The following is a 111409-nucleotide window of genomic DNA, read 5'->3' as shown; positions in this document are numbered from 1 at the left end:
AGCGGCCGCACGAGAGGGAACTGGCCGAGGAGTGGCTGGGCGGCAGGCGGCCGGGCCGCGACGTCCCGGCCGTCTACCTGGAGCACAACGCGCCGGACGGGAACGTGCCCGACACCCGCCATCCGATGGCGGACGTCCCGGGCCTGACGATCGTCCACGTCACCCACTTCAACCGGCTGTTCTGGGACTGCGGCTCCTCCCCCACCGCCGTCGTCGAGCACGGGATCGTCGATCCCGGGCCGCTGTGGACCGGTGAGCTGGCGCGGGCGGCCGTGGTGGTCAACGAGCCGCTGCGGCGCGGCCGCACCACCGGCACCGACCTGCTGCCCCGGTTCGCCGCCGCGGCCCCGCTGGACGTCTTCGGGATGCGGACCGAGGGGCTGGCCGGGGAGCTGGGCGTCCCCGCGGACCGCTGCCGCTCGCAGGACCTGCCCCAGAGGGAGATGCACCGGGAGATGGCCAGGCGCCGGGTGTACGTGCACCCGATCCGCTGGACCTCGCTCGGCCTGTCCCTGCTGGAGGCCATGCACCTGGGCATGCCCGTGATCGCCCTCGACACCACCGAGGCGTCCGCGGCCGTGCCCGAGGGAGCCGGAGTCCTCTCCAACCGGCTCGACGTACTGACCGACGCCGTCCGCGGCTTCATCGCCGACCCCGCCTACGCGCGCCACGTCGGCGAGCAGGCCCGGACGGCCGCACTGGCCCGTTACGGGCTGCCGCGCTTCCTGGAGGACTGGGAGCGGCTGATCAAGGAGGTGGCCCGTTGAGGATCGCCATGGTGTCCGAGCACGCGAGTCCGCTCGCCCCGCTCGGCGGCCCCGACGCCGGGGGCCAGAACGTGTACGTCGCGCAGTTGTCGCGGGAGCTGGCCCGGCGGGGTCACACCGTCACCGTCCACACCCGCCGTGACAGCGCGGAACCGCCCGACCGGGTGGAGCTGTGCCCCGGTGTCACCGTCGAGCACGTGCCCGCCGGCCCGCCGCGCGCGGTGCCCAAGGACGAGCTGCTGCCGCACATGTCCGCCTTCGGCGCCCACCTGGCGCGCCGGTGGGCCGAACGGCCGCCGGACGTGGCGCACGCGCACTTCTGGATGTCGGGGCTGGCGGCGCTGGACGGCGCCCGGGCCACGGGTGTCCCCGTCATCCAGACGTACCACGCCCTGGGCACCGTCAAGCGGCGCCACCAGGGCGCGGCCGACACCAGCCCGCCGGAGCGGATCGGGGCGGAGCGGCGGATCGGGCGCGAGTGCGACCGCGTCCTGGCCACCTGCACCGACGAGGTGTTCGAGCTGGGCGCCATGGGCGTGCCGCCGGAGCGGACCTCGGTGGTGCCGTGCGGGGTGGACACCGAGGAGTTCGGTCCCGCCGGGGACACCGCCGGTGCCCCGCCCCGGGGGCACGGCGGCGCGGCGCGGCCGGCGCACCGGCTGCTGGCGATCGGCCGGCTGGTGCCGCGCAAGGGCTTCGACCAGGCGATCGCCGCGCTGGCGGACGTCCCCGGCGCCGAACTGCTGATCGCCGGCGGCCCGGAGCCCGCGCTGCTGGACGACGACCCCGAGGCCCGGCGGCTGCGCGGGCTGGCGGAGGAGCTGGGGGTGGCGGAGCGGGTGCGGCTGCTGGGCGCCGTACCGCACGAGCGGATGCCCGCCCTGATCCGCGGTGCCGATCTGGTGCTGTCCACGCCGCGGTACGAGCCGTTCGGCATCGTCCCGCTGGAGGCCATGGCCTGCGGGGTGCCGGTCGTCGCCACCGGGGTCGGCGGCCATCTGGACTCGGTCGCCGACCGGGTGACCGGCCGTCTGGTGCCGCCCGGGGACCCCGGCGCGCTCGCCCGTGCCGTCAACGAACTGACCGGTTCGCCGGAACTGCTGCGGCGCTACGGCGCGGCCGGCCGGAAACGCGCCCTTGCCCGCTTCTCCTGGCGGCGGGTCGCCGACGGCGCTCAACAGGTGTACACCCAGGTGGCCTCGCGCCACCGTGTTCCGACGGGGGCGACCCGATGACGACACCCAGGACCGCGTCCAAGACCAGGGCCGCGGCCAAGAGCGCAGCCAAGAGCGCAGCCAAGAGCGCAGCCAAGACCACGGCCGGGGCCGCGGGCCGGGCGGGCGCTCCGGCGCCGCGCGGTACGGCCGCCCCGGAGGCGGCGGGTTCCGCGGGTCCGCTCAGCGGCCACTGCGACGACCTGCTGGAGGCGCTGGTGCGCTTCCGCGACGAGCAGGCCGACGCCGTCGGGGACTGGGGGCGGCGGCTGGCGGGGGTACTGGCCGGCGGCGGCCGGCTGCTGGCGGCCGGGAACGGCGGCAGCGCCGCCCAGGCCCAGCACCTGACCGCCGAGCTGGTCGGCCGCTACCGCGACGACCGCCCGCCGTTCTCCGCCATCGCCCTGCACGCCGACACCTCCTCCACCACCGCCATCGCCAACGACTACGGCGTGGACGAGCTGTTCGCCCGGCAGGTGCGGGCGCACGGCCGCAAGGGCGACGTGCTGGTGCTGCTGTCCACCAGCGGCGCCAGCGCCAACCTGCTGTCGGCCGCCGAGGCCGGGCGTGAGGCGGGCATGACGGTGTGGGCGCTCACCGGTCCCGCGCCCAACCCGCTGGCCGCGGGCGGCGACGAGGCGCTGTGCGTCCGCGCGGAGGCCACCGCCACGGTGCAGGAGCTTCATCTGGTGGCCGTGCACATGCTGTGCGCCGCCTTCGACGCCGCCCTGGAGGATCTGCCGGAAGGGGGGAATGCCGATGGCGCCGCCGAGGAGGCCTGATCCCGTTCCCGGCGTTTCCGGCGTTCCCGGCACCGCCGGGCCGTCCGCCGCCGCGCCGCTCGTCGTGGTCGGCGACGCCCTGCTGGACCGTGATCTGGTGGGCCGGGCCGAACGGATGGCGCCGGACGCCCCGGTGCCGGTGCTGGACGACTGCGAGGAGCGGCTGCGGCCGGGCGGTGCCGCCCTGGCCGCCTGTGCGGCCGCCCTCGGCGGCCGCCGGGTCACCCTGGTGACCGCGCTGGGCGAGGACCCGGCGAGCCGGCGGCTGCGCGAACTGCTGGACCCCTGGGTGACGGTGGTGGCACTGCCGCTGGCGGGCACCCTGTCGGAGAAGACCCGGGTGCTGGCCGGGAACCGTCCGGTGGTCCGGATGGACCGCGGGGACGGCCGGGCCGCCTCGGACGCCCCGGTCCCCGAGGAGGTCCGCGCGGCGCTCGCCGCGGCCCCCGCCCTGCTGGTCTCCGACTACGGGCGGGGCACCGCGGACGCCGTGCGCGCGCTGCTGGCCGAGCGGGCCGGACGCGTCCCGCTGGTGTGGGACCCGCATCCGCGCGGCCGGGAGCCGGTGCCCGGCACCCGGCTGGCGACCCCGACGGCGAAGGAGGCGAAGCTGTTCGCCGACCGGCTCGCCGGCGGCGGCCCCCGCCGTCCGCCGTCCGCGCCGGACGGCCGGCGGGGCGGGCCGGACGATCCGGAGAACCTGCACACCGCCGCCCGGCACGCCCGGCTGCTGGCCGACGCCTGGGGGGCGGGCTCGGTGTCCATCACCCTGGGCGAGCGGGGCGCGCTGCTGTCCTACGGGGACCACCCGCTGCTGGTGCCCGCCCCCGCCCGGCACAGCGGCGACTCCTGCGGCGCGGGCGACCAGTTCGCGGCGGCCGCCGCCGGACTGCTCGCCGACGGCGCGCTCCCCGAGACGGCCGTACGGGGCGCGGTGGCGGCCGCCACCGGCTACGTCGCGGCCGGGGGCGCGGGAGCGCTGTCCTTCCCCCGCCGTTCGGCGCCCCCGTCCCCGCCCGCACCGGAGGAGGACGCCGAACGGCTCGTGGCCCGGGTGCGGGCGGCGGGCGGCACGGTGGTGGCCACCGGCGGCTGCTTCGACCTGCTGCACGCCGGACACGTGGGGCTGCTCCAGGAGGCCCGCCGCACCGGCGACTGCCTGGTGGTCTGCCTCAACTCCGACGACTCGGTGCGGCGCCGCAAGGGACCGGGCCGTCCCATCAACCCGCTGGCCGACCGGGTCCGGGTGCTGCGCGCGCTGGAGTGCGTGGACGCGGTGGCGGTGTTCGACGAGGACACCCCCGAGGAGATCCTGGGGCGGCTCCGCCCGGACGTGTGGGTCAAGGGCGGCGACTACGCGCTCGCCGACCTGCCCGAGGCGAGGCTGGTGGAGAGCTGGGGCGGGCAGGCGGTGCTGCTGCCGTACCTGGACGGCCGCTCCAGCACCGGCATCGCGGAACGCGCGGCACTGGCCCGGAACTCCGCGTCCCGGCGCTCCGCGTCCCGGAACGGAGCCCGGTGAACGGCCCCGCCGAGCGGCCCGCGGGCCCGTCCGTGACCGGTTCGCCGGACGCCGCGCGCCGCGCGTACCGCCCCCGGGTGCTGGTGCTGCGCGCGCTCGGCCTGGGCGACCTGCTGGCCGGCGTGCCCGCGCTGCGGGCGCTGCGCCGGGCCTTCCCCGGGCACGAGACCGTGCTGGCCGCGCCCGCCGGGCTGGCGCCGCTGGTGGAGCGCACCGGTGCCGTGGACACCCTGCTGCCCGCCGCGGCGCCGGGCCGCGCCGTGCCGGAGGAGCTCGACTGGTCCGGCCCGCCGCCGGATATCGCCGTGGACCTGCACGGCAACGGCCCGGAGAGCATGCGCCCGCTGGAGAAGCTCGGGCCGGGCCGGCTGCTGGCCTTCGCCGCGCCCGACGGGCCGCCGTGGTACGCCCAGGAGCACGAACGGGACCGCTGGTGCCGCTTCCTGCGCTGCTACGGCATCCCCGCCGACCCGGCCGACCTGCGGCTGCCGCCCCCGGATCCCGCGGTGGAGCCGTCCCCCGCCCCCGGCGCGGTGCTGCTCCACCCGGGCGCCGGATCACCGTCGCGCTGCTGGCCCGTGGAGCGGTACGCGGCCGTCGCCCGGGAGCTGTGCCGGGCCGGGCACCGGGTGGCGGTCACCGGCGGACCGGACGAGCGGGAGCTGACGGCGCGGCTGGCGGAGCTGGCCGGGCTGCCCCCCGGCGGCGTTCACCGCCCGGCCTCCCTGGACGGGCTGGCCGCGCTGGTCGCCGACGCCTCGGCCGTGGTGAGCGGCGACACCGGCATCGCCCATCTGGCGGTGGCCCTGGGCATCCCGTCGGTCACCCTCTTCGGTCCGGTGGCGCCCCGGCTGTGGGGGCCGCCGCGCACCGAGCGCCACCGGGCGCTGTGGTACCCCGGCCCGCCGGGCGATCCGCACGCCCGCCGTCCCGATCCGCTGCTGCTGCGCATCCGGCCCGAGGAGGTGCTGGCTGCGCTGTCCCGTCTGCCGGAGGTGCGCACCGTATGACGGACTCGCCGATCGGCGTGGTCATCGCCACCCGCAACCGCGCCGACCGTCTCGCCCGGACCCTGCGGCGGCTGACGGAGCTGCCCGAGCGTCCCCGGGTGCTGGTGGTCGACAACGGCTCCACCGACCACACCCGGACCATGGTCCCGGTGCTGTTCCCCCAGGTGCGGCTGCTGGCGCTGGCCGCCAACCGGGGGGCGTCCGCCCGCAACCGGGGGGTCGCCGAGCTGGACACCCCTTACGTGGCCTTCAGCGACGACGACTCCTGGTGGGAGCCGGGCTCGCTGGCGAGGGCCGCCGAACTGCTGGCGGCGCATCCCCGGCTGGGCCTGGTGGCCGCCCGCACCCTGGTGGGGCCCGAGCAGGAACCCGACCCGCTCAACGAGGTCATGGCCGCCTCCCCGCTGGGGCCGGCCGGGGATCTGCCCGGTCCCCAGGTGCTGGGCTTCCTCGCCTGCGCCTCGGTGGTGCGCCGGAAGGCGTTCCTGGACGCCGGGGGGTTCCATCCGCTGCTGTTCATCGGAGCCGAGGAGACCCTGCTGGCGTACGACCTGTCCGCCCGCGGCTGGGGGGTCAGCCACTGCCCCGAGGTCGTCGCCCACCACCATCCCGACCCGGCGCCGCGCTCCGGGCGCGGCGCGCTGCAGCTCCGCAACGAGCTGCTGACCTGCTGGCTGCGCCGCCCGCTGCCGCTGGCCGCGCGCCGCACCCTCGCGCTGGCCGACCGGGCCCGCCGCGACCCGGTGGCCCGGGAGGCCCTGCGCGGCGCGCTGGCCCGGCTGCCCGTGGCGCTGCGCGCCCGCCGGCCACTGCCGCCGTACGTCGAGGAAGCCGCCCGTCTGCTGGAAGGACAGCCCGTCCCGTGACCTCCGAGCCCACCGCGAAGCCCCTGCCCTCCGAGGTGCCCGGGACGCCCGGGACGCCGGAGACCGCCCCCGCCCCGGACACCGCCGGGGCGTCCGGCCCCGACCCCCGGGTCTCGGTCGTGGTGATCACCCACAACCGGCGCGCGGAACTGCTGCACACCCTCGGCCGGCTGGCCCGGCTCCCCGAGCGGCCCGCCGTGTTCGTCGTCGACAACGCCTCCACGGACGGGACCTGCGAGACCGTGGCCCGCGTCCATCCGTGGGTGCGGCTGCTGCGGGCGGAGCGGAACCTGGGGGCGGTGGGCCGCAACGTGGCGGTGGCCCGGGTCACCACCCCCTATGTGGCCTTCTGCGACGACGACTCCTGGTGGGAGCCGGGCTCGCTGGCCGCGGCGGCCGACCTGCTGGACCGGCACCCGGACCTGGCGGCGGTCACGGCACGCATCGTGGTGGAACCGGAGGGCACCGAGGACCCGATCGTCGCCGAGCTGCGCGACTCCCCGCTGTCCGGCCCCGACTGGCTGCCCGGCCCGGCGCTGGGCTCCTTCCTCGCCGCCGCGACGGTACTGCGCACCGACGCGTTCCGCACGGCGGGCGGCTTCTCGCCCCGGCTGTGGCTGGGCGGCGAGGAGGAACTGCTGGCCACCGATCTGGCGGTACGGGGCTGGTGGCTGGCCTACGCCGGGGAGCTGACGGTCCACCACGCGCCCTCGGCCGCCCGGGACGCCACGGGGCGCCGGGTGGACGGACTGCGGAACACGCTGTGGTTCACCTGGCTGCGCCGCCCGCTGTCCGCGGCGCTGCGCCGTACCTGGTACCTGGCCCGTACGGTGCCGCGCGACGCGGCCTCGGCGCGGGCGTTCGGGCGGGCGCTGGCGGGTCTGCCCTGGGTGCTGCGCGAGCGCCGGGTGGTGCCTGCGGAGGTCGAGGGGCGGCTGCGGCTGCTGGAGACGGAGCAGCGCCGTTCCAACGCCCGCCGGTACGTGGGCTGATACATGGGCTGATACGTGGGCCGATCGGCCGCGGGGCCGCCGCCGCGGGCCGGGCTCCGCCGCGGCCGGAACGCGGAGGAGCCCGTGCTCCGCGCGGAGTCCCCGCCGCTCGGTGGCGGGCCGGCGCGGACGGTGCTGCCGCCGGCGGTGGTCCGCGCGTTCCCCGTCGGCGTGGCCCTCTCCCCGGCGCGGTCACGGCCACCGTGCCCCGCGGCCGCCGGCGGCCGCGCGGACCGCCGACCGCACGGACCGCCCCGACGCTCCCGCCGAGGGGCGTCGGGAGCGTCGGGGCGGGTGCCGGCGGACCGGCGGGTCAGGAGCTCAGGAGCGCGCCTGGCGGGTCCTGGAGCGGTTGGCCTTGCGGATGGCCCGCAGGAGTTCGTCCTTCGTCATCCGGGAACGGCCGTTGATGTCCAGCCGCTGGGCGATGGAGTACAGATGCTCCTTGCTGGCGTTCTCGTCGACGCCCTCACCGCTGTGTCCGCCCTTCCCGCGCGGAGTGGCGGCCCGCTCGTCGGACGGGCCCTTGCGGCCGCCCTCCTTGCGCTCCCAGTGGTCGCCCACCTTCTCGTACTTGTGCTTGAGGGCGCCGTAGGCGGTCTGATGGGCGCGGCGGCCCTCGCCGTACTCCTTGACCGCGGAGTCATGGGCCTTGATCCAGGTGCGCTGCGCCTCCTCCGGGGAGCGCTCCAGGGTCGAGGGGAGCTCCTTCCGTCCCGGCACGTCTCTCACCTCCGTTTGGTCGGATTCGTAACGCGTGCCCGATACGCCGTCCGGAAAACGGCAGGTGTCGGCGCCCCTCCGGGCGGTCACCCGCCCGGGAGGAGGACCGGGAGACCCGGAAAAGACCGGAAGAGAACCAGAGGAACCAGAGGAACCAGAGGAGAGGTGCCCACCATGCGCTACGAGGAACTCACCGGCCAGGTCCAGGCGCACGCGGGCCTGCCCGACCGGCAGGCGGCGGAACGCGCGCTGCGGGCCACCCTGGAGACGCTGGCCGAACGCGTGCCGGACGGGGTGGCCGACCATCTCGCCGCCCAGCTCCCCACGGAGGCGGCGGAGCCCCTGCGCGAAGTGGTGGCCGGGCACGAGGCGTCCCCGCGGCAGCGGACCGAGTCCCGCACCCGCGGCGAACCGTTCGACCTGACCGCCTTCGCCGGACGGGTCGCCTGGCGGTCCCGGTCCTCGGAGGACGTCGCGATACGGGAGGCGACGGCGGTGCTGGAAGTGCTGGACGCGGCGGTCTCCCCCGAACTGATGCTCAAGGTCTGCCATGTCCTGCCGCCGGACATCCGCCGGCTGCTGCCCACCGCCCGCGCCACGGAGGACTGACATCACGGAGAACCGGCATCCGGCCACGGAAGCCCTCCGGAGGGAGCGCCTCCGGAGGCGGGCGCCCGTCGAGGGCCCCGCGGACCTCACGGACACCGCGGGCCGGACCGCCGACGCGGTGACCGGGAGGGTTCGCCGGAAAGCCGACGGCATCCGCGCCCGGTCCCGGCGCCTCCCCGGGCCCCGGTCTCCGAGGGCCTGGGTGTCCCCAGGCCCTCGGAGGCCGCAGGCAGTGTCCTGCCCGGGGAGGCTCCCGGCCGACGCGGCGAGCGGGGCGAACCTCGGCCGACGCGCCCCGGCAGCCCGGTACGAGGTGCCCCCGCGGCGCGGGGGCACCTCGTACCGGGCTGCCGGGAAAGCACCGCGATGTTTCCCGGGGCCGGCGGCCCCGGGAAACATCGCGAGCCGGGGAGCCTCCCCGGTCACCGCCTCAGCGGAAGCGGTTGCCCACCGGCCTGGCGGGCTGGTCGGGGGTGCCGTGCGGCGGCGGGTTGTACGGTTCCGGCGAGGTCGCCGGGCTGACGGGGGAGCCACCGGGCTCGCCCTTGGGGCCGGAGGGCGGCACGCTGCTGCCGGGAGACTGCGGGCTGCCCTCCTCCAGCTGGTGGAGACGGGCCGTCAGCACCGCGGTCACATGGGCGCGGTCCGCATGTTCGCGTTCGTAATGGAGCAGTCGTTCCAGAGCCTCATGCGGAAGGGACCGGACGCGGTGCTCCAGTTCGCCCACGGACAGATGGTCGTAGTCGGGCAAGGGGAGTTCGCTGTGGTCGTTGGTGCTCATTCCCGCCGGGTATCCCCGACGGTCGGCGAAAAACACAGCCGTCCCCGCGATTAACCGGACGGAAGAACCGGGGCAAGCTATACGTAGCGGGTTGCGACCGGAACGTCGTCGGCTCGTTTCCGTGTACCTGTCCGTCTGGGATCAGTAGCCTCTGGAGTCCCATTGTCATATTCAGCGATCAGTTGGAGACTTTGATGGAGCGTCCCGCCTGGGCTCCGCAGGGCATCGACCTGTCCGTGCCGAGCGTGTCCCGCATCTACGACTACTACCTGGGCGGATCGCACAACTTCGAGGCCGACCGGGAGGCCGCGCGGCGGGCGATCGAGGCGTTCCCCGGACTTCCCAAGATCATGCAGGCCAACCGGGCCTTCATGCGCCGGGCGGTCCGCTTCGCCGTCCGGGAGGGGGTGACCCAGTTCCTGGACATCGGCTCGGGGATACCGACCTTCGGCAACGTCCACGAGATCGCCCGGGCCGCCGACCCCGCGGCCCGGGTCGTCTACGTGGACAACGACCCGGTGGCCGTCGCCCACAGCCGGGCCGTCCTGACGGGCGACGAGGACCGCACCGGGGTCGTCGCCGCCGACTTCCGGGACCCCAAGGACATCCTCGGCAGCGACGAGGTCGGCCGGCTGCTCGACCTGGAACGGCCGGTGGCCCTGCTGCTGGTGGCGCTGCTGCACTTCCTGCAGGACGGCGACGACCCGTGGGGGAGGGTCGCCGAACTGCGCGACGAGCTCGCCCCCGGCAGTCTGCTGATCCTCACCCACGCCTCGGTCGAGGGCAGCCCGCGCCGGTCGGAGCAGGGGGACCGGGTGGAGGGCGTCTACCGCACCATCGGTTCACCGCTGATCATGCGCTCCCGTTCCGAGGTGGAACGGTTCTTCGACGGCTTCGAGATGGTCGAGCCCGGTCTGGTCTCCATGCCCGACTGGCGCCCGGAGGGACCGGCCGACCAGGAGGAGGACCCAGTGGCCTACACCGGTTTCGGCGGCGTGGGACGCAAGGCGTGACCGCGTCCTCCCAGGAGCTCTCCGGGTCCGGCCGCGCTCCCGCGCCGGACGGCTCCGCAGACCGGAACGACGGGTACCGCCGCTTCGCGCGGATCTGGAGCCGCGCGGTCTACCCCGCCACGGCCACGTCGATGACCCGCGCCGAGTTCGAGGAGTTCCTGCTCCCGCTGGCGCACCTGCTCGGCGAGGCCCTGCACGGCCGGCCCTTCGACCCCTCCCCGGGCCGCGAGGTGGGGGCGGCGCTGGTCGAGGCGCACTGCACGTCCCCCGACTCGCTGCCGCAGGTGCTCGGCGTGGTGGACGCCTACCTGCTGCTGTACTGCAGCGATCCGGCCGTGCTGCCCACCGAGGACGGACGCGCGCGCTGCGCCCGGCTCCAGCACGCGGTCTCGGCCGGGTTCGCCCAGGCGCTGCAGGAGCGCACCCGCTCCGAGCAGGAGGCCCTCTCCCGTGCGGCACTCGCCGCCCGGGAGGCCGTGGAGAAGGCCCTCCACGAGAGCGAGACCCGGTTCAAGGCGGTCTTCGAGGGCGCCACGATCGGTATCGGGATCGCCGACATGGACGGGCGGATCCTCGACGTCAACGGCGCGCTCGCGCGGATGTTCGGCGGCTCGGAACACCATGTGCGCAGCCGCAAGGTCTCCGACTGGGTCCACCCCGACGACTCACCGAGCGTCTGGCGGATCCACGAGGAGCTGGTGCGCGGCGAACGCGACCACTACCGGATGGAGAAGCCGTACACCCGCAGCGACGGCACGGTGCTGTGGACCAACCTGAACGTCTCGCTGCTGCGCGACCCCGACGGCGAGCCGCGGTACATGCTGGCGCTGATGGAGGACATCACCGAGCGGCGGCTGCTGAACCTGCGGCTGCGCTACGAGGCCACCCACGACGCGCTGACGGACCTGCCCAACCGCACGATGTTCTTCGAGCGTCTGGAGAAAACCCTCTCCCCCGGCTCCGGCGCCACCCGGATCGGCCTGTGCTATCTGGACCTGGACGGGTTCAAGGCGGTCAACGACAGCCTCGGTCACGCCACGGGCGACCGGCTGCTGGTGAACGTGGCCGAGCGGCTGCAGAACTGTGTGGCCTCGCAGCGCCATCTGGTCGCCAGGATCGGCGGCGACGAGTTCGTCGCCCTGATCAGCGACCCGGTGGCACGCTCGGAGGTGACCGATCTGGCCCGGCGGGCGCTGGAGGCGCTGTCCTCCCCGATCTGCCTGGGCGACCGGGAGCTGACGGTGCGCGCCAGCATCGGCATCGTCGAGGGGCCGGTCACCGAGCTGACCCCGGCGGAGGTGCTGCGCAGCGCCGACATCACCATGTACCGGGCCAAGGCCAGGGGCGGCAACCGCTACGAACTGGCCGACCCCGACTCCGACGCCCGCACCATCAGCCGCCACACGCTGACCACCCATCTGCCCGCCGCCCTGGAGAACGAGGAGTTCTTCATCGAGTACCAGCCGCTGGTGCGGATGGCGGACGGCAGCGTGGAGGGCGCCGAGGCCCTGGTGCGCTGGGCCCATCCGCGCCACGGGGTGCTGGGCCCGGACCGCTTCATCCCGCTGGCCGAGCACACCGGGCTGATCGTCCCGCTGGGCCGCTGGGTGCTGGAACAGGCGGTGCGGCAGGCGTGCGAGTGGCAGGTGCGGGGCATCGGCGGCACCCGGCCGCTGCGGGTGAACGTCAACCTCTCGCCGCGGCAGTTGCGCCACCAGGAACTGGTCTCGGAGACGGTGGCGGTCCTGCGGGACGCCGGGCTCGATCCGTCCTCACTGTGTCTGGAGGTCACCGAGAGCGCCCTGATCCGGGCCGACGACGACGAGCTGAAGCCTTTAAGGCGGCTCGCCGACCTGGGGGTGCGCATCGCCCTGGACGACTTCGGCACCGGCTACTCCAACCTGGCGAGTCTGCGCAGGCTGCCCGCGAGCACGCTGAAGCTGGACCGCTCCTTCACCCAGGGGCTCCAGCAGGATCCGGCCGATCCCGTCGACCTCAAGGTCGTCGACGGCATCGTCTCGCTGGCCCACGCCCTCGACCTGGCCGTGACGGTCGAGGGCGTGGAGACGGCGGCCCAGGCCGCACAGCTGCGCCGGCTGGGCTGCGACTCCGCCCAGGGCTGGTACTACGCGCGGCCGGGACCGCCGGAGAGCCTGGTGTGCGCGATGCCCATGGCGGCCGGCCAGTGACGCTGCTCCGGTGCCCCCGGACGGGAGCGCCGGAGCAGCGGGAGCAGCGGGAGCAGCGGGGCCGCCCGGCGGCGGGTCAGGTGTCCTTGACCGGGTCGTGCCCCAGCGACATCATCCGGTGCCGCCAGTCCTGGTCCCGCACGGCGTCCGCGATCCGCACCCGCTCGAACTCGGCGGTCACGGTGTCCACCACCTCGCGCATCACCTCGACGTCCGTGTCGTCGAGGTCGGTGCGCCGTTTCCGCAGCACCGCGAGCACCTGCCGCCCGCGCTCGGGCCCGGCCCGCTCGGGAAGCTCCTCGCCGCGCTCGCCGGCGCCGCTCGTCCTGAGCCAGGCCTCCAGCTCGTTCGACGTCATGTTCACCACGCTGTGGAACTCGTCCCACAGGGCGTCCGGCTCCGGTGCCGAGATGTCGGCCATCGTCTTCCACCTCCCGAATCTCGCGGCCGCGAGTGCCCGCACGGCGGCCGGGGAAACCCGGCGGGGCGCTGCGGGACACCGCGCGGCTCAGCGGGCGGGCTCCGGCTCCGGCCGGTCCTCCTCCACCAGGTAGCGGGCGCCCGGGCCGTGCGTCCCGGCGATGTCGCTCGGGTTGTACAGACCGCACTTGCGCAGGCTCAGGCAGCCGCAGCCGATGCAGCCGGTCAGCCGCTCCCTGAGCCGCTCCAGCTCGGCGATCCGCCGGTCGATCCGCCGCTGCCAGGTGCGGGCCACCGCGTTCCACTCGGCGGCGCTGGGTGCCCGGTCCACGGGCAGCCGGTCCAGGGCGGCACGGGCCTCCTCCAGGGACAGGCCGACCCGCTGGGCGGCCCGTACGAAGGCGACCCGGCGCAGCGCGGTGCGGGGGTAGCGGCGCTGGTTGCCGGAGGTCCGCTCGGAGTGGATCAGCCCGAGCTCCTCGTAGTAGCGCAGGGCGGAGGGAGCCAGGCCGGAGCGGGCGGCCAGCTCGCCGATGGAAAGGCGTCCGTCTCGGTCGGTCATGGCGCCGAGCATAGCGCTTGACCTCAAGCCGACTTGAGGTTGCAGCCTTCTCCCATGACGACCACCACGACCACCACAACCACCACGACCACCTCGCACACCGCCGCCGTCCCCCCGCCGCACGGCGCGTACGGCCACGGCGACCTGCCGGCGCTGATGTCCCTGATGACCGGCGACGAGAAGCACGGCGCGGCCGCCACCTCCACCCTGGACGCCCTGTGGGTGCTCTACGACCGGGTGCTGCGGGTCTCCCCCGCCACCGCCGACGCCCCCGGCCGGGACCGATTCCTGCTCTCCAAGGGGCACGGCCCCATGGCGTACTACGCCGTCCTCGCCGCCAAGGGCTTCTTCCCCGTCGACTGGCTGCCCGGCTTCGGCGGCTACGGCTCCCCGCTGGGGCACCACCCGGACCGGACGCTGGTGCCCGGTGCGGAGATCGGCAGCGGGTCGCTCGGGCACGGGCTGCCGCTGGCCGTGGGGACCGCACTCGGGCTGCACGCCCGCGGTGAGACCGGTGCGCGGGTGTGGGTGCTGGTCGGAGACGCCGAACTGGACGAGGGCAGCAACCACGAAGCGATCGACTACGCGGGTGCGACCGGGCTGGAACGGCTGCACGCCCTGATCGTCGACAACGCCTCGGCGAGCCACGCCCTGCCCGGGGGCATCGCCGCCCGCCTCACCGCCGCGGGCTGGTCCGTGGCGACCGTGGACGGCCGCGACCACGAGGCGCTGTACGGCGCGTACACCCGGCCGCACCCGGGGCGCCCGCGCGCCGTGATCGCCCGCGTCGAGCCCAAGGGCTCCTGACGGCCCCTTTCCCGTTCTTCCCGTCCTTCCCGTTTTCCCGTCCTGTGCCCTGCCGCCCCGGAAACCGCCCCGGAGGCCGCCGAGAAGAGAAGGAACACCTGCCGTGGACACCATGCGCGAGCGCTTCGCCTCCGTCACCTCCCGCCTGCTGGACGAGGACCCGCGGCTCGCGGTCGTCCTCGCCGACATCGGCACGGACGGCTTCCGGCAGGCGGCCGGGCGCCACCCGGACCGGGTGGTCAACGTCGGCATCCGGGAGCAGCTGCTGGTCGGGGTGGGCGGCGGGCTGGCCCTGGCCGGGCTGCGCCCGGTGCTGCACACCTTCGCCTCCTTCCTGGTCGAGCGCCCCTTCGAGCAGCTGAAGCTGGACTTCGGGTATCAGGGGACGGGCGGGGTGCTGGTGAGCGCCGGGGGCTCCTACGACTGGCCCGCCGGCGGCTTCACCCACCTGGCGCCGGGGGACGTGGCGCTGCTGGACACCCTGGACGGCTGGACCGTCCACGTCCCCGGCCATCCCGACGAGGCCGAGGCCCTGCTGCGGCACGCGTACGCGGCCGGGGACGAGAAGGTGTACGTCCGGTTGTCGGCGCAGCGCAACGCCCGTCCCCGGCCGGTCAGCGGCGAGGGCTTCTCGGCCGTCCGGCGCGGCCGGGCGGGCGCACCGGTGGTGGTCGCGGTCGGCCCGCTGCTGGACGCCGTCCTCACCGCGGTCGAGGGGCTGGACGCGACGGTCCTGTACACCGCCACCGTCCGCCCCTTCGACGGCGCCGCCCTGCGGGCGGCGGTCGCGGACGCGCCCGCCGCGACCGGCGCCGAGGTCGTCCTCGTCGAGCCGTACCTGGCGGGCACCTCCGCCCGGGCGGCGGGGGAGGCCCTGTCCCACGTCCCGCACCGGGTGCTGGGACTGGGCGTCCGGCGCGCCGAGCTGCGCCGCTACGGCACGGTCGGGGAGCATCTGGCGGCCCACGGCCTGGACCCGCGCTCGCTGCGGGCGCGGATCACCTCCTTCGCCTCCTTCACCCCCGCCTCCGCCGCAGCCCCGGCCCGGCGGAGCTGAGGAAGGGGGAGGGCCCGGGCCGGGCGCGGGGCGCCGCGGGCACCGGCACCCCAGCGGCCGTCCCCGGCCGTGCCGGCCCGGTCCGGGACGGCCGGGAACGGCGGAATCAGGCCAGCCGGACGGGGAGGCTCTGGTGGCCGTTGGCGATCAGGCCGGGCGTGGGGCGCAGTTCTCCGGCGGGCACGGCGAGCCGCAGGTCCGGGAAGCGGTCGAAGAGTGCCGGGAGCGCGGTGGTGGCCTCGGCCCGGGCGAGTGCCGCCCCCAGGCAGACGTGGACGCCGTGGCCGAAGGAGAGGTGCTTCTTGGAGGACCGGGTGACGTCGAAGACCTCGGCGGTGTCGCCGTGCCACTTCTCGTGGCGGTTGGCGGCCGCGAAGGAGGCGATGATCGCCTCGCCCCTGCGGATGGTCGGGCCGCCGGGAAGGGCGATGTCCTCGACGGCGTACCGCAGGGGCAGGTGGGCGACGGGCGCCTCGAACCGGAGGGCCTCCTCGACGACGTCGCTCCAGCCGGCGCGTCCGGCCCGGACGTGGCCGAGCTGCTCGGGGTGGGTCAGCAGGGCGGTGACGGCCTGGTCCAGAAGGTTGACGGTGGTCTCGAAACCGGCGCTGATGACCAGCAGCAGGGTGTCGACGAGCTCCTCCTCGGTGAGGGCGGACCCGTCGCCCTCCTCGTCGCGTGCCGCGATCAGGACCGAGGTCATGTCGTCGCCGGGCTCGGCGCGCTTGGCGGCGACGAGGTCCTTCAGGATGCCGTACAGCTCCTGCGTGTTGGCGGTCGCCTGCTCGGCGGTGAGGGTGGTGTCGAAGACCCCCTCGACGGTGCGGCGGAAGCCGGGGCGGGAGTGCTCGGGCAGGCCCATCAGTTCGCTGATGACCCGCATCGGCAGCGGATGGGCGAACCGGTCGCGCAGGTCCACCGTCCCGCCGGGCGGGGTGGCGGCGAGGTCGTCGAGCAGTTCGGCGGTGATCTCCGCGATCCGCGGCACCATCGCGTCCATGCGGCGGGCGGTGAACGCCGGGCTGACCAGGCGGCGCAGCCGCCGGTGCTCCTCCCCGTAGGCGGTGAACATGTTCCGCACCGCCACCCACAGCTTCAGCGGCCACCGGTCGACGGCCTCCCCGGGGAACAGCGGCCAGTGCAGATAGGCGTCCTTGGAGACCCGGGGGTCGGTCAGGAGGTCCCTGAGGACCTCCGGGTCGGTGACGGCCCAGGCCGGTATTCCCAGGAGGTCCACCAGCGCCGCGGGACCGCGTTCGCGCAGTTCGGCATTCTGCGCGTGGTGGTCGGCGCCGCTGGGGTCGAGTACGAGGATCTGCTGCTCCACGGTGGTTGGTCTCCTCAGTGCGGGGCGGGGATGGGCTGGGACGGGGAGAAGACGACGGGCAGACCGGTCAGGGCGCGGTGGAAGGGACCGGGCCGCCAGGTGAGCCGGTCGGCCGGGACGGCCAGCCGCATCTCCGGCAGGGCGTCGAGGATCAGCTCGACGGCCTCGTAGGCGATCAGATAGGCCGGCGACTGGGCGGGGCAGGTGTGCGGGCCGGTGCTCCAGGACAGGTGTGCGCGGTTCCCGGCGTACCGGCCGGGCTCGGTGACGGCGGGATCGTTGTTGGCCGCCGCCATGCTGATGACGACCGGCTGGTGGGCCGGCAGCAGGACGTCCTCGAACCGGACCGGCCGGGGCGGATAGCTCACGCAGTAGTTGGCCATCGGGGGGTCCTGCAGCAGGACCTCCTCCAGCGCGTCCCGGACGCTCAGGGTGCCGCTGCGGACGTCACCGGAGAACCGGGGGTCGCTGAGCATCAGCCGCAGGGTGTTGGTGACGAGGTTGGTCATCGGCTCGATGCCGGCTCCGTAGAGGGTCACCAGCTGGTGGATCATCTCGGTGCCGTTCAGGCCGACCTCGTGGGCCAGCAGCCGAGTGGTGACGTCGTCGGTGGGCTGCCCCTCGGCGAGCTGCCGCCCCTTGAGGGTGACCAGTTCGGTCAGGGCCTGGACGAGCAGGTCGTTGCCGCGTTCGGCGTCGACGCCCTCGAAGATCGCGGCCATTCCCCGGGCGACCCGCTCCCCCAGTTCGGGCGGGCAGCCCAGCAGGGCGTTGAGCGTCTGGAAGGTCAGCGGCCAGGCGTACTGGGTGAGCACGTCCGCCTCACCGGACGCGCAGAAGGTGTTGATCTGTGCGACGGCGAGCCGCGCCACGGTGGAGCGCAGGACGTGCAGGTCGATCGCTTCGAGGCTGGCGACGTTGGCCGCCCGGTAGCGGGTGTGCGCGTCACCGGACGAACGCAGGGCGTTGGGACGCCATTCCAGCATCGGTTTGACGGGGCAGTCGGGCGGGAGGTCCTGCTGCCAGGCACGGGGGTCGGCGGGGAAGTTCTCGGGGTCGTTGAGGATCCGCACCGCGGCCTGGTAGCCGATCACCAGGGTGGCGGGCACCCCCGGCGCCAGCTCCACCGGCACCAGCGGTCCGTGGGTCGCGCGCATCTCGGCGTAGGCCCGGTGGGGATCGGCCGCGAACTCGGGCGCGTGCAGCGGTACGCGGGACGCCGGGGCGTTCACCGGGTGGCCCGGCGGCGGTGCGGAGGGCGAGGCGGAGGACGAGGCGGAGGACGGGGGGACGGGGGGCGGCTCGAAGGTCACGGGCGGGACTCCAGGCAGTGCAGCACATGGGCGGCAAGCGTGATCAGGGCGTGGACACTGGAGGTCCGGTCGCGGGCGTCGCAGGTCGTCAGCGGTGTCGTCGGAGCCAGGTCGAGGGCGTCGCGGATCTCCTCCGGGGGATAGCGGTGGGCACCGTCGAACTCGTTGACCGCGACCGCGTAGGGCAGGCCGCGTTCCTCCAGCCAGCCCAGTACGTCGTGGGACTGCTCCAGACGGCGGGTGTCGACCAGCACCAGGGCGCCCAGGGCGCCGCGGGCGAGGTTCTCCCACAGCGACACGAAGCGCCGCTGTCCGGGCGTGCCGAACAGGTACAGCACCAGCTCCTCGTCCACGGAGATGCGGCCGAAGTCCAGGGCCACGGTGGTCCTGGTCTTGCCCGGCAGTCCCGCCAGGTCGTCGATGCCCACGCTCTCCTCGGTGATCGCCTCCTCGGTACGCAGCGGCGCGATCTCCGAGACGCTGCCCACCAGCGTGGTCTTCCCCACCCCGAAGTGCCCGGCCACCAGCAGTTTCGCGGTGCGTCTCACGGTGGAGGGCAGGTAGGCGGAGTCAGCCGGCATGACGGTGGAGGCCATCGAGAATCCTTCTGAGGAGCGCGACATCCGACAGGGAGACCACGGGGGCGGGTGTGGTGAGGTGGCCGGTGTCCATCAGATCGGACACCACCACCTTGACGACGATGAGGGGCAACTCCAGGTGGGCCGCGACCTCGGCGACGGACAAGGCCCCCTGACGGCACAGGTCCATGATCCGGCGGTGCTCCCGCTGCAGCCCGTGGACCGGGGAGTTCGCGGCCACGACCAGGGTCGTGAGGTCCAGTTCCCTGGTGGGGCTCGACCGCCCGCCGGTGCGCACATACGCGCGCACCACCTGCCGGTCACCCCATTCGTCCGTCATGACCGGCTGCTTTCCCCGGTTCCCCCGGTTCCCCCGGTTCCCCCCGTGCCCCCGGTCGGCTGCCGCGACTGGCTGCTGAGCTGCTCCCCCACCCGTACCGCCAGGTCGTTCATGCGGTACGGGATCACGTTCAGGTCGGCGTCGGCGTCCGTGGCCACCGCCAGCAGGGTGTTCTCGCCGCCCGCCGTGAACGCGATGAAGCCCGCGTCGAACTCGACCATGTTCTGCCGTACCGCGCGGGCGCCGGCGCAGAACTCGCGCATGGCCGTGCTCACCCCGTGCGCTCCGGCCACGGCGGCGGCGAACCGGTCGGCCTCGTCCCTGCCGAGGCTCTCGGAGTGGGCCATGAGGAGGCCGTCCGTGGTCAGCACGATGGCCGACTGCACACCCGGTGTGTCGGCCAGGCCCTGCAGCATCCAGCTGATGTCGCTGCGCACTTCCTCGGAGGGGTGACTCGGGAAGCTCATGCGGTGATGTCCTTTTCGTCAGTCGACTGGAGAGTCGGTACGGTTCGAACGCCCGGCCTGCCACCAGGCCGCTGCCGCCTCGGGGCGCCCCGGCTGGATCACCGTGGAAGCGTCCGCCTCGGCCGCTGCCGCCGTGCGCTGCCGCCGACGGCGGCGGGGGAGCCCGCCGGGGGTCTGCGCCGGCCCCGCCGGCTGCGGAGCGGCTTCCGGCTCCCGGTCCGGCCGCCGCTCCGGTTCCGACTCCGGCTGTCGCTCCGGCTCCGGTTCGGGCCGCGCCTCGTCGGCCGCGGTGGTGAACGCCGCCTCGGGTACGAACACCGTCACCCGCGTACCGCCGTAGGGGCTCGGCCCCTCGTGGACGCAGACGTCCAGCCGGTGCCGGTGCGCCAGCACGGCGACCACGTGGAACCCGATCTGGGGGTGCGGGCCCATCTTGTAGAGATCGGCCGGTTCCTCACCGGCCAGGATCCGCTGCGCCTGCCGCAGCTGGCCGGGGGCCATCCGCTTCCCGGCGTCGTCGATGACCACGGTCACACCGTGGTGCCCCTCCTGGAACGAGACCTCGACGTACGACTTCGGGGGCGAGTAGCGGGTGGCGTTGTCCAGCAGTGTCGCCAGCAGGAGGATGAGCGGTTCCACGAACCTGCTGGCCACGACGCGGTCGAGTTCCTGGTACCGCACGCGGCGGTAGTCCCTGAGCCGGCCCACCGCGCCGCCCACCACATCGGTCAGTTTCGTGGGCGGCCACCGCCGCCCCGGTGATCCCCCGCAGACCACGGCCAGGGACTGCGCCTGCCGGAGGAGCTGCTGCACCGCGTGGTCGATGTCGAACAGGGTCCGCGACATCTCCGGATGCCGGTCCAGCGCGTCCCCGACGACCTTGCCCACGTCCGCGCCCGTGCTCACCAGCGTCGAGACCACCGAGCGCACCGCTCCCCGGATGGCCGCGCGCGACTCCTCCCGGACCTTTCCGCGCGTCGCCCGCTCGGCCTCCGCCTGCACCTGCCGCAGATCGGTGGCGTACCGCTCGGCGAGGATCCGCAGACGTCCGGCGAACACCGTCCCCCGCAGGGATTCCGGCAGGGGGAGTTCCGTCACCGCCGCGTCGGGCCGCCGCATGGACTCCCGCACCGCGGGCAGGGCGGTGATGACCATCTCCTCCAGCGCGGCGTCCCGGGCCTCCTGTCTCTCCTGGGCACGTGCGCGCCACCGTCGAGCCGCCAGCGCCCAGTGGACGGCCAGCGCCACCACGCCGGCGAAGACGAGGCCGGCCACTGCTAACTGCGCCTGGGCTATCTCGTATTTCATCTGGTTCTCTCGTGAAGTCGAGGAGAAAAGACAGGAACAACTCGACCGGCGGCCGGCTGCGCGCCTTCGTGCCTCCTACCGCGCCGACGGCCGGATCGCATCCCGTTCGCCCTCAGAATTCTGTTGGACCGGTGTTGCGCAACGGAAGTCCGCCGGTGGCCACTTGGGAACTCGGACAAACGAACGCGCCCACGAGGACACGTCACCTCCGCAGCAGACGGGCTTCTCGGCCCGGACGGCTCGCACGGGTGCGGGGCCGGGCCGTACGAGACGGCGAAGTCCCCGGTCGGCGAGGCGTCGGACGACGCCGGTCCGCCCGGCCGGAAGCTTCGGGTGTCTGTCTACCCATCCACCACCGATCTGTCCAGTTGGACCCGCGCCCGTCCGGCGGGCAACAGGCCGCCGCACACTGCCCGTTCCGGCCCGCCGCGGTGCGTGGACGCCGTCCCGTCCCCGGCCGGCGCGTCCGCCGGGCCGGCACCGCGCCGCGCCGCGGGACCCGGCCCCGGCGTCCGGAAAGAACCGGGAAATCCGGATACCGGATCCGGCGTACCCCGGCATTCCGGAGCCGCACCCGGGCGTTTTCCCCTCGAATCCGGAGATCACCGGGCGCGGCCGGTTTCCGCCGGGAGTGTCCGGGTCCTTCTCTCCGGCCGCGCGAGGGGAACACCCCGTCCGCAACCGCGTTCCGGCGACGGTCACCGGGTCCGCCGGCCGGTGTCGTTCCTGAAAACGCGCCGGACGGCGTCCGGAGGTGTTTCACACGACGGCCCCGCATATGAAGAAATCCGTGCGGACCACATCCGGGATCTTCACCACCGGCCCCCGGGCTCCGGGCTCCGGCACCGGGAGGGCCACCGGTCCGGTCAGCGCCGCCGGACCGTGACGCTGACCCGCCCCCGCAGCCCGAGCGCGGGTGGCGCCGTACCGGGCCGGATCCGCGGGACACCGTGGTAGGCCCACCGCGCGGGGCCGCCGAACACGAAGGCGTCCCCGCTGCGCAGTTCGACGTCTGTCCACGGGCGGCCGCGGCCGCCCGTGTGGCCGAAGCGGAAGACGCAGGTGTCGCCGAGGCTGAAGGAGACCACGGGGGCGTCCGACTCCTCGTCGCGGTCGCGGTGCATCCCCATCCGCGCCCGGTCGTCGTAGAAGTTCACCAGCCCGATGTCGTACGGGGTGTCGTACGGGATGTCGTACGGGGGGCCATGCGGGGTGCCGGGCCGGGAAGCGCCCGGAGCCCGCCCGTACGCCTCCTCCAGCACCCGCCGGGCCCACTCCCCCAGCCAGTCGGGGAACGGCTTGACCGGCGACCCGTCGCCGTCCACCGCGGTCCGGGAGTAACCGTAGGGGTGCCAGTGCCAGCCGAGGCCGACCTGCCGTGCCGACATCTCGCCGCCACCGGGCATCCGTACGGTGCGCAGCCCGGCGGGCGGCCGTGCCCACCGCCGGCAGGCGGCCAGCAGTTCCCGCTGCGCGGCCGGGTCCAGATGGCCGGGCAGGTGCACCGCGCCCGGTGCCACCGCCACGGGCGGCAGCCGGAACAGTCCGTCGTCCATGTCCTGCCGCCTGCCCTCCTGTTCCTCCTTTTCCTCCCGGTCCCCCCGGTCCCCGGCCCTCGGCGTCCGTCCCCGCCCCGGGTGCCGCCGGGCCGTCCGCACACCGGTCCGGCCGCGGGACCATGCCGTATGGTCGCAGTGGTCGCCGCGGGGCCGTGCACGGGACAGCGGCGCGCCGGGGCGCCGCCCCGGGGGGAGAAGGACGCGCAGAGCTCCGGGAGCACCGGAGACGGCCCGGGAGGGCCCGAGGACGAGGAGTGGCCGTGACGTTCGAGACCGTGGAACCCGTACTGACCGGCGTGCGCAACTTCCGGGACGTCGGCGGGCTGCCTGCCGCCGGCGGACGGCGGGTGCGGCCGGGCCTGCTCTACCGCAGCGGGCATCTGGCCCACGCCACCGAGGAGGACACCGCCTTCCTCGCCCGGCTCGGGCTCCACACCGTCTTCGACTTCCGCAACGCCGCCGACCAGGCCCTGGAGGGCCCCGACGTGGCGCTGCCGGGGGTGCGGAACGTGAACATCCCGCTGTCGGACCCCGCCGACGGCGCCGAGTTCTGGACGATGGTGCGCGAGGGCGACCTGGCCCAGTTGCGGGCCGCGCTCTCCGGCGGGCGGGCGGCGGCCCGGATGGCCGAGTCCTACCGGGCGATCATCACGGACCGCACCGCCGAGCACGGCCGGGTGCTGCGGGCGCTGGCCGAGGACAGCGTCCCGGCCCTGATGCACTGCGCGGCGGGCAAGGACCGGGCCGGACTGTCGATCGCCGTGACGCTGCTGGCCCTGGGTGTGGAGCGGGAGGCGATCGAGGCGGACTACCTGGAGTCCAACTCCCCGCACCGCCGCTACCGGATGTACAGATCCCCGGAGGCGGCCGAGGGGATGTCCCCGGAGGTGCGGGAGCTGCTCGCTCCGCTCTTCGACGCCCGCCCGGCCTATCTGCACACGGCGTTCGACACCATCGAGAGCCACTGGGGCGGGGTGGAGGGATACCTCACCGAGGGGCTCGGCCTCACCCCCGCCCTCCGCGAGCGGCTGCGGGAGCGCCTGCTGGAGGGATGATCCCGGGCCGCCCGCCGCGCGCGCCCACCCTCGCCCCGCTCAGCCCTCGCGGACCACGACGAAGTCCGCGAGGGCCGCGAACTGGTCGCGGATCCCGTCCGGCATCCCGGTGACGCCGTCCAGGGCGGCGAGGGCGGTGGCGTGCTGGCGGCGGGCCTCCTCCGAGGTCCACTCACGGCCGCCGGCCTCCTCGATCAGCTCCGCCCGCGCCGCGAACTCCGCCTCGCTGAAGTCCTCGAACTCCGCCTGGTCCTTGGTGGCGTCCGCGGCCAGCAGCTCCCCGAGCCGTCCCGCGGCCGGACCGCCGCCCGCCAGGGCCGCGACGACCGGCAGGGACTTCTTGCGCTGCCGCAGATCGCTCCAGGTCCGCTTGCCGGTCACCGCCGGGTCGCCCCAGATGCCCAGCAGGTCGTCGACGGCCTGGAAGGCCAGCCCCAGGTGGTAGCCGTAGGACTCCAGGGCGTCCGCGGTGGCGTCGTCCGCGCCGCCGAGGACCGCGCCGACGGAGCTGGCGCAGGCCAGCAGGGCGCCGGTCTTGTTGCCCTCCATCTCCAGGCACTCGGCGACGGTGACCTTCTCGCGGTGCTCGTAGGAGATGTCCTGCGCCTGGCCGTCGATGAGTCTGCGGGTGGCCAGGGTCAGCCGCCTGGTGGCCCGGGCCGCCTCGGCCGTGTCCAGTTCCAGCAGCACCTCGCCCGCCAGCGCGAACAGGGCGTCCCCCACCAGGACGGCCTGCGCGGGACCGTGCACCTTCCAGACGGTGTCGCGGTGGCGCCGCTGCTCGTCGCCGTCCATCAGGTCGTCGTGGAGCAGGGAGAAGTTGTGGACCAGTTCGACGGCGACCGCGCCGGGCACCCCCGTCTCGGGCGCGGCACCCGCGGCCTCGGCCGACAGCAGGGCGAGGGCGGGACGCACGGCCTTGCCCCCGTCGCCGTCGGCCGGCCGGCCCTGGGCGTCGATCCAGCCGAAGTGGTACGCGGCAACGGTGTCCATGGGCGGGGCGAGCCGCGCCACGGCGGACCGCAGCAGCGGCGCGGCGAGCGTACGGCCGCGCTCCAGCAGCGCGGCGATACCCGCGGTGTCGTCGGCCGTGCCCGTCTGGGTCCTGGGGGTCGCCGGGGTCACAGGGTCTCCTCTGTCGTGGGTGTCGTGCTCACGCCGCCTCCGAAAAGACGCCGTCATGCGGGCCGCCGTACGGGTCCTCGTACGGGCGGCCGAGGGCGGCCAGCGCCTCCCGGGCGGCGGTCAGCCCGCTGCGCACGGCGCCCTCCATCGTCGCGGGCCAGCCGGTGGCGGTCCATGACCCCGCCAGCCAGACCCCCGGCGTGTCGGTGCGTGCCGCGGGCCGCAGCCGCCCGACGCCGGGCGCGGGGGCGAAGGTGGCGGCACGCTCCCGGGTGACGAAGAAGTCCCGCACCCGCGCGGTGCGGGCGGCGGGCAGCAGCCGGGCCAGTTCGGCCAGGTAGCGCTCGCGCAGGACGGCGACGGGCAGGTCGATCTCGTCCCCGGCGGCGGACTGGGACAGCGCCAGGTACTGCGGGCCGTCCCCCGCGCTGCCCTCGGCGCTGCCTTCCGCGTTCCCGTCCGCGCCGCCCGGGGCGCGCAGCCCGGACGCCTCGGTCCGGTCGAAGATCCACTGCACGGGGGTGCCCAGCGCGGCCAGGAAGGGCCGGTGCAGCACCCGGCGGTCGTAGACCACGTGGACGTTCAGGATCGGCGCGGTGCCGATGCGCAGCAGTCGGTCCGGTTCCGGCAGCGCGCCGGGGGGCAGCAGCCGGTGCGCGTCACGCTGGGGGACGGCGAGGACGACCGTGCCGGCGGTGAGCGTCCCGCCCCCGTCGCCCCCGCCGGTGCCGGAGCCGGAGCCGGAGCCCACCGTGATCCGCCAGGTGCCGTCCGGCTCCGGGACGAGCTCGCGGACCCGGGCCCGCCGGACCACACGTACCCCCGCCCGCTCCAGCGCCTCGCCGGCCAGGGTGTCGTGCAGCCGCCCCAGCGGGACCCGGGACCAGCCGAGGTCCGCCGCACCGGGGTCGGTGAGCAGTCCGGTGCTGAAGACCATCGCGGCCAGTCCGAGCGAGACCTGCGGGGCGCGGGCGTTGAGGGTGGCGACGCCGACGAGGTCCCACAGCGCCCGTACCGCGCGCGGCGACTGGCCGTGGCGGTGCAGCCAGCTCGCGAAGTCCGTCCCGTCCAGCGCGGGGTCGGCCGGGTCGACCGTCCCCAGGCGCTTGAGGGCGAGCGCGGCCCGCCCGGCCCGCAGCCGCTCGGCCGGGGAGAGGTGCGGATAGCGGGCGAGCCCGGCCGCCAGGTGCAGGGGGACGGGCAGGGCGGTGCGGCGCAGCCGCCCCACTCTGCCGCGGGCGGCGTCCAGCACGGGGATGTCCAGCCGCCGCTGGATCGGGGCGAGCGCGCTCGCCCCGATCCGCTCCAGGAACCAGCGGTAGGCGGTGCAGCACCGCAGGTAGACGTGGTGGCCGTTGTCCACGGTCAGTTCACCGGCGCCGCCGGTGCGCCGGAAGGAGAAGGCGAGGCCGCCCAGCCGGGGCCGGGCCTCCACCAGGGTGGTGCCGACTCCGGCCTCGGCCAGGCGCAACGCCGCGGTGATGCCCGCCAGTCCGCCGCCGACGACCACGGCCCGGGAGCCGGCCGGCTCCGGAACCGTCGGCACGGCCGCCTCCGGAGCGGTCACCGGGCCTTCCCCGGGCCGGTGTGGTCCGCGCGGGCCGCCCGGCGGGTGTCGAGCCCGGCCAGCCCGCGCACGGCGACGTACGCCTTCTCCCGGGCCGGCAGGGAGACCCGGCCCCGCAGCACGGCATGGGGGTCGCGGGCGATACGGGTGAGCAGGCGGTGGTAGATCCCGGCCATCGCCGACACGCAGGCGGCGGAGCGGCGGTCGAGCAGCGGCAGCAGCCGCAGCCCCTCGGCGAACAGGCCGCGGGCGCGCCGCACCTCGAAGCGGACCAGCCCGGCGAAGTCGGCGCCGGGCGGCGGGGCCTGGTCTAGCGGCGCGGTGGCGCAGCCGAAGGCCTCGAGGTCCTCGCGGGGCAGGTAGGTGCGGCCCTCCGCGGCGTCCTCGCGCACATCGCGGAGGATGTTGGTCAGCTGGAGGGCCAGGCCCAGGGTGTCGGCGTAGTGGGGTGCGTGCTCGGCGCCGGGTGTGCTCGGTGCGGTGCCGAAGACGCCCAGGGAGAGCCGTCCGATGGCACCGGCGACACAGCGGCAGTACTCCCGCAGCTCCTCCCAGGTCTCGTACGTCCGGCCGGTCACGTCCATCAGGACGCCGTCGATCAGCTCGTCGAGCCCGTTCAGCGGGATCGGGAAGCGGCGGGCGGCGTCGGCCAGGGCGACGGCGACCGGGTCGGTGGCGTCCTCGGGGAGCTTCCCGTCCTTCACCAGGCCGAGCAGCCGGCGGGTCTCCTCCAGCCGGTCCTTCTTGACCGCCGGGTCCAGGGTGCCGTCGCCGATGTCGTCGACGCGCCGGGAGAAGGCGTACAGGGCGGACATCGCCTGCCGCCGGTCCGGGGGCAGCAGCCGGATGCCGTAGGCGAAGTTGCGGGCCTGGTGGGCGGTGACGGCCTCGCAGTAGCGGTAGGCCGCGAAGACCTGCGGGGGCTGTGCCGCCCGGGCCGTACGTGCCACGGCCCCGCTCACCTGGCCTGTCCCAGGACCGCCGCGGTCTCGCGCAGCACACCGGCGCGGGTGGGGCGCGGGGTGCCGGCCAGTACGTCGTACCGGGCGGACCGGACGGCGCGCAGGGCCGCCCGTCCGCCGCCGGTGAATCCGGCGACGAGGAGTTTGGGCACTCCGGGAAGACTCGCCACCAGCGGGACTCCTTCGTTCAGCAGATCATGGGCACGCCGCGCCTGGTAGGCGACCAGCGCACGCACCGAGGCGTTCGCGGTGGGGGCGGCGAGGTCGGACTCGGTGACCCGGAAGCGCTCCAGGTCCTCGGCGGGCAGGTAGATCCGGTTCTGGCGGGCCAGGTCCTCGGCGACGTCCTGGAGGTGCTCGATCACCTGCAGGGCGGTGCACACGGCGTCGGAGCGGCGGACTCGTTCGGGGGTGGTGGTGCCGGTGACGGCCAGGACGATCCGGCCGACCGGATCGGCGGACAGCGCGCAGTAGCCGAGCAGTTCCTCCCACGTCCCGTACCGGTGGACCAGCTGGTCCCGCCGGTTGGCCTCGACCAGGGCGAGGAACGGGTCCGGTGTCAGCCCGCGGCGGCGCACGGTCGGCACCAGGGCGCGCAGCAGGGGGTGGCGGGGGCCCTCCGGGAAGTCCCGGTCCGCGCTCGCGCGCCCGGTCCCGGAGGGGGCATCGGTTCCGGACGCGGCGCCGGCCTCGGCGGCGCGGAAGGCGCGCCGCAGGTCGGCCTCGAAGGCGTCGAGCAGCGCGGCACGGTCGGCGGCCCGGCCGGGGTCCACGCCCAGCGCCGCGGCGTCCCGGCCGCCGGGGGCGAGATCGCCGTCGCCGATGTCGTCCACCAGCCGGACGCAGCCGTAGACGGCGGTCAGGTCCTCCCGCCAGGCACGCGGGAGGAAGCGGGGGGCGACGGGGAAGTTCTCGTGCGCGGCCTTGTCCAGGACGGCGTGTACGGCGGGTGCCCCCGCGTCCCGCGAGGTCACCACGGAACGCCCGTCCAGCCGGTCCCGGCCATCGCCGTCATCCTCTTCCGCCTCCTCAGCTCACCACGCCCGCGCCCACCGCGACCGGCACCTTGTTCCCCTGGAACGGCCGGGGCACCGCAGAAGTTCGGAGCACCGGCGGTGTCCGGGGCGCCGACGGCACCTCTCCCCCGGCATCCGTCGCCCGGAACATCCTATTTCAGCGGTTTCGGACGTACCATGAGCCGATCCGCCGACCGGGGACGGGGCCACCCGGCATGCCGTCCACCGGCACCCGGCTCAGCTTACGTCGTGCTCCGGCTCGTCCCGCGGCACGGGTCCGGTGGGCCGCCCCGGCGGGAGGTCACGCCGGGGCGGTCAGCCCGCGCAGCACCGAGGCCAGCACCCCTTCGACGACGGCGTCCCGCTGCTCCCCGGGGAGCCGGGAGAGCGGGCCGTCCAGAGTGAGCACGGCCAGACCGTGCACCGCGCTCCAGGCCGCGAACTCCGCGCCGGGGCGCCGCCCGGCGGGCATCCGGCCGGTGGCGGCGAGGGCGTCCAGCGCCTCACCGAGCAGTCCGTAGGCGCTCGCGGCCCGGGTGTCCCGGGGCCCGTCCGGGCCGAACCCTCCGGCGTCCCCTCCGGCGTCCCCTCCGGCCTCCCCCTCCACCGCTTTCCCCGTCGCTTTCCCCGCCCTTTTCCCCGTCGTCTCCTCCTCGGGCAGCGGAAGGCGGCAGAAGGCCGCGCGGAACAGGCCCGGTTCGGCGAGGGCGAAGCGGAGATAGCCCAGCCCCATGGCGCGGACGCGCTCCTCCGCCGCGGCTCCGGCGTCCCCGTCGCACCCGTCACCGCGGACCAGTTCCCCGACGACCTCCTCCATGGTGTCCGCCAGCCACCGCTGACCCCGCGCCTTGACCGCGCGCAGCAGATCGCCCTGGCCGGTGAAGTGGCGGTAGGCGGCGGTCGGGGAGACCCCCACCCGGCGGGCGGCGGCCCGCAGCACGACGGCCTCGGGGCCGCCGGCGCGGGCGAGCTCGGTCGCCGCCTCGATGAGCGCGTTGCGCAGATCGCCGTGGTGGTAGCCGCTCTTGCCGGTCCCGTCGGTTCGCATCATTCGATACTGCCTGATGTTGACGGCATTAACATCCTCTGCCACAGTCCATGTGAACGCCGTAAACATCTGCGGCGCCACACCCGAGGGGGAAAAGACCATGCTGTCCTGGATCGCCGGCCTGGTGCTGCGCCACACCCGCGCGGTACTGCTGGCCTCGCTCGTCGCCGTGCTCGCCATGGCCGCCGTCGGCCTCGGGGCGTTCGGCAAACTCCAGAGCGGCGGGTTCGAGGACCCCGACGCGCCCTCCAGCCGGGCCGCCGCCCTGATCGAGGAGCGGTTCGGCGGCGAGACCAACCTCGTGCTGCTGGTGGAGCCCCGGGAGGGGGCCCGGCTGGACTCCCCCGCCGTCGAACGGGCCGGGCGGGAGATCACCGCGGGCCTCAAGGCCGACCCGGACGTGTCCGGCGTCCTGTCACACTGGGACGCCGCCGGCTCCGCGCTCACCTCGCGCGACGGCGGCCGGGCGCTGATCCTCGCCCACGTCGAGGGGAACAGCACCGAACGCACCGACCGCGCCGGCGAAATCGCCGCGAAGGCCGAGGAGTGGGCCGGCGACCGGGGCGCCGTCACGGTGCGCGCCGGCGGTCAGGCGGCCGTCGGCCACGACATCACCTCCCAGGTCTCCGCCGACCTCGCCCTCGCCGAGGCGATCGCCGTGCCCGTCACCCTCGTCCTGCTGGTGATCGCCTTCGGCAGCGTCCTCGCCGCCCTGCTGCCGCTGGCCATCGGACTGATCGCGGTCATGGGCACCTTCGCCGAGCTCTTCGTACTCGGCAGCCTCACCGACGTGTCGGTCTTCTCGGTCAACCTCACCACCGCCCTCGGCCTCGGACTGGGCATCGACTACGGGCTGCTGCTGGTCAGCCGGTTCCGCGAACGCCTGACCGAAGGGGATCCGGTCCCCGACGCGCTGCGCACCACCGTCACCACCGCGGGCCGCACCATCGCCTTCTCCGCCGCCGTCGTCATCGCCGCGCTCGCCGCCCTGCTGCTCTTCCCGCCCTTCTTCCTGCGCTCCTTCGCCTACGCCGGGATCGGCGTGGTGACGATCGCCGCGGTCGCCGCACTGGTGGTCGTCCCCGCCCTGCTGGCCCTGCTGGGCCACCGCGTCAACAACGGCCGGCTGCCCTGGGCGAAGGCCGTACGCCGTCCCGACGCACCGGTGTGGGGCCGCCTGGCCGCGTTCGTGATGCGCCGTCCGGCCCTCACCGCGCTGCCGGTCCTCGCCGTGCTGCTGCTCGCCGCGAGCCCGCTGCTGGGCGCCTCCTTCGGCAACCCGGACGAGCGGGTGCTGCCGCGGGACGCGGACAGCCGCCGGGTGGCCGCCGCCGTGGACGAGCACTTCGAGGGCGACGACGCCTCCGCCGTCCAGATCGTCACCACCGGGCCGGTGGACACCGCCGGGCTCGGCGCGTACGCCACCGCCCTCTCCCGGCTCGACGGCGTCACCCGCGTCCAGGCCGCCTCCGGCACCTACCGCGCGGGCGAGGCCGCCCCGCCCGGCCCGGCGAACGCGGCGCTCGGCCGTGCCGACGCCCAGCGGCTCACGGTCACCACCGAGCCGGAGTCCGGTTCGAGCGCCGCCCAGGACCTGGTGGGCGCCGTTCGCGCGGTGCCCGCACCGGACGGCGTGGAGGCCCTGGTCGGCGGCCCGGACGCCCGGCTGGTGGACACCAGGGCCGCCATCGGCGACCGGCTGCCGGCCGCGGTCGCCTGGGTCGCCGTGACCACCTTCGTCCTGCTGTTCCTGTTCACCGGGAGCCTCGTCCAGCCGCTGCGCGCGCTGCTGCTCAACGCCGTCAGCCTGACGGCGGCGATCGGCGCGATGGTCTGGATCTTCCAGGACGGGCACCTGTCCTCGGTGCTGGGCTTCACGCCGATGCCCATGAACACCTCGATGACCGTGCTGCTGTTCTGTGTCGTCTTCGGGCTGTCGATGGACTACGAGGTCTTCGTCACCAGCCGGATCAAGGAACTGCGCGACGCGGGCGAGGACAACGCCACCGCCGTCACCCGCGGACTGTCCCGGACCGGACGGATCGTGACCATGGCCGCGGGTCTGCTGGCGGTCAGCTTCTTCGCCTTCGCCACCAGCGAGGTCAGCTTCATCCAGATGTTCGGCCTCGGCAGCGGGCTGGCCATCCTGATCGACGCGGTGGCGGTGCGCGGGGTGCTGGTCCCGGCCGCGATGCGGCTGCTGGGCCGCGGCGCCTGGTACGCGCCGGAGGCACTGCGCCGGCTGCACCGCCGGGTGGGGCTGACCGAGGGACCGGCCGCCGCCCGGCCGGACTCCCCCGCTCTGCCGGGCACCCCGCCCCCGGCCGGGCCGGAGCGCGAGACCGCCGGGGTCTGACCCCGGGCCTCCTCCGGGGAACAGACCCGTGGCGTCCCCGGTACGGGGGTCCGGAGCCGCCGCGGGCCGGGCCCGGAGGGCGGCCGGGGAGGCCTGGGCGCCCCAAAGGACGGCCCGGCCCCCGCACCCTTGAGGGTGCGGGGGCCGGGCCGTACGGCCGTACAGCCGGATGCGTGGCAGGCGGGCAGCCGGAGCGGCGTACCGCCTGCCCCGCTCGCCCTACTTGCCGGTGAACTCCTCGTACGCCTTGAGCACCTCTTCGGTCGGGCCGTCCATGCGCAGCTCGCCGCGCTCCAGCCACAGCACCCGGTTGCAGGTGTCCCGGATCGACTTGTTGCTGTGACTGACCAGGAAGACCGTTCCGGCCTCCTTGCGCAGCTCCCGGATGCGCGCCTCGGAGCGCTTGCGGAACTTCCCGTCACCCGTGGCCAGCGCCTCGTCGATCATCAGCACGTCGTGGTCCTTGGCGGCGGCGATGGAGAACCGCAGCCGGGCCGCCATGCCCGAGGAGTAGGTGCGCATCGGCAGGCTGATGAAGTCGCCCTTCTCGTTGATCCCGGAGAAGTCGACGATGTCCTGGTAGCGCTCGCGGACCTGGGCCAGCGACATGCCCATCGCCAGTCCGCCCAGCATCACGTTGCGCTCCCCGGTCAGGTCGTTCATCAGGGCGGCGTTGACGCCCAGCAGGGAGGGCTGGCCGTCGGTGTAGACCCGGCCGCTCTCCACGGGCAGCAGGCCCGCGATGGTCCGCAGCAGCGTCGACTTGCCCGAGCCGTTGGAGCCGATCAGCCCGATGGCCTCGCCGCGGTAGGCGGTGAAGCTCACACCCTTCACGGCGTGCACCTCGCGCACCCGCCCGCTCGGCTTGCGCCGGATGATCCGGTTGAGGGCGGCGGTGGCGCTGCCCCTGCCGCGGGTGCCTCCCCCGTAGACGCGGTAGACGACGTGCACGTCGTCGGCGATCACGGTCGGCCGCCGCTCGGCGGCGGCCGCCGCACCGGCGCTGTCCTGCCCGGACTCGACGGCAGCGCTCTTCTCAGCCACGGCCATATCGTTCCTCAGCCTTCCAGAAGTAAACGAACCCGCCGATTCCGATCAGCAGGGCCCAGCCGACGCCCAGCAGCCAGACGTGTCCGGGCAGGCTCTGGTGGTGCGGCCCGTCGATCAGCGCGTAGCGCACCAGCTCCATGTAGACGGCCGCCGGGTTGGCCTCCAGCACGGTGGCCACCCAGGACGGCAGGTCCGTCTGCTCCAGCATGTAGCCCAGCGGGAACATCACCCCGGAGGCGTACATCCAGGTGCGCAGCACGAACGGCATCAGCTGGGCCAGGTCCGGGGTCCTGCTGCCCAGCCGGGCCATGATCATCGCCAGTCCGGTGTTGAACAGGAACTGGAGCACCAGGGCCGGGGCCACCAGCAGCCACAGCGGACCGGGGTAGTGCCCCAGGGCCACCAGGATGACGACCAGGACGATCATCGAGTACAGCAGTTGCTGGAGCTGCTGCAGGGAGAAGGAGATCGGCAGCGAGGCCCGGGGGAAGTGCAGGGCCCGCACCAGGCCCAGGTTCCCGGATATGGCGCGGACCCCGGACATCACCGAGGTCTGGGTGAACGTGAAGATGAACACCCCGGTCACCAGGAACGGGATGTACTCCTCGTTCTCCATCCCGCCGCGCCCGCCGAGCAGCTCGCCGAAGATGAAGTAGTAGACGGCCGCGTTCAGCAGGGGGGTGAGGACCTGCCAGATCTGGCCGAGCCTTGCCTGGCCGTACTGGGCGTGCAGCTTGGCCCGGGAGAAGGAGAGGATGAAGTGCCGCCGCGCCCAGAGCTGCCGGACGTACTGCACCAGGGAGGGCCGCGCCCCGCTGGCCGACAGGCCGTACTTGGCGGCGAGTTCGGCCGGGGAAAGACCGTCGTCGGGGTGGCGCGGGGGTCCGCTCGTCGCGATCGCACCGTCGTGCGTTGTCTCGCTCACGTTGAAACTTTCGTCCTCACAGTGCACAGCCGGGATGGGACAAGCAGGGGACCCGTCACCGGGTCCGATGCTCTCAGACAAAGCTTGTCAGACGACAGGCGGCCGACCCAGCCGGGTCAGGCGCCACACCGTACGCCACTTCATGGGGCGTCGGGGGCCGCACGGGGTGGTCCAGCCCTCGCGGAAGCCGCCCAGCCAGGCGCGGAGCGCCGGACGGGAGGGACGCCGGGCCAGCGTCAGCAGCAGCCAGATCCCCAGATAGAGCGGAATCAGCGGCAGCGGCAGGTTCCGCCGCGCCAGCCAGACGCGGTTGCGGGCCACCATCCGGTGGTAGACCGCGTGCCGGCTGGGGAGGGTGGTGGGGTGGTGGAGCACCAGGTCGGCGCGGTAGTCGATCATCCACCCCGCGTCCAGCGCCCGCCAGGCCAGGTCGGTCTCCTCGTGGGCGTAGAAGAACTCGTCCGGCAGTCCGCCGACCTGCTGGAATACCTTGGTGCGCACCGCGTTGGCGCCGCCCAGGAAGGTCGTCACGCGCGAGGAGCGCATCGGGTCCGAGGCCCGCAGCCGCGGTACGTGGCGGCGCTGGGTGACGCCGGTGTCCGGGTCGGCGATGCGGAAGCTGATGATGCCCAGTCCGGGGTCGGCGGCGAACGCCTGCCGGACCAGCTCGGCGGTGTCGTTGTTCGGCAGCAGCCCGTCGTCGTCGAGGAAGAGCAGGACGTCCACCTCGCTGCCGCCCGGCCCGAACGCCTCGATGCCGACGTTGCGGCCACCGGGGATGCCGAGGTTCTCCGGCAGCTCCACCGTCCGCACCCCGTCGGGCAGCTCGGGCAGCGGGGCGCCGTTGCCGACGACCACGACCCGTACCGGGGCGCCGTCCTGCTTGGCGACCGAGTCGAGCAGGGCACGCAGCTCCTCGGGGCGGTTGCCCATCGTCAGGACGACCGCGCCCACGGTCAGGTGTCCGCCGCCGGGCGCGCTCCCGGTCCCCTCGGGGTCTCTCACGTCACTCACCGTTCCCACGCCCCCACCGGCCGCCGGGTCACCGCAGCCTGCTCGACGCCAGGATGGACACCAGGTGCAGCAGGGTCTGCAGCACCGCGACGCCCGCCAGTACCGCGACGCCGAGCCGGGTGAAGAACAGGTCGCCGCGCGCCGTGTCGGCCACCGCCACCAGCAGGATGAACAAGGACGCCTCGACGCCGCCGACCAGCCGGTGGAACTTCAGCGCCGCCGCGGCCCGGCGGGCCAGCGCCAGCCCCGAGGAGCGGGGCACCGCGGCCTCGTCCTTGACCGCGGGCAGTCCGCTGCGGGCCCGGGCCACGTCCACCAGGTCGGTCTCGGCCTTGATCAGGATGGCGCCCAGCGCCGCCACCGTCCCCAGGAAGGCCCACATCCAGTTCGTGGCGCCCTCGGTGCGGAACACGTCCGCGGCCCGGACGCCGAAGCCGACCAGCAGGGCGGCCTCGGCCAGGTAGTGGCCCACCCGGTCGAGGTAGACACCGGTGATGGAGGTCTGCTTCCGCCAGCGGGCGACCTCGCCGTCCACGCAGTCCAGCAGCAGGTAGAGCTGGATCAGGAGGGCGGCCAGCAGCGCCCCGGCCAGGCCCGGCACCAGCAGTACGGCCCCGGCGGCCAGCCCGGCGACCACCATGAGATGGGTGAGCTGGTTGGGGGTTATGGAGGTGTTCACCAGGTGCCGGGTCCAGCGCAGCGAGATCTCCCGCATGTACAGGCGCCCGGCCCAGTGCTCGCCACTGCGCCGGTCCTTCACTCCCACCGGATGGACGACCGGCCGGAGTTCAGCCACAGACGGCTTTGACAGATTTGACATAGTCGGCGTACGCGTCCCTGATCTGGTCGGTGGACAGGTCCAGGTGCTCGATGATCGTGTAGCGCCCGGGCCGGGTCTGCGGCGCGTACTCCACCACCTTCACGAACTCCTCGTCGCTGAAGCCGATCTCGCCGGGCAGCACGGGCAGTCCGTGCCGCCGCAGCGCCTCGGTCATCAGGGCGGACTGCTCCTCCGCCCCACGCAGGTGCATGGCGAAGGCGGCCCCGAGCCCGCACTGCTCGCCATGGGCGGCGGCGCGCCGGGGGTGGAGCAGGTCGAAGGCGTGGTTGATCTCGTGGCAGGCGCCCGAGGCCGGACGGCTGTCGCCGGCCACGGACATGGAGATGCCGGTCAGCACCAGCCCCTCGGCCAGCACGGTGAGGAACTCGTCGTCACCGCAGCCGCCCGGGTGGCGCAGCACGGCCTCGCCGGACTGGCGGGCCATGGCGGCGGCCAGGCCGTCGATCCGTTCGCCGGTCACCCGGTGGGACAGCTCCCAGTCGGCGACGGCGGAGATGTTGGAGATGACGTCCCCGATGCCGGAGCGGACGAAGCGGATCGGGGCCTCGCGGATGACGTCGAGGTCGATGACGATCGCGATGGGGTTCGGTACCCCGTACGAGCCGCGGCCGGCGTCGTTGTCGAGAGTGGCGACCGGGGAGCACAGGCCGTCGTGGCTGAGGTTGGTGGCCACGGCCACTGTCGGCAGCCCGATGCGGGCGGCGGCGAACTTGGCACAGTCGATGATCTTGCCGCCGCCCATGCCGACGACCGCGTCGTAATGGCCGGACTTCATGGCGTCCGCGAGCCTGATCGCGTCATCGAGGGTGCCGCCGCCGACCTCGTACCAGTCGGCGCCGGGCAGCATGGGGAGCAGCCGCTCGCGCAGGCCGACTCCCGAGCCGCTGCTGATGGCGATGGCCAGCTTGCCGGCGGAGGAGATCCGCTGATCGGCCAGGAGATCCGCCAGGCCGTCCAGTGCACCGGGACGGATGTCGACGACGGCCGGCGAGGGAATGAGGCGAGTCAGTACCGGCACACGATCTCCCGGGCCTTCTCCAGGTCGTCGTGGTTGTCGATCTCGACCCAGCTCACCTCGCCGATCGGGGCGGTGTCGACGGTGTGACCGCGGTCCACCAGCTCCTGGTAGCCGTCCTCGTAGTACAGCTGCGGGTCGCGCTCGTAGGTGGCCCGCAGCGCGTCGGCCAGGTCGTGGGCGGCCTCGCCCTCGATGAGGGTCACCCCGATGTACTCGCCGGTGGCCTCGGCCGGATCCATCAGCTTGGTGATCCTGCGCACGCCCCGGCCGGGCTCGGTGACGACCTTCATCTCCTCGTCGGCGAGCTTCTTGACGGTGTCCAGGGCGAGGATGATCCGCTGCCCCCGGCCGCGGGCCCCCAGCAGGGTCTCCTCGACCGAGACCGGGTGCACGGTGTCGCCGTTGGCCAGGATCACGCCCTCCCGGATCACGTCCCGGGCACACCACAGGGAGTAGGCGTTGTTCCACTCCTCCGCCTTGTCGTTCTCCACCAGGTGGAGGGTGAGGCCGTACGCGCGCTCCAGGGCGGCCTTCCGCTCGTACACGGCCTCCTTGCGGTATCCCACGACCACGGCGGCCTCGGTCAGCCCGACCTCGCGGAAGTTGGCCAGGGTCAGGTCGAGCACGGTCGTGGTGCCCTCACCCGCGGGGTCCACCGGCACCAGGGCCTTGGGCAGGGTGTCGGTGTAGGGGCGCAGACGCCGCCCGGCGCCTGCTGCCAGTACGAGGCCGATCATGTGGGTTCTCCTGTTTCGTCGTGTACTGCCGGTGCCCGTGAGGACATCCAGAAGCGGATGCTCTCGGCCAGCACCGTGAGCGCCAGAGCGCCGGCCAGGACTGTGAGTGCGGCCGGGAAACCGCGGCCCTGCGGCCACAGGGCGGCGGCGGCCGTGACCAGCAGCACGCGCCCCTCGTGTCCGCCGGCCGCCCGCACCAGCCAGTGCGGAGGGGCGCCGGTGCCTCCGCGGATGCGGTACACCGTGTCGTAGTGATGGTAGGCGACCGCCGCCACCAGCCCGAACGCAACAGGCAGGGCGGCGGGCGACTCCGCGCGGGCGGCCAGCACCAGGACGGTGGTGTACTCCGCGGCCCGCAGGAAGGGCGGCACCAGCCAGTCCAGCGCGCCCTTCAGCGGCCGGGCGACGGCGATGCCGGACAGCACGGCGTACCCGAGCGCGGCGGCCGGGGGCCAGGGGGAGCCGGACGGTGTCCACAGCGCGGTGGCCACCAGGGCGGCCGAGCCGAGCAGGGCGAGCGCCGGGGCGGCCGGGCGCGGCAGCCGTACCCCGCGGAAGGCGGCGGCCACCGCCTCGGCGAGCGGGCCGGAGTCGGCGAGGTCGGCCAGCGCAGCCGCGGCGCGGTCGGTGCGCGCCGCCTTCCGGGTGAGCGAGCGCAGCACCCGTCCGGCGGTGGTGTAGCAGGCGGCGAACGCGCAGCCGATCAGCAGCACGGTGAGGGTGGTGCGGGGGGTGGTGAGCGCGGTGAGGACCGCGATCAGCGCCCAGCGCTCACCGATCGGCAGGACGATCATGCGGCGGACCCACACCGTCCAGCCGACGCTGTCCAGCCGTCCGGACAGCGCGGCGGTGGGGCTGGTGTTGGCCGCCGCTTCCCCTTCGTGTTCGTAGTGATTGGCCTCGTTGAAGGCGAAGTCCACCACGTGCCGGCAGGTCTGGAGCACCATCGCGCCCAACGCCAGCGCCCATACGTCATCGCCGCCGCGGGCCGCGCCGAGCGCCAGGCCCGCGTAGTAGGCGTACTCCTTGGCCCGGTCGAAGGTGGCGTCCAGCCAGGCGCCGAGCGTGGAGTAGCGGAGGGAGTAGCGGGCGAGCTGGCCGTCGGCGCAGTCCAGGACGAACGAGGCGATCAGCAGCACCCCGGCGGCGACGAAGCCGCCCCGGGTGCCGGTGGCCGCGCAGGCCGCCGCGACCAGCGCGGTCAGCAGCGAGGCGGTGGTCACCTGGTTGGGGGTCAGGCCGCGCCGGGCGCACCAGCGGGCCAGATGGCGGGAGTAGGGGCTGATGAAGAAGGTCGTGAAGAAGCCGTCCCGGGACTTCACTGCCGAGCGCAGCCGCACGTCCTCCTCGTCGGTCTCCGCCACGGCGCGCAGCGCCTCGGTACGGGCCGCCTCGCCGGCGGGCACGGCGGCGACGAGCACGCCCAGCTCGGGCCGGTGCACCGCCGGTGCGTCCGGGTCCTCCGCCAGCGCGGCGGCCACCCGGTCGGGCAGGCCGGAGGAGGCGGCCGGGCCGCCCCCTGGGTCCGTACCGCCCTGGCCGGCGGGCACCGCGGCGCCGCTGACCGCGCCGGCCGCGGCCGGCACCGCCCGGGCCAGCGCGGCGCGGGCGGCGGGCTGGGCGGTGAGGGCGCCGGGGACGGCGGCGGCGGGGAAGCGCGGGTCGGTCAGGGCCAGCCGCAGGCTGTGGAGATGGCCGACGAAGCGGGGGTCGACGAGGGCGACGCGCTCCCCGGCGGGGACGGCGGCCAGCACCTCGCCCACCTCGGCGGCGTCGGCCGCCACCCGTACGTCGAAGCCCAGCGACCGCAGATCGCTCTCCAGGGGAGCCCCCGCGACCGGCGGGCCGGTGAGAATGGCGGTCGACAAGAACGAACTCACTCCTCGGAAGCCGTGCTGTCCGCGGCGCGCGGTCCACAGGGGCGGCATCCGGGCAGCGGTCACCGTGCGGCCTCACCCGATCGGGCGGGCGGCACGTGGCCAGAGGTTATCGGATCGGCGGGAGGGACCGTTCACCACACGTTCACCCGGGAGCAGGGGCGGCGCTCCCGGTGGCCCCGGTAGGGCATTCCCGGGGGCGGCGGTCGCCGTCCGCCCGGCGGGCCCTAGGCTGCCGCCATGACATGGCTGGTCACAGGAGGAGCCGGGTACATCGGCGCGCATGTGGTGCGGGCCCTGCCGGCGGCCGGGGAGCGGGTCGTCGTGCTCGACGACCTCTCGGCCGGGCTGCCGGAGCGGCTGCCGCCCGGGACGCCCCTGGAGCGCGGCACGGTCGCGGACCGCGCGCTGCTGGACAGGGTGATCGCCGGCCACGGCGTCACCGGTGTGGTGCATCTGGCGGCGCGCAAGCGGGTGGACGAGTCCATGGCGGAGCCGCTGCTGTACTACCGGGAGAACGTGACGGGCCTGCGGGTACTGCTGGAGGCGGTGGTCGGGGCGGGCGTGCGGCGCTTCGTGTTCTCCTCCTCGGCCGCCGTCTACGGCATGCCGGAGGCGGACCTGGTCACGGAGGACACCCCGTGCGTGCCGCTGAACCCGTACGGCGAGACCAAGCTCGCGGGCGAGTGGCTGGTGCGCGCCGCGGGACGGGCGCACGGGCTGTCCACCGCCTGTCTGCGCTACTTCAACGTGGCGGGGGCGGCGCGCCCGGAGCTGGCCGACACCGGGGTGTCCAACGTCGTCCCGATGTTCTTCGACGCCCTCACCCGCGGGGCGGCCCCGCGGATCTTCGGCGACGACTACCCCACGCCCGACGGCACCTGTGTCCGGGACTACATCCATGTGGAGGACCTGGCCGAGGCGCACCTGGCCGCCGCCCGCCGGCTGGCGGAGCGGTCCGCGGCGGGACCGGCCGGAACGGACCTGACCGTGAACGTCGGCACCGGCCGGGGCGTGTCGGTGCGGGAGCTGGCCGACCTGGTCGCCGAGATCACCGGCATCCGCGAGCCCGCCCCGCTGGTGGTGCCCCGCCGGCCGGGTGATCCGGCCCGGGTGGTCGCCTCGGCCGAGCGGATCGGCCGGGAGCTGGGCTGGTCCCCCCGCCACGGGGTACCCGAGATGGTGGCCTCGGCCTGGGAGGGCTGGGGTGCACGGCGGTCCGCCCCGAGCTGACACCCGGCGGTCGCGCCCCGCGATCTCTGGGAGAAGTCCCAGGTCACGGGGATGACAACGGTGTTCAGTGCCGCGTTGCCCCATACCCCCCTCCCGTAGTTCACTGAGGTCGTCCGACCGATCGGCGCGACTTTGCGGAGGCACCACTCATGGGCGCAGGGCACCACCACGGCGGGCCGGTGACGGCGGGCGCCGCGCACCGGGGGCGGCTGCTCGCCGCGCTGGGCATCGCGGTCGTCCTGCTGGTCGCCGAGCTGGTGGGTGCGGCGCTGACCGGTTCGCTGGCGCTGCTGGCGGACGCCGGCCATGTCGCGACCGACGCGGTCGGCATCGGGATGGCGCTGCTGGCGGTCCGGATCGCCAACCGGCCCGGCAGCGAGCGCCGCACCTTCGGCCTCGCGCGGGCCGAGATCCTCGCCGCGCTGCTCAACTGCCTGCTGCTGCTCGGGGTCGGCGGCTACATCCTGCTGGAGGCCGTCGAGCGGCTGCGGCACCCGGCGGAGGTGCCCGGCGGGACGACGGTCCTCTTCGGCGTGATCGGCCTGGCCCTCAACGGGGTGTCCCTGGCGCTGCTGATGCGCGGGCAGCGCGAGAGCCTCAATGTGCGCGGCGCCTTCCTGGAGGTGGCGGCGGACGCCCTCGGCTCCCTCGCCGTGATCATCGCGGCGCTGGTGATCGTGGTGACCGGCTGGCAGCGGGCCGACCCGCTGGCCTCACTGCTGATCGCGGTGCTGATCGTGCCGCGCACGGTGAAGCTGGCGCGCGAGGCGCTGGAGGTGCTGCTGGAGGCGGCGCCCCGGAACGTGGACGTGGCCCGGGTGCGGAAGCACATCCTGGCCGTGCCCGGCGTGGAGGGCCTGCACGACCTGCACGTGTGGACCATCACCTCCGGTATGCCGGTGCTCTCCGCGCATGTGGTGGTCGACCGGGGGACGCTGGAGTCCGGGGGCCACGACAGGGTCCTGCACGACCTGCGGAACTGCCTGGGCCGGCACTTCGACGTCGAACACTGCACCTTCCAGCTCGAACCGCGCGGGCACGCGGAGCACGAGGGGCGGGTGTGCCACTGAACGAACCCGGTGCGCGGCACCGGGTTCTCGGCGTTCCCGGCGTTCCCGGTGCCCCCGCGTATGTCCGGCGCGCGGCACCGGATGGTGTGCGGCACACTGGTACGGACGGTCGGACCACCGGGCGAACCACTGTTCCGGCACATCCTGACGAAAGGCGGACATGCCGCACAGCACAGCTGACCCGATCATGCTCGAACTGGTCGACGAGGAGGGCACGACCGTCGGTACCGCGGAGAAACTCTCCGCCCATCTGGCCCCGGGCCGGCTGCACCGGGCGTTCTCCGTCTTCCTCTTCGACGAGATGGGCCGGCTGCTGCTCCAGCGCAGGGCACTGGGGAAGTACCACTCCCCCGGCGTGTGGTCCAACACCTGCTGCGGCCACCCCTACCCCGGCGAGGCGCCCTTCGCCGCCGCCGTGCGCCGGGTGGGCGAGGAGCTGGGGGTGGCGCCCGCGCTGCTGCGGGAGGCGGGCACGGTGCGCTACAACCACCCGGACCCGGCCTCGGGGCTGGTGGAGCAGGAGTACAACCACCTCTTCGCGGGGCTGGTCCGCGAGTCGCCGCGGCCGGATCCGGACGAGATCGCCGAGACGGCCTTCGTGACTCCCGAGGAGCTGCTCAAGCGGCACGCGGTGGAGCCGTTCTCGGCCTGGTTCATGACGGTGCTGGACGCGGCGCGCCCCGGCATCCGCGAGGTGGCCGGGACGTCAGCGGGCTGGTGACGGCCCGGCCTGCGGCGGCAGCGGCAGGGCGGCCCACACCACCTTGCCGCCGGACGCGGTCCGCTCGACCCCGCAGCTCCCGCCCGCCTCGGCGGTGACGGCCCTGACCAGCAGCAGCCCGCGCCCACCGGTGTGCTCGTGCGCCGGGTCGGCGGCCAGGGCCGCGGGCCGGTAGGGATGGCCGTCCTCGACCCCGACCCGCACCCGGCCCGCGCCGACACGGATCTCCACACCCACCTCCGGGGAGAGCAGCGCCGCGTGCCGCACGGCGTTGGTGACCAGTTCGGACAGGACCAGCAGCAGGGCGTGCAGCAGCTCCCCGTGGACCGGGACGCCCGCGCGGCCGATGATGTCCCGCACCGTGTGCCGCGCCCGGGGGACGGAGGAGTCCTGGACGGGGGCGGTGAACCGCCAGGTCCCCTCGTACGGCCGCGACCGTACGGTCCCGCTCCCCGGCACGGCCGTGCCCGCCGTGCCCGCCGTGCCCGCCGCAGCCGCAGCCGCAGCCGTGCCCGCGTCGGCGGAGGTGCCCCCGCATGTCCCCATCTGCCGTACCCCGCTCTCGACCGTGTCGCCTCGGTTGTGTTCCCGGCTGCGCAACGGCGTTCTCCCGCCGTACCCGGGCGGCCCGGTGCCGGGCCGCTGCTTCCGTCGAGTGTTCGCCGGTGGAAGGGGGCTTCCGGGAGGGTGACCGCAAGTCGGCACTTATCGATGGCAAATGACAGATGCTTTTACACAGCGCTCGCGCGTGCGACTGTTCCTGCGCGCCCGGCCGGGGGCGCCCCCTTCCGTCCGCCCACGCTCCCCCGCCCCGCGCCCTCTCCGCGCCCGCCCCGGCATCGGCCGCCGGGGCGGTTACCATCCGGTACATGTCCCGGCACACCCAGCCGCCGGTCTACCGGCCGGCCCTGCTCACCGACGTCACCGACGGGGTCGCCACCCTCACCGTCCACAACCCGGCCAAACGCAACGCCATGACCCCGCAGATGTGGCGCGAGGTGCCCGCCGCGCTGGAGCGGCTCGCCGCCGACCCCGCGGTACGGGTGCTCGTCCTCACCGGCTGGGGCGAGACCTTCTGCGCGGGCGCCGACATCGGTGCCCTGCGCGACGGCGGCGAGGAGTCGCGCGGGCTGGCGGTGACCGCCGAGGAGGCGCTGGCCGCCTTCCCCCTGCCCACCCTGGCCGCCGTGCGCGGGCACTGCGTGGGCGGCGGCTGCCAGCTCGCCGCCGCCTGCGATCTGCGCTTCGCCGCCGAGGGGACCCTCTTCGGCGTCACCCCGGCGAAGCTCGGCATCGTCTACGCGGCCTCCTCCACCCGGCGGCTGGTCTCCCTGGTGGGCCCGGCCACCACCAAGTACCTGCTGTTCTCCGGCGAGCTGATCGACGCCGGGCGCGCCCTGCGCACCGGGCTGGTCGACGAGGTGCACCCGGCCGGCGAGCTGGACGCCCGGGTGCGCCGGTTCGCCCGGCTGCTGGCCTCCCGGTCGCTGCTGACCCAGGCCGCGGCCAAGGAGTTCGCCGACGGCGCCGCGGACGGCGCGCCGGCCCCGGAGCGGGTCGCGTACTGGGAGCGCCGGGCACGGGAGAGCGGCGAGGCGGCCGAGGGGGTCGCCGCCTTCCTCCAGCGGCGGGACCCGGTCTTCACCTGGCGCATTACCAGCCGGTAGCGTTCCGGGCATGACCACCTCGTCGCTCCCCGCACGTGCCGGACGGCGCTGCCACGCCGTCCTCAACCCCCTGCACTCGGCGCTCTACTTCGCCCCCGACCTGGCCCGGGAACTGGCCCCGTACGGCATCGAGGACCCCACCGCGGTCTATCTGGCCGGCCGGGCCGCACCGCTGGGCCGGGTCGGACCGGGGGTCGTCACCGCGGTCTTCCACAGCTTCCACCACGACCTCGTCGCCCGCCATCTGCCGGCCGTCTGGGAGTCGGCGGCCCCCGGCGCCGTGATCGCCGCGCGGCTGCGCGCCGCCGACTCGATGCTGCGGCGGCTGCTGGGCGAGGAGGCCGTGGAGTCCGGGGAGATGACCGAGGCGGCCCGGCTGGCGCTGCGCGCCGCCGAGGGGTGCGTACGGCCGGGCCGTCCGCTGTACGCCGCGCACGCCGACCTCCCGGTGCCCGAGGCGCCGCACCTGGCCCTGTGGCACGCGGCCACGCTGCTGCGCGAGCACCGCGGCGACGGCCATCTGGCCGTCCTCCAGCACGCCGGGCTGGACCCGGTGGAGGCCCTGGTCAGCCACACCGCCAGCGGCCACGGCATGAGCCCGAAGTGGGTGCTGGCCACCCGCGGCTGGCACCGCGGCGACTGGGACGCGGCCCGGGACCGGCTGCGCGGGCGCGGGCTGCTGGACGCCACGGGCGAGCCGACCGAGGCCGGCACCGCCCTGCGCAAGGAGTTGGAGGCGGAGACCGACCGGCTCGACGCCGCGCCGTACGAGCACCTCGGCGCGGCGGGCACCGCGCGGCTGACCGAACTGTGCGGCGCCTTCACCACGGCGGCCGTCGGCGCGGGCGCCTTCCCCCCGGACGTCTTCGGCAGGGGCTGACCCGCCCCGGGCCGCGCCGGGCCGCCTCCCGGAGCGGCCCGGCACCAATCCCCGCGAAACCGGGGAGGTTTGTCCGGCGCGGCAGCGGCCATCCGTTATGCATGTTCCGAGCAATAGCAGACGCACTCCGTACCGTGGGCGGCGCCATCGCGACCGTGGTGACCCTGCCCTTCCGACTCCTCGCCCGCCTCTTCGGCGGAGCGTCCCACGCCGGTCGCCGCGTCTGACCGTCCGCCCGTCGGTGCCGCCTGCCACAATGCGGGCTACCAGGGGGAGCACCCAGCACCGAGAAGGCGGAACGGATCGTGACACAGTCCATCGGAGAGATGCCCGTCGAGAACGGGGCGCCGCCCGCGGCGTCCGTCGAGGGCAGGATCGCCGAGGAACTCGGCGTACCGGAACGGCAGATCAGAGCCGCCGTCGACCTGCTCGACGGCGGCTCCACCGTGCCGTTCGTCGCGCGCTACCGCAAGGAGGCCACCGGCGGCCTCGACGACGCGCAGCTGCGCACCCTCGAGGAGCGGCTGCGCTATCTGCGGGAGCTGGAGGAGCGGCGCGCCGCGATCCTGGAGTCCGTACGCGCCCAGGGGAAGCTCGACGACGAGCTGGCGGCCCGTATCCGCGCCGCCGACTCCAAGGCGCGGCTGGAGGACATCTACCTCCCCTACAAGCCCAAGCGGCGCACCAAGGCGCAGATCGCCCGCGAGGCGGGTCTGGAGCCGCTGGCCGACGGGCTGCTGGACGACCCCGCCGTGGAGCCGTCCGCCGCCGCGGCCGCGTTCGTCGACCCCGGCAAGGGCGTGGCGGACACCGCCGCCGCGCTGGAGGGCGCGCGGGCGATCCTCACCGAGCGCTTCGGTGAGGACGCCGACCTCCTCGGCGAGCTGCGCGAGCGGATGTGGCGGCGCGGCCGGCTGGTCTCGAGGGTGCGGGAGGGCAAGGAGGAGCAGGGCGCCAAGTTCGCCGACTACTTCGACTTCGCCGAGCCCTTCGAGCGGCTTCCCTCGCACCGGGTGCTGGCACTGCTGCGGGGCGAGAAGGAGGACGTCCTCGACCTCACCCTGGACCCGGAGCCGGCGGACGCCGCCGAGGGCGCCTCCTCCCCGGGAACGGCCGTCCCGTCCGAGTACGAGCGCGCCGTCGCCCACCGGTTCGGTATCCGGGACCGGGGTCGTCCCGCCGACAAGTGGCTGGCCGACACCGTCCGCTGGGCCTGGCGCACCCGCATCCTGGTCCATCTCGGCATCGACCTGCGGCTGCGGCTGCGCACCGCCGCCGAGGACGACGCGGTCGCGGTGTTCGCCGCCAACCTGCGCGACCTGCTGCTGGCCGCCCCGGCCGGCACCCGCGCCACCATGGGCCTGGACCCGGGCTACCGCACCGGTGTGAAGGTCGCCGTCGTCGACGCCACCGGCAAGGTCGCCGCCACCGCCACGATCTACCCGCACGTCCCGCAGAACCGCTGGAAGGAGGCGCTGGCGACCCTGGCGCGGCTGGCGAAGGAGCACCGCGTCGAGCTGATCGCCATCGGCAACGGCACCGCTTCCCGGGAGACGGACAGGCTGGCGGCCGAGCTGTGCGAGGCGCACCCGGAGCTGAAGCTGACCAAGGTGCTGGTCTCCGAGGCGGGCGCCTCGGTGTACTCCGCATCGGCCTTCGCCTCCCGTGAACTGCCGGAGCTGGACGTCTCGCTGCGCGGCGCGGTCTCCATCGCCCGGCGCCTGCAGGACCCGCTGGCCGAGCTGGTCAAGATCGACCCCAAGTCGATCGGGGTCGGCCAGTACCAGCACGACGTGTCCGAGGTGAAGCTGTCCCGTTCGCTGGACGCGGTCGTCGAGGACTGCGTCAACGGTGTCGGTGTGGACGTCAACACCGCCTCGGCGCCGCTGCTGTCGAGGGTGTCGGGCATCGGCGCGGGCCTCGCGGAGAACATCGTCGCCCACCGCGACGCCAACGGCCCCTTCCGCAGCCGCAAGGCCCTCAAGGACGTCCCCCGGCTGGGCCCCAAGGCGTACGAGCAGTGCGCGGGCTTCCTGCGCATCCGCGGCGGCGACGACCCGCTGGACGCCTCGTCCGTCCACCCCGAGGCGTACCCGGTGGTACGCCGGATGGTGAAGACCACCGGCGAGGACGTCGCCGCCCTCATCGGCAACACGAAGGTGCTGCGCAGCCTGCGGCCCCAGGAGTTCGTGGACGACACCTTCGGTCTGCCGACGGTCACCGACATCCTGAAGGAGCTGGAGAAGCCCGGCCGCGACCCGCGCCCGGCCTTCCGCACCGCCACCTTCAAGGAGGGTGTGGAGAAGATCGGCGACCTGGCCCCGGGGATGGTCCTGGAGGGCGTGGTGACCAACGTCGCCGCGTTTGGCGCCTTCGTGGACGTCGGCGTCCACCAGGACGGGCTGGTCCATGTCTCGGCGATGTCGCGGTCCTTCGTGAAGGACCCGCGCGAGGTGGCCAAGCCGGGCGACATCGTGAAGGTCAAGGTCCTGGACGTGGACGTGCCGCGCAAACGGATCTCGCTGACGATGCGGCTGGACGACGAGGCGGCCCCGGGCGGCGGGGGCGGACGCGACGGCGGCCGTTCCGGGCGCGGGCAGCGCGGCGGACAGAGCGGACAGCAGGGCGGACAGCGGTCCGGCGCTCCACGCCAGCGCCAGGGTGAGCGCCAGGGCGGGCAGCGCCGCGACAGCCGCGGCACGGCCCCGGCCCCGGCCAACAGCGAGATGGCGGAGGCGCTGCGCCGCGCGGGCCTGGCCTGACGTCCTCCGGCGTACGGGGCGGGGGCGGGGCGTCGTCCCCGCCCCCGCCTGAGACGGCCCGGCACCCGCGATCCCGGCGTTCCGCTTTTGCCGACCGCACGTCACGCCGATGCCGTCCGCCGGGTGTTCCCCGCCGTGCCCGGGCCTCGCCATCCGCCGGTCACCGGCCCGCCGCACCCTCTCGGGTGAACGGGAACCCCCGGTGTACCCCCTGTTCACAGAGGCGGCCTTGCCTTTTGGCAGCCCTATAACTTACGGTTTCGTAACCTACGGCGCCGTAGGTAGATCCTGTGCACGTCCCGCCCTTGGAGCATTGATGACCCTTGCCACCCCTCCCGTTCCCGGTTCCGGACAGTGGACGGACGCCCGCCTGCTGTACGCCCTGGAGGAGGTGGTCGAGAAGGAGCTGAACCGGCACCTGAAGGTTGCCCAGGAGTGGATGCCGCACGAGTACGTGCCCTGGAGCGACGGCCGGAACTTCGACGGCCCGCTGGACGGCGACCCCTGGGCGCCCGAGCAGTCCAAGGTCACCGACATCGGCCGCATCGCCCTGGTGGTCAACCTCCTGACGGAGGACAACCTCCCCAGCTACCACCGCGAGATCGCCACCCGCTTCGGCCGCGACGGCGCCTGGGGCACCTGGGTGCACCGCTGGACCGCCGAGGAGGGGCGGCACGGCATCGTGATGCGCGACTACCTGCTGACCTCCCGCGCCGTGGACCCGGTGCGGCTGGAGAGGCTCCGGATGACGCACATGTCGGAGGGCTACGAGTCCGACGGCTGGCAGTCGATGCTCCACTCGGTCGCCTACGTCTCCTTCCAGGAGCTGGCCACCCGTATCTCGCACCGCAACACCGGCCACCAGTCCGGCGACCCGGTCTGTGACCGGATGCTCGCCCGGATCGCCACCGACGAGAACCTGCACATGGTCTTCTACCGCAACCTGCTGCGGGCGGCCTTCGAGATCGCCCCGGACCAGACCATGCAGGCGGTCCGCGACGTGGTGGTCGACTTCCGGATGCCCGGCCACGGCATGCCCGGCTTCGAGCGGGCCGCCGCGCAGATGGCCATCGGCGGGATCTACAACCTGCGCATCCACCACGACGACGTGCTCCAGCCGGTGCTGCGCTTCCTGAAGATCATGGAGATCGGCGGCCTCGGCCCCGACGGGCTGAAGGCGCAGGAGGAACTGGGCCTGTACATGGACGGCCTGGACGGCGAGGCCCGCAAGCTCGACGAGCGCCTGGCCGCCCGCCGCGCCCGCATCGAGGCCCGCAAGGAGGCGGCCGGTTCCTGACCCGGCCGCCGGGCGTACGCCACGGCCCGGAGGTGCCCTCGGGCGCCGCCGGGCCGTTCGTCTTCCCCGGAGTCCTCCAACACCCCCATCCGGTCAGGACATTGGTACCCTCCCGCCACGGAGGATCGTGAGAGCGCTCTCACGACTTCGTCCGGCGCTCCGGGCAACGCACCCGCCGCGCCGGGCAGCTTCCCGCACGAGTCCGTACCACCCCCGTAAGGGAGAGAACGTGCCCCACCCCCCACAGCACTCCAGGAAGCGCCGCGGCGTCCGGAGCCTGCGCTGGCTCACGGCGGGCGCGGCGGCCGCCACGGCCGGCGCCCTCCTCGCCACCACGGCCACGGCCGCCCCCGTGACCGAGAACTGGACCGGTGACTCCCCCCACTTCTCCAAGACCGGGGCCTCCGGCGGCACCACCGCGGTCGTCTCCGCCGACGGCGCCGAGGACGGCAGCGCCCTGCGGCTCACCCTGAACGCCAGGCCCGGCGTCGGCCCGTGGCAGGGCGTGGAGATCAGCAGTGACGACCGCACGTACCAGTACGGCACCTACGGCACCCGCATCAAGACGGCGGACTGCAGCGGACAGGGCCGCGTCGGCGTCATCACCGGCACCTTCACCTACTCCGGCGACCACGGCGACGACAACGGCAACGGGCTGCCGGACAACGACGAGATCGACGTCGAGGTGCTCTGCGCCCAGCCGCACGTCGTCTGGCTGACCCTCTGGACCGACTACGAGGAGTCCACCAACGCCGTCCGCAAGATCGCCCGCGCGATCGACATGCGCACCGGCAAGGTCCTCTACAACTGCTACAACGAGCAGCTCGGCGGCGAGTGCGTGAAGGAGCGGCCGGGCGAGAACGTGCCCGCGAGCATCGAGCCCGACCCGGACTTCGACTCGTCCGCCCAGTTCCACACCTACATGTTCGACTGGCAGCCGGACTCGGTGGTCTTCTGGACCTACGACGACGACGGCGACAAGAAGATCCTGTGGGACTACCGGGGACCGGCCTCCCGTATCCCCGACAAGCCGGGCGCGTTCATGCAGAACGTCTGGCACACCGACTCGTGGGACCCGCTGGACGGCCCGGCCACCCAGCGGCCGCAGGTCGAGACCAGTGCGTACATCGACTCCACCACGCTCCCCCGCTGACTTCCCGTGGCGGGGGCGGGACCGGGCCCGGTTCGGCTCACCGGGGCCCGGCCCCTCCCCCCGTGGGTGTACGGGATCACCGCCGCCCATCAGCCGTGGACCATGTACGCCTTGTCGTTGTAGATGCCGATGTAGGAGACGTAGCCGGGGGCACCCAGCCAGATCTGCTGCTGGGTGTCCGACATGCGCAGCCCGCCGGAGTCGCCCCGGGACTGGGTGTTCCGCCAAGAGCTGGTCTGGTTCTGGAAACCGTAGTCGTAGAGGTTGTGCCAGTACTCGTCGTTGAAGATCAGCCGGCGCCCCTGCCCGTTGGCGTGCTCGTAGAGGCACAGCCAGCCCCCGGCGCAGGCCGGGACGGCTACCGCGGCCCGCGGGGAGGCGGCGCGGCGGACGAGGGGATCGGCGGCCCGCCGGTAGCCGAGGGCGGCGTCGGCATCGGCGGCGTCGGAGTGGCAGCGGATGTCCTGTCGGGTGTGGACGACGCAGGTATGGGCGCCCTGCCAGCCCTCCGCCAGGTTGATCTCCCGCCCCTCGTACCGGGCCACCGCCCCGGCCGGAGCGGACTTCGCGGCGGGTGCGGCCGGTGCGGGGCCGGCGGCCGGTGAGAACTCCGCGGCGCCGGTGGACGGGGCCGCCGCGAGCAGTCCCGCCACGGCGATCGCGGCACCCAGGAGTCGTGCTGCACGCTTGCGCATGGTTGTTCCCCCTTCCGTCACCGGGCCGCCGCGGGCGGCGGCCCGGCTCGGTGACAGGTTTCGGTGAAGCGGTCACCGCCATCCTCACGAAGAATCCGGCATTCCTCTTCACAAGCACACAAGAAGCACCCGAAGGGGTGAAAGGCGTGGCCATCATCCCCGAAAGGGCCCGTGGCATGTGACAGCACGCCATGGAGCGGTCGGACAGCCCGACGGAGGCCGTGTCAGTGGGAGTTGATAGAACGTTCCGCACCATCCCCCGAGATCAGGAGAGAGCACCATGGCCCATCATCTGACGGAGCTGCACGGACTGCCCGTCCACGACTTCGCGTCGGGGACCCCTGCCGGTGACCTGCCGGCGGCCGGATCCGTGGTCTGGCGCCTGTCCTTCAACCCCTACATCGACGACTACCCGAAGGGTGGTTTCGAGGGCCTGTGGCACAGCTTCCTGGAGGCCGTGGACACCACCGCGGTCCGCGGGCTGGTCATCGGGATGTGGGGCGAGGTCGCGGAGGAGGAGGATAACTCCGGCCCCGTCGTCGAGATGCTCACCTCGAACGCCGACCGCTTCCCGTCCCTGGAGACCGTCTTCATCGGAGACATGACGTTCGAGGATGCGGAGATCTCCTGGATCCAGCAGTCCGACGTCACCCCGGTGCTGGAGGCATACCCCAAGCTGCGCGAGTTCGGGGTGCGCGGCGGCACCGGCCTGGTGTTCCGCCCCGTCCGCCACGAGCACCTGCGCGTCCTGCGGTTCGAGTCCGGCGGCCTGCCCGGCGGCGTGGTGCGCGGGGTCGCCGCCAGTGACCTGCCCGCGCTGGAGGAACTGGAGCTGTGGCTGGGCGTCACCGACTACGGCGGCGACGCCACGGTGGCGGACCTGGCGCCGATCCTGGCCGGTGAGCGCCTGCCCGCACTGCGCGGCCTGGGGCTGACGGACAGCGAGCTCCAGGACGAGATCGCCGCGGCCGTCGCGAGCGCCCCGGTGGTGGCCCGGCTGCACACCCTGGACCTGTCCATGGGCACCCTCACCGACACCGGCGCCGAGGCCCTGCTCAGCGGCCAGCCCCTCACCCACCTGACGAAGCTCGACCTGAGCCACCACTTCCTCAGCGACGCCATGATGGAACGGATCCGCGAGGAGCTGGAGGACGCCGGGGTGGACGTGGACCTCTCCGAGCAGGAGAAGCCCGAGGAGTACAACGGCGAGACCTGGCGCTACGTCGCGGTCTCCGAGTAGTCCCGGCCACCGGGGCGGCCCGGCACCGCCCGGGAGCCGGCACCGTGCCCGCCCTGCGGTCATCGGGCAGGCACGGGCTCGGCCGCTCCCGGGAAGCGGAACCACGGCCGTCACCTTCCGGCCGCCGGTCGCGCGGGATTCGCCGGACCCGCGGTCAGGTCCAGTTCGGCCCAGACGGTCTTGCCGCAGTACAGCCGGTCGGTCACGCCCCACCGGGCGGCGAAGGTCTCCACCAGCAGCAGCCCGCGCCCGGACTCCTCCTCCGGCCCCGGCACCCTCACGGGCTCGGACGGGTCCGGCCGTGCACCGCCGCACGCGTCGGCGACCTCGACGCGGAGCACGTCGGGTTGCAGCAGCCCCGGCCCGACGACCAGCCGGAGCTGGAAGGCGTGCCCGCCGGCCCTGCCGTGGGTCGCCGCGTTCGCGGCGAGCTCGGCCACGATCGCGGTCACGGCCTCCGACACCTCGTGCCCGTGCGGCCAGCCCCACAGGGCGAGCTGCCGGACCGTCATCAGCCGGGCGACCCGCGCGCCGCGCGGCGTCGCGCCGAAGAGCTGCGTGAAGGTGTGGGTGGGGGCGGGGAGTTCGGTGGGTGCGATATGCGCTGTCACCTCACCGAGAGTGGCTGGGCCGTCGCTTTCCGGCCAGCTACGCCCCCGGTACGGGCAACCTCGTCCGACGGTGCGTCAGATGCCGTACGGCGCAGGCCGGAGGCCGGACGGGGCCGGGGCGAGAGCTGGGTGAGGGCCGAGTGGGTCCGTCCGGGCGCCCGCCCCGTTCTCCCCGCGGCGACGGACACGGCACGTCCGCCGACCCGTACAAGGCGTATCTGTCCGGGCCGCCGGGCGTGCCGTCCGGCGGCCCGGCAGTGACGGCGGCCGGATTCGGCCGTTGGTCCCGGTGAGCACGGGAGCGCACCGGGAGGGAAGCAGCGTGGCAGACGTGGAACGACAGTGGCAGACGGCGGTCGACGGTGAGGGGACGGAGGAGGCCGAGAAGGTCGACCCCGTTCTGAAGGTGATCGGCAAGCAGATCAAGGTCCTCCGAGAGCGTGCCGGACTGACCCAGCCGGAGTTCGGCAAGCGCATCGGTTACGGCGTCGACCAGGTCTCCTCGGTCGAGCGGGGCAGGCGCCCGCCCAAGGACCAGTTCATCGAAGGCGCGGAGCGGGAGCTGGACGGGCGTGGGATCTTCCACGCCGTACGGGAGGACATCGAGGAGACGCGCTACCCGGCGCGCTTCCGGGAGTTCGCGAAGCTGGAGCGCGAGGCGGTCGAGATCCACATGTACGACCCCATGGTCGTGCCGGGTCCGCTCCAGACCGAGGAGTACGCCCGCGCCATGTATCTGATGCGCCGTCCGGGCCTGGACGAGGAGACCATCGAGGGCCATGTCGCCGCGCGGCTGGCGCGGCGCGCGGTCTTCGAGCGGCATCCTGCGCCGCTGATGAGCTTCGTCGTGGAGGAGACGGCGCTGCGCCGCCCGCTGGGCGGCCGTCGAGTGCTGCGCGGGCAGTTGGAGCACCTGCTCGGCGTCGCCCGGCTGCACCATGTGGACCTCCAGGTCATGCCGCTGGCGGTCGAGGAACACGCCGGGCTGGTCGGCTCGCTGGCCCTGCTGGAGACGCCGGATAGTCCCAAAGTCGCCTATACAGAATCCCAGGGGCGTAGTGCATGGTTCACGGAGCGGGCGGATGTGCGCGTGTTCGAGGCTCGCTATGGGACGATCCGCGCGCAGGCTCTCACCCCGCGTGAGTCCACGGCGTTCGTCGAGCAGCTTCTGGGAGAGATGTGAACACCGACCTGACCTGGATCAAGAGCAGCCACAGCGACAACGAGGGCGGCAACTGCGTCGAGATAGCCGCCGCTTCCGACGGCATCCACGTTCGGGACTCCAAGGATCTCCAGGGCCCCCAGCTCACCTTCACCCGCCGTGAGTGGGCCGACTTCCTCACCCTCACCGCCGAGGGCTGAGCGGGCACGGGCCGTACGCGGGCCGGACCGGGCGGCCCCGGCCCGGTCCGTCAGCCGTTGACCCCCGTGTAGTGCCGCAGGCTCCAGTTCCACAGCAGCCGTGCCGCCACGAAGGCCGCCAGGCCGACCAGCGGGGAGGCCGCCGCCAACCACAGCGGGACGCCGAGCGCGGAGCCGTGGCCGGTCAGCACCCCGGCCGGGAAGTAGGCGATGAACGCCAGCGGCAGGACGAAGGTGAACACCGCGCCCACCGCCCGGGGCAGGATCGACAGCGGATAGCTGCCGAAGGTGGCCATCAGCTCGTCCACCCAGGTGCTCCAGTAGAAGGTGGCCGGGAAGCGCAGCGCGGCGCTGGAGAGGGCGATGAACACCGCCGACTCCACCAGCATCCCGCCCACCACGGCGGCGGCCAGGAACGCCGCCCGCCCGGCCGTCCACGGCTCGGCCGCCTGCTGGACGGCGAAGGCGAACATGGTGGCGCCCACCAGCAGGTCGCCGAGGCCGTGGGTGGGGAAGACGGCGAGCTGGACCTGCCGGAAGACGGGCATCGGCCGCAGCAGGCAGGCGTCGATCAGCCCCTCCTGCACCAGGAACGGCAGTCGGTGGGTCCGGCCGAAGAACAGCACGTACAGGGCGTGGGCCAGCATCCGCGTGCCGACGATCAGCAGCACGTCCGCGCTGCTCCAGCCGCCCATGCCGGGGAACCGCTGGAGCAGCACCGTCGCGAAGACGATGACGGACGACTGCCAGGCGATGCCGAAGCCGATCGACATCAGGAACTCGGCGCGGTACTCCAGTTGCGCGCGGAGGTTGAGCAGGGTGATCCGCCAGACGAGATACCAGGCGCGGGCCCAGCGGCGCGGCAAGGCGGCGAGCGCGGGCCCGGTGGGGGCGGGCCCGGTGGTGCGGGGTCCGGTGGTGAGGGACACGGCCGGTCACCCTCCCTGGGGGACGACGCGGAGGGCGGCCCGGTGCCACAGCCACCGGGTGAGCGCGGCCAGGACGACCACCCACATCACCTGCACCAGCAGCGCCCGCGGTGCCTCGGCGGGCGGGATGCGGCCGATGTAGAGGGAGAGCGGGGTGTTCAGCGTCGCCTGGAACGGCAGGAGGTCGCTCATCGTGCGGAACCACCCGGGGAAGAACCACAGCGGCGCGAAGGCGCCGGAGAGCAGATTCTGCGCGAACTGCACGATCTGCAGGGCGGCGTCGTCGCGCAGTGTCCAGAAGCACAGCAGGTCGGTGAGCGCCATGACGAAGTACAGGACGGTCTGCCCCAGCAGCACTCCGGCGGCGAAGGCGGCCGCCGCGGCGGCGGAGGCGGGCGGGGGCAGGACCCCGGCGGCGCGGCAGACCAGATAGCCGGCGATCACCCAGGCGAAGCCGTAGAGCTGGTCGCCCAGCGCGCGCAGCGCGTGGTAGCGGTGCGGCGGCACCGGTCGCAGGAACCAGTAGGCGATGGTGCCGAAGTGCAGGTGCTGCTGGACGGTGTCCCGTCCGAGGTGCCGGTTCAGGTCCCTCACGCGGGTGGCGAGCACGGCCAGGACCGCGTAGGCCACGGCCTGTTCGCGGTCGAGTCCGGCGACGGCGCCGTCGGTCTGCGCGTACAGCCCCCGCCACAGGAAGACCACCAGGAAGATCTGGACGGTCAGCCGGACGGCGGTGGCGGTGAGCCGGGGCGGGGAGCTCAGCTCGCCCAGCGGGGTGATGCGGGCCGCCCGCCAGGCGTGGCGGGCGGGGGCGCGGGCGGGGGCCGGAAGCGGGTCCGGAAGTGGGGCCGTCACCGGGCCGCGCCCCGTCCGGCGGGCTGGGCGGCGGCGCCGTCCCGGTGCCCGTCCCGCCCGTCCTGCTGGTCCGGCCCGTCCTGCCGCAGGTAGGCGGCGCGCATCACGTCCTCCAGATCGTTCTCCTCCAGCGCCAGGTCCGTCACCCGGTAGCGCTCGACGATCGCCCGCAGCGCCTGGTGGACGGTGGGCGGCGCGGCACCGCCGGTCCCGCCCGGGTCGTCGGGGCCGAACACCACGCGCGGCCCCTCCCGGCGCACCAGCCGGACGCCGGGCGGCAGGGCGGCCCCCGCGGTCCCGGCGGCCTCCGCCTCCACCGGGTCCAGCGTCGCGTGCACCTGCCAGGTGCCGCCATAGCGGCGGCGGATCTCCGCCAGCGTCCCGTCCAGCACGATGCGGCCGTGGTTGATCAGCACGACCCGTTCCGCGAGCCGGGCCACCTCGGTCGTGTCGTGGGTGGTGAGCAGGACGGTGCGGCCGCGCTGCTCCACCTGGTGCCGCAGGAAGGTGCGGACCTGCTCCTTGACCACCACGTCCATGCCGATGGTCGGCTCGTCCAGGAAGACCACCGGCGGGTCGTGCAGCAGCGCGGCGGCCAGGTCGCAGCGCACCCGCTGGCCGAGCGAGAGGTGCCGCACCCGGGTGTCCCAGAACTCCGACAACTCCAGCAGGGAATCGAACTCGGCGAGCCGGGTGCGGTGTTCGCCCTCCGGCACGCCGTAGATGTCCCGCAGGATCGCGAACGACTCGCGGGCGGGCAGATCCCACCACAGCTGGGTGCGCTGGCCGAAGACGGCGCCGATGTTGCGGGCGTTGCGCTCCCGCTGCCGGTACGGGACCACGCCCGCGACCCGCGCCTCGCCCGAGGTGGGGGTGAGGATGCCGGTGAGCATCTTGATCGTGGTGGACTTGCCGGCGCCGTTCGGCCCGAGAAGGGCGAGCAGTTGACCGCGTCCCACCTCGAAGGAGACGTCCCGTACGGCGGTCTTCTCCTCCCGCAGCGGGTCGACCAGGGACCGCAGGGCGCCGGTGAGCCCCGGCCGCCGGACGGTGGTCCGGAAGGTCCTGGTCAGTCCTCGGGCGACTATCCCGTCGGTCGTGTCCGGGTTGCCTGGCGGCGTTGTCAAGGCGTCTCCGTCCGTCGTGGCCCGCACGAGGCTGCCCGACCCGGGCCGGACGCGGCAAACGATTTCCGGTGGTGCGTCACCGCGCCCGCACCGGGCAGACGGTGCGGTATGAGGACTGCGAGAACACCGACTCCGGCGTCCGTGCGCGGCGGCGCGCGACGGGCCGCGAACAGCTCCGCGATGACGGCCGCCGCCCGCGGCGGGCTGGTCGCCTACGGCGTGATCTATCTGCTGGTCGGCCTGATAGCGCTGCGGATCGCCCTCGGCGACCCGGAGAGCCAGGCGGACAGCGGCGGCGCGCTGCGGGCGCTGGCCCAGCAGCCGTTCGGGAACTTCCTGGTGTGGGCGGTCGGCGTCGGGCTGGCCGCGCTGGCGCTGTGGCGGCTGTCGGAGGCGGTGCTGGGCGCGGCGCGCCCCGGTGGTCACAAGACGGAGGAACGGCTGCGGTCCACCGGACGGTTCCTGGTGCTCGCCGTGCTGTCCGCGTCCGCGCTCGCCTTCGCCGCGGGCAGCGGTGGCGGCGGCTCGTCCGACCGGCGGTCCGAGGACCTCACCGCCCGGGTGTTCGAACTGCCGGCGGGCCGCTGGCTGGTCGGCGCGGTGGGCCTGGCGACCGTCGTGCTCGGGGTGTGGAGCGGGGTGCGGGCGCTTCGCCGGGAGTACCGCAAGGAGCTGGGTCCGGTGCCGGCGCGCATGCGGCGCCCCGTGGACGTGCTGGGCGTGGCGGGCGGCATCGCGCGCGGGATCGTCTTCGCCGTGGCGGGCGGCTTCGTGGTGGTGGCGGCGGTGCGGTACGACGCGGACGAGGTGAAGGGCCTGGACGACTCCCTGCGCACCCTCGCAGGGACCCCGGCCGGCCCGTGGCTGCTGGCGGCGGTCGCCGTGGGGCTGGCGCTGTACGGGCTGCTGATGTTCGCGCTGGCCCGCTGGCACCGGGGCTGACCCCGGCACCGACCCGGCGGTCCCGGTTTCCGGCCCTCAGTGCGTGGGGAGGCCCGCGGGGCGGGCCGGGCGGCCGAAGCGCACGGGGACGCCGGGCGAGTACAGCACGCTCACCGGGTCTCCCTCCGGAGCGGGCAACCCCGCGGCGGCGATCAGGTCCTCCTCGCAGCGGATCAGCCGGGCCCGGTGCAGGGGCCAGCGCGGGTGGACGTTCGGCAGGTACGTCCCGCGCCCGAAGAAGGTGGTGTGCAGCCCCCAGCGGGCGGTGAGGAAGTGCTCCAGCGCGGTGGGCTCGCGGATCGCCTCGCCCACCTCGACGGTGATCGCGCTGTGCGCGCCGCGCGGGCCCGGCCGGCGCCGGGTGCCGGTGTAGGAGACGGTGTCGCCCTCGCGCCGGACACTCATCCGGGACCACACGTACGGCAGTCCGAAGAGGAACCGTCCGGCCACCACCGGGATCAGCCGGGAGGCGTCCAGCGAGCGGAAGACGACGCCGCGGCGGCCGCGTCCGTCCACCGAGTACAGGCGGACGTTGGTCTCGGGGAAGCTGCCCAGATACGGAATGCCGGGGAGCCGGAACCAGCCGACCTTGTGCATGCGGAAGGCGACGAGACCGACGTAGGTGGTCCCGTCGAGGGTGTCGGGCACGGTGCCGGGCGGCAGCAGCGGCGCCACGTCCGCCGGGTCCGCGACCCAGTGCAGGAAGGCCAGGTCGAGCCAGGACTGGGTGAGCAGCGGACGGGCGACGGAGCCGGCCGGATCGGCCGTTATCGGTTCCGGGTCCGGTTCCGGGTCACGTGGTGCGGAGGCCATGACATCAGCATCGCAGGGCGTTCCCGCCCCCCGGCGGCCGGTAGCCGGCCGGGGGACGGGAACGCGTACGGCTCATGGGCGGGCCGTGGACGGAAGCCGCGGGTTCACCTCAGGAGCACGGTGATCAGCGCGGCGGCGAGCAGGACAGCGACGGCCCAGCCCGCCGCGCCCCGGCGTCCCCCGAGGGGGGTGAAGGGGGCGGCAGGGAGTCGGACAGGGTCCTGGCCTGTTCGAGCATCTTCTCCCCCGCCCGGCACAGTCCCGTCCCCATCAGGTGCAGCGTCCAGCCGGCCACCGCCCGGGCCTCCCGCCGCAGTGCGCTGTCCGGCACCGGACGGTACGGCCGTGCCCGGTGCCGTGCCGGGGAGGGGGACGGGGGTGAGCTTCGGGGAACAGGGCCGTGGGTGGCGGCCCTGAAGGGCCGCCTGGATGTTCCTTCCCGAGTGGTAGGGACCCTGCTCCTCCACCGGCAGGGCACGCCCTGCCCCCCGGCCCGCCTCGGGGACCCCGAACTCGGCACCGCCGTGCACCGGGTGGTCCTCCGAGTCCGCCTCGAAGAACGACCGCACGGCCTCGGCGCAGGTACGGTGCACCCGGGTGAGAAGTTCCCCGGTGGCGTCGAAGTCCGGCCTGGTCCGGCAGACCACACCCTCGATCAGCGGGGTGCGGCGCGAGCCGTGCAGGACGTACTCCTCCTCCCTCCCGATGTCGGCTCCCCTGAGGTAGCCGATGCGGTAGAGCAGCCAGAGTGAGTCATCGCCCTTGTCCCGGTACTCCCGCAGGTAGACGACCTCGTCCGAGACCTCCCCGCTCGCGACGTCGGCCAGCAGGTGGTGCTGGCCGACGTCCAGCAGGAAGTCGGGGGCGACCACGATCCGGAAGCCGGTGCGGACCGAGCGGGTGATGACGAAAGGCCAGACCCGCGGACCGGAGGCGGCGGTGTCCGCCGTCATGACGCCTTCCCCAACACGCTCGACCCCGGGTGCGCCACCTCGAAATCGGCCAGTGTCGCCCGGAAGGACCTGACCAGACCGATCAGCGCCTCCTTCTCGGTACGGGCCTGCGTCACCCGCCCGCGCAGCCGGGCGACATCGTGCTCGATCTTCCGGTCGTACTCGGACACCTGCCGGTCCACGTAGTCCACCAGGGCGTCCAGCATGGTGTCCCGGACCACCCGCGCCGCCGGCGATGTCGCGGCCCTGGCCTGGAGGAACGCGCGTACCGCCGGGATCCTCTTCCGGAACGTCCTGAGCCGGTCGAGCTGGCTGGTGCGGCGGCGCAGCGCGTCGTCGTCCGGTCGTCCCGGCTGGGCCCGCTCCATGTCCTTGAGGGTCTTGTCGAAGAGATCGACCAGGACCGCCATCATCGGCACCTCGACGTTCTGCGGCCTGGGGAACCGGCCCTTCTTGATCATCGTCTCCCCGTCGGGGCCCGGTACGGCGAAGCCGGCGCCCAGGGAGCTGACGGGGATGAGGCGCAGCGCCCCGGCCTCCCCCGCACGGCGGAGCCGGTCCTCGAAGCAGGCCCTGAAGTCGTCGTGCTCCTGCAGGCGGTCCAGGACGGTGCCGACGGTGTGCCCGGCCGCCTCCAGCAGGTCCCACTTGGTGACCACGAAGTGCACGACGGCGTTGTTGCTCTGCAACGCGTTGAACACCGGGACGAGTTCGTCGACGAGCCGGTAGTCGCCGTCGAAGCACCGCAGCACCTTGACCCCGTCCAGCAGCACCAGGAGGAACTCCGACTTCCTGATGCGCTCCCAGACGTGCTTGCCGGTCTCCGTTTCCCCGCTCCCGGTCAGGTGCTCGCCGGCGAAGTCCAGGTAGCTGACGGTGAACGGGCTGAACACCCGCCCCTGGCCGGTCCGCACCGAGCAGGCGAACTCCCACTCGGGGGTGTGGGCCAGCAGGGTGGCCTCCGGCCAGGTGTCCGGGGCGACGATCTCCTGGTAGATGTTGTTCAGTTTCTTCGCCTGCTCCGGCGAGACCTGGACGAAGAAACCGACGTCGTCGCGCTGCATGGCCAGTCGCCGGAACAGACTGGCGAGATAGACGGTCTTCCCCGATTCCTTCGGTCCGACGACGGTGACAGGAATGGCTGTCATGTGCTGCCTCACTGCTGTGGCGGTGCTTCCTCTTCCCACCGGAGAGCCGGGAGGCCGCCGAACGGCGGTCTCCCGGATTACCCCCTGGACCAGTAGAGCGTCCCGGCGCCGGGCGAATCCCGTCCCAGTGCGGGTTCACCGGATCTTCCGCGGGACGCGGTCCGGAACGCCCGGCCGGGGGTGAGCGGTCCGTACGACGCGGGCCGGCCGTACCGCCGCTCCCTCCTCCTCCCCGTCCCGGTCGGCGATCTCCCGCAGGCCGGGGACCGAGCGCACGGTGATCCGGCGGCGGCCGGAGGTGATGACGCCTGCCTCCGAGAGTTCCCGGAGCGCGTGGTGCACCCTGCGCTCCCGCGCCCCGACCAGTCCGCTCCACTCCGCCTGGGTCAGCGCCGGCCTGACCACCAGTCCGTCCGGACCGGGTGTCCCGTACCGCTCGACCAGGTCCAGTACGGCGCGGGCGAGGCGGGCGACCACCGGCCCGCGCACGAGGCGGGTGCGCCGGATCGCGGTGCGGTGGCGATGGGCCAGGGTCCGGTGGACGGCCGGCGCGGCGGCCGGGTGCCCGGCGACCCAGCGCAGCCACTCCTCCTGCGATATCCGCCGGACGAGCATCTGCTGGGCCGCGGTGACCGTGGCGGACCGGGGCCCGCCGTCGAACGCGGAGGTCTCCCCCACCACATCCCCGGGCGCCCGGACGTCCACCAGCAGGGGGAGGCCCTCGGCGTCCGCCGTGGTGATCTTGGCGAAGCCGTCGAGCAGCAGCACGACGAAGGTGCCGGGGGCCCCGCTCAGGTACATGAGCTCGTCCCGTGCGCAGACCCGCGCGGTCCCGGCCCGCTCCAGGGCCAGCCGGGCCGGGCCGGAGGGCCCCGCCTCCGTCCGCTCCAGCTCGGCCAGCAGGGTACCGGCGGCCCAGCCCCCGCCCGCGACGCGGCGGACTCCCGCCCCTGTGCCGGAAGCAGCCTCGGAAACCAAGAATTCGCCCCTTTTCTCAAGTTGTCCGATGTAGGCACATAATCAGCCATCATCACCACCCGGAAACCCGAAAGGAACGATCCGCGCGAAGAATGAACTGAAATTTCCGATGCGATCAATATGTGCAAGAAAAGGGTCAGCCAACACTCTCTGGTTGTTCTTTTCTTTTTCTTCGTGACAACAGGGTTCCACTCGAAGAGCGCCCCCGCACCATGGCTGCGGCACCCCGGCACCCCGGCACCTCGTTCCACGGCGGTGAGACACCGAGCACCGCGCGCGCCCACCGGGAGCGGTGTGCCGGCCGAGCGGGGCCGGTGACCCGCCCCGCCTACCCGTTCCAGGCGGGGTGGCGGGGGTCGTCGGTGCGGACCACCACGTCGGCCGTCTCGCCCGGCCGCGTCTCGTCCTCGTAGCGGGCGAACGCCGGCAGCGTCCACCGCTCCGCCTCCGGGGTGCGGCGGGCCAGGGCGGCGGGGGTGAGCCGCAGGTGGACCGCCAGGTCCAGCGGGAAGCCGCGGCCCAGCAGCAGCGGCCCGTCGAGCAGCAGGACGCCGCCGGGCGGCAGGGTGGTGTACGGGCTGCGGGTGGCGCGGTCGGTGGCCGGGTCCCACAGGTCGGGCAGCACCCGCCCGGTGCCGTCCGGGCCGAGCGGCCCGAACACCTCCCGCCACAGGGCGCCGTCGTCCAGCCACAGGTCGTAGTAGGCGTCCGGGTCCCGCCGGCCGTACTCCAGACGCAGCGAGGCGGGCCGCAGGAAGCCGTGCGCGCTCACCCGGTGCACCGGGCGGCCGCGCAGCCGCAGCGCATCGGCGAGGGCGTCCGCCCGCTCCCCGGGCCGGGCGGCCGGGGCCCCGTCGAGCGCCACCCGCGGCCAGGGCGAACCGTCGTGCGTGGCGGTGGCCGTGACGCGGTCGGCGAGGGCGTCGGTCAGCCGGGGCCAGGTGACGGGGCGGAAGCCGGGGCGGGCGCGGTCGGTCATGAGGGCAGCACAGCACATCCGGTGGAAGAGGGCGAGGAGGGCTGGGAGGACTGGGAGGGCGAGGACGGTGAGGAGGTGGAGGGCGGGACGGCCGGAAAACCGTTTGCGGGTTCCCGGTGGGCCTCGTAGCGTCGTCGTCGGCCCTGTCGTCGTCGATCGGAGAAGGCCGTTGCTCGTCTGAGGTCATGAGACACCGGACCGCGGGAGACCATGCTCCGCGCGCTGTCCGCCTGTGCGACGACCTCGGGCTGTGAGCCGCCCTTCCGGACCTGACGCGTCCGCTCCGGGGCTTCTCCGTTTCCGCCGGGCCCCGCGCCCGCCGCCCCGCCCGCCGACTGCCCTCGGGGTCCGGTCGCCGCACGGCGTCCCGGTGTCTCCACGTGTTGCCCCCTCCCTCCCCCCGAGAGCAGCCGGAGACCCGCATGCCACTTTCCTCCCCCTCCCCCGCCCCGTCCGCCGCGTCCGTCGTCTGCGCCGGAGTGCACTTCGCCTGGCCCGACGGCACCCGTGTCCTGACCGACTTCCACCTGTCCGTCACGCCCGGCCGCACCGGTCTGGTGGGCCTCAACGGCGCCGGGAAGTCCACGCTGCTGAAGCTCATCGCGGGCGAACTGACCCCGGCGCGGGGGTCGGTGCGCACCACCGGCGAGTTCGGCCACCTGCCGCAGAACGTCCGGCACTCCGCCGAACTGCGGGTGGAGCAGGTCCTGGGTGTCGCCGAGGCCCGGGCCGCGCTGCACGCCATCGAGAACGGCGACGCGAGCGAGGAGAACTTCACCGCCGTCGGCGACGACTGGGACGTCGAGGAACGCTCCCGAGCCGTCCTGGACCAGCTCGGCCTGGAGCACATCGGGCTGGACCGCGCCCTCGGCGAGGTCTCCGGCGGGGAGGCCGTCCTGCTGCGGCTGGCCGCGCTGCTGCTGGCCCGGCCGGAGATCCTGCTGCTGGACGAGCCGACCAACAACCTCGACCTGGCCGCGCGCCACCGGCTGTACGCCGCCGTCGACACCTGGCCCGGGGTGCTGATCGTGGTCAGCCACGACCGCGAGCTGCTGCGCCGGGTCGACCGGATCGCCGAGCTGCGCGACGGCGAGGTCCGCTGGTACGGCGGGAACATCGACGACTACGAGGCGGCGCTGGAGGTGGAGCAGGAGGCTGCCGAGCGGACGGTCCGCGCGGCCGGGGCCGATCTGCGGCGGCAGAGGCGCGAGCTGGCCGAGGCGCACGAGAAGCTGGCCAAACGGGTGCGCTACGGCGACAGGATGTACGCCGCCAAGCGCGAACCGAAGATCGTGATGGGCGCCCGCAAACGCGCGGCGCAGGTGTCGGCGGGCAAGCACCGCATCCTGCACGAGGAGCGGCTGAAGGAGGCCCGGGAGCGGCTGGACGAGGCCGCCGGGGCGGTGCGGGACGACGACGAGATCCGGATCGACCTGCCGCGCACCGCCGTGCCGCGCGGCCGTACCGTGCTGACCCTGCGCGGGGTGGAGCTGCGCTGCGGGGTCCGCGCCGGGCTGGACCTGCACGGGCCGGAGCGTATCGCCCTGGTCGGGCCGAACGGGGCGGGCAAGACCACACTGTTGCGCACGGTCGCCGGGGAGCTGACGCCGGTGGCAGGCGAGGCGGTGGCCCATGTCCCGGTGCGGTACCTGCCGCAGCGGCTGGACGTGCTGGACGACGATCTGACGATCGCGCAGAACGTCGCCCGGTTCGCCCCCCGGGCGACCGACAACCACATCCGGGCCCGGCTGGCGCGCTTCCTGTTCCGGGGGGCGCGGGCGGAGCAGCGGGCCGGGACGCTCTCCGGCGGCGAGCGCTTCCGGGCGGCGCTGGCGGCACTGCTGCTGGCCGAGCCGGCGCCGCAGCTCCTGATGCTGGACGAACCGACCAACAACCTGGACCTGGCCAGTGTCCGGCAGCTCACCGGTGCGCTGGCGGGGTACGAGGGCGCGCTGATCGTGGCCGGCCACGACATCCCGTTCCTGCGGGACATCGGGATCACGCGCTGGCTGCGGTTGGCGGACGGGGAGCTGCGGGAGGTCGATCCACTGTGAGCCGGCCCGTTGTGAACTCACCCGGGCGAGCGGTCAGTTGAAGGTGATGCCGCCGTGGATCTCGTCGGCCTGGACGACCGGGCCGCCGACCGTGGCGCCGCCGGAGACGGTGTTGTGGACGGTGCGGGACCGGTCGGTGCCGGTCAGCCGTACGTCCGCCCGGACGCCGTCCCCGTGGGTGGCGGCCCAGCGGCACAGCCGGTCGGCGAACTCCTCGTCGGTGCGGGCGAGACGGACGATCCGGCCGGTGAGTGCCTCGGGGTCGGCGGGGAGGACGGCGTCGTCGGGGGCGTCGTCCTCGGCACCGCCATCGGCACCGTCGGCGGCACCGCGTCCCGTGGCCCGCCGCACCAGGTCGGCCAGGGATTCCCAGGCGCGCCGCGCCGCCTCGGTGGCGGCTCCCCCGACCGCGGCGGAGGCGGCGGCGGTGGCGAGGGCGAGGGCCGTCTCGACGTCCATGGCACGACGGTAGCGGGGCACCGGCGGTTCCCGCCATGCCGCACCGGGGTGCCCTCCTCCCTCCGCGCCCGTCGGCGGTACGGCGGGCGGCCGGGCTACGGTTTGCGGCCCACGCCGCAGTAGAGGGCGACCTCCTCGGGCGGCTCCCCCGTCGGGGTGGGCTCCGGCCGCCACCGCGAGCAGGACACGATGCCCGGTTCCAGCACCTCCAGCCCGTCGAAGAACCGCGCGATCTCCCCAGGGGTGCGCTGGAGCAGCTTCGGTGTGCCGACGCTGTTCCAGTACTCGACCGCCGCGTCCATGTGCTCCATGCCGGGCGCGGTGACGGTGTGCGACAGCACCAGGTAGCTGCCGGAGGGCACCGCGTCCATGAGCTGCCGCACGATCGCGCGGGCCCGGTCGTCGTCGTGGACGAACATCACGATGCCCAGCAGCATGACCGCGGTGGGCCGGGTGAGGTCCAGCGTCCTGGCCGCCTCGCGCAGGATGGTGTCGGGGTCGTGCAGGTCGGCGTCGAGGTAGTCGGTGGCGCCCTCGGGGGTGGAGGTGAGCAGGGCGCGGGCGTGGGCCAGCACGATGGGGTCGTTGTCGGTGTAGACGATGCGGGATTCCGGGGCGATGCGCTGGGCGACCTCGTGGGTGTTGTCGGTGGTCGGCAGCCCGGTGCCGATGTCGAGGAACTGCCGGATGCCGACCTCGCCCGTCAGATGGGTCACCGCGCGGCCCAGGAACGCCCGGTCCGCGCGGGCGTAGTCGGTGATGCCGGGGTGGATGGTGCGGATGTGGTCGCCGGCGGCCTGGTCGACCCCGTAGTGGTTCTTGCCCCCCAGCCAGTAGTCCCATATCCGGGCCGAGTGCGCGACGGTCGTGTCGATCCGGGAGTGCGCGGCGTCCGCGGCGTCTTCGGGGGAACCGGTGGGTTCGGAGGTCGGGATGCCCGCCACGGGGTCTCCTTGTCGGGTCGGGTGGACTCGGGGGACGGAGCCGACGGCCCGTCAGGGGTGCGGCAGAAGCTTATGCCCCCGGCCGGCCCGGGCGGGCCCCTTCAGGGGCGTTCGGTCCTTTCGGGCACCGTGAGCAGCCGGCGGGTCAGCTCCCCGAGCCCGTCCTCCGTCCGCGCCCGGTCCTCCTCGGGGACGGCGGTGCGGCGGAAGCGGTGCGAGGAGAGCAGCGAGAGCAGCCACCAGGCGCCGGTGGCAGGATCGACGGCCGGGTCGATCTCCCCCGCCCGCCGGCCCTCGGCCAGGACCGCCGCCAGTTCCGCGGCGATACGCCGGGTGCCGTGCCGGTACGCCTCGGCGATGCGGGGTTCCTCGGTGAGCGCGGCGGCGTCGGCCAGCAGGGCGCCCAGGGTGCCGCGCTCGTGCATCCGGTCGAAGTGGCCGGGGGCCAGGAGGTGCTCCAGGAGGGTGGCCGCCGAGCCCTGGCAGCAGGTCACCAGTTCCTCGCGCACGGTGGCGCCCAGCCGTTCCGCGGCCCGGTCGAGCACGGCTGCGTACAGCGCGGCCTTGGAACCGAAGTTCTGGAAGACCACCGGTTCGCTCACCCCGACCCGGGCGGCGATCTCGGCCGTCCGGCCGCGGCGGTAGCCGGCGTCGGCGAAGACGGCGGTGGCGGCGTCCAGGATCGACGCCCTGCGGTCGGCCGCGTTCAGCCGGGTACGGCGGGGCGCGGCGGCGGGTTCCTGCTGTTGCACCGCCTCATCGTAGCCGCCGCCTTGCCCGACAACTTAGCGGCGACTAAGCTCGGCAGTGTTCTTAGTCATCACTAAGTTATTGGGGGAACACCATGACCCGCACCGGGAACCGCACCGGAGGCGACAGCCCCGGTCTCCTCATCACCCATCCCCGGCGCTACGAGCTGTTCAGCTCTCTCGCCCTGCCGCTGGTGCGCCGCCGGCTGTTCGCCCGGCTCGCCGAACGGGCCGGGACGGAGCCCGGCGACCGTGTCCTGGACATCGGCTGCGGCACGGGCGCGCTGACCCGCGCGGTCGCCGCGACCGTCACACCCGGCGGCGGCGTGCTGGGGCTGGACCCGGCACCGCAGATGGTGGAGTACGCCCGCCGCCGCGCGGCACGCCGGGGCGAGCACAGCGAGTTCACCGTGGGCGCGGCCCAGGAGATCGACGCCGCGGACGGCTCGTTCGACGCCGTCGTCACCAGCTTCGCCGTCCACCACGTCCGCCGGGACGCGCGCGGGCGCGCCTTCGCCGAGATGTTCCGCGTGCTGCGCCCCGGAGGGCGGCTGCTGGTGGCCGACTTCCGCGCCCACGCCGGGCACTACGAGGAGATGATCACCGCGGCGGGCTTCACGGACCCGGCCCGGGGCCGGGTTCGTCCCCTGGCCCACTGGATCACCGCCATCCGCCCCTGACCCGGCGGCGGCCGGTTTCACAACACCGGTGCGACAGCGATACTGACGCACATGATGGACACGGCTGCCTCCCTGACCGTCGACGAGCTGGCCGCCCGCGCCGGGGTGACCGTCCGCACGGTCCGCTTCTACTCCACCCGGGGACTGCTGCCGCCGCCCGAGATCGGGCCCCGCCGGGTGGGGCGCTACGGCCCCGGCCATCTGGCCCGGCTGGCGCTGATAGCGGAGCTGCGGCGGCAGGGGATGACGCTGGCGGCCGTCGAGCGTTACCTGCGGCGGCTGCCGCCCGGCCTCGGTCCGGAGGAGCTGGCCGTCCACCGGGCCCGGGTGGCCTCCTGGGCGCCGGACACCGAGCGGGAGACCACCCGGGAGGCGCTGGAGCGGCGGGCCGGGCGGGAGCTGACCGAGGACGACATCGACCGGCTGGCGGTGACGGGGGTCCTCACCCGCACCGGGGACCCGGACGTCTTCCGGGTCGATCCCGGCACCCTGGAGCTGGGGGTGCGGCTGCTGGAGCTGCCCGTTCCGCTGGAGACGCTCCGCGCGGCGCGCTCGGTCGTCCTGGCGCACAGCCGGGCCGCGGCCCGCGAGCTGAGCAGGCTGTTCAAGGAGGAGGTGTGGGATCCCTACCGGTTGCGGGAGGAGGACCCGGAGCGGGTGGAGACCGTGCGGGAGCTGTCGGCCCATATGCAGCCGGTGGTGGTGCAGGCGCTGGTGACCGCCTTCCAGCGGTCGATGCGCGAGGAGCTGCGGGCCTCCTTCCCCGGCGAGGGGTGATCCCGGCGACGGGCGGTCCGGACCGCCCGGGGAACGGCAGGCTGCGGCTCCCGGCGCCGGAGGCCGGATGGCGGGTATGTCCGCCGCCCGGCCTCCGGTCGTCCGGCGCACCGGACGTGCCGGGCGTCCCTGTCCCGCCGCCCGGGCGGGCCGTTCACGGGGCCGGCTCGCCCCGGGTGCCGGGCGGGGACGTCCGGCACCCGTGACGGCCCGGCCGCGCACTCACCGGGTCAGCGGGAATCGGTGAAGGTCTCGCCCTTCGCCGCCTTCTCCAGCAGCGGTTCCGGCGGCGCGAACCGGTCGCCGTAGCGTTCGGCGAGTTCGCGGGCGCGGGCGACGAAACCGGGCAGGCCCCCCTCGTAGCCGTTGACGTACTGCAGGACGCCGCCGGTCCAGCCGGGGAAGCCGATGCCCAGGAGCGAGCCGATGTTGGCGTCGGCGACCGAGGTCAGCACGCCCTCCTCCAGGCAGCGGACGGAGTCCAGTGCCTCGGCGAAGAGCATCCGCTCCTTCATGTCCTCGAAGGGGATGTCGGTGCCGGGCCGGGTGAAGTGCTCGCGCAGCCCGGGCCACAGGCCCGCGCGCCTCCCGTCCGGGCCGTAGTCGTAGAAGCCCGCGCCGCCGCCGCGGCCGGTGCGGCCGAACTCGTCGATCATCCGGTCCAGGACGGTGTCGGCCGGGTGCGGCTCCCAGGTGCCGCCCGCGGCCTCGACCGCGCGCCGGGTCTCCTCGCGGATCCTGCGCGGCAGGGTGAGGGCCAGTTCGTCCACCAGGGCCAGCACCTTCGCCGGGTAGCCGGCCTGGGCGGCGGCCTGCTCCACCGAGGCGGGCTCGACACCCTCGGCGACCAGGGCCATGCCCTCCTCGATGAACCGGCCGATCACCCGGGAGGTGAAGAAGCCCCGGGAGTCGCGCACCACGATCGGGGTCTTGCCGAGCTGCCGCACCAGGTCGAAGGCGCGGGCCACCGCCTCGTCGCCGGTCTCCCCGCCCCGGACGATCTCCACCAGCGGCATCTTCTCGACCGGCGAGAAGAAGTGCAGTCCGATGAAGTCGCGCTGTCCGCGCACGCCCTCGGCCAGGGTGGTGATCGGGATGGTGGAGGTGTTGGAGCACAGCAGGGCGCCGGGCGCCACGGCGCCCTCGATCTCGGCGAGGACCTTGTGCTTGAGCGCGGTGTCCTCGAAGACCGCCTCGATCACCGCGTCGCAGCCGGCGAGTGCGGCCGTCCCGGCGGTGGGGGTGATACGGGCCAGCAGGGCGTCGCGCTCCTGCGGCGTGGTGCGGCCCTTGGCCAGCGCCTTGTCGAGGAGGCCGGCGGAGTGCGCCTTGCCCTTCTCGGCGGCCTCCGCCGTCACGTCCTTCAGGACGACCTCGATCCCGGCCCTGGCGCAGGCGTACGCGATACCCGCGCCCATCATGCCCGCGCCGAGCACCGCGACCTTCCGCACCTCGCGGGGCTCGATGCCCCGCGGACGGCTGCGTCCGGAGTTGACCGCCTGGAGATCGAAGAAGAACGCCTGGATCATGTTCTTGGCGGTCTGCCCGGTGGCCAGCGAGGTGAAGTAGCGGGACTCGATCACCTGGGCGGTGTCGAAGTCCACCTGGGCGCCCTCGACGGCGGCGGCCAGGATGTCGCGCTGGGCCGGGTAGGGGGCACCGCCGAGCCGCTTGGCCAGGTTGGCGGGGAACGACGGGAGGTGCCCGGCGAGCTTCGGGTGCGCGGGGGTGCCGCCGGGGATCCGGTAGCCCGGGGTGTCCCAGGGCTGGGCGGACTCCGGACGGTCCTCGATGTACGCCCGCGCCCGGGCGTACAGCTCCTCGGGGGTGTCCACGACCTCGTGGACCAGGCCCTTGTCCAGGGCGGCGCGGGGGGCGTACCGCTGCCCGGAGAGCAGTACGTTCAGCAGGGCGTCGGCGATGCCCAGCAGCCGCACGGTGCGCACCACTCCCCCGCCGCCGGGCAGCAGGCCGAGGGTGGCCTCGGGCAGGCCGATGCGGGATCCGGGGGCGTCGAGCGCGACACGGTGGTGGCAGGCCAGCGCGATCTCCAGACCGCCGCCGAGCGCGGCGCCGTTGAGCGCGGCGACGACGGGGACGCCCAGGGTCTCGACGCGGCGCAGGTTCCGTTTGACGGCCATGCCGCGGTCGAAGAGCTCCTGCGCCTGCTCGGGGCGGACGGCGAGCAGGTCGTGCAGGTCGCCGCCGGCGAAGAAGGTCTTCTTGGCGGAGGTGACGACGACACCGCGGACGGTGTCCCTCTCCTTCTCCAGCCGGTCGGCGACGGCCGCCAGCGAGGCGGTGAACGCGGCGTTCATGGTGTTGGCGGACTGGTCCGGGTCGTCCAGGGTGAGGGTGACGACACCGGTGTCGTCCTGCTCCCAGCGGATGGCGGACGGGGCGGGGGCTGCCATGGCGGTTACTCGGTCTCCGTTGCGTGTCGCGGGTCGCTGTGTCCGGGGGGTGGGGTCGCCGTGGCTCACAGCCGCTCGACGACGGTGGCGATGCCCATGCCGCCGCCGACGCACAGGGTGGCCAGGCCGTAGCGCTCGTCCCGGCGCTCGAGTTCGTCGACGAGGGTGCCCAGGATCATCGCGCCGGTGGCGCCCAGCGGGTGTCCCAGGGCGATGGCGCCGCCGTTGACGTTGACCTTGTCCATCGGCAGGCCCATGTCCTTGACGAAGCGCAGCACGACGGCCGCGAACGCCTCGTTGATCTCCACCAGGTCGATGTCGTCGATCGTCAGGCCCGCCCTGGCGAGCGCCTTGCGGGAGGCGGGGGCCGGGCCGGTGAGCATGATGGTCGGCTCGGAGCCGGAGACGGCGGCCGAGACGATCCGGGCCCGCGGGGTGAGCCCGTACCGCTCCCCCACCTCGCGGCTGCCGATCGCCACCAGCGCGGCGCCGTCCACGATGCCGGAGGAGTTGCCCGCGTGGTGGACGTGGTCGATCCTCTCCACCCAGTGGTACTTCTGCAGCGCCACCGCGTCGAAGCCGCCCGCCTCGCCGATCGCGGCGAAGGACGGCTTGAGGGCGGCCAGGGAGTCGGCGGTGGTGCCGGGGCGCGGGTGCTCGTCGCGGTCGAGGACGGTCAGGCCGGCGCGGTCGGTGACGGGGACGACCGAGCGGTCGAAGCGGCCCTCCTTCCACGCCTGCGCGGCGCGCTCCTGGGACAGGGCGGCGTACTCGTCCACGTCGCGGCGGGAGAAGCCCTCGATGGTGGCGATCAGGTCGGCGCCGATGCCCTGCGGGACGAAGGAGGTCTCGTAGGCGGTCATCGGGTCCATGGCCCAGGCGCCGCCGTCGGAGCCCATCGGCACCCGGGACATCGACTCCACGCCGCCGGCCAGGACGAGGTCCTCCCAGCCGGAGCGGATCTTGGCGGCGGCCAGGTTGACGGCCTCCAGGCCGGAGGCGCAGAAGCGGTTCTCCTGGACGCCCGCCACCGACTCCGGCAGTCCGGCGGCGGTGGCGGCGGTGCGGGCGATGTCGGCGCCCTGGTCGCCGACCGGGGTGACGACGCCGAGCACGATGTCGTCGATCGCGGCCGGGTCCAGCCCGGGGAAGCGGCGGCGCAGTTCGTGGATCAGGCCGACGACCAGGTCGATCGGCTTGGTCCCGTACAGGGCACCGCCGGCCTTGCCGCGCCCGCGCGGGGTGCGGATGGCGTCGTAGAGGTACGCGTCGTTGCTCGCGTCACGGGTCACGGTATCGGAGCCTTTCGGGAGCCTTCGGGAGGGTGGGACGGGGCAGTCGGCCGGGGACGGTCCGGGGACGCCGGGCGGCCGGCGGGGTCGTCCGCCGTCGTCCGCCGTCATCCTCACCGCCCCCGTCGTCCATGGTCCCGCTCCCGTCCCGTTCCGGGGAGGCGGACGCGGGGGCGGAGGCGGGCTCAGGCGGGGACGGCGGATCCCGGTCGCGGGCCGCCGAGGCCGCGTCCGCGCCGAGCGGGGCGGGCGGGGCGGGCGGTCGGGGCGGTGCGGCGGGGCCGTCCTCGGCCTTCAGGTCCACCACCACGGAGCGCTTGCCGCGGCCGGTGACGTCCAGGGCCGGGTCGATCGGCAGGGCGGCCTGGCCGCCGGGCCGGTCGACGCGCACGGCGTCGGCGCCCAGGTCGGCCAGGAGCACGGCGGCGAACGGGCCGGCCCCGATGCCCGCCGGCTCCACCACCCGCACCCCGGCGAGCGGGCCGCCGCGCCCGCCGCCCTCCGCACCCATCCGGACCTCCGGCCGCCGTTGTGGCCGCACCGTCGCGACCATGTGACACCAATGATGTAACACCGGCGATGCTAGGAACGTGTTCGCTTCCCCACAAGCCCCGGGCAGGGCGGGAAGCGGTACCGGTCACGGCACGGACCCCGGGCCGGGTGGCGCCGGATGTCCGGCCGCCGACGCGCCCGGGCGCGGGTCAGCGGCCTTCCCGCGGCGCATCGGGCAGGGCCAGGCACAGCGCCTCCAGGGCCGCCGCGAAGGCGTGCTCCGGCGGGGTGCCGTAGCCGATGACCAGGCCGTCGCGCGGCGGCATCGTGCTGTCGGGGTGGCGGTAGGACCGCAGCCCGTCGAGGGCCAGCCCCTGGCGGCGGGCCGCGCGCAGGGCCGCCTCCTCGGTGCCCGCCGGCAGTTCGAGGACCGCGTGCAGCCCGGCCGCCATGCCGCTGACCCCGATGTGCGGGGCGCGTTCGGCGAGCGTGCCGACCAGTTGGTCGCGCCTGCGCCGGTACTGCTGCCGCATACGGCGCAGATGCCGGTCGTAGGCGCCGCGGGCGATGAAGTCGGCCAGGGTAAGCTGGTCGACGACGCCCGACCACATCTCCCGCTCCCCCTTGGCGGCGAGGATGTCGTCGACGAGCCGGCCCGGCACCGCCATCCAGCCGAGCCGCAGCGCCGGTGACAGGCTTTTGCTGGCGGAGCCGAGGTAGACGACCCGCTCGGGGTCGAGTCCCTGGACCGCCCCGACCGGCTGCCGGTCGTAGCGGAACTCCCCGTCGTAGTCGTCCTCGATGAGCAGTCCGCCGTGGGAGCGGGCCCAGTCGACGACCGCCGCCCTGCGCTCCGGACGCAGCGGGCCGCCGGTGGGGAACTGGTGCGCGGGTGTGAGCAGTACGGCCTCGGCGCCGGTGGCGGGCAACTCGTCGACCCGGGCCCCGTGGGAGTCGACGGTGAGCGGAACGGTCCGCAGCCCCGTCCCCCCTATCAGGTCCCGGTGGAAGCCCAGCCCGTAGGACTCCACCGCGACCGCGCCCGTCAGTACGCCGCACAGCAGCTTCAGCGCGTGGGCGAAACCGGAGCAGACCACGATGCGGTCGGGCTCGGTGCGCACCCCCCTGGCGCGCGCCAGGTACTCCGCGAGCGCCTCGCGCAGCTCGGGCCTGCCGCGCGCGTCGCCCACGCCGAAGGCCTCGCTGGGGGCCGCCGCGAGGGCCCGCCGCGCGGAGGTGAGCCAGGCGGAACGCGGGAAGGCGGCCGCGTCGGGAGAGCTCGGCATCAGGTCGTGCGGGGGCCGCCGGCGGGGCCGGTGCCGCGGGCCGCGCACCTGGTCCGGGTGGAGCGGCGCGGTACGCCGGGCGACCCGGGTGCCGGAGCCCTGGCGGGCGGAGAGCCAGCCCTCCTCGGCGAGCTCGGCGTAGGCGGCGGCGACGGTGTTGCGGGCGATGCCCAGATCCCGGGCGAGACCGCGGTAGGGGGGCAGCCGGGTACCGGGGGCGAACCGGCCGGAGCGGATGGCCTCGCGCAGGGCGTGCATGAGCTGACCGCGCAGGCTCCCCTCCCCGGAGAGCTCCAGATGGAGGTCGGCTCCCGCGGCCTGTCCCGGCCGGCTCCCGAAGGATTCCGGTTCCGGCTCCGGGGAATTGGCCCATGCTTCCGCCATGGAAATGCACCCTACCCCGGGTCCTTTCCGCACCTAGCCTCGGCATATGACGACGTTTCAGGTGCCCCAGCGCATGGACTTCCCCACTGCCGCCCCCAAGGTCTTCAAGGCCGTACTGGCCCTCGACGCCGCGGCCCGCGAGGGCCTCGACCCCGTCCTGCTCGAACTGGTGCAGGTCCGCGCCTCGCAGCTCAACCGCTGTGCGTACTGCATCGACTACCACACCTCCGACGCCCGCAAGGCCGGTGAGACGGAGGAGCGGCTCCACCAGCTCTCCGCATGGGAGGAGTCGAGCCTCTACACCGGGAAGGAGCGGGCCGCCCTGGCGCTGGCCGAGGCCGTCACCCTGCTGCCGCGGGGTGTGCCGGACGAGGTCTACGAGGAGGCCGCGAAGCACTTCGGCGAGAAGGGGCTCGCCCAGCTCATCGCGCTCGTCTTCACCGTCAACACGTGGAACCGGATGAACGTCGCCACGCGCAGGACCCCCGGCACCGCGTAGCCGCCACATCCCCGCGGGCGGTGGCCCGTTCCCCCTCTCCCCGGGCCACCGCCCACGGCATGCCGTGATCCCGTTTCCGACGAAGGGCTGACGCAGCCGTGACCACCACCGGCACACCGGTGCCCGCCGCCCCCGGCCGTTCGCCCGTCAGGGGCTGGCTCGCCGTCCTGGCGGTGACCCTGGGCATCTTCTCCCTGATGACCTCCGAACTGCTGCCCGTGGGCCTGCTCACCCCGGTCGGCACCGCGCTGGACGTCTCCGAGGGCACCGCGGGACTGATGGTGACCGTGCCCGGTCTGGTCGCCGCCGTCTCGGCACCCCTGGTGACCGTGGCCACCGGCCACCTCGACCGCCGTGCCGTACTGGCGGTCCTGATCGGCCTGGTGGGCGCGGCCAATCTGGTCTCCGCGTTCGCGACCGGCTTCGCCCTCGTCCTGGCCGCCCGTTTCCTGATCGGCGTCAGCGTCGGCGGCTTCTGGTCCATCGCCGGGGGCATCGCGCTGCGGCTGGTGCCGGAGAAGCACGTCCCCCGCGCCACCGCCGTCGTCTTCGGCGGCGTCGAGACCGCGTCCGTCCTGGGTGTCCCCACCGGCACCGTTCTCGGCGACCTCAGCGGCTGGCGCACCGCGTTCGCCGCCGTGGGCGTCCTCGGACTGGTCTCCCTGGCCTGCGTCCTCCTCCTGATGCCGAAGGTGCCTGCCAGGGAGACCATCGCCTTCGCCGACCTGCCGAGGGTCTGGAAGGGCAACGCGGGCGTCCGGACCGGCGTCGCCGTCACCTTCCTGGTGATCACCGGCCACTTCCTGGCCTACACGTTCGTCCGGCCGGTCCTCCAGGACGACGGCGTCGACGGCGGCGTGATCGGCGCGTTGCTGCTCGTCTTCGGTGTCGCCGGCGTCTGCGGCAACTTCGTCGCCGGAGCGCTCATCGGCAGACGGCTGCGGCAGACCGTCCTGGGCATCTCGGTGGTCCTCACCACAGCCCTGGTGCTCGTCGCGCTCATCGACACCGGCGCCTTCACCGCGGGCGCCCTCCTGGTCCTGTGGGGCCTGGGCTACGGCGCGGTGCCGGTCACCTTCCAGACCTGGTTCCTGGAGGCCGCGCCGGACGCGACCGAGGCCGCCTCCTCGCTGTACGTCTCCACGTTCAACCTGTCCATCGCGCTCGGCGCGCTCCTCGGCGGCTTCACCGTGGACGGTGTCGGCACCGCCGGCGTGCTGTGGCTCGGCGCCGGGCTCACGGCCTCGGCGCTGTTCGTGGTGGGCGGTGCCCGCCGCACCGCCGCGGCCGCCGCAGCCGCCGCAGCCGCCGCCACGAAATAGCCGAGGGGACGCCCGCGCGGTACCCCGCCCCGGCCGCCGCGGCACGGGCGGGCGGGGCTGCCGGCCGGTGCCGCCCCGCCGCACGGTTCACTCCCCGCCGCTCCCGTCGAGCCTGCTGATCGGCACGGCGGTCTCGACGCCGTCCTCGTGCAGCAGTTGGCGCATGCCGGCGAGGTCGGGGTAGGCGCCGTCGAGGGGGTGCGCGAGCAGCCGGGAGAGCGCGGTGCCGTACTTGGCCATCGAGCTTCTGCCCGGAAGGAATATCGACAGTTCGTCCCTGGCCTCGAAGTCCCGCACCTCGGCGTCGCCGGGCAGCGCGCCGCGCAGGGCCTCCGCCGTCTCCCCCTCCGCCGCGACGGGGACGTGCACCAGCCAGTGCGTCCCCTCTGCGGTGACGCCCTGCCCCTCCCACTTCAGGGTCCCCGCGTCCCAGGTCCGCCACGGGACGCCCGCCACCGCGGCCCCGCACGCCGCCACGGCCCCGGTCACCTCCCGGACGGCGGCGGCGACGGCGGTCTCGACCGCCTCCCAGTCGTACTGCCCGTCCCCGGCGGCCCCGTCGGGCACCGGCTTCGTCACCACCCTCGCCCCGGGCGCGCGGCGCAGGGTCACCTCCGGCCGCGTGCCGAAGAAGCGGAGGGCGTCCTCGAGCGCCTCGTCCTGGGCCTGCCGCCGGCGCCGCACCTGCGCACGGTGCTCCCGCAGCAGGGCGAGCGCCGTGTCGGGCTCGGCCAGAGCGCGCCGGACGAGTTCGACGCTCATCCCCGTACCGCGCAGCACGGTGATCAGCATGGCCTGCTCGACCTGGTCGAACCGGTACGAGCGGTAGCCGGTCCGCTCGTCGACGTCGGCCGGGACGAGCAGGCCCTCGGAGTGGTAGAACCGCAGCGTCTGCGGGGGCAGTTGGCACATGTCGCTGAATTCGCCGATGGAGAGCATGGCCCCATGCTCGTCCCTGCAGCGGCTGCAAGGTCAAGTGCCGAGGGCGCCGCGACCGCGGCACGGTGTTCCCCGGCCATCCCGCCGGCGGCCGGTGCGGCAGCCGCGATCCGGCGCGGCACGGCGCGGACAACCGACGTGAGGGGTCTTTGGCTTCGTGGCGGACGATCTCGTGGGAGCCGCCCCACCAGGGACCTTGCCTCTGTCCGCCACCGAGTCCTCATCCGGATTCACGCGGGTTATTCCACCGAAGAAAATGAACGATCACATGCAATCACTTGACAAGGCCGGAATGAAGGTTTGTAACCTGTCTGCCCCGGGTCGCCGGGTGACGGTGCGCCAGACAGGGGGCCGGATCATTTCCTCGCACAACAGGGCGAACGAGCAGAAGCCTTCGCATTCTTCCCGGCGCGTGACCAGGAGGGCCGAGGACACGGAGGCGGAGGGACCGGCCTTACGTCCGGGGCCGCTGTCACCGGCTACGTTACAGGCGCTGCAGCGCAGCGTCGGCAATGCCGCTGTGGCCGGAATCCTGACCGAACGGGGCGGGAGCCCGCGACCGGCGGAACCGGCCGCACGGCCCCCGGCGGGACGGCCGCCCAGTGTCCAGCGTGCCCCAGGAAGTTCCTCCGACGAGTTCGACGACGGCGGGATCAGCGAGCAGGATCTCCTTGCGGCCAGGCGCGCGGCATTCCTCACCGCTCTCCACGGAGAGTTCGCGAAATCCAATCAGTGGGATCTGAGCGCCACGCAGGGCAGTGATGGATCCGTCACCCGCTTCACAGCGGCGAAGCGGCCGAAGAAACAGTCGCGGCCGAGGCCCTTCACGGAAACACCGGAGGTCAAAGACCTTCGACGGGTGTCGACGGTCGTCAGGACATACCTCAAGAACCAGGGGATGAACCCTGTGGAAGTGCAGGCGGCGATCGGCCGGAGCGGCCGGCTTCTCATCGCGGCAAACGACGTCAAGTCGAATGCTCACCTGCGGGACCTGTTCAACAGGGGAGACGGCACCCAGGTCCTGGCAGGCATGATGGAGCAGACCCGCGGAAAGGGATTTCCCGCCGAACCCAGAAACCAGCAGGAGATACACGACAGGGAAATCAGGCAGCACACCAAGGCGAAACCCGAAGCCGCCTCGCCCCCGAGCTTCCCGGGGATCCAGAGTGCGCTGAACTCGGGGGTCACGGTGGCGGTGGCCGGACCTCCCGGAATGCACGCGGAACGGCGGATCGTCGCACACAACGACGGCATCACCCCGGACCACCTGGGCGGAACCAAGCGGCCCTGCGCCTCATGTGCCACCGCCCTCTACCCCGAGGGAGGGCCAGGAGTCCACCCGGGAATATTCCAGTCCGACGACGTTTTCAACATCGGCTTCCCCGAATACGACCACAGCGACCTGGGGAACGAGAAGGCCAGTGCGGAGAGGATGTTCCAAAGGATAAACAAAGCAGTCGAGTACACGTACGTGACAGTGACGAAGCGAGGCGTGGAGGTCCCGGAAATAGGATCGGAGTCGGAATCGGAACCGGGGTAGTCGCGTCCTCCCATGCGCCCTCTCCGGACGAGAGCCGCCGTCATCCCGCCCGGCGGACTGGCCGCCTGTCCGAGTGCTCCGGTCCCCTCAGCGGTCAGGGGATCGCGGTGGCGGTGCGGCCGCCGGTGACGCGCAGCAGGTCGAGCCGGTCCGCGTCGCCGCTCCCGGCCGCCGCCGTGTAGGTGACCACGCGCAGGTCCGCGCCGGGGACGACGAGCACGTCGCAGTCGAGCAGGACGTCGCCTACCTCCGGATGCCGGACCGTCTTCCGGTCGCCCGTGTGCGGGGCGGCGGACGTCCGCGCGGCCCAGTGGCGGGCGAAGGCCTCGGAGGTGCCGCGCAGCTCCCGCACCAGGCGGTCGAGCCGGGTGTCCCCGGGATAGCGGGAGACCGCGTCCCTGAGGTCGGCGACGATCGACGCCTCGAAGGCGTCCCGCCCGCGCTCGAGCCGTACCGGGCGCATCAGGGCGTGCCCGGCGCCGTCCCCGAACAGCGCGCGGGCCAGGTTCCGCTCGGCGGCCGGGAGGACGGCGGGGTCGCCGTGCAGGGCGCTCCACATGGCGTTCCACCACACCAGGGTCCAGTCGGCGGCGAACACCCCGATCGGGACGTCGCCCAGCCGGGCGGTCAGCCGCTGGATCCCCGCGGGCACGTGGTCGCTGACCGTCCCGTCCCGGGGCGGCAGGAGCCCGGCGCCGCGGTAGAGCTGGTCGCGCTCGGCCCGGGAGAGCTGGAGGGCCCGGGCGAGGGCGCCGACCACCTGGGGCGAGGGGTTCCTCGCCCGCCCCTGCTCCAGGCGCAGGACGTAGTCCACGGAGAGCCCGGCCAGCTGCGCGAGCTCCTCGCGGCGCAGCCCCGGGGCGCGGCGCCCGGCCGTCACGGTGAAGCCGGCGTCGGCCGGGGAGAGCCGGTCGCGCCAGGCACGCAGGAGCGCGGCGAACGCGGGGCGGGGAGCGGGGCGGGAGGGAGCCATGGGCCCATTGTCGCCGCGCGGCGCCGCATCAGCCTGGGTACTGCCGGTCCCAGTGACGGGGAGGGCTCTGGCTGGCACCGGCGGGAGCGGCGACCGTGGAAACGCGCCCGAGCCGGGCGCCACCGCCCCGACCAGCCAGGGAGCCTTCCCATGCAGCACACCATCGTGATGACCGGCGCGAGCCGCGGCATCGGCCGCGTCGCCGCGGAGGAGATCCTGCGCCGGTCGCCGGACACCCACCTCCTCGTCGTCGCCCGCGGCTCCTCCGGTGAGCGGCTCACCGCGGAACTCGCCGCGGGCGGGCGGACGGTCTCGCACGTTCCGGCGGACCTCGGCTCGCTGGAGAGCGTCCGCACGGCCGCCACCGCGATCCGCGACCGGCTCGACGCCGGCGACCTCCCGCCGCTGACGGGCTTCACGGGCAACGCGGGCATCCAGTACACGAACGTGCTGACCGAGTCGGCCGACGGGTTCGAGGCCACCTTCGCCGTCAACGTCCTCGCCAACCACCTGTTCGTGCGCCTGCTCCAGGACCGCTTCACCGCCCCCGCCCGCATCGTGATCACCGTCAGCGACACCCACTTCGGCGATCTGCGGCACAACATGGGCCTGGTGCCCGGCCCGGTCTGGCGGTCCCCGGACGTCCTGGCCCGCACCGGCGCCTTCCCCCGGCCGGAGAGCGCCGGCGCCGGACGCACCGCGTACTCGACGAGCAAGCTGGCCGCGATCCACCTCGTGCACGAGTACGCGCGCCGGCTCCCGGCCGGGATCGACGCCGTCGCCTACAACCCGGGGTTCGTCCCCGGCACCGGGCTGGCCCGCAACGCGGGGGCCGCCGCCCGGTTCGCGATGCGGCGCCTCCTGCCCGCGCTGACCCTCACCCCCTTCGCCTCCGGCCGCGATGCCGCGGGCCGCCACCTCGCCGACGTCGTCCTCGGTACCGTCGAGGCGCCCTCCGGGTCCTACGTCGACCGCGACCGGGTGGCCCGCTCCTCCGGGGAGTCCTACGACCCGGAGCGCGAGCGCGAACTGTGGGACGCCGCCGAGCGGTTCACCGCGACGCGGGTCGCCCGGCGGGCCGGGCCGCGCTGATCCGCCGGGCGGTCCGGGCCGGGGTCGGCCACCGGCCGCTTCCGGGTGGTGGGCGGTCGTGGGCGAAGTGGTCCGCGCCGGTGGGAGGAACACGCGGTGGCGGACACGCGGGACACGGGCCTTCCGGGAGCCGCCGCCCCGCTCCGCACACAGCGCGCCCGGCCGGCCGCGGACTCGCCGGAGAGGGGCCCGCCGGGTGACGGACTCCGCGTGGACGCCTTCTCCGCTGCCCTCCGGCTCCCGGCGCGGGGGGCGCCCCACCAGGTGGGACGGCACTGTGCAAGGGATTGCGAGCCGGCCGGTCGGCGCGGCGCGGACGGATGTCCCCGTCCCGCGCCCCGGTACGCCGGTGTTCCGGCCTTGGCGTGTCTCCCGGACGGAGAGGAGATTTGTCCCGCCAAGCCGACAACGGCTCCCACCCCCCCAATTCCTTTCAGGAGGAGTCCCATGCTGCTCACGCGTTCCTGTGTCACCGCGGTCGTCGCCGCCGGTCTGTTCGGCGTCGCCGGGACCGCGGTGGCCGCCCCCACCGTCAGCAGGTTCGACGACGGCAGCTTCGAGTACCCCGCGGTCGCGGCCGGTACGTTCCGGACCCTCGGGGCGGGCGCCGCCACGGGCCCGTGGAAGGTCACCTCCGGCGCCGTCGACCTGATCGGCGCCGGGTACTGGCAGGCCGCCGAGGGCGACCAGTCCGTCGACCTCAACGCCACCGTCCCGGGGGCCGTGGCGCAGACCTTCACCACCACACCGGGAACGGCCTACACGGTGACGTACTCCCTGGCCGGCAACCCCGACGCCGTATCACCGGTGAAGACCGGCAGGGCCCTCGTCGACGGCCAGAACTTCCAGGGCTTCTCCTTCGACACCACCGGCAGGACCCTGACCGACATGGGATACGTGACCCGGCGGTTCACCTTCGTCGCCAACAACCCCACCACCACCCTCGGCTTCGCCAGTACCACCCCGAACAGCGCCCGCGGTCCCGTCATCGACGATGTCAGGGTCCACTCCTGCTGTTCCGACTCCTGCTGTCGCTGACCAGCACCGCCCGATCCAGCGGGACACGGCTCCCGGCGGCACACGCCGGGGTCCGTGTCCCACGTCTCCCCACTCCCGCCGCTCTGTCGCCAGAGGACGCGCCGACCGGCGGAAGGGCGCCCCGGAGGAGTGCCCGAGCCGCCCCGGTCCGGTCGCGGGGTGCCGGTCGACGGCGACGGCCGGAGCGCGGCAGGAGGAGCACCGCTTCGATCCGGCCGTTTCCCCGCGTCCTACGACACGGGCGCGCCCAGGGCTGGTTGTATGAAGGGACTCCGGTCCGCAAGGGGCCGCCCGACGCGGTGCCGACGGCTTCCGGACACCGGCCCGCGGCCGCGAGGGCTTCCGGCCCGGAGAGACGCGCAACCGCGGACGCCCCGGTACGGAGGTGGCTCGACAGCGATGCCGGACGACGACACGCGCCGCCTGGTCGCGGCACAGGGACGGGGCTTCGTCGCCACGGTCCGCCCGGACGGCATCCCGAACCTGTCCCCCGGGGGAACGACGGAGGTGTGGGACGACGAGCACCTGGTCTTCCCGGACCTGTACTCGCCGGGCACGGTCGCCGACCTCGCCGGGAATCCCGCGGTGGAGGTCAACGTCGTGGACCCGGTCCGGCGCAGGGGATACCGCTTCCGCGGAGCGGGCGAGGTGTTCACGCGAGGGGAACCGTACGACCGGATCGTCCGCCGCTTCGGGCGGAAGCGCGGCACCGACCCGGCGCCCGTCGGCTCCGCCGTCCTGGTGCGGGTGCTGGGGGCCGAGCCGCTCGTCTCACCCGCGTACGAGGGCGGTGCCGCGGAGGAGGGGATCGCCGCGCACCGGCGCGCCCGGCTGACCTCCGGAACGGACGCGGCCGGCGACGGTCGGGAGGAGCCCGGATGAGTACGGAACCGGCGGACACGGCGCGGCCCGGTGTGGCCCCCGGCTCACGGCGGACCGCCGGGACCATGTTCGCCGCCCTGTACGGGGACCTGGTCCCGCACGACTGGCTCGGCCCCGAGCCGGAGAACGACGCGTACTCGCTCTTCTACCACCGTTCGCTGGCCATGGGCTGGCTCGACGACGTGGGGACGGTGGTCGGCGGCGGCGCGCCCGGGGGCCGGGCCGCCGGCGCGGAGGGGCTGTGGGCCATGAACGACGCCGGGTGGGGACGGCCGCTCGCGCCCGGCACGGCGCGGTCGGCACCGGCGGCGTGGTTCCAGGTCGAGGCGCAGGCCGTGGCCCGCGACCGGCCGCTGCCGGTGCAGCCGTTCCTGCGGTGCGCCGGGGACTCGGTGGCCCGCTTCGGCACGCTGCGCCTTGCGGCCGTGCAACTGCTGCTGCCGGTCCAGGGTCTCGCCCCCTCCTCGCGTCCGTCCGGCGCCTTCCTGCCGTCGATGCATTCGGTCTCCTGGTTCCGGGAGAGCGGTCCCCGGTCCCGGGCCCGGGTGGAGGTCGGCGTCGACAGCGGCCGGAACCCGCGGGTTCCCGCTGTCGCCGGGCAGCTCACGGACGCCCTCGGGCAACTGAACCAGGACGTCTTCGTGTGCGCGTCGTACGAGGCGGGCAGTCCGCGAACCGCTCCCGCTCCCCCGTTCCACGACGGTTTCTGGAACGGCCCGCCCCTGCACGGGGTGACCCTGCGGGGAGAGCTCTGCGAGTGGTCGCTGGACGCGGTCGGCTCGCTGGCCGAGGTGATCGCCGACCTCACCGCCCACCTCGGGGTCCGTTCACCGCTCCTGCTCACCGTCACCCGGAGCGCCCGCGCCTGAACCGGACCGGTCGGCCTCCGGCGGGCCGCGCCCGCGCCCGGGCGGCGGCCCCCGCCGCCCGGGTGACGGCTCGTCACCGGGTGCCGGACCGCGCGCTGCGGAAGGTGCGGCGGTAGGTGTCCGGGGGCACGCCGACGGTGCGGTGGAAGTGCCGGCGCAGCGTCGTGGCGGTGCCCATGCCGACCGCCGCCGCGACGGCGTCGACGCTGTCGCCGGTGGTCTCCAGCAACTCCTGGGCACGCCGGATCCGCTGGGTCAGCAGCCACTGCAGCGGTGTGGTGCCGGTCACCGACCTGAAGTGACGGCCCAGGTGGCGCGAGCTCATGTTCGCCCGGCGGGCCAGGTCCTCCACGGTCAGCGGCCGGTCGAGCCGTTCGACCGCCCAGGGGAGCAGCTCGGCGAGCGGGTGGTCGTCCCGGACGGGCACCGGGGCGGTGACGAACTGGGCCTGGCCGCCGGCCCGGTGCGGGGGCACGACCAGGCGGCGGGCGACCGTGTTGGCGACCGCCGAGCCGTGGTCGAGGCGGACCAGATGCAGGCACAGGTCCAGCGCGGCGGCCTTGCCCGCGGAGGTGAACACGCTGCCGCCGTCCACGTAGAGGACGTCCGGATCGACCTCCACCCGGGGGTGGCGGGCGGCCAGGTCCCGGGTGTGCGCCCAGTGCGTGGTCGCACGCCGGCCGTCCAGCAGACCGGCGGCGGCCAGCACGAAAGCGCCCGTGCACAGGGAGGCCACCCGCGCGCCCGCCTCGTGGGCCGCGCGCACCGCGTCGACCAGTTCGGCGGGCGGGTCCTCGTCGACGTCGGCCCAGCCGGGGACGATCACCGTGTCGGCGTACGGGAGTCGGCCGAGCCCGTGGTCGGGCTCCAGGTGGAACCGGCCGACCCGCACGGCGCGCGGGCCGCAGACGGTGACGCCGTACCAGGGTGCGGCCACACCGGCCGGGGCGGTGGCGAAGACCTCGTGCGCCACGGACAGCTCGAAGTGCAGCATCCCGTCGGTGACGGCCAGCGCGACAGTGCCCATGTCCGGAACTGTACGGGTCGTGTCGCTCCGGACACTCGTACGGGTCCACCGCCCACGCCAGGATGCTGACAACTGATCATTCGAGTCGTTCGAGCGGGGCGGGAGACATGGTGGATTCAGGTCGCACGGTGGCGGTGTTCGGCGCCTACGGGCACACCGGGCGCTTCGTGGTGGCGGAGCTGCGGAGGCGCGGGTTCACTCCGCTGCTGTCCGGACGCGACGCGGACCGGCTGCGGGCCCTCGCGGCGTCCCGCCCGGGGACCGGGGCCCGCCCGGCCTCGGTCGACGACCCGGCCTCGCTCGACCGTGCGCTGGACGGCGCGGCCGCCGTGGTCAACTGCGCCGGGCCCTTCGCGACGACCGCCGCCCCGGTGATCGAGGCGGCCCTGCGCGCCGGGATCCCGTACGTGGACGTGGCGGCCGAGATCGAGGCCAATCTCGACACGTTCGCGCACTTCGCGGACCGCGCCCGCGCCGCGGGCACCGTGGTGGTCCCCGCGATGGCCTTCTACGGCGGTCTCGGCGACCTGCTGGTCACCGCGGCGATGGGCGACTGGACGGCGGCCGACGAGGCGCACATCGCGTACGGGCTGAGCGGCTGGCACCCCACGGCCGGGACCCGTGCCGCGGGCCGGGTCTCCCGGGAGCGCCGGGGCGGCCGCCGCGTCCGCTACAGCCGCGGGCGGCTGGAGTACCGCGACGACGCGCCGCCGACCCTGACGTGGCCCTTCCCCGCCCCGCTGGGGGACCGGACCGTGATCGGGGAGTTCACCATGGCCGACGTCGTCACCGTCCCCAGCCATCTGGCCGTCCCCGAGGTGCGCACCTACATGACGGTCGAGGCGGCCGGCGGACTGTCGGATCCGGACACCCCGGCGCCGACCGCGGTGGACGAGCACGGGCGGTCCGCGCAGACCTTCCTCGTCGACGTCGTCGTGCGCTCCGGCGGCGCGGAACGGCGCGCGGTGGCGAGCGGCCGGGACATCTACGCCGTCAGCGCGCCGCTCGCGGTGGAAGCGGTCCACCGGATCCTCACGGGACGGACCAGGACAGTCGGTGTCGCCTCCGCCGGCGCGCTCTTCGACGCGTCCGACTTCCTCCGTGCCCTGTCCGCGCACCTCTCGCTCGAACTACGGCGGTAGGACCCCGGACAAGAGGACCCGTCATCCGGCCGTCGGCGGCCTCGTGGCGGACGCGGCAGCGGCAGCCGTGGCCAGGGGGTCCCGGGCCGGGCGGCCGAGGAGGCCGGCGAGGTCGGGGCCGGTGCCGTCCAGGAAGCCGTGCCGGACGCCGGTCGCGATCGAGGCGAGCATGGGCGGCTGGAACGGCAGCAGTCCCGGCGTCTCGTGGAGGATTCTGCGCCGGTACTCGCCCAGGCCGATGGTCCGGTGCGGGACGCCGAGCCGGCCGGCCACCCGCGCCGCCGTGACCGGCGTGCCGGTCAGGTCGTAGGTGCGCCCGCCGTGGGGCGCCGGGCCGGCCGCGACGACGGCCGCGGCCTCGGCGAGGTCCGCGCGGGCGACCGCGGCCAGGGCACCGTCGCCGAACGCGGACTCCACCCCGTCGCCGGTCCACATCAGCAGCGCGCCGAAGAGTTCGGCGTACAGGCCGTTGCGCAGGATCGTCCACGGTATGCCGCGGGCCCGCACCAGCCGTTCGGTCGCCCGGTGCGCCAGTGCGAAGGCGAGGTGGTCGCCGGCGCCGGTCAGGCTCGTGTAGACGACATGCCGGACGCCGTCCCGGGCGGCGGCGTCCAGGACGGCCGCGTGCCGCCCGACGACCCGGTCGTCCTCGGCGTAGCCGGCGGAGACCAGCACCAGCGTCGACACCCCGGCGAGGTCGATGGTGGCGGGGTCGTCGAAGTCGAGCCGCCGCATCCCGTCCTTCGGGGTACGGCTGCCGCCCGTCGCGTTCGCGCCGCGGGCGCGCAGCGCCGTGAGTACGGCCGAGCCGAGGTTCCCGCTCGCTCCGGTCACCAGGATCATGTCGGTCACAGTCCTCCGTCGTGGTTCTCTTCGGTAACTACGCTTGATCCTGATCGGCCCGTGTACCGGCCACAAGGAGGCAGTTCGATGTCACCCACGCACACCGGGGGAACCGCCGGGGCGACCGCCGTACCCGCCGACCTCGATCCCTGCGGGCGCGAGGACCACCCGGACTGCGGGATCCGGGACGTCCTGGACCGCATCGGCGACAAGTGGTCGGTGCTCGTCATCGTCGAACTCGCCGGCGGGCCGCGCCGCTTCCGGGAACTGCAGCGCGCGATCGACGGCATCTCCCAGCGGATGCTCACCCTCACCGTGCGCAGGCTGGAGCGCGACGGACTCGTCCTGCGCACCGTGTACCCGACCGTCCCGGCCCGGGTCGACTACCGTCTGACCGGGACCGGGGCCGGTCTGACCCATCTGGTCAAGGCGCTCGCCGAGTGGTCCCTCACCCACCGCGCCGCCATCGCCGAGGCACGGAGCCGGTACGACCGGGCCCACCCCGGCCACGACATCCGGTGACCCGGCCCTGACCCGGACCGGGGCGGCACACCGACGTCGGAACGGCCGGGGGCCGAACGTGTGCGGGTCCGGGATCCCCCCGGGCCCTCAGCGCCCTCTCAGCCCTCCTCAGTGCCCTCGACGACGCCCGCATGACCCTGTACACATCGGGGATCCGGTGACTGGATCAGCGGACACGGGGCGCGGGCCCCGGCCGGCCGGACCGAGAGGGGACCGCCATGCGCGCGTACCGGGAGCAGCCCGAGGCCCGGGCCGCTGACCCCCGGGAGACTCGCCAGGCTCCAGTCCCTGGTGGGCAACCGGGGGGTCGCGCGCCCAGCCGAGGAGGAACGGCACGTCCACGGCGCCGGCTGCGGGCACACGGACGGGCACCTGGAGACGGACAGGGGCGGGGACGGCGAACCCGGCGCTCAGCGCGCGCTGCTCGATGCCGCCATGGCCTCCCCGGGCCGCCCGCTGCCCGCCGATCTCCGCAGGGAAGCGGAGACCTTCTACCAGAACGACCTGTCGCCCGTGCGCGTCCACGACGACGCGGTGGCCCAGCGGGCCACCGCGGCGCTGGGCGCCCGGGCGATGACCGTCGGTTCCCACATCTTCCTCCCGCCGAAGGCCGCGGGCGACAAGTCGGTCGTCGGGCACGAGCTGAGCCATGCCAGCAGCAACCTCGCCGGGGTGCGGGAGACGGGTGACACCAACGGCGCGGGGGTCACCGTCACCGACCCGCGGCAGGACTCCGAGCAGCGGGCGGAGACGGACGGCACGGCGTTCGCCGCGGGCGCGGGCCGCGCGCCGTCGGCGGGAAGCCCGACGGCGCCCCGGACCGGTGGCGGCGGGGGCGGCGGACCGGTCGTGGCCCGGGTGAAGAGCACTCCGGGCGGCAAGGGGAAGGGCGCGGTGAGCGGGCAGCTCCCCGGCCGTGAGGAGATCATCGCCGAGGTCGACAGGCTCGCCAAGGCCTGCACCTGCAAGCAGAGCAAGAAGCAGTGGGGCCGGATCACCAAGGACGTGGTGATCCGTTACGCCCGTGACTACAAGGACGACCGGGACGGGCAGAGCCTCCGGCACCTCACGCGCCAGATGCTCAACGCCATGGCCGACGAGGAGCGGAAGGCGCGGGAGGGCACGGCGGCTCCGGCGGGCGGGTCGGGGAAGAAGGAGACCGAACCGGTCAAGGAGCAGGAGATCCAGGCAGCGCTGGTCAACGGCCATCTGGTCTTCGCCAGCAACTGCAACCAGTCCATGTTCCGGCTCCACGAGCTGCTCAAGGAGCTGAGCGGCGAGGCGGGCGGGGAGGAGGACCTGGAGGGCGGCGAGGGTCTCCAGAAGCTGATGACGAAGGACTTCGGCGTCCGGACCACGACTCGGACGACGACGCGGCGGAAAGCGGCGAGAGCGACACCGAGTCGGCGTCCGAGTCCGAGTCCGAGTCCGAGATCGTGCCCACCGCGAAGGGCAGGGGCAAGCGGCCGGCGTCTCCCCAGAACACCGACAAGGGCGGGAAGCGGCGCAGGACCGAACCGGCGGAGGAGGAAGCCGGTCCGGCGACGGGGACCAAGCCGCAGAAGGGCCAGGAGCGGAAACGGCGCGACCGTCAGGCCCTGCTGGACTTTTCTCGGTAACGCTTCGTGACGCGTTGTGATCTTGGTGGTGCGGCCGTGTTCGAGCCGGAGCACGACGAGGGCGGCGCGGGCGATCCGGGTGATGGCCGCAGGGTCGAGGCTGACCCGGCACAGGGCCTGGAAGGTGACCTTCAGCCCGCGTTGTCAGATCGCCTCACCGAGATCCCCGCCGAGTCGTGCGAGGCCCGCCGCGCCCGCCGGCCGGCCCTTGGTGAGCTGGGCCAAGTGCGCTTCGAGGACGTCGAGCTGCTCGGCTCCGATCTGCGCCGCCCAGCGGTCACGCACCTCGGTGAAGAGCGCCGCGCCGAGAGTCATCATGTCGTGGCCGCGGGCCGTGACGCGAAGTCGCTTGACGCGTGCGTCGCTTGGGTCGGTCTCCCGCTCGACGTATCCGAGCCGCTCGAGGGCGGCGACCGTCTTGGCGGCGGCCTGCTTGGACACCGACAACCGGCGGCCGAGTTCCGTGGCCGTGTCCGCTCCCTCCTCGATGGCGCGCAGGGCGAACTCGTGGGATGCACGCACGCCTTCGTGTCCGCGGCTTGCCAGTTCGCCGACCACGTCGTCCACCATCGACTGGAAGCCGCCGAGCAGCAGCAGCGCAAGCTCGGCGCCTGGTGACCGTGCCATAAGGCGCATCATACGAGAACCCGTCGGGGTCGACAACCTGGCTGTCTATCCATAGACTGACAACCAGGTTGTCGATCAAATGGAGGAAACCAATGGCCCCCACGCCCCCCGGCGCCACCCTTCCGGCCCTCGAACACCACCGCGTCAGCCTCAACGGCACAGAGCTTCACTACGTCTCGGCGGGAACCGCCGGATCCCCCGTCATGCTGGTCCACGGCTTCCCGGAGACCTGGTGGGTCTTCCACAAGCTGATCCCCCTGCTCAGCGCGCACCACCGCGTGTTCGCTCCCGACCTGCGCGGTTTCGGCGACTCCGCCACCGCCACCGGAGAGCACGACAGCGCGACCGCAGCCCGAGACCTGAGCGAACTGATCACCCTGCTCGACCTCGGCCCCGTTCACCTGACGGGCCAGGACATCAGCGGTCCCACCACATTCCGTGTCGCGGCCGCACACCCCGACCTGGTGCGCAGCTATACGGCGATCGAGACCGGTCTGCCCGGGTTCGGCCTGGAAACACTCGCGGACGTCACCCACGGCGGTGCCTGGCACATCGGCGTCCTCGCCGCCCCCGGCATCCCGGAGATGCTGCTCGCCGGACGAGAGCGCGCATTCCTCTCCGAGTACGCCCTGCCCTCCCTCAGCGCCACCCCTGACGCGTTCACCGACCAGGACATCGACGAGCTCACCCGCTCCTACACGCGACCCGACGCGTTCAAGGGTGCAGCCGGGCTCTACCGGTCGATGCTCCGCGAAGGCGAGGAAATCCGAGAACTGGCCTCCGGGCAGCTCACCATGCCCGTGCTCGCCATCGGCGGCGGGTCGGGAGACTTCACGCCGGCGACGCTACGCCAAGTCGCCAAGGACGTAAGTTCCGCATCTCTCGACGGCATCGGCCACTACGTGGCGATGGAAGCACCCGAACGGCTCGCGAACGCCCTTCTCGCTTTCTACCGGAAAATCGACAGCCCGGAACAACCCCCGGACCCAGCCCCTGAGCGCGGAACAGGGTCCTTTGCGTGATTGAGGTCTGTCCGGGTTCATCCGGTCAGTCCGAGGGCGGCCAGGGGTCTTCGCCAGTCGCGTGCGGTGTGACGTAGGGCGGCGGCGATGTTGGTGCGGCCGTCCTGGCGGTGGACGCCGATGGCGAGGTTGCGCAGTCCGGCCATGCCCTGGGGGAGACGGCCGGTGCGGATTGTGGAGTCGTCCTCGCGGAAGGTGCGGTCGCGGACGTGGTGGAGAAGATTTTCGATCTTCCAGTGGCCGCGGATCCAGGCGGCGGGCTGGGCACCGGTAGCGGTGCCGGGCGGCAGGCTGGTGATCAGACAGACGCGCTCGATGGTGAGCTTGCCGGTGGTGAGGTCCTGTCTCCGGCGCACGACCTGGAGGGCCTGGCGGGCTTCGGGGTAGTCGAGGTGCGCGAAAGCAACGGTCTTCAGGCGCCGGATCTCGTGGCGGTGGTGGGACCGGGTGCGGTCGTAGTGGCCGAGTCCGACATCGCGCCAGGGCAGACGTCGGACCGTGTCGAACGACGTGGGGTGGTTGGCTTTGACCTGGGCGATGTGGTGGGCGCCGCGGCCTCGGAGGTAGGTGCCGTGGGCGTGCTGGGTGTGCAGGGCGTCGGCGGTGATGACCGTACCGGCCAGGTCGATGCTGTCCAGCAGCGGGGCGAAGGCTCCGGATCTCGTTGCTCTTGTCGGCGACCTGCCGTTGGGCGAGGACGCTTCCGGCGTGGTCCATCGCGGCGAGCAGAGCGACTGCCGGGGCGGTGGCGGTGCGCGAGCCGCGCAGCACTTTCCCGTCGACCGCGATGGCCCGCAGTCCACGGCTGTCCGGCGCGGCGCGGGCGGTGAGGAAGGCGCCCACCGCCCGGTCCAGGGCGTCGCCGTCGAGTTGGACCAGGAGGCGGCGCAGGGTGTGGGGGTGCGGGACGGGCACCGTGCCGGTCAGCGGGCCGACCGGGAAGCCGAGGGCTCGGCAGGCCCATGCGGGAGCGTCGGACATCCACTCGGTGATCGCGGTCAGCGACCGGGCACCGGTCGGCACACCGGCCGCGGCAGCGGCCACCAGCGCGGACAACCGACAGCGACGGCCCCGAACATCTCGTGGATCAGGCACCAGGCCCGGGAATCCGGACAGACGGACCGCGTCCACCAGCGGGGCCGGGGCGGAGACTCGGGCCAGTTGGCCCAGACCGACGGGCATGAGGGAAGATGCAGGAGCAGGCACGGACTCGCCAAGTGTTCATGGGACTTCGACACTCGCATGATCACTGAGACCGTGCCTGTACCGCGTTCACTCCCCACCCGAACCGGGATGATCCACCCGCTTCCACGCCACTCCGGCAAACCGAACGAAGCCCAACCCTGCAAGAGACCCTGGTCCCCACCCCGACATCGCCTCGCCCCTGGCGGTAGACACCCGGCCCCACAACCGGCTGCTGCGCGGCATCCGCGCGATCGGCGAGCGTGCCGCGGCCGAGCTCAAACAGCGCTGGCGTGCCCTGCAGCATGTGACGGTCAGCCCCAACCGGATCGGCGCCATCGCCCAGGCCGCCCTCGCCCTCAACAATGCATGGCGGTGAACTTCGCTGAGAAAACCTGAGTGTCTCCCGGCCCCGGTCGAGACAAGCGTGATCATCGAGCACCGCAAGGAGTCGAACGTCGCCCTGGAGAACGAGATCCGAGCGCTGCGAAATCGGCTGTTGCAGTGATTGCGGTCCGGCAGCCCCGACCGGCTGGACCTCGGCATGCGACTGGCCGCCTTCCGCATCGTGCAGGAGGCCCTGACCAACGCACTCAAGCACGCCGGCCCGCGCACCACCGTCGACCTGAGCCTGGCGGCCGACTCCTGCCAGATCCGCATCGTCGTGCACGACGGCGGCCCGCCCGACGACGAACCCGCGCCGGCGGCCAACCGGCCTGAGCACCGTTCTAACAGTCGTCTCAGGTTCGCTCGGTATGAAGTAGGCATCGCCGGGCGACGCGGGTCCCGGCCTCGCCGGCATGGCCGAACGCGCCGCGCTCTACGGCGGCACGGTCAGCGTCGGCCCCGCGTCGGACGGCTGGACCGTCCACGCGACCCTGAAGGCAGCCATTCATGATCTCTGTGCTTGTGATGGACGCCCAGCCGCTGCAGCGCTTCGGGTTTCGCATGCTGCTGGAGAGCACCCCCGACACCGAGATCGTCGGCGAGGCCGAGAACGGCGCCGAGGCCGTTCGGTGGACCACCAAGCTGCATCCCGACGTGGTGCTGATGGACATCCGCATGCCGGGCGTCGACGGGATCGAGACCATCCGGCGCATCGTCGCCGCCGGTGGGCGTTCGCGGATCCTGGTGCTGACGACGTCCGACGTGGACCGGTACGCGCTCGCCGCGCTGCGGGCCGGGGCGAGCGGTTTCCTGCTGAAGGACATCCGCCCGGAGGAGCTGCTCGCCGGCATCCGGGCCGTCGCCGCCGGGGCCGCGGTGATCGCGCCGGCGCTGACTCGGCGGCTGCTCGACGCGTTCTCCGACCGGCTCGGCGATGACCTCCGCGGGCCCGTGCGGGAGGATCCCCGGCTGGACTCCCTGACCGGCCGCGAGCGCGAGATCCTCGTCGCCATCGGCCACGGCCTCACCAACGGCGAGATCGCGCAACGGTTCACGCTGTCGGAGTCGACGGTGAAGACCCACGTCGGGCGGGTCCTCGCCAAGATCGGCGCACGGGACCGGATCCAGGCCGTCATCCTCGCCTACGACCTGAGACTCACCCGGCCGATTTAGCGCTTCGTCTCGCGCGTCCGTCGGGGGCGCGACCGTAGTTCCCAGCCGCACCGCTCCGGGCCGATCCGCTCGGCGTGATCGACCGCTCCGCTGCCGGGTCCGCCTGCAGTCAGGACTGTCTGACGGGTGTGCGGCCGGTGAAGGCGCTGGCGAGGCTTTTCCCGAACGGCGATGTCGTGCTGATCGACCAGTGCGGCCACTGTCCCCGGGTCGAACGGCCCGCCGAGTTCCGGCGGGCCGCCGACACCTTTCTAGGCGGTCACGACTGAGTCGCCGCTGATCTTCACCGGGATCGGGATCAGGCCGGTGGTCGCCGGCCCTTTCTTCCTGTCACCGGTCGCGGCGTCGAAGACGCTGCCGTGGCCGGGGCATGTGATGGTGCCGCCCGCCGGTCGGGAAACGGTGACGCCCGCGTGCGGGCAGGTCGGGTTGAGCCCTTTGACCTCGTTCTCCGACGGCCGGACGATCAGGACTTTGCCTGACGGTCCGTCCACGATCGTCCCGCTGCCGACCGGGACGTCGGCCAGCTTGGCCAACGGCGTGCCACCGGAGCCGGAGGATCCTCCGGCGGGCGGGTCGGCGGCGGGTGTCTCGGACGAGCAGGCGGCCAGGGAAACCGGTGCGACCAGACCGGCTAGCAGGCCGCAGACAACCGTGCGGCGTGTTGAATCTGGCAAGACGATGCCTCCTGAGCGCAAACAGTGGTGTTTTTCGGCTTGTTGACCTCAGTGAGCTCACACACGTTCGACGCTTCGTCAGGACTTGCGGGGGGAGACCGTCATGATGCCAATGCACATCTCGTCGCCGGTGCCGTCGCCCCACACAACGTAGCGCGGCGGCAGCTTCTTCAGCTGCGGCAGCTGTTTGCGCAGCCCCGCGTCGTGCGTACACGTCACCCGCAGCGTGTCCCCCGGGCCGGCCTCCACCGGCGACGGCAGCTTCACCATCCGCTGGTTGTCGAAGTCGAACTGCGGCACGTCCAGCAGGACCTTGGCCTTCGGCGTGCCCGGGTTGAGTTCGACCTTCATGGACCGCCCGAGCATGTGCATGTGACCGAAACCGGCGAACACCGTCACCGGCTCCTCCACCTCGTGGTCGCAGGACTGGGTGTCACCGGGCTTCGGCACGCCGCCCTCGTTGCACTCCTCCACCTGACGGTCCGCGAATTCGCCGACCTCCGGCCCGAACCGCTTCGTCACGTCCGCGATCGAGGCCGCCCGGTCACAGAGCGGACCCGACTCGTCGGCGGTACAGGGCAGGTCGATCGGCGCGTCGAGCGACCACGTCTCGAGTTCCCGGGTCTGCGGCGTGCCGTCCGTCAGCCGCAGCCGCACCGCCGAGCGGTCCGACCCGCCCGGCTTGCCGTCGGTCGCGAGCAGGTTGTAGTGCATCTGGAGGATGATCAGGCTGCCCGGCTCCAGCTTGAAGCCGGCGTCCTGGTCGAGCAGCGTCTCCGTGGCGCCCGGCGCCCAGGTGTCCACCCACGCCGCGCCCGGGTCGGCGCCCTCGTCGTCGCCCTCCACGTCGGCGCCGTCCACGCCGGTCCCGCCGAAACACTGCCAGCCGAGGCCGGGAGTCTTCGCGTCCTGCTCGTGCACCGCGGCAGCGGCGCCCGGCGGCACCGCGTACACGATGCCGTGGTGCGCGATGGCGTCGTTGTCCGGCATGACCTGGGTTCCGGTCAGGAACGTCTCCTTGGTCAGGCCCGGATCGAGCACCTGGCACCGGTACTCGTCCACGGCGCCGTCCGGCGGCGCGGGCGTGTAGGCCTCGGCCATCTTCAGGTCGACGAACCGCTCGCCGTCGCGCAGCGGCTGCGGTGGAGCCGATGACCCGCCCGCGTGCGCGCTGTGCGAGTCGGCCGTGGCGGGCGCCGCACTGTTGTCGGCGTCCGACCCGCAGGCGACGACAGCGAACGCCGTCGCCAGCGCGATGGTGGCCGCCCCGAACCTCCGCAGTGGACTTCCAGGTTTCGTCATAGCCTGAACGCTAGGCTCGATTCCGTCCTGTTTCGTCGTACTGTGGTCGTCATCTTCGGGAGGGATGTGGTACCACGGTACTTCTCTCCGGAGCGCCGTTCGGCACCCGCACGAGAATCAAGGCCCGTCGCAACCGGGCCCGAAGTCACGCCCACGAAAGTCCGTCGGCGATGGACGGGAGCCAAACTCAGCTCAGAACCGACTTCTACGCCTGCCTGACCGCGCGGGTCGCCGAGTCGCCCATGACCTGCCCTTGACAACCTTCCCCCTGACAAACAGAAATGCCATCAAGGCGGCGAGACTGAATGCCGCCATAAGCCAATCTGAGTCAAGCAATAAAACAATAAGACTTGCCGCGAACAAGAACACGAGGAAATTGGCAAGGATTACCAGGACTCTCGAATCCATCGAACATCCACCTCCTTCTCAAGTTGCCACTCACATTCTCGGATGACTGGGCGGAACCGACGTGAGCCATGAGTGCGGTCGGGGCGGAATCGAGTTCCTCCCCGACCACCCGGAGGGGCGATCCCCTTCCAGAAGTCATAACCGACGCACTACATATGCCTGCCGATCACCAGGCCAATCCCTGCGGTAGCGCCGTAGGCACCTCCTATCAGCACTCCGACACCTCCGGCGGCGCCACAGCCAGGGGGACCACCAACAGCACCGACCAGGCATCCGATGCCACCCCCAACCGCGGCGCCCGTACCGGCGAGTCCGGAGATCACTGTGATGTCGCCGGTGAAGTCGTCCCAGGAATACAGTCCGGTGGGGTCGGTGTGGTTGACGGGGTCGCCGGTGGCGTAGAGGTAGGGGTTGGTCTCCTGGCCCGAGGGGTCGGGTTGGGTGAAGCGGCCCAGATGGGGGGCGTAGTAATCGACCTCATTCTTTAACAGACTGCGCGCTGTGGGCTCTGCCGCGCTATGTACTACGGCAGAGTCCACAGACAGTACTTCAGTGGTCTCTTCTGTCAGGTTGGTACATCACGTGCCAAGCATCAGCACGATGCTGATCGCGACAAGTGGCGCTGCGGCCAGAATGGCCCATATGGCCCTTTCCCGCCTGACGCTTCCTTCGGCGGAGGACAGCATCACCCCGGCTCCTACAGCTATGGCGATGAGAGAAAATGCCAGCAAAGTATAGGACAGCTCTTGCATGTCAGCAGTTCTCCGAGAACAGAAACGAGACGCCGCCGACTCCTCCTGTGATGCCGGTGGCGGGACTGATTCCACCCGCCGCAGGGGTCAGAACAGGGCCTGTCGCCACAGCGGCAGTTACACCAGCCACCATGCTGATTCCTTCCAAAGTCGCCAAGGTGATTTCACCCGCACTTGCCAGCCCGGTGGGGTCGGGTTGGGTGAAGAGTAGGGCTGGGGTACCGTCTCGGTCGGGGTGGCGCGGGGCAGGCCGGTGGGGCCCCGATGGCATCGGGGCCCCACCGGGGCATCTTGCTGAATTGAGGATTCTCGACCTCGCCGAGAAGTGCTACAGATCAGAGAAGACGGTCACCCGATATCGCTTCTGAAGCGAGTACCGCTGCTTCTATTCCGATCGGAATATCGGCACACAGAGAAGGAAAACAGCGCACCGAATCGGCCGCTTTTCGCCGCCTCATCGGCCTCTTCCCTTTCCTCGCTGCACGAAAGCCGCAACAGCGAACATGCAGACAGTCAGCCCTGCCGCGAAGATCGCCAACGGCAGTATGAGAGCCGCTTCCCCGAATGACGCACCGTCCTGCCAGGCCAGCACAGCGGCCACCCCAGAACTCACACAGGTCAGCCCCGCCGCAATCGCACCGAGCGTCATGCCGAGTCCGGCTCTGTCAGCACTCACTGAACAGCCCTCCTATAGACGGCCCCAGCCCGACAGCAGCCACTTGATATCCCCAGAAGGCTACAGCTGATGATGCACCGCCTGTCATGGGAGTGGTGAGCATCCCTGCTGTGCCGATGAGAAACCCTCCGACACCAGCCATTGCGCCGATCACCGCAGCGGAACAACTCAACCCGGTGGGGTCGGTGTGGTTGACGGGGTCGCCGGTGGCATAGAGGTAGGAGCTGGTTTCCTTTCCGGAGAGGTCGGGCTGAGTGAAGCGACCCAGGTGAGGGGCCGAGAAAACCTCAGCAGCTCCTTCGGTTTCATTCACGCTTCCAGTATGCGACTCCTCGCACTGCAATGACGATCGCTGCCACACTCAGCATCCATATCACCGCATGAGAACCCTCCCAGCCAGCTTGCCACGGGTACATCATCAGGAGAATGACGGCGAATACGAGCAGAAGCCATAGAAGGAAAGATTTTTTCTGCACACTGCCCTCCAGTTGGAACGGCGCGCCCCACCAAGAGAGTGGGGCACGCCGTGGCATTCCGGCTGGGCAGGCCGGAGTGAGCGAAGCAGCCGCAGCGCTAATCGATGCGCCTTCTTCCCTTTCGAATCACTAGAATCGCGATGATGGAAAGACAGCAGACGACGAGCGCCGACCACCACACGGCCGGAACATCCAGCGCGTTAGGCGAGAACACTATAAGAGAGAGAGCTGAGAGAGCAAAGATCAGGATTACTCCTGAAGACTCAAAGAACTGGCGCACTGGACTCCTTGAGAGTAGGGTCTTCGAAGGACCCCTTCCGGAGTAACACTCCGGAAGGGGTCCTTCAGTTTTTTATTGCTGTCTAAGCCGATGGGAACGTGTCACTCAGCAGGCGTTGTCGTCGTACACGCCGCAGGCAACTGCCGCGACAAAGCTGGTCTGGGCGAGTGCCAGGCCTATGCCACCTGCCACGGTCAAAGATGCTCCTCCCGTGGGGATGGCCGCCACGAGGGCTACGCCGGTCATGACGGTTGCCACGGTGTCCCACCCCGTCCACAGTCCGGTGGGGTCGGTGTGGTTGATGGGGTCGCCACTCGCGTAGAGGTAGAGGTTGGTTTCCTGGCCCGATGGGTCGGGTTGGGTGAAGCGGCCCAGGTGGGGGTCGTAGTAGCGGGCGCCCATCTTGTACAGCCCCGTCGGGTCGAGGTAAGTGCCGGCGAAGCGGTAGGGCTGGGGGACGGTCTCGGTGGGGGTGGTGCGGGGCAGGCCGGTGGGGCCGTAGTCGTAGGTGTGGGTGCGCTTGCCGTTCTCGTCGGTCAGGCCCATGACCGAGCCGAGGGCGTCGGTGAGGTAGTAGTGGCTCTTCCCCCCGGTCCTCATGGAGTGGAGGGTGCCCGACGGTTCGCGGACGAATCCGGTGTCCTTGCCCGCGGTGCTCTGGGCGGCCAGACCCAGGGGGCCGTGGTGGAAGCGGGTGTCACCGAGCCGGACGCGTTCGGCGTTCGTGGTGTCGGCGTATTCGGCGGTGTGGGTTTGGCCGTTGACGGTGAGTTCGGTGAGCTGGGAGAAGGCGTTCCACTTCTCGTCGGTGCGGGTGACGGTGGAAGCGGCTGCGGCCGCGAGCTCGTTGCCGGCCTTGTCGTAGGACCAGCCGGTGGAGTCGCCGTTGCGGGCGGTGAGTTGGGAGGCGTCGTCGTAGGTGAAGCGGTTTCCGGCCGGGCAGGCGGAGGACTGGCCGGACTGGGCGGTGAGGTTGCCGGCCGGGTCGAAGCAGTACAGCCAGGAGGCGGTGCGTTCGCCGTCGCTGGTTTCCAGGGCGTACTGGAGGCGGGCGGCGGAGTCGTAGCGGTAGGTGATGCGTTTGCCGGTGGTGTGGTCGGTGCGGGTGCGGATCTTGGTGCCGTCGACCTTGGCCGAACCGGAGGTGTAGTCGTAGGTGTAGGCCAGGTCGATCAGGGTGTCATCGCCGGAGGTGGCGGTGACGCGGGTGGGGCGGCCGGAGTCGTCCAGGTCCACGGTCTGGGTGGTGCCGCCCGGGTAGCTGGTCTTGGTGCGTTCGCCGTTGTTGTTGTAGGCGTAGGTGGTCTTCGCCCCGGCCGGGTCGGTCAGTTCGGTCAGCCGACCGGCCGGGTCCCAGGTGTAGTCGACGGTTCCGGTGGGGTCGGTGTAGGTGTCCACGCTGCCGTCGGCGGTGTAGGCCAGGACCGTGGCGGAGCCGTCGGGCAGGATGCGGACCGTCTCGCGGCCCAGCGCGTCGTAGCGCCAGGTGGTGGTGCCGGTGGCGTCGGTACGGGTGGTGAGGTTGCCGTCGGCGTCGTAGGTGTAGGTGACGACGTCGTAGGCGGAGGTGTCGGTCCGGGTGATCCGGTCGCGCTTGTCGTAGGTGTGGTGGGTGGTGGTGCCGCGGCCGTCGACCACATCGGTGGGGCGGCCGAGGCCGTCGTAGCGGTAGGTGGTGGCCCCCTGCGGGGACGGCGGGGCGGCCTTGGTCAGGTTGCCCTTGGCGTCGTAGGTGAACTCGGTGGTCTTGCCGCGCGCGTCCTTGGCGGTGCAGCGCTGGCCCTCGAAGCCGCCGCAGTCGGGCGTGGCGTCGTTGTAGGTGAACTCCCGGGTGCCGCCCTCGTTCCCGATGACGGCCACGGACAGGGTGTTGCCCTTGGCGTCGTAGTCGTAGTCGCTCTCGTGGCCGTCCGGCGTGGTGAGAGTGCCGGGCAGGTCGGTACCGGCAATGGTCTGGTAGCCGGTCAGGGACGCCGTCGCCCCGGTGGGCAGGGAGACGGAGGTGGGGTTGTTGCGGGAGTCCCAGCCGTAGGTGGTGGTGTTGCCCGAGGTGTTGCCGGTGCCCATCGCGTCGGTGGCCGAGGCGAGGTTGTGGGCGTCGTAGGTGCGAGAGCGGGAGTTGCCCAGCGGATCGGTGACCTTCGTGACCTCGCCGTCGTCGTTGTGGCGGTAGACGGTCTCGTCCCCGTCCGGGTCGGCCACCGTGGTGGTGCCTTCCTGCCAGGGGGTGTCCGCGGAGTGGGTGTAGGTCCACGTCGGGCCGCCGGGTCCGCCGCGGGTGAGGGAGGTGACCCGGTTGGCCTCGTCGTAGGTGAAGGAAACCTTCCGCCCCGCCGGGGTGGTCACCTCGGTGATGCGGCCGTCGGCGTCATAGCCGAACAGGGTGTCACCGCCCTCGGTGTCGACCGTCTGGATCAGCCGCCTGTCGCCGTCGAGGTGGTACTCCACCGTGCGGCCGGCGGAATCGGTCGCCGTCCAGGAGTCGCCGTCGACCTTGCGCAGGTCGATCCAGCGGTCGGAGCGGGTCTCGGTCAGCTTGAAACCGGCGCTCTCCCCGTCCGCCTCGTGCTGCTCCACACTGATCGTGCCGCCGTTGCGGTCGACCACCTCGGTCAGGTCGCCGTCCGCGGAGAAGTGGTCCGTGGAGCCGGCCTTGCGGTCGGTGAGGGTATAGGTGCCGTCCTCGTCCTTCTCCAGGTCCAGCGAGTACCCGTCGGGCGTGGTGAAGGTCCCGTCGTCACTCTCCTCGAACTGCACCGCGGCTCCGGTGTCGTCGTACAGGAGCACCATGTCGGTGTAGAAGTCGCTCAGTTGGCGCTCGTAACCGGTCCACCACGGCTCGGAGAGCGAGCCGAACGGCGCGTCCAGCGAGTTGTAGGTGCGGGTGAGCTGAAGCTTGTGCCCGACGCCGGCGATGTCGAAGTCGGTGGCGGCCAGCATCAGGTTGCCGTTGGAGTAGTTGACCCGGGCCACCAGCGCATCGGTCAGGCGGAGGTCGGAGATCTCATGCCAGGGCACCTCCCCCTGCCCCTCGGGCACCCAGCTCAGCACGGCCGGCTCGCCGCCTTCGGCACCGGCGCCCGAGAGGCGTTCCCGCTGGGCCTTGGACCAGGCCCGCTGCTCCCCGGTCGGCTCCGCCGAGCGGGCCGACTTCGGCGGCCGGTTCTTCCCCGCCTTGACCGGCGGGGCCTTCACCTTGCCCGCCGCGCCGTCCCGGCCCCAGGCCGAGGCCGGTTCCGGCCGCTCGTCCCCGGGTGCGGCGACGGCCGGTAACGCCGTGGCGGTGACCGCCGCGACGGCCACCGCCGCCACCAGCGAGGTCCTGAACGGTCTGCGGGCACGCCGAGAAGGCGTGCCCCAGGCACGCGTGTGCTGCATCTTTCCCCCCTGGGAAGAAGACGCCCGGCGGCTCCCCTGGCCGCCGTGGCGCCCACACGCTGACACAACCGCCTCACGAATCGCACGACTGTTCCCGCAAAGTCACTCCTGCGCGCGGGCCGGAAAAAGACAGTCTCCGTGCGTGGCACACACACCGATGGACAGCGACGACGCGGCCGTCCGACCTGTCCGGGGCGTGATCAGCGCTCCCGTTTCCCGGCACAGGCGTCTGAAACCGCATCCCGGAACAGCCACTTCCGCATCAGCCGTATCAGCCGTCACACCGCAGGAACCCGCCGTTCCGCCCGGCACACGGGCACCTCGGGCCTGCCCACTGCCGATCGCGCCCCCGTACGCACTCGAGCTCGCGCGGGCAGCGCCCGGGCGGGGGTGGTGACCGGGGCTCGGGTCGGCCCGGGCCCCGGTCACCGTTCGGCGGTCCCCGGTCTCACCCGGGGCGAGGTCAGGCCAGGCGGTTGCGGAAGACCTGGTTGAGGTAGTCGCCCGCGGGCGAGAGGACCAGGTACTGGTCATTGTGGCTGGGGACGGTGACGGGGGTGATGGCCAGGGACGTCTCGTTGTAGGGGCGGAGGGTGAAGCCCCGCTCGACGCCGGTGTCGGTGCCGTACAGGTGCCACCACTGCTGCTTGTTGGTGGCCGAGCAGGTCTTGGTGGAGATGATCTGACGGTTCTCCACGTTCGCGGGCTGCAGGCAGATGTCGTTGCCGCCCACGTTCTTGATCAGGAACGTGGTGCCGCTGCCGTTCACGGACTGGTAGGTCCACTTCTCGGTGTCGAGGACGACGTTGTTGTGGTCCTCCCAGATGTCCACGAACGCCGTGGGGTTCTGGGCGAAGCCGTTGGGGGTGATGTGCTCCCCGGTCTGGACGTGGTCGATGAAGACCTCCTGACCGGTGGGAACGTACACGGACGGGGCCGCGACCGCCGTGGCGGGCATCAGAGCGGTGATGCCCGCCAGCGCGGCAGGGCCCAGGAGGCGGAGGACGGTCGTCTTGGTCATGGACGTTTCTCTCCTTGTGATCGCCGGATAACGGCGCCGCCCATCCTCGGCCCGCGCCGCTCGGCCGGGAGCGCAGAATGCTTTTCCCCTCACCCGGACTGATGCACGACGGGCATGTCTGCCGTTATGCGCCGGTTCCCCGTGTTACGGACCGGTTCGCCCCCCGTCTCCAGCCCGGCCCGGCGGCGGGCGTCAGTGCGGCGGCAGGTCCAGTTCGGCGTGGACGGTCTTGCCGGACGGCTCACGGTCGCGCACCTCCCAGCGGTCGGCCAGCGCGTCCACCAGCAGCAGCCCGCGTCCGCCGTCCGCGTCCGGCGGCGGCGCCGACACCCCGGCGGCCGGGCGGCACTCGCCCCGGGCGTCCGAGACGTCGATCAGGAGGGTGCGCGGCCCGAGGCCGAGCCGCAGCTCGAAGTCCCGGCCGGGCACGCGGCCGTGGGTGGCGGCGTTCGCCGCCAGCTCGGCGACGATCGACACGACGGAGTCGGAGAGCGCGGAGCCGTACGGGACGCCCCACTCGTGCAGCCGGTGCGCGGCCAGGCGCCGGGCGAGCCGGGCGCCGCGCGGGGTGGAGCTGAACCGCTGGGTGAACACACGTACGGTGACCGCACTCTGAGGGGTGAAGGGCTGTGCCATGGCCCTCATCCGACCGGTCCTGAGAGCGTTTCACCAGCTCAGCCGCTCATACGCTCCGCACCCGTACCAGCACTTTCGGTAGACAGAGGATGTTACCCCCCGTGACGATTAAGGCACGCGACGGATACGCCGGACGCGCGTACGGGAGGGAGCCGCCATGGTCGACGGTACGGAAGAGAACACGGGCGACACCGAGGACGCGGGAGGGGACGAGACCGCGAAGCCCGCGCCGGGCAACGGCAGGAAGGGCGGCGGCAACCACGAGCCGGAGACCTCGGAGAGCCTCAAGGTGTTCGGCGAGGTCGTCAAGTCGTTCCGCAAGCGGGCCGGCCTGACGCAGGAGGAACTGGCGCCGCAGGTGCGGTACTCGCTCCCCACGGTCGCCTCCGTCGAGCAGGGCCGCCGCTTCCCGCCGCACGACTTCGTCGAGCGGGCCGAGGACGTCCTGGACGCGTTCGGCACCCTGCGCGGTGCGTCCCGCCACCTGTCGCGCAAGCCGGGGCTGGCGCGCTGGTTCCGCGAGTGGGCTCAGTTGGAGCAGGAGGCGATCAGCCTCTCCACGTACGAGTGCCGCCTGATCCCGGGCCTGCTCCAGACGGAGGCGTACGCCCGGACGCTGTTCATGGATCAGCTTCCGCCACTGAACGACGAGCAGATCGAGACGCAGTGGGCGGCGCGCGAGGAGCGGCAGCGACTGCTGCGGGAGCGCCCCAACACCGCGTTCAGCTTCATTCTGGAGGAGCACCTGTTCCTGCGCCCGGTGGGCGGGCCGGAGGCGATGCGCGAGCAGATCGGCCGTGTGCTGGAGTTCGCGGAGCTGCGCAACGTGGAGATCCAGGTGATGCCGCTGGACCGGATGCATGCGGGTCTGCACGGCCCCATGCAACTGCTGGAGACCCCGGACAACCGGTGGTTCAGCTACTGCGAGGGGCAGGAGAGCGGCCAGTTCAGTTCCGTCTCGAAAGTGCTCAGTACGCTCCAGATGCGGTATGCCAGGATGCGCTCACAGGCTCTCTCACTCGAAGACTCCGTGAGCCTGTTGGAGCGGATGCGAGGAGCAGCATGAGCAGCACGGAACTGACCTGGTTCAAGAGCAGCTACAGCAGCAGCGGCTCCGGCGACTGCGTCGAGGTCGCTCTCTCCTGGCACAAGTCCAGCCACAGCAGCGGTTCCGGCGACGACTGCGTCGAGGTCGCCGCCTGCCCCGGCACCGTCCACGTCCGGGACTCCAAGGACAAGACCGGCCCGCAGCTCGCCGTGGCCCCGGAGTCCTGGCGCCGCTTCCTGTCCTACGCGGCCCGGGGCTGATCCCCGCACACACCGGACGCCGAGCGCCCGGCCGGGCGCTCGGCGTCCGCTTCCGTTCCGGGGTCGCACCGCCAGGAAGCGGCGGGCGTGCACCGAGGCACAGGCCCCGGGCCGGGCAAGCACTCGTGATCGCTCCCGGTGGAACCGCACATCAGCCACCGACGCGGTGGGGTTCTCCTCAGTGGACCGGCACCGCCCTCAGCCGGCCGGCACGGGCGGTCCGCCGTCTCCCGAAGAGTCCGGATCCCGGCGGGCGAGGTACTCCTGCAACTCCCGGTGCCGGAACTGGTAGGCGGCTCCCGAGCGCCGGAGCAGACCGGCATCGCCGCACCAGCGCAGGAAGCGGCCCACCCGCCAGGGAAGAAGGCTGCCGTGGGTGAGCACCAGCATGGCGGCGTACCGCGTGGCCAGCGGAGCCGAGGACACCAGGACGGCGAACCCCATGAGCACGCCCATGCCCAGGGCCATGGTGGCGCCTCCCTGTAGACGGTAGGTCCCCCACAGGAGGGCACCGGTCGCAAGCCCGCCCAGGAGGCCGAACGCGAACTCGCTGCGCAGTACCACGCCGGGCTCGGTGGGTTCGGGAGGAGTGGTGCCCATGTTGGCCGCGCCAAGGGCGAGGGCCACACCCATCAGGACTCCCGTCACCGCCGCGATCACCGCGCCCCACCCGGGGCCGAGATGGAACCACGCCAGGCCCCCGAGCGACGCGCCCCACAGCAGCCCGATGGACATGCCCACCGAAGCCCGGCGCGCGGAGCCGGTGGTTCCGCGCAGCCGCCAGGTCAGGTTCTCCGCCTTCGGCCAGAGCCGGTGCGAGACGCTGAAGGCCATCAGATTGGCCGTGATGAGGGGAAGCGCCGGCCGGAGACGGTTGTACCCCTCCGGCATGCTGTTCCCGACCACCGCGACGCAGGCGATCATGACCGCGAGGAACACCCCGAGCACCACGGTGATCGGCCGCCGCACCCCCGCGATCGGCCACAACTGGTGCGGCACGATGTCGGAACCGGACAGTGTGGCCCCGCCCGCCTCCCGGCCCGTCCGCTCGTGCCGGGCCAGATAGGAGGCCAGCGCGGTGAGGGAGGTGCGCACCCGGTCGAGCGGATAGGTGCGCCTGTCTCTCCCCCTGCTCCCCCCGCTTCCTCCGTAGGACTCCACAGCCGTTCGGAGGAAGGAACCGAGCAGGTGGTCCCGCAGTGCACCGGGTCTGCGCAGCGTCGGGTCGAGCAGGTCCGCGGGATCCTTGAGGTAGTCGCCGGTCTCCTCGTCCCGCTGCTCGTAGACCACCGTGGCCAGGCACAGCCGCCATGGTGTGGACAGTTCCCTGGCCAGCGCCCCGTAGCGGTGCCGCTCCATCTCGCGCAGCACCGGCTCCCAGCGGCCGACGGCCTCGGTGCGGTCGGTGAGGAACCTCCGCGCCGAAGGGATTCCCACAGGCCGGATCTCGATCCGGACGGCGTCCCTGACCCGCAGTCGTGCCCGCCGTGTCAGCTTCCGGTAGGCCGTGGTCCGGCAGGTCAGCACGAGTTCGGCCCGCCGGTGGGTGTCCTGGTAGGCGTTCAGGGCTCGCAGTGCCCTTCCCGCGCGGGAGGAGTAGCCGAGGCGACCGTCCGCGTCCATCTCGTCCAGCCCGTCGAGCACCGGAATCACCCGCCGCGTGCTGACCAGTTTCACGGCCGCGGCGGAAGGGACACCGTAGGTGCCCGTGAGATGACGGACCAGCCAGTCCTCCAGCGGTTGCTCGGTGTCCCAGCTCGACAGGGAGAGCCGAACGGGCACAGGCGCCTCCGGCGCACGGTCGCCACTGAGGAGTTCGAGCATGAGATAGACCGCGAGCGCGGTCTTCCCGGCGCCGGGGCCTCCCGTGACGACCAGCCGCCGGGGCTCCAGTCCCCGGTACAACTCGGCGATCCGGGCGAGGCTCCCGCTCGGAGGGGCCCCGGCGGCATCGTGGGGCGGGTCCGGCCGCAGGACGAAGCGCAGGTCGATCGGCTCGCTGCCGTTGCCCATGAGCTGGCTCCAGGCACTCCGCTCCGCCTCCCGGACCTGACCGGCGAGGTTCTCGACCGCATCGGCCAGCACCGCCTGCTGCATGCGCAGCGCCCGCAAAGCCAGCCACCCGGCGACGAGCCCCACCGTCAGCGAGGCGAGCCCGACGACGGCTCCCAGCGGATCGACGTCCCCGAGCGGCGTCCCCGACGACAGGGCTCGCAGGCCGACCGCCACCGCCCCCAACAGCGCGACGAGGCAGACGAAGACTCCCCCGTACACCGTCCAGCGCTCTCTCCCCATAAGAGCCATGATGTCGGACAGAGGTGCCTCGCCGGAGTGGTTCGGCAACAGTCCGTCATCGCCGCGCTCTTCCGGCCAGGTGCGGTCGGGAGCACACAGGCCGGTGTCCCCGGGTCGGCCTGCCTCCCGACCGGTCCCGACGGCCGGCACGCGGTGCCGGTGGCAGAGGGCCTCATCGCGCCCTTCGCCCGGCCGGTTCCGGGGTCACGCCTCCAGGAACCGGCGGGCGTGTGCCGCGGCGGCCGCCGCCGGTTCGCGGCCCTCGGTGCCGACGACCGCGGCGACCAGTTCCTCCGTGAGGTCGGCGTCCGCAGCGATCAGCGCGTCGACCGCCTCGTCCGACGGCTCGGGGAGCGTGGGGTCGTGCGCGCCGGAGGGGCTGTACGAGCAGGTGCCGGAAATCCGTTCCCGGGTCCTCTCCCGGGTCAGTGCGGGGAGGTCCACGGCGGAGAAGCCGTCGTCCATGCCGTAGTCCACGCGCCACCACACCGTGCCGTCGAAGCCGTAGACGACGGCCACGTGCTCGTTCTTCCGTACGGCCTCCCTCAGCGTCGGCCGCCACCAGTCGGGGACCTCAGCCGACAGGTCGGGAAGCTCCTCCGGATCGGGCGAGCACTCGTGGTCGTTCCCCACCAGGACGGCGCGCCCGTCGCCGAGGTGGTGGAGGTCCAGCCAGTTGCCGCCGCCGTCGTCGTAGTGCCACACGGGGCCTTCCGCGCGGCACCCGTCGCCCCATCCCCTCGTCTCCCGGACGGCGGCCAGCGCGGCCCAGCGGCCGCGCATCTCCGCCGGTGCGGGCAGGTCGAGTTCGACGAGTCCCATGGTTCCCCCAGGTGTGGTCTCTCGGGCAGGAGCCCTGATCCTAGGGAGGGCCCACGACAGCGGCGGCGGGCCACCCGGTGCACCGGACGAGGGGGCGTCCGTCAGGAGCAGACGGTGTCGTTCTCCGGGACCGTCCCGTCGAGCAGGTACGTGTCGACCAGCGCGGTCAGGCAGTCGTTGACGCCGTAGGTGCCGTGCCCCTCCCCTTCGACGGTGAGGTGGACGCCCACTCCCCCGCCCAGCTCGTCCGCCATCCTCCTGGCGCCCTCGTAGGGGGTGGCGGGGTCGCCGGTGTTGCCGATGACGAGGATCGGGTTCGCGCCGTCGGCCGCCACCTCGGCGTCGGACGCGTGGCCGGCCACGGGCCAGCCGGTGCACTGGAGCAGTCCCCAGGCCATCCAGTCGCCGAACACGGGGGACGCCTCGCGGAGTTCGGGAAGGTGCCGGCGCACGTCCTCGGCGGTGAAGCGGTCCTGGTGGTCGGCGCAGTTCACTGCCGTGTTGGCGGCGTTGATGTTGGCGTACCCGCTGTCGTCGATGCGCTCGCTGAAGGCGTCGGCGAGCACCAGCAGCGTGGTGCCGTTCCCCTTCTCGGCCTCGGCCAGTGCCATGCCGAGCAGTATCCAGCCCTCCTCGCTGTAGAGGGCGGCGGCGAGGCCGTCGAACGCGAGGCTCTGGGTGAGGGTGCGGCCGAACTCCGTGGACAGCGGCTTGCCGTCCAGGCTCCTGAGCAGCGCGATGATCTCCTTCTCGCCCCGCGCCGGGTCCTCGCCCTCGAAGAAGCACTCGTCCTGCTTCGCGCAGTCCTCGAGGAAGCTCCGCAGCGCGCCCTGGAATCCCTTCGTCTGGCCGCGTACCGCCGCCAGGTAGTCCTCGGTGGGGTCGACCACGGCGTCGAAGACCATGCGTCCGGTGTTCTCCGGGAAGAGGTGCGCGTAGACGCCGCCGAGCTGTGTTCCGTAGGAGATGCCGAAGTAGTTCAGTCTCTCCTCGCCGAGGACGTGGCGCAGCAGGTCGAGATCGCGTGCGGCCTGCCGGGTGCCGACGTGGTCCAGCACCGCGCCCGAGTTCTTCTCGCAGGACCGGGCGTACGCGCGCACCCCGAGAGTGCGGGCCTTCTCCTCCGCGGCGTCGTCCGGGGTCGAGTCCGAGGCCAGCCAGGCGTCCGTGGCCTTCCTGTCCAGGCACGTCACACCGGCGCTGTTCCCGACGCCGCGCGGGTCGAAGCTGACCAGGTCGTAGCGCTTGTGCAGCTTCAGGTAGTCGTCGGCCGCGAGGAGGGGCAGCGTCGACACCCCGGAGCCGCCGGGGCCGCCGAAGTTGAAGACCAGGGAGCCGAGGTGCTTGTCGCCGGAGTCCGGCGCGGCCTTGGCCCGGATCAGGGCGATGTCGATCGTCTCGCCGTCGGGGTCCGCGTAGTCCAGGGGTGCCTTCAGGGTGCCGCACTCCCACTTCGTTCCGTCCGGCAGGTTCTCGGGCTTGTCGCCGCCGCCCTGGGCGATGGACGGGGCGGGGCACGCGCTCCAGTCCGGCCGCTGTTCGGCGAGAGCGGTGGGCACCCCGGACATCGCGGGTCTCGCGGTGGCTCCGCCGGCGTCGGCGCCGGGGTCGCAGGCCGTGACCGTGGCGGCCGTCAGTACGGCCAGCACGGCGAGCGGAGTCAGGACGGTGGTGCCCCGGGTCCGGGACGAGTGGTGGTGCGAAGACATGGTCATGCCCATCTGAGGTCGGTGACGGTGGCGGTGAAGAGGGGGACACTCAGGCGTCAATGTCATGGCCGTGGTCGTGGCAGGGCTGTCGGCCGGTGCGTGCGGTGTCCCCGACGGACCTGAACTTCCGGAAGGCCGACGCGGCGAGCGCGGCGAACAGGAGGCTCGCGCTGACCATGAAGATCCACTCGGCCCACGCGCTGTCCTCGCCCCCGGCCGACTCCACCGCCGGGAACAGCTCCCTGCCCACGGGGTAGAAGGCGGCACACAGGATGACGACGAGCCAGAACGGCAGCCTCTCCAGCGGCTTGGCCCACACGGTGACGGCAAGGCTCAGGAAGGCGACCAGGGCGGTGATGACAGCGGTTCTGTCCATGCGTCGATCGTCCCGCCGCGGGGCCCGCCGGGGCGTCGGCCACCGGGAGGAACACCGCCTAGGCCGCGGGACATAGCCGGTGGGGGAGGAACGGCGGCCCGGCCGGTTCCTCCTGACCGGCCGAGCCGCTGGTGGGGGCCGCGGACGCCCCGGGCGGTGTCAGGCGGCGGCGTCGTGGGCGGTGGCGGCGGACTTCTCACGCCACGGGGCGAGGTCGTCCCGCACCTGCCGGTACTTGACCTCCAGCCGCTCCAGGGTGTCGCGCCCCAGGTAGAGGTGCGTGGGCAGCTTCTCGCCGGAGGTGACCTCGACGATGAGGGCGGCGCCCTTGACGGGGTCGCCGAGCTGGGTGTGGTTGGCCTGGCCGGCCCAGTCCACCGTCACATGGGCGGGGGTGTCGTCGTAGTCGGGGATGTGGTTCGCGGCGACCGACAGGGAACTGGCGTCGAGGAAGTCGGTGCGGAGGACGCCCGGTTCGACGACCATCGACTGGATGCCGAACGGGGCCAGCTCGGCGGAGAGCGCCTCGCTGACACCGGCGACCGCGAACTTCGAGGCGGAGTACAGGCTGACGCCGGGCTCGCCCTCGAAGCCGGAACGGGAACCGATGTGCACCAGCCTGCCGGAGCCCTGCTTCCGCATGACGGGCAGCACGGCGCGGGTGACGTCGATCAGGCCGAAGACGTTGAGGTCGAACAGCGACCGGGTCTCCGCGTCGGTGATCTCCTCCAGCGCGCCGAGCAGACCGCGGCCCGCGTTGTTCACCAGGACGTCGATGCCGCCGAACCGCTCCACGGCGGCGCCGACCGCGCGCGGGATGCCGTCGTTGTCCGTGACGTCCAGGGCGACCGGCAGGACCCTGTCGGATTTCCGCAGATCGTCCGGGACGCGTTCGGGGTCTCGTGCGGCGACCACGACGTCGTTGCCGTCGGCCAGGGCGGCGCGGGCGATCTCCGCGCCGAGTCCGCGGGAGGCGCCGGTGATGAACCACGTAGCCGTGACTCCACCCACGCGTAAACGCGCGGGCTTCCTGCGTCGGTGGCTAAGCCGCCGCGCAGAGGGCCAGCCCGGCCCTGTCGGAGATGTTCGAGGCGCCGACGTGGTCCGCGTTCGCGGTGAACCCACACGCCGTGCACTGGAACTTCGCTTGGGTGAGGCGGCTCTTGCCGTTCACGTGTCCGCAGCCGCCAAGGCTGGGCGGGCACGTGCGGGAGGTGTTGCGGGGGTCCACCGGGATCACGAGGCGACCGGCACTCTCAGCCTTGTTCGCCAGGATCGCGAAGAACTGTCCCCAACCCGCGTCGAGGATGCTTCGATTCAGCCCGGCCTTGGCGGCGGCACCGTTCGGGAGGAACGCGCCGTCGGTGCTGGGGCCGGGCTTGGGTGCCGGGCTCTTGGTCATCCCGGCGGTGTTCAGCCGCTCGTGTGCGATCACGTCGTTGTCGGCGACGAGCGCGCGGGCGGTCTTGTGGTGGAAGTCCAGGCGCTGCCGCCGCACCTTGGCGTGCAGCTTGGCGACCTTACGGGCGGCGGCCCGGTGGGCCTTGGTGCGCTGCCGGGTGCGCTTGGGGAACGTCGCCAGGTGCTGCTGTGCGGCGGCCAGCTCCTCAGCCACGGTGCCAAGGAAGCGCGGGTTCGGCGTGTGCTCACCCTCGGACGTGGTGAGGAAGTGCGTAACGCCCATGTCGACGCCGATGATCGCCCCGGTGGGCGGCAGCTCCTCGGCAGGCACGTTGTCGCAGGCGAGGACGACGTACCAGCGGTTCCCTTCGCGCTTGACGGTGATCGTCTTGACGCGGCCCTGTACGGGCCGGTGCTGGTGCACGCGGACGTGCCCGACACCTTGGAGACGGACGCGGGTCTGCCGGTCGTGCGGGGTGGAGTTCCAGCGACAGCCGTCGCCGTCCTTGGGGAAGGTGACGGTGTCGAAGTGACCGACGCCCTTGAACCGCGGGTAGCCCGGACTCTGGCCGGCCTTGACGCGCTTGAAGAACGCCTGGAACGCCTTGTCCAGGCGCCGCAGGGTGGCCTGCTGGGAGGAGAACGACCAGCGGCCCTGACGCTCCGGGTCGAACGCCCGGATCTCCTTGAGCTGGGCGGACTGGTCGCCGTGGCGCACGGACGTCTTCGACACGTGCCGGTAGGCGTCCCTGCGCTCCTGCAACGCGCCGTTGTACAGGGAGCAGTGGTCGGCCAGCATCTCGCCGAGCGCAACTGCCTGGCGGTTCGTGGGCCGCAGGAGGAACTTGTACGCCCGGATCACGAGCCGTCCCCCTTCTGCTTCTTCCACGGGCGTTCCCACTGGGTGTCGATGTACCGGCGAACAGTGTCTGCCGAGACAGCGCCGACCGACGCCGCGAAGTACGACGACGACCACAGCGTGGGCAGCTGTGTCTTGAGGTGCGGGAACTCCGCGCGCAGGACGCGCGAGGTGAAGCCCTTGAACTGGTTCGCGACGTATGACGCCGAGGACTTCGGGTCGTGCTTGACGAACAGGTGCACGTGGTCGGGCATGACTTCGAGTGCCACGATCTCCCACCCCCGTTCATCGGCCTTCTGGCGGATCAGTTCATCCAGGCGTGCCGCGACCCGTCCGCCGAGGACCGGGCGGCGGTACTTCGGACACCACACGATGTGGAGCCCGAGGTCGTACACGCCGCCGGAGAACCGGCGAACCTTCCTGGTCACGGTCACGCGTCGATTATATATGCGGCGCGTGTCTAACAGGGAGGTCGCGCCGTGGCCGAGGTGAACAGTGCAGATACGTGCACACAGTCGAGGTCAGAGCGGGCCAAAGAAGCAATTCCCCCACCGGCTAAAGCCGGTGGTCCCCTTGCTAGGAGGATTGATGG

At 73.2% G+C, this 111409-nt stretch carries 108 protein-coding genes and 3 pseudogenes (1 of these 111 cut by a window edge); 47 read left to right on the top strand and 64 right to left on the bottom strand.

Annotation, left to right across the window (positions count from 1 at the left end):
- The 7 genes in view from CUT44_RS03445 to CUT44_RS03415 are tightly spaced (at most 35 nt apart) and all read left to right on the top strand, a layout consistent with a single transcriptional unit that may run on beyond the window.
- Positions 1-767 carry the 3' portion of a glycosyltransferase gene (locus tag CUT44_RS03445; RefSeq protein ID WP_100200617.1) on the top strand. Its footprint begins 199 nt before the window's first position, so 767 of the gene's 966 nt are visible here — the last part of the coding sequence; its start codon lies beyond the left edge, outside the window; the stop codon is at positions 765-767.
- On the top strand, positions 764-2002 hold the full coding sequence (locus tag CUT44_RS03440) for a glycosyltransferase (RefSeq protein ID WP_100200616.1): 1239 nt from the start codon (positions 764-766) through the stop codon (positions 2000-2002). Before CUT44_RS03445 ends, CUT44_RS03440 begins: the two co-directional genes overlap by 4 nt.
- Entirely contained in the window at positions 1999-2763 is a 765-nt protein-coding gene (locus CUT44_RS03435) for a D-sedoheptulose-7-phosphate isomerase (protein WP_100200615.1), read from the top strand. The genes CUT44_RS03440 and CUT44_RS03435 overlap by 4 nt, the downstream gene beginning before the upstream one ends.
- Entirely contained in the window at positions 2741-4285 is a 1545-nt protein-coding gene (rfaE2, locus tag CUT44_RS03430) for a D-glycero-beta-D-manno-heptose 1-phosphate adenylyltransferase (protein ID WP_100200821.1), read from the top strand. Before CUT44_RS03435 ends, rfaE2 begins: the two co-directional genes overlap by 23 nt.
- A complete protein-coding gene (locus CUT44_RS03425) occupies positions 4282-5295 on the top strand; it encodes a glycosyltransferase family 9 protein (RefSeq protein ID WP_100200614.1) in 1014 nt (337 codons plus the stop codon). Before rfaE2 ends, CUT44_RS03425 begins: the two co-directional genes overlap by 4 nt.
- On the top strand, positions 5292-6161 hold the full coding sequence (locus CUT44_RS03420) for a glycosyltransferase family 2 protein (protein WP_100200613.1): 870 nt from the start codon (positions 5292-5294) through the stop codon (positions 6159-6161). The genes CUT44_RS03425 and CUT44_RS03420 overlap by 4 nt, the downstream gene beginning before the upstream one ends.
- Positions 6162-6196: 35 nt before the next feature.
- Positions 6197-7153, top strand: a complete 957-nt coding sequence (locus CUT44_RS03415) for a glycosyltransferase family 2 protein (RefSeq protein ID WP_100200820.1) — start codon at positions 6197-6199, stop codon at positions 7151-7153.
- A gap of 321 nt (positions 7154-7474) precedes the next feature.
- Here the strand turns inward: CUT44_RS03415 and CUT44_RS03410 are convergent, their stop codons facing one another.
- Positions 7475-7876, bottom strand: a complete 402-nt coding sequence (locus CUT44_RS03410; RefSeq protein WP_100200612.1) for a ChaB family protein — start codon at positions 7874-7876, stop codon at positions 7475-7477.
- Positions 7877-8050: 174 nt separating this feature from the next.
- Between CUT44_RS03410 and CUT44_RS03405 the strand changes: the two genes are divergently transcribed.
- Positions 8051-8485: a DUF2267 domain-containing protein gene (locus CUT44_RS03405; protein ID WP_100200611.1), complete on the top strand. Its 435-nt coding sequence runs from the start codon at positions 8051-8053 to the stop codon at positions 8483-8485.
- 430 nt (positions 8486-8915) lie between these two features.
- On the opposite strand, the gene CUT44_RS03400 is transcribed toward CUT44_RS03405, so the two are convergent.
- Positions 8916-9266: a hypothetical protein gene (locus tag CUT44_RS03400; protein WP_100200610.1), complete on the bottom strand. Its 351-nt coding sequence runs from the start codon at positions 9264-9266 to the stop codon at positions 8916-8918.
- Between the two features lie 194 nt (positions 9267-9460).
- On the opposite strand from CUT44_RS03400, the gene CUT44_RS03395 reads away from it, so the two are divergent.
- Positions 9461-10279, top strand: a complete 819-nt coding sequence (locus tag CUT44_RS03395; protein ID WP_100200609.1) for an SAM-dependent methyltransferase — start codon at positions 9461-9463, stop codon at positions 10277-10279.
- On the top strand, positions 10276-12468 hold the full coding sequence (locus tag CUT44_RS03390; protein WP_100200608.1) for a putative bifunctional diguanylate cyclase/phosphodiesterase: 2193 nt from the start codon (positions 10276-10278) through the stop codon (positions 12466-12468). Before CUT44_RS03395 ends, CUT44_RS03390 begins: the two co-directional genes overlap by 4 nt.
- A 76-nt stretch (positions 12469-12544) precedes the next feature.
- Here CUT44_RS03390 and CUT44_RS03385 read toward each other — a convergent pair whose 3' ends face one another.
- Complete coding sequence (locus CUT44_RS03385) at positions 12545-12889, bottom strand: DUF3140 domain-containing protein (protein ID WP_100200607.1); 345 nt, start codon at positions 12887-12889, stop codon at positions 12545-12547.
- An 87-nt stretch (positions 12890-12976) separates the two neighbouring features.
- Positions 12977-13450, bottom strand: coding sequence for a redox-sensitive transcriptional activator SoxR (gene soxR / locus CUT44_RS03380; RefSeq protein ID WP_100200819.1), 474 nt, complete (start codon positions 13448-13450; stop codon positions 12977-12979).
- Between the two features lie 54 nt (positions 13451-13504).
- Between soxR and CUT44_RS03375 the strand changes: the two genes are divergently transcribed.
- Together CUT44_RS03375 and CUT44_RS03370 are read left to right on the top strand one after the other, a co-directional pair.
- Positions 13505-14257 carry a thiamine pyrophosphate-dependent enzyme gene (locus CUT44_RS03375; RefSeq protein ID WP_100200606.1) on the top strand — a complete coding sequence of 251 codons (753 nt, stop codon included), beginning with the start codon at positions 13505-13507 and terminating at the stop codon, positions 14255-14257.
- A gap of 103 nt (positions 14258-14360) precedes the next feature.
- Positions 14361-15314 (top strand): transketolase family protein, encoded by a 954-nt coding sequence (locus CUT44_RS03370; RefSeq protein ID WP_100200605.1) that lies wholly within the window; start codon positions 14361-14363, stop codon positions 15312-15314.
- A 106-nt stretch (positions 15315-15420) separates the two neighbouring features.
- Here CUT44_RS03370 and CUT44_RS03365 read toward each other — a convergent pair whose 3' ends face one another.
- The 7 genes from CUT44_RS03365 to CUT44_RS03335 form a co-directional block, all read right to left on the bottom strand.
- Complete coding sequence (locus tag CUT44_RS03365) at positions 15421-16641, bottom strand: cytochrome P450 family protein (protein WP_100200604.1); 1221 nt, start codon at positions 16639-16641, stop codon at positions 15421-15423.
- 14 nt (positions 16642-16655) lie between these two features.
- Positions 16656-17954, bottom strand: a complete 1299-nt coding sequence (locus tag CUT44_RS03360; protein ID WP_408646703.1) for a cytochrome P450 family protein — start codon at positions 17952-17954, stop codon at positions 16656-16658.
- Positions 17951-18550, bottom strand: a complete 600-nt coding sequence (locus CUT44_RS03355; protein ID WP_100200603.1) for a GTP-binding protein — start codon at positions 18548-18550, stop codon at positions 17951-17953. Before CUT44_RS03355 ends, CUT44_RS03360 begins: the two co-directional genes overlap by 4 nt.
- On the bottom strand, positions 18525-18872 hold the full coding sequence (locus CUT44_RS03350; RefSeq protein ID WP_100200602.1) for a DUF742 domain-containing protein: 348 nt from the start codon (positions 18870-18872) through the stop codon (positions 18525-18527). The genes CUT44_RS03355 and CUT44_RS03350 overlap by 26 nt, the downstream gene beginning before the upstream one ends.
- Positions 18869-19339: a roadblock/LC7 domain-containing protein gene (locus CUT44_RS03345; RefSeq protein ID WP_100200601.1), complete on the bottom strand. Its 471-nt coding sequence runs from the start codon at positions 19337-19339 to the stop codon at positions 18869-18871. The genes CUT44_RS03350 and CUT44_RS03345 overlap by 4 nt, the downstream gene beginning before the upstream one ends.
- 18 nt (positions 19340-19357) lie before the next feature.
- Positions 19358-20647, bottom strand: coding sequence for an ATP-binding protein (locus tag CUT44_RS03340; RefSeq protein ID WP_100200600.1), 1290 nt, complete (start codon positions 20645-20647; stop codon positions 19358-19360).
- Between the two features lie 866 nt (positions 20648-21513).
- Entirely contained in the window at positions 21514-22203 is a 690-nt protein-coding gene (locus tag CUT44_RS03335; protein WP_100200599.1) for an alpha-ketoglutarate-dependent dioxygenase AlkB family protein, read from the bottom strand.
- 257 nt (positions 22204-22460) lie between these two features.
- Between CUT44_RS03335 and CUT44_RS03330 the strand changes: the two genes are divergently transcribed.
- On the top strand, positions 22461-23261 hold the full coding sequence (locus CUT44_RS03330) for a tyrosine-protein phosphatase (protein WP_408646702.1): 801 nt from the start codon (positions 22461-22463) through the stop codon (positions 23259-23261).
- Between the two features lie 39 nt (positions 23262-23300).
- On the opposite strand, the gene CUT44_RS03325 is transcribed toward CUT44_RS03330, so the two are convergent.
- From CUT44_RS03325 to CUT44_RS03305, 5 genes are all read right to left on the bottom strand, one after another.
- Positions 23301-24443, bottom strand: coding sequence for a polyprenyl synthetase family protein (locus CUT44_RS03325; RefSeq protein WP_100200597.1), 1143 nt, complete (start codon positions 24441-24443; stop codon positions 23301-23303).
- Positions 24415-25953, bottom strand: coding sequence for a hydroxysqualene dehydroxylase HpnE (gene hpnE, locus CUT44_RS03320; RefSeq protein WP_233221197.1), 1539 nt, complete (start codon positions 25951-25953; stop codon positions 24415-24417). The genes CUT44_RS03325 and hpnE overlap by 29 nt, the downstream gene beginning before the upstream one ends.
- Positions 25950-26903, bottom strand: a complete 954-nt coding sequence (hpnD, locus tag CUT44_RS03315; protein ID WP_100200596.1) for a presqualene diphosphate synthase HpnD — start codon at positions 26901-26903, stop codon at positions 25950-25952. Before hpnD ends, hpnE begins: the two co-directional genes overlap by 4 nt.
- Before the next feature lie 8 nt (positions 26904-26911).
- Positions 26912-27892, bottom strand: a complete 981-nt coding sequence (gene hpnC, locus CUT44_RS03310) for a squalene synthase HpnC (RefSeq protein ID WP_199185587.1) — start codon at positions 27890-27892, stop codon at positions 26912-26914.
- Positions 27893-28232: 340 nt separating this feature from the next.
- Positions 28233-28982 (bottom strand): TetR/AcrR family transcriptional regulator, encoded by a 750-nt coding sequence (locus CUT44_RS03305; RefSeq protein ID WP_233221196.1) that lies wholly within the window; start codon positions 28980-28982, stop codon positions 28233-28235.
- A 97-nt stretch (positions 28983-29079) separates the two neighbouring features.
- Here CUT44_RS03305 and CUT44_RS03300 point away from each other — a divergent pair, with 97 nt between their 5' ends.
- Complete coding sequence (locus tag CUT44_RS03300) at positions 29080-31335, top strand: MMPL family transporter (RefSeq protein WP_100200595.1); 2256 nt, start codon at positions 29080-29082, stop codon at positions 31333-31335.
- 219 nt (positions 31336-31554) lie between these two features.
- Here CUT44_RS03300 and CUT44_RS03295 read toward each other — a convergent pair whose 3' ends face one another.
- The 7 genes from CUT44_RS03295 to CUT44_RS03265 form a co-directional block, all read right to left on the bottom strand.
- Positions 31555-32385: an ABC transporter ATP-binding protein gene (locus CUT44_RS03295; protein WP_100200594.1), complete on the bottom strand. Its 831-nt coding sequence runs from the start codon at positions 32383-32385 to the stop codon at positions 31555-31557.
- Entirely contained in the window at positions 32372-33310 is a 939-nt protein-coding gene (locus CUT44_RS03290) for an ABC transporter permease (protein WP_100200593.1), read from the bottom strand. Before CUT44_RS03290 ends, CUT44_RS03295 begins: the two co-directional genes overlap by 14 nt.
- 87 nt (positions 33311-33397) lie before the next feature.
- Entirely contained in the window at positions 33398-34243 is an 846-nt protein-coding gene (locus tag CUT44_RS03285) for a glycosyltransferase family 2 protein (protein ID WP_100200814.1), read from the bottom strand.
- A 109-nt stretch (positions 34244-34352) separates the two neighbouring features.
- A complete protein-coding gene (locus CUT44_RS03280; protein ID WP_100200592.1) occupies positions 34353-35144 on the bottom strand; it encodes a CDP-alcohol phosphatidyltransferase family protein in 792 nt (263 codons plus the stop codon).
- A complete protein-coding gene (locus tag CUT44_RS03275; RefSeq protein WP_100200591.1) occupies positions 35113-36183 on the bottom strand; it encodes an iron-containing alcohol dehydrogenase family protein in 1071 nt (356 codons plus the stop codon). Before CUT44_RS03275 ends, CUT44_RS03280 begins: the two co-directional genes overlap by 32 nt.
- Positions 36171-36920: a phosphocholine cytidylyltransferase family protein gene (locus CUT44_RS03270; RefSeq protein WP_100200590.1), complete on the bottom strand. Its 750-nt coding sequence runs from the start codon at positions 36918-36920 to the stop codon at positions 36171-36173. Before CUT44_RS03270 ends, CUT44_RS03275 begins: the two co-directional genes overlap by 13 nt.
- The gene (locus CUT44_RS03265) at positions 36917-38788 is read right to left on the bottom strand and encodes a DUF5941 domain-containing protein (protein ID WP_100200589.1); all 1872 of its coding nucleotides are present in this window, start codon (positions 38786-38788) and stop codon (positions 36917-36919) included. The genes CUT44_RS03270 and CUT44_RS03265 overlap by 4 nt, the downstream gene beginning before the upstream one ends.
- Positions 38789-39037: 249 nt before the next feature.
- Between CUT44_RS03265 and galE the strand changes: the two genes are divergently transcribed.
- The 3 genes from galE (at position 39038) to idi (ending at position 41821) form a co-directional block, all read left to right on the top strand.
- Positions 39038-40030 carry a UDP-glucose 4-epimerase GalE gene (galE, locus tag CUT44_RS03260; RefSeq protein ID WP_100200588.1) on the top strand — a complete coding sequence of 331 codons (993 nt, stop codon included), beginning with the start codon at positions 39038-39040 and terminating at the stop codon, positions 40028-40030.
- Between the two features lie 149 nt (positions 40031-40179).
- Positions 40180-41100: a cation diffusion facilitator family transporter gene (locus tag CUT44_RS03255; protein ID WP_100200587.1), complete on the top strand. Its 921-nt coding sequence runs from the start codon at positions 40180-40182 to the stop codon at positions 41098-41100.
- Positions 41101-41260: 160 nt separating this feature from the next.
- Positions 41261-41821, top strand: a complete 561-nt coding sequence (gene idi, locus CUT44_RS03250; protein WP_100200586.1) for an isopentenyl-diphosphate Delta-isomerase — start codon at positions 41261-41263, stop codon at positions 41819-41821.
- Here idi and CUT44_RS03245 read toward each other — a convergent pair.
- Complete coding sequence (locus CUT44_RS03245) at positions 41807-42367, bottom strand: ATP-binding protein (protein ID WP_100200813.1); 561 nt, start codon at positions 42365-42367, stop codon at positions 41807-41809. The two genes, idi and CUT44_RS03245, sit on opposite strands and share 15 nt — an antisense overlap.
- Positions 42368-42690: 323 nt before the next feature.
- Here CUT44_RS03245 and CUT44_RS03240 point away from each other — a divergent pair, with 323 nt between their 5' ends.
- From CUT44_RS03240 to CUT44_RS03220, 6 genes are all read left to right on the top strand, one after another.
- Positions 42691-43488 (top strand): enoyl-CoA hydratase/isomerase family protein, encoded by a 798-nt coding sequence (locus CUT44_RS03240; protein ID WP_100200585.1) that lies wholly within the window; start codon positions 42691-42693, stop codon positions 43486-43488.
- 10 nt (positions 43489-43498) lie between these two features.
- Positions 43499-44368: an SCO6745 family protein gene (locus CUT44_RS03235; protein WP_100200584.1), complete on the top strand. Its 870-nt coding sequence runs from the start codon at positions 43499-43501 to the stop codon at positions 44366-44368.
- Between the two features lie 101 nt (positions 44369-44469).
- A complete protein-coding gene (locus CUT44_RS34450; protein ID WP_269846161.1) occupies positions 44470-44595 on the top strand; it encodes an LPFR motif small protein in 126 nt (41 codons plus the stop codon).
- A gap of 99 nt (positions 44596-44694) precedes the next feature.
- The gene (locus tag CUT44_RS03230; RefSeq protein ID WP_100200812.1) at positions 44695-47130 is read left to right on the top strand and encodes a Tex family protein; all 2436 of its coding nucleotides are present in this window, start codon (positions 44695-44697) and stop codon (positions 47128-47130) included.
- 316 nt (positions 47131-47446) lie between these two features.
- Positions 47447-48427: an acyl-ACP desaturase gene (locus CUT44_RS03225; protein ID WP_100200583.1), complete on the top strand. Its 981-nt coding sequence runs from the start codon at positions 47447-47449 to the stop codon at positions 48425-48427.
- Between the two features lie 229 nt (positions 48428-48656).
- Complete coding sequence (locus CUT44_RS03220; protein WP_158239566.1) at positions 48657-49580, top strand: glycoside hydrolase family 16 protein; 924 nt, start codon at positions 48657-48659, stop codon at positions 49578-49580.
- Positions 49581-49669: 89 nt separating this feature from the next.
- Here CUT44_RS03220 and CUT44_RS03215 read toward each other — a convergent pair whose 3' ends face one another.
- Positions 49670-50275, bottom strand: coding sequence for a peptidase inhibitor family I36 protein (locus tag CUT44_RS03215; RefSeq protein ID WP_100200581.1), 606 nt, complete (start codon positions 50273-50275; stop codon positions 49670-49672).
- A 280-nt stretch (positions 50276-50555) separates the two neighbouring features.
- Here CUT44_RS03215 and CUT44_RS03210 point away from each other — a divergent pair, with 280 nt between their 5' ends.
- Positions 50556-51515 carry an STM4015 family protein gene (locus tag CUT44_RS03210; RefSeq protein WP_100200580.1) on the top strand — a complete coding sequence of 320 codons (960 nt, stop codon included), beginning with the start codon at positions 50556-50558 and terminating at the stop codon, positions 51513-51515.
- A gap of 110 nt (positions 51516-51625) precedes the next feature.
- Here the strand turns inward: CUT44_RS03210 and CUT44_RS03205 are convergent, their stop codons facing one another.
- Positions 51626-52126 carry an ATP-binding protein gene (locus CUT44_RS03205; RefSeq protein WP_100200579.1) on the bottom strand — a complete coding sequence of 167 codons (501 nt, stop codon included), beginning with the start codon at positions 52124-52126 and terminating at the stop codon, positions 51626-51628.
- A gap of 322 nt (positions 52127-52448) precedes the next feature.
- Between CUT44_RS03205 and CUT44_RS03200 the strand changes: the two genes are divergently transcribed.
- Together CUT44_RS03200 and CUT44_RS03195 are read left to right on the top strand one after the other, a co-directional pair.
- Positions 52449-53309 (top strand): helix-turn-helix domain-containing protein, encoded by an 861-nt coding sequence (locus CUT44_RS03200; RefSeq protein ID WP_233221195.1) that lies wholly within the window; start codon positions 52449-52451, stop codon positions 53307-53309.
- On the top strand, positions 53306-53488 hold the full coding sequence (locus CUT44_RS03195; protein WP_100200578.1) for a DUF397 domain-containing protein: 183 nt from the start codon (positions 53306-53308) through the stop codon (positions 53486-53488). Before CUT44_RS03200 ends, CUT44_RS03195 begins: the two co-directional genes overlap by 4 nt.
- Before the next feature lie 50 nt (positions 53489-53538).
- Here the strand turns inward: CUT44_RS03195 and CUT44_RS03190 are convergent, their stop codons facing one another.
- The 3 genes from CUT44_RS03190 to CUT44_RS03180 all read right to left on the bottom strand — a co-directional run bounded on the left by CUT44_RS03190 (position 53539) and on the right by CUT44_RS03180 (position 56399).
- Positions 53539-54354, bottom strand: coding sequence for an ABC transporter permease (locus CUT44_RS03190; protein ID WP_233221214.1), 816 nt, complete (start codon positions 54352-54354; stop codon positions 53539-53541).
- 69 nt (positions 54355-54423) lie between these two features.
- Positions 54424-55272, bottom strand: coding sequence for an ABC transporter permease (locus tag CUT44_RS03185; protein WP_100200577.1), 849 nt, complete (start codon positions 55270-55272; stop codon positions 54424-54426).
- Entirely contained in the window at positions 55269-56399 is a 1131-nt protein-coding gene (locus tag CUT44_RS03180; protein WP_233221194.1) for an ABC transporter ATP-binding protein, read from the bottom strand. Before CUT44_RS03180 ends, CUT44_RS03185 begins: the two co-directional genes overlap by 4 nt.
- A gap of 180 nt (positions 56400-56579) precedes the next feature.
- On the opposite strand from CUT44_RS03180, the gene CUT44_RS03175 reads away from it, so the two are divergent.
- Positions 56580-57341 (top strand): DUF1206 domain-containing protein, encoded by a 762-nt coding sequence (locus CUT44_RS03175; RefSeq protein ID WP_233221193.1) that lies wholly within the window; start codon positions 56580-56582, stop codon positions 57339-57341.
- A gap of 36 nt (positions 57342-57377) precedes the next feature.
- On the opposite strand, the gene CUT44_RS03170 is transcribed toward CUT44_RS03175, so the two are convergent.
- The 5 genes from CUT44_RS03170 to CUT44_RS03150 form a co-directional block, all read right to left on the bottom strand.
- The gene (locus tag CUT44_RS03170; protein WP_100200575.1) at positions 57378-58154 is read right to left on the bottom strand and encodes a YqjF family protein; all 777 of its coding nucleotides are present in this window, start codon (positions 58152-58154) and stop codon (positions 57378-57380) included.
- 104 nt (positions 58155-58258) lie between these two features.
- On the bottom strand, positions 58259-59107 hold the full coding sequence (locus tag CUT44_RS03165; RefSeq protein ID WP_100200574.1) for a hypothetical protein: 849 nt from the start codon (positions 59105-59107) through the stop codon (positions 58259-58261).
- Positions 59104-60255: a hypothetical protein gene (locus CUT44_RS03160; RefSeq protein ID WP_100200573.1), complete on the bottom strand. Its 1152-nt coding sequence runs from the start codon at positions 60253-60255 to the stop codon at positions 59104-59106. The genes CUT44_RS03165 and CUT44_RS03160 overlap by 4 nt, the downstream gene beginning before the upstream one ends.
- A 135-nt stretch (positions 60256-60390) precedes the next feature.
- Entirely contained in the window at positions 60391-61233 is an 843-nt protein-coding gene (locus CUT44_RS03155; protein ID WP_100200572.1) for a Crp/Fnr family transcriptional regulator, read from the bottom strand.
- 328 nt (positions 61234-61561) lie between these two features.
- Positions 61562-62212 (bottom strand): nucleoside/nucleotide kinase family protein, encoded by a 651-nt coding sequence (locus CUT44_RS03150; protein WP_100200571.1) that lies wholly within the window; start codon positions 62210-62212, stop codon positions 61562-61564.
- A 422-nt stretch (positions 62213-62634) separates the two neighbouring features.
- Here CUT44_RS03150 and CUT44_RS03145 point away from each other — a divergent pair, with 422 nt between their 5' ends.
- Positions 62635-64266 (top strand): ABC-F family ATP-binding cassette domain-containing protein, encoded by a 1632-nt coding sequence (locus CUT44_RS03145; RefSeq protein ID WP_100200570.1) that lies wholly within the window; start codon positions 62635-62637, stop codon positions 64264-64266.
- 33 nt (positions 64267-64299) lie between these two features.
- On the opposite strand, the gene CUT44_RS03140 is transcribed toward CUT44_RS03145, so the two are convergent.
- The 3 genes from CUT44_RS03140 to CUT44_RS03130 all read right to left on the bottom strand — a co-directional run bounded on the left by CUT44_RS03140 (position 64300) and on the right by CUT44_RS03130 (position 66421).
- Positions 64300-64725, bottom strand: a complete 426-nt coding sequence (locus CUT44_RS03140; RefSeq protein ID WP_100200569.1) for a hypothetical protein — start codon at positions 64723-64725, stop codon at positions 64300-64302.
- Between the two features lie 95 nt (positions 64726-64820).
- Positions 64821-65660: an SAM-dependent methyltransferase gene (locus CUT44_RS03135; RefSeq protein WP_199185598.1), complete on the bottom strand. Its 840-nt coding sequence runs from the start codon at positions 65658-65660 to the stop codon at positions 64821-64823.
- Between the two features lie 110 nt (positions 65661-65770).
- On the bottom strand, positions 65771-66421 hold the full coding sequence (locus CUT44_RS03130) for a TetR/AcrR family transcriptional regulator (RefSeq protein ID WP_100200567.1): 651 nt from the start codon (positions 66419-66421) through the stop codon (positions 65771-65773).
- Between the two features lie 92 nt (positions 66422-66513).
- Here CUT44_RS03130 and CUT44_RS03125 point away from each other — a divergent pair, with 92 nt between their 5' ends.
- Both CUT44_RS03125 and CUT44_RS03120 read left to right on the top strand, forming a co-directional pair.
- Complete coding sequence (locus CUT44_RS03125; RefSeq protein WP_199185586.1) at positions 66514-67098, top strand: class I SAM-dependent methyltransferase; 585 nt, start codon at positions 66514-66516, stop codon at positions 67096-67098.
- Between the two features lie 51 nt (positions 67099-67149).
- Positions 67150-67875 carry a MerR family transcriptional regulator gene (locus CUT44_RS03120; protein WP_100200566.1) on the top strand — a complete coding sequence of 242 codons (726 nt, stop codon included), beginning with the start codon at positions 67150-67152 and terminating at the stop codon, positions 67873-67875.
- A gap of 230 nt (positions 67876-68105) precedes the next feature.
- Here CUT44_RS03120 and CUT44_RS03115 read toward each other — a convergent pair whose 3' ends face one another.
- The 4 genes and pseudogenes from CUT44_RS03115 to pdxR form a co-directional block, all read right to left on the bottom strand.
- Positions 68106-70289 (bottom strand): 3-hydroxyacyl-CoA dehydrogenase NAD-binding domain-containing protein, encoded by a 2184-nt coding sequence (locus tag CUT44_RS03115; RefSeq protein WP_100200565.1) that lies wholly within the window; start codon positions 70287-70289, stop codon positions 68106-68108.
- 65 nt (positions 70290-70354) lie between these two features.
- Positions 70355-71581, bottom strand: coding sequence for an acetyl-CoA C-acetyltransferase (locus CUT44_RS03110; protein WP_233221192.1), 1227 nt, complete (start codon positions 71579-71581; stop codon positions 70355-70357).
- A gap of 274 nt (positions 71582-71855) precedes the next feature.
- Positions 71856-72092 (bottom strand): annotated as a pseudogene (locus tag CUT44_RS03105) (CoA transferase); the annotation flags it as partial.
- Between the two features lie 190 nt (positions 72093-72282).
- A complete protein-coding gene (gene pdxR / locus CUT44_RS03100; RefSeq protein ID WP_100200563.1) occupies positions 72283-73743 on the bottom strand; it encodes a MocR-like pyridoxine biosynthesis transcription factor PdxR in 1461 nt (486 codons plus the stop codon).
- Positions 73744-73789: 46 nt separating this feature from the next.
- Between pdxR and CUT44_RS03095 the strand changes: the two genes are divergently transcribed.
- Together CUT44_RS03095 and CUT44_RS03090 are read left to right on the top strand one after the other, a co-directional pair.
- Entirely contained in the window at positions 73790-74242 is a 453-nt protein-coding gene (locus tag CUT44_RS03095) for a carboxymuconolactone decarboxylase family protein (RefSeq protein WP_233221191.1), read from the top strand.
- 98 nt (positions 74243-74340) lie between these two features.
- A complete protein-coding gene (locus CUT44_RS03090) occupies positions 74341-75564 on the top strand; it encodes an MFS transporter (protein ID WP_100200561.1) in 1224 nt (407 codons plus the stop codon).
- An 87-nt stretch (positions 75565-75651) separates the two neighbouring features.
- Here the strand turns inward: CUT44_RS03090 and CUT44_RS03085 are convergent, their stop codons facing one another.
- Positions 75652-76503, bottom strand: coding sequence for a MerR family transcriptional regulator (locus CUT44_RS03085; protein WP_100200560.1), 852 nt, complete (start codon positions 76501-76503; stop codon positions 75652-75654).
- A gap of 520 nt (positions 76504-77023) precedes the next feature.
- On the opposite strand from CUT44_RS03085, the gene CUT44_RS03080 reads away from it, so the two are divergent.
- On the top strand, positions 77024-78043 hold the full coding sequence (locus tag CUT44_RS03080; RefSeq protein ID WP_146252167.1) for a hypothetical protein: 1020 nt from the start codon (positions 77024-77026) through the stop codon (positions 78041-78043).
- 94 nt (positions 78044-78137) lie between these two features.
- Here CUT44_RS03080 and CUT44_RS03075 read toward each other — a convergent pair whose 3' ends face one another.
- Positions 78138-79016: a helix-turn-helix transcriptional regulator gene (locus CUT44_RS03075; protein WP_100200558.1), complete on the bottom strand. Its 879-nt coding sequence runs from the start codon at positions 79014-79016 to the stop codon at positions 78138-78140.
- A gap of 150 nt (positions 79017-79166) precedes the next feature.
- Here CUT44_RS03075 and CUT44_RS03070 point away from each other — a divergent pair, with 150 nt between their 5' ends.
- The 4 genes from CUT44_RS03070 to CUT44_RS03055 all read left to right on the top strand — a co-directional run bounded on the left by CUT44_RS03070 (position 79167) and on the right by CUT44_RS03055 (position 82897).
- Entirely contained in the window at positions 79167-80108 is a 942-nt protein-coding gene (locus CUT44_RS03070) for an SDR family NAD(P)-dependent oxidoreductase (protein ID WP_100200557.1), read from the top strand.
- Positions 80109-80555: 447 nt separating this feature from the next.
- Positions 80556-81146, top strand: coding sequence for a choice-of-anchor C family protein (locus tag CUT44_RS03065; protein WP_100200556.1), 591 nt, complete (start codon positions 80556-80558; stop codon positions 81144-81146).
- A 399-nt stretch (positions 81147-81545) separates the two neighbouring features.
- Positions 81546-82028, top strand: coding sequence for a pyridoxamine 5'-phosphate oxidase family protein (locus tag CUT44_RS03060; protein WP_158239565.1), 483 nt, complete (start codon positions 81546-81548; stop codon positions 82026-82028).
- Complete coding sequence (locus tag CUT44_RS03055) at positions 82025-82897, top strand: hypothetical protein (protein ID WP_100200554.1); 873 nt, start codon at positions 82025-82027, stop codon at positions 82895-82897. The genes CUT44_RS03060 and CUT44_RS03055 overlap by 4 nt, the downstream gene beginning before the upstream one ends.
- 73 nt (positions 82898-82970) lie before the next feature.
- Here CUT44_RS03055 and CUT44_RS03050 read toward each other — a convergent pair whose 3' ends face one another.
- On the bottom strand, positions 82971-83924 hold the full coding sequence (locus CUT44_RS03050; protein ID WP_100200553.1) for a helix-turn-helix domain-containing protein: 954 nt from the start codon (positions 83922-83924) through the stop codon (positions 82971-82973).
- Positions 83925-84034: 110 nt separating this feature from the next.
- Between CUT44_RS03050 and CUT44_RS03045 the strand changes: the two genes are divergently transcribed.
- Entirely contained in the window at positions 84035-85066 is a 1032-nt protein-coding gene (locus CUT44_RS03045) for a saccharopine dehydrogenase family protein (protein WP_100200807.1), read from the top strand.
- Positions 85067-85087: 21 nt separating this feature from the next.
- On the opposite strand, the gene CUT44_RS03040 is transcribed toward CUT44_RS03045, so the two are convergent.
- A complete protein-coding gene (locus CUT44_RS03040; RefSeq protein WP_100200806.1) occupies positions 85088-85909 on the bottom strand; it encodes an NAD(P)H-binding protein in 822 nt (273 codons plus the stop codon).
- A gap of 87 nt (positions 85910-85996) precedes the next feature.
- On the opposite strand from CUT44_RS03040, the gene CUT44_RS03035 reads away from it, so the two are divergent.
- Both CUT44_RS03035 and CUT44_RS03030 read left to right on the top strand, forming a co-directional pair.
- On the top strand, positions 85997-86431 hold the full coding sequence (locus CUT44_RS03035) for a winged helix-turn-helix transcriptional regulator (RefSeq protein ID WP_100200552.1): 435 nt from the start codon (positions 85997-85999) through the stop codon (positions 86429-86431).
- Between the two features lie 291 nt (positions 86432-86722).
- Positions 86723-88060, top strand: coding sequence for an eCIS core domain-containing protein (locus tag CUT44_RS03030; protein WP_199185585.1), 1338 nt, complete (start codon positions 86723-86725; stop codon positions 88058-88060).
- A 17-nt stretch (positions 88061-88077) separates the two neighbouring features.
- Here CUT44_RS03030 and CUT44_RS34805 read toward each other — a convergent pair.
- Both CUT44_RS34805 and CUT44_RS03020 read right to left on the bottom strand, forming a co-directional pair.
- Positions 88078-88185 (bottom strand): annotated as a pseudogene (locus CUT44_RS34805) (IS5/IS1182 family transposase); the annotation flags it as partial.
- 9 nt (positions 88186-88194) lie between these two features.
- On the bottom strand, positions 88195-88677 hold the full coding sequence (locus CUT44_RS03020; protein ID WP_233221190.1) for a MarR family winged helix-turn-helix transcriptional regulator: 483 nt from the start codon (positions 88675-88677) through the stop codon (positions 88195-88197).
- A 92-nt stretch (positions 88678-88769) separates the two neighbouring features.
- Between CUT44_RS03020 and CUT44_RS03015 the strand changes: the two genes are divergently transcribed.
- Entirely contained in the window at positions 88770-89699 is a 930-nt protein-coding gene (locus CUT44_RS03015) for an alpha/beta fold hydrolase (protein WP_100200550.1), read from the top strand.
- 17 nt (positions 89700-89716) lie between these two features.
- Here the strand turns inward: CUT44_RS03015 and CUT44_RS03010 are convergent, their stop codons facing one another.
- Positions 89717-90502, bottom strand: a complete 786-nt coding sequence (locus CUT44_RS03010) for an ISAs1 family transposase (protein WP_233221189.1) — start codon at positions 90500-90502, stop codon at positions 89717-89719.
- An 88-nt stretch (positions 90503-90590) separates the two neighbouring features.
- Positions 90591-90881, bottom strand: a pseudogene (locus tag CUT44_RS33755) (transposase family protein); the annotation flags it as partial.
- 190 nt (positions 90882-91071) lie between these two features.
- Between CUT44_RS33755 and CUT44_RS34800 the strand changes: the two are divergent.
- The 4 genes from CUT44_RS34800 to CUT44_RS32660 all read left to right on the top strand — a co-directional run bounded on the left by CUT44_RS34800 (position 91072) and on the right by CUT44_RS32660 (position 92710).
- Positions 91072-91260, top strand: coding sequence for a transposase family protein (locus tag CUT44_RS34800; protein ID WP_199185596.1), 189 nt, complete (start codon positions 91072-91074; stop codon positions 91258-91260).
- 165 nt (positions 91261-91425) lie between these two features.
- Entirely contained in the window at positions 91426-91779 is a 354-nt protein-coding gene (locus CUT44_RS03005; protein WP_233221188.1) for an ATP-binding protein, read from the top strand.
- Entirely contained in the window at positions 91776-92441 is a 666-nt protein-coding gene (locus CUT44_RS03000; RefSeq protein ID WP_100200549.1) for a response regulator, read from the top strand. Before CUT44_RS03005 ends, CUT44_RS03000 begins: the two co-directional genes overlap by 4 nt.
- A 74-nt stretch (positions 92442-92515) precedes the next feature.
- Positions 92516-92710, top strand: a complete 195-nt coding sequence (locus tag CUT44_RS32660) for an alpha/beta fold hydrolase (RefSeq protein WP_146252166.1) — start codon at positions 92516-92518, stop codon at positions 92708-92710.
- Here CUT44_RS32660 and CUT44_RS02995 read toward each other — a convergent pair.
- The 8 genes from CUT44_RS02995 to CUT44_RS02965 form a co-directional block, all read right to left on the bottom strand.
- Positions 92693-92977: a Rieske (2Fe-2S) protein gene (locus CUT44_RS02995; RefSeq protein WP_233221187.1), complete on the bottom strand. Its 285-nt coding sequence runs from the start codon at positions 92975-92977 to the stop codon at positions 92693-92695. The two genes, CUT44_RS32660 and CUT44_RS02995, sit on opposite strands and share 18 nt — an antisense overlap.
- 219 nt (positions 92978-93196) lie before the next feature.
- A complete protein-coding gene (locus CUT44_RS02990) occupies positions 93197-94420 on the bottom strand; it encodes a monooxygenase (RefSeq protein WP_100200548.1) in 1224 nt (407 codons plus the stop codon).
- A gap of 557 nt (positions 94421-94977) precedes the next feature.
- Positions 94978-95367 carry an RHS repeat-associated core domain-containing protein gene (locus CUT44_RS02985; protein ID WP_233221186.1) on the bottom strand — a complete coding sequence of 130 codons (390 nt, stop codon included), beginning with the start codon at positions 95365-95367 and terminating at the stop codon, positions 94978-94980.
- Positions 95368-95406: 39 nt separating this feature from the next.
- Positions 95407-95580 carry a hypothetical protein gene (locus tag CUT44_RS32970; protein ID WP_158239564.1) on the bottom strand — a complete coding sequence of 58 codons (174 nt, stop codon included), beginning with the start codon at positions 95578-95580 and terminating at the stop codon, positions 95407-95409.
- 665 nt (positions 95581-96245) lie between these two features.
- Positions 96246-96569, bottom strand: a complete 324-nt coding sequence (locus CUT44_RS02980) for an RHS repeat-associated core domain-containing protein (protein WP_100200546.1) — start codon at positions 96567-96569, stop codon at positions 96246-96248.
- Between the two features lie 548 nt (positions 96570-97117).
- Positions 97118-100390, bottom strand: a complete 3273-nt coding sequence (locus CUT44_RS02975; protein ID WP_100200545.1) for an RHS repeat-associated core domain-containing protein — start codon at positions 100388-100390, stop codon at positions 97118-97120.
- A 463-nt stretch (positions 100391-100853) separates the two neighbouring features.
- Positions 100854-101411 carry a hypothetical protein gene (locus tag CUT44_RS02970; protein WP_100200544.1) on the bottom strand — a complete coding sequence of 186 codons (558 nt, stop codon included), beginning with the start codon at positions 101409-101411 and terminating at the stop codon, positions 100854-100856.
- 192 nt (positions 101412-101603) lie between these two features.
- On the bottom strand, positions 101604-102047 hold the full coding sequence (locus CUT44_RS02965) for an ATP-binding protein (RefSeq protein WP_100200803.1): 444 nt from the start codon (positions 102045-102047) through the stop codon (positions 101604-101606).
- A 157-nt stretch (positions 102048-102204) separates the two neighbouring features.
- On the opposite strand from CUT44_RS02965, the gene CUT44_RS02960 reads away from it, so the two are divergent.
- Positions 102205-103113: a helix-turn-helix domain-containing protein gene (locus tag CUT44_RS02960; RefSeq protein WP_100200543.1), complete on the top strand. Its 909-nt coding sequence runs from the start codon at positions 102205-102207 to the stop codon at positions 103111-103113.
- On the top strand, positions 103110-103355 hold the full coding sequence (locus CUT44_RS02955; protein WP_100200542.1) for a DUF397 domain-containing protein: 246 nt from the start codon (positions 103110-103112) through the stop codon (positions 103353-103355). Before CUT44_RS02960 ends, CUT44_RS02955 begins: the two co-directional genes overlap by 4 nt.
- Positions 103356-103553: 198 nt before the next feature.
- Here the strand turns inward: CUT44_RS02955 and CUT44_RS02950 are convergent, their stop codons facing one another.
- From CUT44_RS02950 to tnpA, 7 genes are all read right to left on the bottom strand, one after another.
- Positions 103554-105650: an NACHT domain-containing protein gene (locus CUT44_RS02950; protein WP_158239563.1), complete on the bottom strand. Its 2097-nt coding sequence runs from the start codon at positions 105648-105650 to the stop codon at positions 103554-103556.
- Positions 105651-105854: 204 nt separating this feature from the next.
- Positions 105855-106472, bottom strand: a complete 618-nt coding sequence (locus CUT44_RS02945; RefSeq protein WP_100200540.1) for a proteophosphoglycan 5 — start codon at positions 106470-106472, stop codon at positions 105855-105857.
- A gap of 101 nt (positions 106473-106573) precedes the next feature.
- The gene (locus CUT44_RS02940; RefSeq protein WP_100200802.1) at positions 106574-108181 is read right to left on the bottom strand and encodes an alpha/beta hydrolase; all 1608 of its coding nucleotides are present in this window, start codon (positions 108179-108181) and stop codon (positions 106574-106576) included.
- A gap of 49 nt (positions 108182-108230) precedes the next feature.
- On the bottom strand, positions 108231-108557 hold the full coding sequence (locus CUT44_RS02935; protein WP_100200539.1) for a hypothetical protein: 327 nt from the start codon (positions 108555-108557) through the stop codon (positions 108231-108233).
- 159 nt (positions 108558-108716) lie between these two features.
- A complete protein-coding gene (locus CUT44_RS02930) occupies positions 108717-109568 on the bottom strand; it encodes an SDR family NAD(P)-dependent oxidoreductase (RefSeq protein WP_100200538.1) in 852 nt (283 codons plus the stop codon).
- A 31-nt stretch (positions 109569-109599) separates the two neighbouring features.
- Complete coding sequence (locus tag CUT44_RS02925; protein WP_100200528.1) at positions 109600-110820, bottom strand: RNA-guided endonuclease InsQ/TnpB family protein; 1221 nt, start codon at positions 110818-110820, stop codon at positions 109600-109602.
- Complete coding sequence (gene tnpA, locus CUT44_RS02920) at positions 110817-111245, bottom strand: IS200/IS605 family transposase (protein WP_102248709.1); 429 nt, start codon at positions 111243-111245, stop codon at positions 110817-110819. The genes CUT44_RS02925 and tnpA overlap by 4 nt, the downstream gene beginning before the upstream one ends.
- Between the last annotated feature and the right edge of the window lie 164 nt (positions 111246-111409).

Source organism: Streptomyces carminius, assembly GCF_002794255.1.
GTDB lineage: Bacteria > Actinomycetota > Actinomycetes > Streptomycetales > Streptomycetaceae > Streptomyces > Streptomyces carminius.
Note: the sequence above shows the minus strand (reverse complement) of the source record. Positions and strands in the feature narration are given on the sequence as shown.

What these genes read in the sequence shown, in the direction of transcription:
- CUT44_RS03435 (WP_100200615.1), top strand. Translation starts at nt 1,999, where the DNA reads ATGACGACACCCAGGACCGCGTCCAAGACCAGGGCCGCGGCCAAGAGC.
- rfaE2 (WP_100200821.1), top strand. Translation starts at nt 2,741, where the DNA reads ATGGCGCCGCCGAGGAGGCCTGATCCCGTTCCCGGCGTTTCCGGCGTT.
- CUT44_RS03420 (WP_100200613.1), top strand. Translation starts at nt 5,292, where the DNA reads ATGACGGACTCGCCGATCGGCGTGGTCATCGCCACCCGCAACCGCGCC.
- CUT44_RS03405 (WP_100200611.1), top strand. Translation starts at nt 8,051, where the DNA reads ATGCGCTACGAGGAACTCACCGGCCAGGTCCAGGCGCACGCGGGCCTG.
- CUT44_RS03400 (WP_100200610.1), bottom strand. Translation starts at nt 9,266, where the DNA reads ATGAGCACCAACGACCACAGCGAACTCCCCTTGCCCGACTACGACCAT.
- CUT44_RS03395 (WP_100200609.1), top strand. Translation starts at nt 9,461, where the DNA reads ATGGAGCGTCCCGCCTGGGCTCCGCAGGGCATCGACCTGTCCGTGCCG.
- CUT44_RS03385 (WP_100200607.1), bottom strand. Translation starts at nt 12,889, where the DNA reads ATGGCCGACATCTCGGCACCGGAGCCGGACGCCCTGTGGGACGAGTTC.
- soxR (WP_100200819.1), bottom strand. Translation starts at nt 13,450, where the DNA reads ATGACCGACCGAGACGGACGCCTTTCCATCGGCGAGCTGGCCGCCCGC.
- CUT44_RS03375 (WP_100200606.1), top strand. Translation starts at nt 13,505, where the DNA reads ATGACGACCACCACGACCACCACAACCACCACGACCACCTCGCACACC.
- CUT44_RS03355 (WP_100200603.1), bottom strand. Translation starts at nt 18,550, where the DNA reads ATGGCCTCCACCGTCATGCCGGCTGACTCCGCCTACCTGCCCTCCACC.
- CUT44_RS03350 (WP_100200602.1), bottom strand. Translation starts at nt 18,872, where the DNA reads ATGACGGACGAATGGGGTGACCGGCAGGTGGTGCGCGCGTATGTGCGC.
- CUT44_RS03345 (WP_100200601.1), bottom strand. Translation starts at nt 19,339, where the DNA reads ATGAGCTTCCCGAGTCACCCCTCCGAGGAAGTGCGCAGCGACATCAGC.
- CUT44_RS03340 (WP_100200600.1), bottom strand. Translation starts at nt 20,647, where the DNA reads ATGAAATACGAGATAGCCCAGGCGCAGTTAGCAGTGGCCGGCCTCGTC.
- CUT44_RS03335 (WP_100200599.1), bottom strand. Translation starts at nt 22,203, where the DNA reads ATGGACGACGGACTGTTCCGGCTGCCGCCCGTGGCGGTGGCACCGGGC.
- CUT44_RS03325 (WP_100200597.1), bottom strand. Translation starts at nt 24,443, where the DNA reads ATGACGGCGTCTTTTCGGAGGCGGCGTGAGCACGACACCCACGACAGA.
- CUT44_RS03305 (WP_233221196.1), bottom strand. Translation starts at nt 28,982, where the DNA reads ATGATGCGAACCGACGGGACCGGCAAGAGCGGCTACCACCACGGCGAT.
- CUT44_RS03300 (WP_100200595.1), top strand. Translation starts at nt 29,080, where the DNA reads ATGCTGTCCTGGATCGCCGGCCTGGTGCTGCGCCACACCCGCGCGGTA.
- CUT44_RS03295 (WP_100200594.1), bottom strand. Translation starts at nt 32,385, where the DNA reads ATGGCCGTGGCTGAGAAGAGCGCTGCCGTCGAGTCCGGGCAGGACAGC.
- CUT44_RS03285 (WP_100200814.1), bottom strand. Translation starts at nt 34,243, where the DNA reads ATGGGCAACCGCCCCGAGGAGCTGCGTGCCCTGCTCGACTCGGTCGCC.
- CUT44_RS03280 (WP_100200592.1), bottom strand. Translation starts at nt 35,144, where the DNA reads ATGTCAAATCTGTCAAAGCCGTCTGTGGCTGAACTCCGGCCGGTCGTC.
- CUT44_RS03270 (WP_100200590.1), bottom strand. Translation starts at nt 36,920, where the DNA reads ATGATCGGCCTCGTACTGGCAGCAGGCGCCGGGCGGCGTCTGCGCCCC.
- galE (WP_100200588.1), top strand. Translation starts at nt 39,038, where the DNA reads ATGACATGGCTGGTCACAGGAGGAGCCGGGTACATCGGCGCGCATGTG.
- CUT44_RS03255 (WP_100200587.1), top strand. Translation starts at nt 40,180, where the DNA reads ATGGGCGCAGGGCACCACCACGGCGGGCCGGTGACGGCGGGCGCCGCG.
- idi (WP_100200586.1), top strand. Translation starts at nt 41,261, where the DNA reads ATGCCGCACAGCACAGCTGACCCGATCATGCTCGAACTGGTCGACGAG.
- CUT44_RS03245 (WP_100200813.1), bottom strand. Translation starts at nt 42,367, where the DNA reads ATGGGGACATGCGGGGGCACCTCCGCCGACGCGGGCACGGCTGCGGCT.
- CUT44_RS03240 (WP_100200585.1), top strand. Translation starts at nt 42,691, where the DNA reads ATGTCCCGGCACACCCAGCCGCCGGTCTACCGGCCGGCCCTGCTCACC.
- CUT44_RS03235 (WP_100200584.1), top strand. Translation starts at nt 43,499, where the DNA reads ATGACCACCTCGTCGCTCCCCGCACGTGCCGGACGGCGCTGCCACGCC.
- CUT44_RS34450 (WP_269846161.1), top strand. Translation starts at nt 44,470, where the DNA reads ATGTTCCGAGCAATAGCAGACGCACTCCGTACCGTGGGCGGCGCCATC.
- CUT44_RS03230 (WP_100200812.1), top strand. Translation starts at nt 44,695, where the DNA reads ATGCCCGTCGAGAACGGGGCGCCGCCCGCGGCGTCCGTCGAGGGCAGG.
- CUT44_RS03225 (WP_100200583.1), top strand. Translation starts at nt 47,447, where the DNA reads ATGACCCTTGCCACCCCTCCCGTTCCCGGTTCCGGACAGTGGACGGAC.
- CUT44_RS03215 (WP_100200581.1), bottom strand. Translation starts at nt 50,275, where the DNA reads ATGCGCAAGCGTGCAGCACGACTCCTGGGTGCCGCGATCGCCGTGGCG.
- CUT44_RS03210 (WP_100200580.1), top strand. Translation starts at nt 50,556, where the DNA reads ATGGCCCATCATCTGACGGAGCTGCACGGACTGCCCGTCCACGACTTC.
- CUT44_RS03175 (WP_233221193.1), top strand. Translation starts at nt 56,580, where the DNA reads ATGACGGCCGCCGCCCGCGGCGGGCTGGTCGCCTACGGCGTGATCTAT.
- CUT44_RS03170 (WP_100200575.1), bottom strand. Translation starts at nt 58,154, where the DNA reads ATGGCCTCCGCACCACGTGACCCGGAACCGGACCCGGAACCGATAACG.
- CUT44_RS03165 (WP_100200574.1), bottom strand. Translation starts at nt 59,107, where the DNA reads ATGACGGCGGACACCGCCGCCTCCGGTCCGCGGGTCTGGCCTTTCGTC.
- CUT44_RS03160 (WP_100200573.1), bottom strand. Translation starts at nt 60,255, where the DNA reads ATGACAGCCATTCCTGTCACCGTCGTCGGACCGAAGGAATCGGGGAAG.
- CUT44_RS03150 (WP_100200571.1), bottom strand. Translation starts at nt 62,212, where the DNA reads ATGACCGACCGCGCCCGCCCCGGCTTCCGCCCCGTCACCTGGCCCCGG.
- CUT44_RS03145 (WP_100200570.1), top strand. Translation starts at nt 62,635, where the DNA reads ATGCCACTTTCCTCCCCCTCCCCCGCCCCGTCCGCCGCGTCCGTCGTC.
- CUT44_RS03140 (WP_100200569.1), bottom strand. Translation starts at nt 64,725, where the DNA reads ATGGACGTCGAGACGGCCCTCGCCCTCGCCACCGCCGCCGCCTCCGCC.
- CUT44_RS03125 (WP_199185586.1), top strand. Translation starts at nt 66,514, where the DNA reads ATGACCCGCACCGGGAACCGCACCGGAGGCGACAGCCCCGGTCTCCTC.
- CUT44_RS03120 (WP_100200566.1), top strand. Translation starts at nt 67,150, where the DNA reads ATGATGGACACGGCTGCCTCCCTGACCGTCGACGAGCTGGCCGCCCGC.
- CUT44_RS03115 (WP_100200565.1), bottom strand. Translation starts at nt 70,289, where the DNA reads ATGGCAGCCCCCGCCCCGTCCGCCATCCGCTGGGAGCAGGACGACACC.
- pdxR (WP_100200563.1), bottom strand. Translation starts at nt 73,743, where the DNA reads ATGGCGGAAGCATGGGCCAATTCCCCGGAGCCGGAACCGGAATCCTTC.
- CUT44_RS03095 (WP_233221191.1), top strand. Translation starts at nt 73,790, where the DNA reads ATGACGACGTTTCAGGTGCCCCAGCGCATGGACTTCCCCACTGCCGCC.
- CUT44_RS03085 (WP_100200560.1), bottom strand. Translation starts at nt 76,503, where the DNA reads ATGCTCTCCATCGGCGAATTCAGCGACATGTGCCAACTGCCCCCGCAG.
- CUT44_RS03075 (WP_100200558.1), bottom strand. Translation starts at nt 79,016, where the DNA reads ATGGCTCCCTCCCGCCCCGCTCCCCGCCCCGCGTTCGCCGCGCTCCTG.
- CUT44_RS03070 (WP_100200557.1), top strand. Translation starts at nt 79,167, where the DNA reads ATGCAGCACACCATCGTGATGACCGGCGCGAGCCGCGGCATCGGCCGC.
- CUT44_RS03065 (WP_100200556.1), top strand. Translation starts at nt 80,556, where the DNA reads ATGCTGCTCACGCGTTCCTGTGTCACCGCGGTCGTCGCCGCCGGTCTG.
- CUT44_RS03060 (WP_158239565.1), top strand. Translation starts at nt 81,546, where the DNA reads ATGCCGGACGACGACACGCGCCGCCTGGTCGCGGCACAGGGACGGGGC.
- CUT44_RS03055 (WP_100200554.1), top strand. Translation starts at nt 82,025, where the DNA reads ATGAGTACGGAACCGGCGGACACGGCGCGGCCCGGTGTGGCCCCCGGC.
- CUT44_RS03050 (WP_100200553.1), bottom strand. Translation starts at nt 83,924, where the DNA reads ATGGGCACTGTCGCGCTGGCCGTCACCGACGGGATGCTGCACTTCGAG.
- CUT44_RS03040 (WP_100200806.1), bottom strand. Translation starts at nt 85,909, where the DNA reads ATGATCCTGGTGACCGGAGCGAGCGGGAACCTCGGCTCGGCCGTACTC.
- CUT44_RS03035 (WP_100200552.1), top strand. Translation starts at nt 85,997, where the DNA reads ATGTCACCCACGCACACCGGGGGAACCGCCGGGGCGACCGCCGTACCC.
- CUT44_RS03020 (WP_233221190.1), bottom strand. Translation starts at nt 88,677, where the DNA reads ATGGCACGGTCACCAGGCGCCGAGCTTGCGCTGCTGCTGCTCGGCGGC.
- CUT44_RS03015 (WP_100200550.1), top strand. Translation starts at nt 88,770, where the DNA reads ATGGCCCCCACGCCCCCCGGCGCCACCCTTCCGGCCCTCGAACACCAC.
- CUT44_RS03005 (WP_233221188.1), top strand. Translation starts at nt 91,426, where the DNA reads ATGCGACTGGCCGCCTTCCGCATCGTGCAGGAGGCCCTGACCAACGCA.
- CUT44_RS03000 (WP_100200549.1), top strand. Translation starts at nt 91,776, where the DNA reads ATGATCTCTGTGCTTGTGATGGACGCCCAGCCGCTGCAGCGCTTCGGG.
- CUT44_RS02990 (WP_100200548.1), bottom strand. Translation starts at nt 94,420, where the DNA reads ATGACGAAACCTGGAAGTCCACTGCGGAGGTTCGGGGCGGCCACCATC.
- CUT44_RS32970 (WP_158239564.1), bottom strand. Translation starts at nt 95,580, where the DNA reads ATGCAAGAGCTGTCCTATACTTTGCTGGCATTTTCTCTCATCGCCATA.
- CUT44_RS02975 (WP_100200545.1), bottom strand. Translation starts at nt 100,390, where the DNA reads ATGCAGCACACGCGTGCCTGGGGCACGCCTTCTCGGCGTGCCCGCAGA.
- CUT44_RS02970 (WP_100200544.1), bottom strand. Translation starts at nt 101,411, where the DNA reads ATGACCAAGACGACCGTCCTCCGCCTCCTGGGCCCTGCCGCGCTGGCG.
- CUT44_RS02965 (WP_100200803.1), bottom strand. Translation starts at nt 102,047, where the DNA reads ATGGCACAGCCCTTCACCCCTCAGAGTGCGGTCACCGTACGTGTGTTC.
- CUT44_RS02960 (WP_100200543.1), top strand. Translation starts at nt 102,205, where the DNA reads ATGGTCGACGGTACGGAAGAGAACACGGGCGACACCGAGGACGCGGGA.
- CUT44_RS02955 (WP_100200542.1), top strand. Translation starts at nt 103,110, where the DNA reads ATGAGCAGCACGGAACTGACCTGGTTCAAGAGCAGCTACAGCAGCAGC.
- CUT44_RS02950 (WP_158239563.1), bottom strand. Translation starts at nt 105,650, where the DNA reads ATGGGGAGAGAGCGCTGGACGGTGTACGGGGGAGTCTTCGTCTGCCTC.
- CUT44_RS02945 (WP_100200540.1), bottom strand. Translation starts at nt 106,472, where the DNA reads ATGGGACTCGTCGAACTCGACCTGCCCGCACCGGCGGAGATGCGCGGC.
- CUT44_RS02940 (WP_100200802.1), bottom strand. Translation starts at nt 108,181, where the DNA reads ATGTCTTCGCACCACCACTCGTCCCGGACCCGGGGCACCACCGTCCTG.
- CUT44_RS02935 (WP_100200539.1), bottom strand. Translation starts at nt 108,557, where the DNA reads ATGGACAGAACCGCTGTCATCACCGCCCTGGTCGCCTTCCTGAGCCTT.